Source organism: Aeromonas sp. TS_SC_11 (genome assembly GCF_057318915.1).
In genome coordinates, this window is sequence record NZ_CM170470.1 from 1,235,172 (window position 1) to 1,349,833 (window position 114,662).

The 114,662-nt window shown below is 58.6% G+C and carries 105 protein-coding genes and 2 tRNA genes (2 of these 107 cut by a window edge); 57 read left to right on the forward strand and 50 right to left on the reverse strand.

Annotation, left to right across the window (positions count from 1 at the left end; all coding sequences use genetic code 11):
* From rstB to trmA, 3 genes are all read right to left on the reverse strand, one after another.
* Positions 1-948 carry the 5' portion of a two-component system sensor histidine kinase RstB gene (gene rstB / locus AC1P02_RS05820; protein ID WP_485184481.1) on the reverse strand. 378 nt of this gene lie to the left of the window's left edge, so 948 of the gene's 1,326 nt are visible here — the first part of the coding sequence; it begins with the start codon at positions 946-948; its stop codon lies off the left edge, out of view.
* 38 nt (positions 949-986) lie between these two features.
* The gene (gene rstA, locus AC1P02_RS05825; RefSeq protein WP_005318245.1) at positions 987-1,694 is read right to left on the reverse strand and encodes a two-component system response regulator RstA; all 708 of its coding nucleotides are present in this window, start codon (positions 1,692-1,694) and stop codon (positions 987-989) included.
* A 136-nt stretch (positions 1,695-1,830) separates the two neighbouring features.
* Positions 1,831-2,964, reverse strand: a complete 1,134-nt coding sequence (gene trmA / locus AC1P02_RS05830; RefSeq protein ID WP_096118972.1) for a tRNA (uridine(54)-C5)-methyltransferase TrmA — start codon at positions 2,962-2,964, stop codon at positions 1,831-1,833.
* 172 nt (positions 2,965-3,136) lie between these two features.
* On the opposite strand from trmA, the gene AC1P02_RS05835 reads away from it, so the two are divergent.
* The 7 genes from AC1P02_RS05835 (at position 3,137) to AC1P02_RS05865 (ending at position 9,424) form a co-directional block, all read left to right on the forward strand.
* A complete protein-coding gene (locus AC1P02_RS05835; protein WP_021138479.1) occupies positions 3,137-4,279 on the forward strand; it encodes a DUF5610 domain-containing protein in 1,143 nt (380 codons plus the stop codon).
* Positions 4,280-4,369: 90 nt separating this feature from the next.
* Positions 4,370-4,909 carry an ATP--cob(I)alamin adenosyltransferase gene (locus AC1P02_RS05840; protein ID WP_485184484.1) on the forward strand — a complete coding sequence of 180 codons (540 nt, stop codon included), beginning with the start codon at positions 4,370-4,372 and terminating at the stop codon, positions 4,907-4,909.
* Positions 4,910-5,008: 99 nt separating this feature from the next.
* Complete coding sequence (locus tag AC1P02_RS05845; RefSeq protein ID WP_485184486.1) at positions 5,009-6,691, forward strand: HAD-IIIC family phosphatase; 1,683 nt, start codon at positions 5,009-5,011, stop codon at positions 6,689-6,691.
* On the forward strand, positions 6,684-6,914 hold the full coding sequence (locus AC1P02_RS05850) for an acyl carrier protein (RefSeq protein WP_043142890.1): 231 nt from the start codon (positions 6,684-6,686) through the stop codon (positions 6,912-6,914). Before AC1P02_RS05845 ends, AC1P02_RS05850 begins: the two co-directional genes overlap by 8 nt.
* A complete protein-coding gene (locus AC1P02_RS05855; protein ID WP_485184489.1) occupies positions 6,911-7,675 on the forward strand; it encodes an AAC(3) family N-acetyltransferase in 765 nt (254 codons plus the stop codon). Before AC1P02_RS05850 ends, AC1P02_RS05855 begins: the two co-directional genes overlap by 4 nt.
* The gene (locus AC1P02_RS05860) at positions 7,665-8,066 is read left to right on the forward strand and encodes a VOC family protein (RefSeq protein WP_485184491.1); all 402 of its coding nucleotides are present in this window, start codon (positions 7,665-7,667) and stop codon (positions 8,064-8,066) included. Before AC1P02_RS05855 ends, AC1P02_RS05860 begins: the two co-directional genes overlap by 11 nt.
* Positions 8,063-9,424: a DUF4910 domain-containing protein gene (locus AC1P02_RS05865; RefSeq protein ID WP_485184492.1), complete on the forward strand. Its 1,362-nt coding sequence runs from the start codon at positions 8,063-8,065 to the stop codon at positions 9,422-9,424. The genes AC1P02_RS05860 and AC1P02_RS05865 overlap by 4 nt, the downstream gene beginning before the upstream one ends.
* On the opposite strand, the gene AC1P02_RS05870 is transcribed toward AC1P02_RS05865, so the two are convergent.
* From AC1P02_RS05870 to pseF, 6 genes are read right to left on the reverse strand one after another with little or no spacing between them, the layout of a single operon-like run.
* Positions 9,406-10,152: a class I SAM-dependent methyltransferase gene (locus AC1P02_RS05870; RefSeq protein ID WP_485184494.1), complete on the reverse strand. Its 747-nt coding sequence runs from the start codon at positions 10,150-10,152 to the stop codon at positions 9,406-9,408. The genes AC1P02_RS05865 and AC1P02_RS05870 overlap by 19 nt on opposite strands.
* Positions 10,149-10,412 carry a hypothetical protein gene (locus AC1P02_RS05875; protein ID WP_485184496.1) on the reverse strand — a complete coding sequence of 88 codons (264 nt, stop codon included), beginning with the start codon at positions 10,410-10,412 and terminating at the stop codon, positions 10,149-10,151. Before AC1P02_RS05875 ends, AC1P02_RS05870 begins: the two co-directional genes overlap by 4 nt.
* Positions 10,409-11,704, reverse strand: a complete 1,296-nt coding sequence (locus tag AC1P02_RS05880; RefSeq protein WP_485184498.1) for a motility associated factor glycosyltransferase family protein — start codon at positions 11,702-11,704, stop codon at positions 10,409-10,411. The genes AC1P02_RS05875 and AC1P02_RS05880 overlap by 4 nt, the downstream gene beginning before the upstream one ends.
* Positions 11,697-12,743 (reverse strand): pseudaminic acid synthase, encoded by a 1,047-nt coding sequence (gene pseI, locus AC1P02_RS05885; protein WP_485184500.1) that lies wholly within the window; start codon positions 12,741-12,743, stop codon positions 11,697-11,699. The genes AC1P02_RS05880 and pseI overlap by 8 nt, the downstream gene beginning before the upstream one ends.
* A gap of 6 nt (positions 12,744-12,749) precedes the next feature.
* Complete coding sequence (gene pseG / locus AC1P02_RS05890; protein ID WP_485184502.1) at positions 12,750-14,006, reverse strand: UDP-2,4-diacetamido-2,4,6-trideoxy-beta-L-altropyranose hydrolase; 1,257 nt, start codon at positions 14,004-14,006, stop codon at positions 12,750-12,752.
* On the reverse strand, positions 13,996-14,691 hold the full coding sequence (pseF, locus tag AC1P02_RS05895; RefSeq protein ID WP_485185427.1) for a pseudaminic acid cytidylyltransferase: 696 nt from the start codon (positions 14,689-14,691) through the stop codon (positions 13,996-13,998). Before pseF ends, pseG begins: the two co-directional genes overlap by 11 nt.
* A 165-nt stretch (positions 14,692-14,856) precedes the next feature.
* Between pseF and AC1P02_RS05900 the strand changes: the two genes are divergently transcribed.
* The 18 genes from AC1P02_RS05900 (at position 14,857) to AC1P02_RS05985 (ending at position 32,667) form a co-directional block, all read left to right on the forward strand.
* Entirely contained in the window at positions 14,857-15,393 is a 537-nt protein-coding gene (locus AC1P02_RS05900; RefSeq protein ID WP_448764169.1) for a GNAT family N-acetyltransferase, read from the forward strand.
* Positions 15,390-15,623, forward strand: a complete 234-nt coding sequence (locus AC1P02_RS05905; protein ID WP_005318271.1) for an acyl carrier protein — start codon at positions 15,390-15,392, stop codon at positions 15,621-15,623. Before AC1P02_RS05900 ends, AC1P02_RS05905 begins: the two co-directional genes overlap by 4 nt.
* Positions 15,623-16,372: an SDR family NAD(P)-dependent oxidoreductase gene (locus AC1P02_RS05910; RefSeq protein WP_485184505.1), complete on the forward strand. Its 750-nt coding sequence runs from the start codon at positions 15,623-15,625 to the stop codon at positions 16,370-16,372. Before AC1P02_RS05905 ends, AC1P02_RS05910 begins: the two co-directional genes overlap by 1 nt.
* A complete protein-coding gene (locus tag AC1P02_RS05915) occupies positions 16,372-17,742 on the forward strand; it encodes an AMP-binding protein (protein WP_485184507.1) in 1,371 nt (456 codons plus the stop codon). Before AC1P02_RS05910 ends, AC1P02_RS05915 begins: the two co-directional genes overlap by 1 nt.
* Positions 17,742-18,800, forward strand: coding sequence for a LuxE/PaaK family acyltransferase (locus AC1P02_RS05920; protein WP_485184509.1), 1,059 nt, complete (start codon positions 17,742-17,744; stop codon positions 18,798-18,800). The genes AC1P02_RS05915 and AC1P02_RS05920 overlap by 1 nt, the downstream gene beginning before the upstream one ends.
* A complete protein-coding gene (locus AC1P02_RS05925) occupies positions 18,779-19,984 on the forward strand; it encodes an acyl-CoA reductase (protein WP_485184511.1) in 1,206 nt (401 codons plus the stop codon). Before AC1P02_RS05920 ends, AC1P02_RS05925 begins: the two co-directional genes overlap by 22 nt.
* Before the next feature lie 171 nt (positions 19,985-20,155).
* Positions 20,156-21,127: a glycosyltransferase family 2 protein gene (locus tag AC1P02_RS05930; RefSeq protein ID WP_238157637.1), complete on the forward strand. Its 972-nt coding sequence runs from the start codon at positions 20,156-20,158 to the stop codon at positions 21,125-21,127.
* Positions 21,124-22,299 carry a UDP-galactopyranose mutase gene (gene glf / locus AC1P02_RS05935; protein WP_485184513.1) on the forward strand — a complete coding sequence of 392 codons (1,176 nt, stop codon included), beginning with the start codon at positions 21,124-21,126 and terminating at the stop codon, positions 22,297-22,299. Before AC1P02_RS05930 ends, glf begins: the two co-directional genes overlap by 4 nt.
* The gene (locus tag AC1P02_RS05940) at positions 22,296-23,249 is read left to right on the forward strand and encodes a glycosyltransferase family 2 protein (protein WP_485184515.1); all 954 of its coding nucleotides are present in this window, start codon (positions 22,296-22,298) and stop codon (positions 23,247-23,249) included. Before glf ends, AC1P02_RS05940 begins: the two co-directional genes overlap by 4 nt.
* 34 nt (positions 23,250-23,283) lie before the next feature.
* Positions 23,284-24,276 (forward strand): class I SAM-dependent methyltransferase, encoded by a 993-nt coding sequence (locus AC1P02_RS05945; protein WP_485184517.1) that lies wholly within the window; start codon positions 23,284-23,286, stop codon positions 24,274-24,276.
* Positions 24,277-24,323: 47 nt separating this feature from the next.
* Positions 24,324-25,382, forward strand: a complete 1,059-nt coding sequence (locus AC1P02_RS05950) for a glycosyltransferase family 2 protein (protein WP_485184519.1) — start codon at positions 24,324-24,326, stop codon at positions 25,380-25,382.
* Entirely contained in the window at positions 25,375-26,499 is a 1,125-nt protein-coding gene (gene gmd / locus AC1P02_RS05955) for a GDP-mannose 4,6-dehydratase (RefSeq protein WP_485185428.1), read from the forward strand. Before AC1P02_RS05950 ends, gmd begins: the two co-directional genes overlap by 8 nt.
* A 4-nt stretch (positions 26,500-26,503) precedes the next feature.
* Positions 26,504-27,457: a GDP-L-fucose synthase family protein gene (locus tag AC1P02_RS05960; protein WP_485184521.1), complete on the forward strand. Its 954-nt coding sequence runs from the start codon at positions 26,504-26,506 to the stop codon at positions 27,455-27,457.
* A 31-nt stretch (positions 27,458-27,488) separates the two neighbouring features.
* A complete protein-coding gene (locus AC1P02_RS05965; RefSeq protein WP_485184523.1) occupies positions 27,489-28,832 on the forward strand; it encodes a class I SAM-dependent methyltransferase in 1,344 nt (447 codons plus the stop codon).
* Position 28,833: 1 nt separating this feature from the next.
* Entirely contained in the window at positions 28,834-29,733 is a 900-nt protein-coding gene (locus AC1P02_RS05970) for a hypothetical protein (protein ID WP_485184525.1), read from the forward strand.
* Positions 29,734-29,743: 10 nt separating this feature from the next.
* The gene (locus tag AC1P02_RS05975; protein ID WP_485184527.1) at positions 29,744-30,829 is read left to right on the forward strand and encodes a DegT/DnrJ/EryC1/StrS family aminotransferase; all 1,086 of its coding nucleotides are present in this window, start codon (positions 29,744-29,746) and stop codon (positions 30,827-30,829) included.
* A complete protein-coding gene (locus AC1P02_RS05980) occupies positions 30,826-31,503 on the forward strand; it encodes an acetyltransferase (RefSeq protein WP_485184529.1) in 678 nt (225 codons plus the stop codon). Before AC1P02_RS05975 ends, AC1P02_RS05980 begins: the two co-directional genes overlap by 4 nt.
* Before the next feature lie 12 nt (positions 31,504-31,515).
* Complete coding sequence (locus AC1P02_RS05985) at positions 31,516-32,667, forward strand: glycosyltransferase family 4 protein (protein WP_485184531.1); 1,152 nt, start codon at positions 31,516-31,518, stop codon at positions 32,665-32,667.
* A 6-nt stretch (positions 32,668-32,673) separates the two neighbouring features.
* Here AC1P02_RS05985 and AC1P02_RS05990 read toward each other — a convergent pair whose 3' ends face one another.
* The 12 genes from AC1P02_RS05990 to AC1P02_RS06045 form a co-directional block, all read right to left on the reverse strand.
* Positions 32,674-34,092, reverse strand: a complete 1,419-nt coding sequence (locus tag AC1P02_RS05990) for a phosphohexomutase domain-containing protein (RefSeq protein WP_485184533.1) — start codon at positions 34,090-34,092, stop codon at positions 32,674-32,676.
* Positions 34,086-35,519, reverse strand: coding sequence for a mannose-1-phosphate guanylyltransferase/mannose-6-phosphate isomerase (locus AC1P02_RS05995; protein ID WP_485184535.1), 1,434 nt, complete (start codon positions 35,517-35,519; stop codon positions 34,086-34,088). The genes AC1P02_RS05990 and AC1P02_RS05995 overlap by 7 nt, the downstream gene beginning before the upstream one ends.
* Before the next feature lie 72 nt (positions 35,520-35,591).
* Positions 35,592-36,725: a UDP-4-amino-4,6-dideoxy-N-acetyl-beta-L-altrosamine transaminase gene (pseC, locus tag AC1P02_RS06000; protein WP_485184537.1), complete on the reverse strand. Its 1,134-nt coding sequence runs from the start codon at positions 36,723-36,725 to the stop codon at positions 35,592-35,594.
* Complete coding sequence (pseB, locus tag AC1P02_RS06005) at positions 36,722-37,726, reverse strand: UDP-N-acetylglucosamine 4,6-dehydratase (inverting) (protein WP_485184539.1); 1,005 nt, start codon at positions 37,724-37,726, stop codon at positions 36,722-36,724. The genes pseC and pseB overlap by 4 nt, the downstream gene beginning before the upstream one ends.
* 221 nt (positions 37,727-37,947) lie before the next feature.
* Positions 37,948-39,777 carry a maltodextrin glucosidase gene (gene malZ, locus AC1P02_RS06010; protein ID WP_485184541.1) on the reverse strand — a complete coding sequence of 610 codons (1,830 nt, stop codon included), beginning with the start codon at positions 39,775-39,777 and terminating at the stop codon, positions 37,948-37,950.
* Positions 39,778-39,783: 6 nt separating this feature from the next.
* Complete coding sequence (locus AC1P02_RS06015; protein ID WP_005318309.1) at positions 39,784-40,632, reverse strand: HDOD domain-containing protein; 849 nt, start codon at positions 40,630-40,632, stop codon at positions 39,784-39,786.
* A gap of 137 nt (positions 40,633-40,769) precedes the next feature.
* Entirely contained in the window at positions 40,770-41,189 is a 420-nt protein-coding gene (locus tag AC1P02_RS06020; protein ID WP_058395143.1) for an META domain-containing protein, read from the reverse strand.
* A gap of 335 nt (positions 41,190-41,524) precedes the next feature.
* On the reverse strand, positions 41,525-42,886 hold the full coding sequence (gene yegD / locus AC1P02_RS06025) for a molecular chaperone (protein ID WP_485184544.1): 1,362 nt from the start codon (positions 42,884-42,886) through the stop codon (positions 41,525-41,527).
* Between the two features lie 177 nt (positions 42,887-43,063).
* Entirely contained in the window at positions 43,064-44,053 is a 990-nt protein-coding gene (locus AC1P02_RS06030) for a 2-hydroxyacid dehydrogenase (protein WP_058395141.1), read from the reverse strand.
* Between the two features lie 77 nt (positions 44,054-44,130).
* Positions 44,131-44,589 (reverse strand): CreA family protein, encoded by a 459-nt coding sequence (locus AC1P02_RS06035; RefSeq protein ID WP_059168260.1) that lies wholly within the window; start codon positions 44,587-44,589, stop codon positions 44,131-44,133.
* A gap of 174 nt (positions 44,590-44,763) precedes the next feature.
* A complete protein-coding gene (locus tag AC1P02_RS06040) occupies positions 44,764-45,618 on the reverse strand; it encodes a hypothetical protein (protein ID WP_087756945.1) in 855 nt (284 codons plus the stop codon).
* Positions 45,619-45,668: 50 nt separating this feature from the next.
* The gene (locus AC1P02_RS06045) at positions 45,669-46,055 is read right to left on the reverse strand and encodes a TraR/DksA family transcriptional regulator (RefSeq protein WP_005318322.1); all 387 of its coding nucleotides are present in this window, start codon (positions 46,053-46,055) and stop codon (positions 45,669-45,671) included.
* A gap of 467 nt (positions 46,056-46,522) precedes the next feature.
* Here AC1P02_RS06045 and AC1P02_RS06050 point away from each other — a divergent pair, with 467 nt between their 5' ends.
* The 9 genes from AC1P02_RS06050 to AC1P02_RS06090 all read left to right on the forward strand — a co-directional run bounded on the left by AC1P02_RS06050 (position 46,523) and on the right by AC1P02_RS06090 (position 55,793).
* On the forward strand, positions 46,523-47,854 hold the full coding sequence (locus tag AC1P02_RS06050; RefSeq protein WP_021138470.1) for a glutamine synthetase family protein: 1,332 nt from the start codon (positions 46,523-46,525) through the stop codon (positions 47,852-47,854).
* Between the two features lie 194 nt (positions 47,855-48,048).
* Positions 48,049-49,410, forward strand: a complete 1,362-nt coding sequence (locus AC1P02_RS06055) for an aspartate aminotransferase family protein (RefSeq protein ID WP_042468411.1) — start codon at positions 48,049-48,051, stop codon at positions 49,408-49,410.
* Positions 49,411-49,464: 54 nt separating this feature from the next.
* Positions 49,465-50,562: a polyamine ABC transporter substrate-binding protein gene (locus AC1P02_RS06060; protein WP_034523517.1), complete on the forward strand. Its 1,098-nt coding sequence runs from the start codon at positions 49,465-49,467 to the stop codon at positions 50,560-50,562.
* 139 nt (positions 50,563-50,701) lie between these two features.
* The gene (locus AC1P02_RS06065) at positions 50,702-51,763 is read left to right on the forward strand and encodes a polyamine ABC transporter substrate-binding protein (RefSeq protein WP_005318330.1); all 1,062 of its coding nucleotides are present in this window, start codon (positions 50,702-50,704) and stop codon (positions 51,761-51,763) included.
* A 76-nt stretch (positions 51,764-51,839) separates the two neighbouring features.
* Positions 51,840-52,994, forward strand: coding sequence for a polyamine ABC transporter ATP-binding protein (gene potA / locus AC1P02_RS06070; protein ID WP_005318332.1), 1,155 nt, complete (start codon positions 51,840-51,842; stop codon positions 52,992-52,994).
* Positions 52,991-53,896 carry an ABC transporter permease subunit gene (locus AC1P02_RS06075; protein ID WP_125600200.1) on the forward strand — a complete coding sequence of 302 codons (906 nt, stop codon included), beginning with the start codon at positions 52,991-52,993 and terminating at the stop codon, positions 53,894-53,896. Before potA ends, AC1P02_RS06075 begins: the two co-directional genes overlap by 4 nt.
* Before the next feature lie 73 nt (positions 53,897-53,969).
* Complete coding sequence (locus tag AC1P02_RS06080) at positions 53,970-54,812, forward strand: ABC transporter permease subunit (protein WP_005318337.1); 843 nt, start codon at positions 53,970-53,972, stop codon at positions 54,810-54,812.
* 45 nt (positions 54,813-54,857) lie between these two features.
* Complete coding sequence (locus tag AC1P02_RS06085; RefSeq protein ID WP_485184549.1) at positions 54,858-55,562, forward strand: MOSC domain-containing protein; 705 nt, start codon at positions 54,858-54,860, stop codon at positions 55,560-55,562.
* A 154-nt stretch (positions 55,563-55,716) separates the two neighbouring features.
* A tRNA-Pro gene (locus tag AC1P02_RS06090) sits at positions 55,717-55,793 on the forward strand.
* Between the two features lie 310 nt (positions 55,794-56,103).
* Here AC1P02_RS06090 and AC1P02_RS06095 read toward each other — a convergent pair.
* Both AC1P02_RS06095 and AC1P02_RS06100 read right to left on the reverse strand, forming a co-directional pair.
* Positions 56,104-56,631, reverse strand: a complete 528-nt coding sequence (locus AC1P02_RS06095; protein WP_485184551.1) for an AbiTii domain-containing protein — start codon at positions 56,629-56,631, stop codon at positions 56,104-56,106.
* 124 nt (positions 56,632-56,755) lie between these two features.
* On the reverse strand, positions 56,756-57,220 hold the full coding sequence (locus tag AC1P02_RS06100; RefSeq protein WP_058395137.1) for a thioesterase family protein: 465 nt from the start codon (positions 57,218-57,220) through the stop codon (positions 56,756-56,758).
* Between the two features lie 133 nt (positions 57,221-57,353).
* On the opposite strand from AC1P02_RS06100, the gene recQ reads away from it, so the two are divergent.
* Entirely contained in the window at positions 57,354-59,177 is a 1,824-nt protein-coding gene (gene recQ, locus AC1P02_RS06105; RefSeq protein WP_485184553.1) for an ATP-dependent DNA helicase RecQ, read from the forward strand.
* Positions 59,178-59,270: 93 nt separating this feature from the next.
* Here recQ and AC1P02_RS06110 read toward each other — a convergent pair whose 3' ends face one another.
* On the reverse strand, positions 59,271-59,570 hold the full coding sequence (locus AC1P02_RS06110; protein ID WP_043142796.1) for a c-type cytochrome: 300 nt from the start codon (positions 59,568-59,570) through the stop codon (positions 59,271-59,273).
* Between the two features lie 104 nt (positions 59,571-59,674).
* Between AC1P02_RS06110 and AC1P02_RS06115 the strand changes: the two genes are divergently transcribed.
* The 3 genes from AC1P02_RS06115 to AC1P02_RS06125 all read left to right on the forward strand — a co-directional run bounded on the left by AC1P02_RS06115 (position 59,675) and on the right by AC1P02_RS06125 (position 62,245).
* Positions 59,675-61,102, forward strand: a complete 1,428-nt coding sequence (locus AC1P02_RS06115; RefSeq protein ID WP_485184556.1) for a protein adenylyltransferase SelO — start codon at positions 59,675-59,677, stop codon at positions 61,100-61,102.
* A gap of 10 nt (positions 61,103-61,112) precedes the next feature.
* Positions 61,113-61,400 (forward strand): DUF3630 family protein, encoded by a 288-nt coding sequence (locus tag AC1P02_RS06120; protein WP_271773841.1) that lies wholly within the window; start codon positions 61,113-61,115, stop codon positions 61,398-61,400.
* Positions 61,401-61,570: 170 nt separating this feature from the next.
* Complete coding sequence (locus tag AC1P02_RS06125; protein WP_059111846.1) at positions 61,571-62,245, forward strand: 7-cyano-7-deazaguanine/7-aminomethyl-7-deazaguanine transporter; 675 nt, start codon at positions 61,571-61,573, stop codon at positions 62,243-62,245.
* Positions 62,246-62,516: 271 nt separating this feature from the next.
* On the opposite strand, the gene rraA is transcribed toward AC1P02_RS06125, so the two are convergent.
* Positions 62,517-63,002, reverse strand: a complete 486-nt coding sequence (gene rraA, locus AC1P02_RS06130) for a ribonuclease E activity regulator RraA (protein ID WP_005318362.1) — start codon at positions 63,000-63,002, stop codon at positions 62,517-62,519.
* Positions 63,003-63,147: 145 nt separating this feature from the next.
* Between rraA and AC1P02_RS06135 the strand changes: the two genes are divergently transcribed.
* Entirely contained in the window at positions 63,148-65,001 is a 1,854-nt protein-coding gene (locus tag AC1P02_RS06135; RefSeq protein WP_087756952.1) for a methyl-accepting chemotaxis protein, read from the forward strand.
* Positions 65,002-65,071: 70 nt separating this feature from the next.
* Here the strand turns inward: AC1P02_RS06135 and mgtE are convergent, their stop codons facing one another.
* The 6 genes from mgtE to AC1P02_RS06165 all read right to left on the reverse strand — a co-directional run bounded on the left by mgtE (position 65,072) and on the right by AC1P02_RS06165 (position 73,288).
* Entirely contained in the window at positions 65,072-66,496 is a 1,425-nt protein-coding gene (mgtE, locus tag AC1P02_RS06140) for a magnesium transporter (protein WP_212540006.1), read from the reverse strand.
* A 150-nt stretch (positions 66,497-66,646) separates the two neighbouring features.
* A complete protein-coding gene (gene cysG / locus AC1P02_RS06145; protein WP_485184560.1) occupies positions 66,647-68,053 on the reverse strand; it encodes a siroheme synthase CysG in 1,407 nt (468 codons plus the stop codon).
* Between the two features lie 12 nt (positions 68,054-68,065).
* Positions 68,066-68,878 (reverse strand): nitrite transporter NirC, encoded by an 813-nt coding sequence (gene nirC / locus AC1P02_RS06150; protein ID WP_264304918.1) that lies wholly within the window; start codon positions 68,876-68,878, stop codon positions 68,066-68,068.
* 218 nt (positions 68,879-69,096) lie between these two features.
* Positions 69,097-69,414 (reverse strand): nitrite reductase small subunit NirD, encoded by a 318-nt coding sequence (nirD, locus tag AC1P02_RS06155; RefSeq protein ID WP_485184563.1) that lies wholly within the window; start codon positions 69,412-69,414, stop codon positions 69,097-69,099.
* Between the two features lie 106 nt (positions 69,415-69,520).
* Positions 69,521-72,067, reverse strand: coding sequence for a nitrite reductase large subunit NirB (gene nirB, locus AC1P02_RS06160; RefSeq protein WP_485184565.1), 2,547 nt, complete (start codon positions 72,065-72,067; stop codon positions 69,521-69,523).
* A gap of 300 nt (positions 72,068-72,367) precedes the next feature.
* Positions 72,368-73,288 (reverse strand): LysR family transcriptional regulator, encoded by a 921-nt coding sequence (locus AC1P02_RS06165; protein ID WP_219591463.1) that lies wholly within the window; start codon positions 73,286-73,288, stop codon positions 72,368-72,370.
* Positions 73,289-73,478: 190 nt separating this feature from the next.
* Here AC1P02_RS06165 and AC1P02_RS06170 point away from each other — a divergent pair, with 190 nt between their 5' ends.
* The gene (locus AC1P02_RS06170; protein ID WP_485184567.1) at positions 73,479-74,873 is read left to right on the forward strand and encodes an MFS transporter; all 1,395 of its coding nucleotides are present in this window, start codon (positions 73,479-73,481) and stop codon (positions 74,871-74,873) included.
* Positions 74,874-74,946: 73 nt separating this feature from the next.
* Here the strand turns inward: AC1P02_RS06170 and hslU are convergent, their stop codons facing one another.
* The 4 genes from hslU to argS form a co-directional block, all read right to left on the reverse strand.
* Positions 74,947-76,275, reverse strand: coding sequence for an ATP-dependent protease ATPase subunit HslU (gene hslU, locus AC1P02_RS06175; RefSeq protein WP_125608304.1), 1,329 nt, complete (start codon positions 76,273-76,275; stop codon positions 74,947-74,949).
* 64 nt (positions 76,276-76,339) lie between these two features.
* Entirely contained in the window at positions 76,340-76,873 is a 534-nt protein-coding gene (hslV, locus tag AC1P02_RS06180; RefSeq protein WP_005318389.1) for an ATP-dependent protease subunit HslV, read from the reverse strand.
* 191 nt (positions 76,874-77,064) lie between these two features.
* On the reverse strand, positions 77,065-77,892 hold the full coding sequence (locus AC1P02_RS06185) for an SPOR domain-containing protein (protein WP_059168219.1): 828 nt from the start codon (positions 77,890-77,892) through the stop codon (positions 77,065-77,067).
* Positions 77,893-77,895: 3 nt separating this feature from the next.
* A complete protein-coding gene (gene argS / locus AC1P02_RS06190) occupies positions 77,896-79,641 on the reverse strand; it encodes an arginine--tRNA ligase (RefSeq protein WP_362842196.1) in 1,746 nt (581 codons plus the stop codon).
* A gap of 312 nt (positions 79,642-79,953) precedes the next feature.
* Between argS and AC1P02_RS06195 the strand changes: the two genes are divergently transcribed.
* From AC1P02_RS06195 to AC1P02_RS06205, 3 genes are all read left to right on the forward strand, one after another.
* Positions 79,954-80,520 (forward strand): LON peptidase substrate-binding domain-containing protein, encoded by a 567-nt coding sequence (locus AC1P02_RS06195; RefSeq protein WP_059111838.1) that lies wholly within the window; start codon positions 79,954-79,956, stop codon positions 80,518-80,520.
* A gap of 132 nt (positions 80,521-80,652) precedes the next feature.
* On the forward strand, positions 80,653-81,222 hold the full coding sequence (locus AC1P02_RS06200; protein WP_005318397.1) for a sigma-70 family RNA polymerase sigma factor: 570 nt from the start codon (positions 80,653-80,655) through the stop codon (positions 81,220-81,222).
* Positions 81,215-81,892, forward strand: coding sequence for a ChrR family anti-sigma-E factor (locus tag AC1P02_RS06205; protein WP_485184572.1), 678 nt, complete (start codon positions 81,215-81,217; stop codon positions 81,890-81,892). The genes AC1P02_RS06200 and AC1P02_RS06205 overlap by 8 nt, the downstream gene beginning before the upstream one ends.
* Before the next feature lie 63 nt (positions 81,893-81,955).
* On the opposite strand, the gene bacA is transcribed toward AC1P02_RS06205, so the two are convergent.
* The 6 genes from bacA to galE all read right to left on the reverse strand — a co-directional run bounded on the left by bacA (position 81,956) and on the right by galE (position 88,498).
* A complete protein-coding gene (bacA, locus tag AC1P02_RS06210; RefSeq protein ID WP_005318402.1) occupies positions 81,956-82,771 on the reverse strand; it encodes an undecaprenyl-diphosphate phosphatase in 816 nt (271 codons plus the stop codon).
* A gap of 271 nt (positions 82,772-83,042) precedes the next feature.
* Complete coding sequence (locus tag AC1P02_RS06215) at positions 83,043-84,038, reverse strand: aldo/keto reductase (protein ID WP_485184574.1); 996 nt, start codon at positions 84,036-84,038, stop codon at positions 83,043-83,045.
* Between the two features lie 182 nt (positions 84,039-84,220).
* On the reverse strand, positions 84,221-85,201 hold the full coding sequence (galM, locus tag AC1P02_RS06220; protein ID WP_485184576.1) for a galactose-1-epimerase: 981 nt from the start codon (positions 85,199-85,201) through the stop codon (positions 84,221-84,223).
* A complete protein-coding gene (gene galK, locus AC1P02_RS06225) occupies positions 85,198-86,346 on the reverse strand; it encodes a galactokinase (RefSeq protein WP_485184578.1) in 1,149 nt (382 codons plus the stop codon). Before galK ends, galM begins: the two co-directional genes overlap by 4 nt.
* On the reverse strand, positions 86,343-87,401 hold the full coding sequence (locus tag AC1P02_RS06230; RefSeq protein ID WP_485185429.1) for a UDP-glucose--hexose-1-phosphate uridylyltransferase: 1,059 nt from the start codon (positions 87,399-87,401) through the stop codon (positions 86,343-86,345). The genes galK and AC1P02_RS06230 overlap by 4 nt, the downstream gene beginning before the upstream one ends.
* A gap of 83 nt (positions 87,402-87,484) precedes the next feature.
* Complete coding sequence (gene galE / locus AC1P02_RS06235) at positions 87,485-88,498, reverse strand: UDP-glucose 4-epimerase GalE (protein ID WP_485184580.1); 1,014 nt, start codon at positions 88,496-88,498, stop codon at positions 87,485-87,487.
* 204 nt (positions 88,499-88,702) lie between these two features.
* Here galE and AC1P02_RS06240 point away from each other — a divergent pair, with 204 nt between their 5' ends.
* From AC1P02_RS06240 to AC1P02_RS06265, 6 genes are all read left to right on the forward strand, one after another.
* On the forward strand, positions 88,703-89,707 hold the full coding sequence (locus AC1P02_RS06240; protein WP_011898254.1) for a substrate-binding domain-containing protein: 1,005 nt from the start codon (positions 88,703-88,705) through the stop codon (positions 89,705-89,707).
* Positions 89,708-89,925: 218 nt separating this feature from the next.
* Positions 89,926-93,003, forward strand: a complete 3,078-nt coding sequence (locus AC1P02_RS06245) for a beta-galactosidase (RefSeq protein ID WP_485184583.1) — start codon at positions 89,926-89,928, stop codon at positions 93,001-93,003.
* Positions 93,004-93,237: 234 nt separating this feature from the next.
* Complete coding sequence (gene mglB / locus AC1P02_RS06250) at positions 93,238-94,224, forward strand: galactose/glucose ABC transporter substrate-binding protein MglB (protein WP_005318413.1); 987 nt, start codon at positions 93,238-93,240, stop codon at positions 94,222-94,224.
* Positions 94,225-94,277: 53 nt separating this feature from the next.
* Complete coding sequence (gene mglA, locus AC1P02_RS06255) at positions 94,278-95,798, forward strand: galactose/methyl galactoside ABC transporter ATP-binding protein MglA (RefSeq protein WP_021141103.1); 1,521 nt, start codon at positions 94,278-94,280, stop codon at positions 95,796-95,798.
* A gap of 16 nt (positions 95,799-95,814) precedes the next feature.
* Positions 95,815-96,825 (forward strand): galactose/methyl galactoside ABC transporter permease MglC, encoded by a 1,011-nt coding sequence (mglC, locus tag AC1P02_RS06260; RefSeq protein ID WP_017412477.1) that lies wholly within the window; start codon positions 95,815-95,817, stop codon positions 96,823-96,825.
* A gap of 51 nt (positions 96,826-96,876) precedes the next feature.
* Positions 96,877-98,610 (forward strand): methyl-accepting chemotaxis protein, encoded by a 1,734-nt coding sequence (locus tag AC1P02_RS06265; RefSeq protein WP_485184586.1) that lies wholly within the window; start codon positions 96,877-96,879, stop codon positions 98,608-98,610.
* A 602-nt stretch (positions 98,611-99,212) separates the two neighbouring features.
* On the opposite strand, the gene AC1P02_RS06270 is transcribed toward AC1P02_RS06265, so the two are convergent.
* The 3 genes from AC1P02_RS06270 to AC1P02_RS06280 form a co-directional block, all read right to left on the reverse strand.
* The gene (locus AC1P02_RS06270; protein ID WP_096118916.1) at positions 99,213-99,581 is read right to left on the reverse strand and encodes a CopG family transcriptional regulator; all 369 of its coding nucleotides are present in this window, start codon (positions 99,579-99,581) and stop codon (positions 99,213-99,215) included.
* 1 nt (position 99,582) lies between these two features.
* Positions 99,583-100,230 carry a nucleotide-binding protein gene (locus AC1P02_RS06275; RefSeq protein ID WP_058395114.1) on the reverse strand — a complete coding sequence of 216 codons (648 nt, stop codon included), beginning with the start codon at positions 100,228-100,230 and terminating at the stop codon, positions 99,583-99,585.
* 99 nt (positions 100,231-100,329) lie between these two features.
* A complete protein-coding gene (locus tag AC1P02_RS06280; protein ID WP_485184589.1) occupies positions 100,330-100,506 on the reverse strand; it encodes a hypothetical protein in 177 nt (58 codons plus the stop codon).
* A gap of 215 nt (positions 100,507-100,721) precedes the next feature.
* Between AC1P02_RS06280 and AC1P02_RS06285 the strand changes: the two genes are divergently transcribed.
* From AC1P02_RS06285 to AC1P02_RS06305, 5 genes are all read left to right on the forward strand, one after another.
* Positions 100,722-100,943 carry a hypothetical protein gene (locus AC1P02_RS06285; protein ID WP_485184591.1) on the forward strand — a complete coding sequence of 74 codons (222 nt, stop codon included), beginning with the start codon at positions 100,722-100,724 and terminating at the stop codon, positions 100,941-100,943.
* Positions 100,944-101,253: 310 nt separating this feature from the next.
* Positions 101,254-102,474, forward strand: a complete 1,221-nt coding sequence (arcA, locus tag AC1P02_RS06290) for an arginine deiminase (protein WP_058395113.1) — start codon at positions 101,254-101,256, stop codon at positions 102,472-102,474.
* A 62-nt stretch (positions 102,475-102,536) separates the two neighbouring features.
* On the forward strand, positions 102,537-103,463 hold the full coding sequence (gene arcC, locus AC1P02_RS06295) for a carbamate kinase (RefSeq protein WP_005318428.1): 927 nt from the start codon (positions 102,537-102,539) through the stop codon (positions 103,461-103,463).
* 102 nt (positions 103,464-103,565) lie between these two features.
* Complete coding sequence (gene argF, locus AC1P02_RS06300; RefSeq protein WP_429179664.1) at positions 103,566-104,570, forward strand: ornithine carbamoyltransferase; 1,005 nt, start codon at positions 103,566-103,568, stop codon at positions 104,568-104,570.
* A gap of 122 nt (positions 104,571-104,692) precedes the next feature.
* On the forward strand, positions 104,693-106,099 hold the full coding sequence (locus tag AC1P02_RS06305; protein ID WP_005318432.1) for a YfcC family protein: 1,407 nt from the start codon (positions 104,693-104,695) through the stop codon (positions 106,097-106,099).
* A gap of 191 nt (positions 106,100-106,290) precedes the next feature.
* On the opposite strand, the gene AC1P02_RS06310 is transcribed toward AC1P02_RS06305, so the two are convergent.
* The 4 genes from AC1P02_RS06310 to AC1P02_RS06325 form a co-directional block, all read right to left on the reverse strand.
* Positions 106,291-106,782, reverse strand: coding sequence for an arginine repressor (locus AC1P02_RS06310; RefSeq protein ID WP_005318434.1), 492 nt, complete (start codon positions 106,780-106,782; stop codon positions 106,291-106,293).
* Between the two features lie 201 nt (positions 106,783-106,983).
* The gene (gene pyrI, locus AC1P02_RS06315; protein ID WP_005318436.1) at positions 106,984-107,448 is read right to left on the reverse strand and encodes an aspartate carbamoyltransferase regulatory subunit; all 465 of its coding nucleotides are present in this window, start codon (positions 107,446-107,448) and stop codon (positions 106,984-106,986) included.
* Between the two features lie 17 nt (positions 107,449-107,465).
* Positions 107,466-108,386: an aspartate carbamoyltransferase gene (gene pyrB / locus AC1P02_RS06320; RefSeq protein ID WP_485184596.1), complete on the reverse strand. Its 921-nt coding sequence runs from the start codon at positions 108,384-108,386 to the stop codon at positions 107,466-107,468.
* Between the two features lie 274 nt (positions 108,387-108,660).
* Positions 108,661-109,203 carry a hypothetical protein gene (locus AC1P02_RS06325; RefSeq protein WP_485184598.1) on the reverse strand — a complete coding sequence of 181 codons (543 nt, stop codon included), beginning with the start codon at positions 109,201-109,203 and terminating at the stop codon, positions 108,661-108,663.
* A 201-nt stretch (positions 109,204-109,404) separates the two neighbouring features.
* Here AC1P02_RS06325 and AC1P02_RS06330 point away from each other — a divergent pair.
* From AC1P02_RS06330 to AC1P02_RS06340, 3 genes are all read left to right on the forward strand, one after another.
* Positions 109,405-109,481, forward strand: a tRNA-Trp gene (locus AC1P02_RS06330).
* A gap of 306 nt (positions 109,482-109,787) precedes the next feature.
* A complete protein-coding gene (locus AC1P02_RS06335; protein ID WP_485184600.1) occupies positions 109,788-111,158 on the forward strand; it encodes a phophatidylserine decarboxylase associated domain-containing protein in 1,371 nt (456 codons plus the stop codon).
* Positions 111,159-111,412: 254 nt separating this feature from the next.
* Entirely contained in the window at positions 111,413-113,302 is a 1,890-nt protein-coding gene (locus AC1P02_RS06340; protein ID WP_265431045.1) for a methyl-accepting chemotaxis protein, read from the forward strand.
* A gap of 69 nt (positions 113,303-113,371) precedes the next feature.
* Here the strand turns inward: AC1P02_RS06340 and AC1P02_RS06345 are convergent, their stop codons facing one another.
* Positions 113,372-113,884: a lipocalin family protein gene (locus AC1P02_RS06345; RefSeq protein WP_276559695.1), complete on the reverse strand. Its 513-nt coding sequence runs from the start codon at positions 113,882-113,884 to the stop codon at positions 113,372-113,374.
* Between the two features lie 15 nt (positions 113,885-113,899).
* On the reverse strand, positions 113,900-114,662 hold the 3' portion of the coding sequence (locus tag AC1P02_RS06350) for an AraC family transcriptional regulator (RefSeq protein ID WP_021140787.1). Its footprint extends 140 nt past the window's final position; only the last 763 of its 903 coding nucleotides appear in the window; its start codon lies off the right edge, out of view — the gene reads right to left on this strand; it ends in the stop codon at positions 113,900-113,902.

Below are 114,662 nucleotides of genomic sequence, written 5' to 3' on the forward strand. Positions count from 1 at the left end.
GCCGCGCCAGGGCAGGGAATGGGTGGGACACACCAAGTTGAGTCGTTTTTCTGGCCGCAGCGCCTGCCAGTCCGGTAGGTGGCTGCCGGCCCAGCTGGCCAGCTCCAGCTCGCTGCATTGCAACGGCAGCTCGGGACGATCCAGCCTAGCGTAGGTGAGCATCTCCTCGATGAGGGCGTCCAGTGCCCCCAGATCGCGCTCCAGCCCCTGTTGTTCCGCTGCCGATGGTTGCGGGTCCAGCATGGCGAGCCGGTAGCGCAGCCTGACCAGCGGGGTGCGCAGCTCGTGGGCGATGGCATCGGTCAGCTGTTTGCGACTGGCCAGCATGGCTTGCAGCTGCTCCGTCATCTGATCGAAGGTGCGTCCCACCCGGCCCAGGCTGCTGCCGGGCGGCAGGCCGGTGCGGCTGGAGAGATCCCCGTCACCCACCCGGCGGGCGGTTTGTTCGAGCCGTTGCAGGCCACGCCAGTGCGGGCGCAGCCAGAGCAGGATCGGCAGACCGAGGGAGAGACCTATGGCCAGCAGCAGCCCCACATCCACCCAGTGCAGCTCGTGCAGATAGGAGAGATAGGGCACTGGGCCGACGATCAGCACCTGATCGGTGCCCGGGATGCGCTGCAGGAAGGTGTCATCCCCCTCGACGATGACTATGTTGCCCGCCTCGAGAAAGGCCTGATCCTCCTTGGCCAGCGGCTGGTTGGCGAGGGCGCCGATCTGCAGCGGCAGGGTGAGCTGGCGACTCTGCTCCGCCATGCGCACGGGCCAGTGTTCAGGCGGCAATCGCGCCAGTTCGCCGGTGAGCAGGCCGAGGGAGCCTTGCATCATCCGCTCCAGATAGCGGTCACCCGCCCGCTCGGCGCTGACCTGATAGACAAGGCCGACCAGCAGTATGGCCAGGGTGAAACAGCCGATCAGCAGCAGGTAGAACTGGATAAACAGACGGCGCATTGGGTGTGCTCTCCCGTGGTCAGTGGCGGATGACCCTATTATTCCCAGGCGTGGGGCACCAGCAGATAGCCTTTCTGGCGCACCGTCTTGATGCGGGTCGGGTTGTTGCTGTCATCCCCCAGCTTGCGGCGCAGGCGGGAGATGGCCACATCCATGCTGCGATCCTGGCCGTCGTAGTCGCGGCCACGCAGGCTGCGAAACAGCGCCTCCCGTCCCAGGATCTGGCCCGCATGGCAGGCCAGCTCCCACAAGAGGTCGAAGTCGGCGGTGGAGAGAGGGATGCTGTCGCCATCGAGCCGAACGTCCCGGCCCGGCCCGTCGATCCTCAAGCGGCCGAACTGCAGGCGCTGGGGCGGCGTATTGGCCACGGCTGCTTGCGGTGCCTGTCCCTGCTGGCGGAACTGGACCCGCAGCCGGGCCAGCAGCACAGGGGGCGGCGTTGTCTTGAGGATGTAGTCGTTGGCTCCCAGCTCCAGGCTGAGGATCTGGTTCATGTCGCTGTCGAGGGAGGTGAGCATGACGATGGGGCCCTTGAAGCGCGGCCGCAGATCCCGGCACAGGGAGAGGCCATCCTGTCCAGGCAGCATGATGTCGAGCAGCACCAGGTCTGGTTGCTCGGCTTCGATTCTGGCAAGTGCCATGTCGCCTCTGGGTTCCAGCAGCACGTCGATGTCGTGGCGGGCAAGCCAGCTGCTGATTAGCTGGCCTATTTCGGGATCATCTTCAACAAAAAGAATGCGTTGCATTGTGGCGTGACACCCTGGCAGTGGCGCGGATGCGCGCCTGCCAGCATACCGGCTCCCCGCGTGGCGTGCACCGGGATAACTAATCAAACAGGGCCCTTGGGCCCTGTTGTCACGCCGGTCGTGGAGATCCGTCGAATCAGCCTGTCTTGCGCTTCAAATAGACCCCGGCTTCCATGTGATGGGTCCAGGGGAACTGGTCAAACAGGGCGAAGCGGGCGACTTCGTGGGTCTCGCCCAGCACCGCCATGTTGGCCTGCAGTGTCTCAGGGTTGCAGGAGATGTAGAGGATGTTGTCGTACTCCTGCACCAGTTTGACAGTGGCATCGTCGAGACCGGCGCGGGGTGGATCGACGAAGATGGTGTTGCACTGGTAACTCTTGAGATCGACTCCCTTGAGGCGGTTGAACTCCCGCTCGCCGCGCATCGCCATGGTGAACTCTTCGGCCGACATGCGCAGTATGATCAGATTGTCGACGCCGTTGGCGGCGATGTTGAACTGGGCGGAGTCGACGCTCGGCTTGGCAATCTCGGTGGCCAGCACCTTGCGGAAATTCTGGGCCAGCGCGATGGAGAAGTTGCCGTTGCCGCAGTAGAGCTCCAGCAAGTCGCCTTCGCTCCCCCTGGTCACATCTAGCGCCCAGCCCAGCATCTGCTCATTGATGGCCGCGTTGGGCTGGGTGAAGCTGTTCTCCACCTGCTTGTAGGTGAGCTGGCGGCCAGCCACGTTGAGTTGCTCGATGACGAAGTCATCGCCCAGACATATCTTCTGCTTGTGGGCGCGGCCAATCAGCCGCAGGTCGAACCCCTGAGCCCGCAGATCGGCTTGCAGCGTCTCGGCGGCCTGCTGCCATTCGGCTTCGAGTTTGCGATGGTAGAGCAGGCTCACGATGATCTGGCCGGATTGGGTCGAGAGGTAATCGATCTGGAACAGCTTGCGACGCAGCACAAAGTGCGGGCGCAGCCCTGCCAGCAGCACCGGCATCAGCTGGTTGATCAGAAGGCTGGCGGTGGGGAAGTGATCGACCCGGATGATCTCCTTGGTGGCCTGGGCATACATACAATGGAAGAGGTCATCCCCTTCGTGCCAGATGCGAAATTCGGCGCGCATCCGGTAATGCTCGGCGGGTGAGGCATGCACCTCCAGCGCGGGAGGATTGAAGCCGGCAAACAGCTGGGTGAGTCGCTCGCGCTTTTCGTCGAGCTGGGCCTGATAGTCGGCGGGGGTCCGCAGGGCCTGGGAGTCGGCGCCAGCTTGCTGGATTTGGGTCATGATATACCTCACATGCACACCGGCAGAGCCGGGTCGAAATCGGGGGGAAGGCAGCAGGCCACCCAAAGGGGCCCGATTTTAAAAGCCAGCCGCAGATTGTCCAGTATTTTGTGGTCAAGAAGTGTTCAGTCAGGCCGATACCTGATCTACAGGCATGGTGGGAGGACACATTATGCAAATCGACGGCGTGGGCTCAGCCCAACCCAAGGGAGTGGGCGTTTCGCCCAAGGCACCCCAACAGGCACAAGAGAAGCAGGCCAGCAGCGGGGAAGAAGTCTCCTTGCACCAACCGCCCAAGTGGGCGCAGGTACTGGTACAGCAGGCGTTGCAGTTTGCGCTGGAGATCAACGGTCAGCGCTATCAGGCGCCCAAGGCAAAAGAGCCGGAGGTGGTCACCCCCGAGACCCTGTTCGACTTCCAGTCGGTGGCAGACAATGTGTTGCAGTTCATCACAGGACGGCTTGGCGCCGCCCGTGCGGACGGCAAGTCCGATGATGACCTGACCGAAATGATGGAACAGGCCCGCAAGGGCGTGGACATGGGATTTGGTGCCGCCAGGGAGCAGCTGGGTGACTGGGCCACCGAGAACGAAGACATCAAGACCGGCATCGATCAGAGCTACAAGCTGATCCAGGACGGGCTTGAGGAGTTCGAAAAAGAGTTCTTTGGCAAGGTCTCCACCACCGAGATGGGAGCGGCCGAGATGGCCAGCCGTCAGCAGGGATACCTGGAGATCCAGACCAAGGATGGGGACAAGGTGGTACTGCGCTTCAACGACAGCTGGCAGGTCAAATCCGAGAACAGCGAGAGTGGCAGTCAGTTCAGCCTCAAGTCGAGCCAGAGCTTCAGCTTCTCGCTGGAGGGGGATCTCAGCAGCGACGAGATGGATTCCATCGGCAAGCTGATCAAGGGGATCGACGATCTGGCGGGAAACTTCTTCTCCGGCAATTTCGAGGACTTGCTGAAGAAGGCGGGCGAGCTGAAGCTGGATGACAGCCAGCTGGCCTCCTACTCCCTCAAGCTCAAGCAGAGCGTCAAGCTGAGCCAGACCTACCAGGGGGCCAGCTCCCTGCAGGATCTCCTCAAGCCGCTGGCGGATTACCTGCCCAAGCTGAATCAGGTACAGCAACAGGCGGATACCCTGCTGCCGGAATCGCAACAGCAGGCGCTGACACCTGCGGTGCTGGCGGCCCGTGGCCAGAACGAACCGGCTCAGGTCAACAGCTTTACCAGCTTCAACCAGCGGATGCTGGAGGCGCTGCGAATGATAGGCCAGTTCCAGCCTGCGACCGAGCCCGCCAGCAAGAGCGTCTGAGCCGCCATCGCCCGGTTCAAGCCATAAGCTGCCGTTTGCCAGCTCCTCCGGGGGCTGGCAAACTGGCTCTTTTTCCAATCCGGTCAGCCCATGAACCCGAATCCCAAGAAGCCAAGAGACAAGCGCGAGCTCTGCTACCCCTTCATCTTCGAAACCCAGTTCCAGTGTGATTACGAGATAGCCACCGATGAGCTTTGCTGTCAGGTGGGGGCCGTGCTCGCCCAGCTGCCTGCGGAAGAGGAGACCCGCGAGATGGTGGCCGACCTGGGGGCCCTGCAGCGACTCATCTACAACCTCAACGGTTCGGTACGGGGCAAGCTCGGTATTTTTGAAGAGGATCTGGCGTGGTTGAAAACGCGGTATGACCACTACAACGAGGCGAGCCGCGGCCGGGTCACGGGTTTTGTCTTGCCTCGTGGCCCGCAGCCCATCCCCACCCTGCACCTGTGCCGCTGCGGCAGCAAGAAGGTGGTGCGGCTGCTGGTACGCCTCGAAGAGAGCGGCGTCCGCTTCGATCCCATCCTCTATCGCTTCGCCAACCTGCTGGCCAACTTCTTCTTTGTGCTGACCGTCTTCCTCAAGCAGTTGTGGCAGGTGGAAGAGGTGCCCTACGTCAGCATCAATTACTGACCAAGTGGCTGAAAAGGCTTTTATTTTTTGGGAAGATCAAAGACGATCCAGCCATGCTATTGCAATCTGGATGGCGCCGATAGCGGAGCAGGGGAAGTCATGACGACGATTCATCTCAGTGGCAGTTCATTCTTGATGCCGGGCAATCTGGCCTGGCGGTCGCTGGCTGTCCATGGCGAGGTACAGGTCGCGCCCCATGGGCAGTGGCTGCAAACCCTGATGAATCCATCTGAAGCGGTTGCCCCCCAGACTCACATCATCATCTGGCTGTGGGAAGATCTGGTGCCGGCACAGACGCTGGTAGCGTGGAGCGGTTTGGCACAAGAGGCGCAACAGCTGGCTGTGGCCGCCTTCGTCACATCACTCTGTCAGCCCCTGCAACAGCGTTTGCAGCGTCGGCCGCAGGATCACCTGCTGGTCGGGGTCTGCAGTCGTTCCCCTGTCTCCGTATTTGGGGCTGCGCCCTCAGCGCTTGCCTGTCTGGCCCATGAATGTGAGCGTCAGCTTGCCCATTTGCGGCGGCAGCATCCCGGCCTGGATGACCTGCATTTGCCACTCTGGTTGCAACAGCAGGGTCGCCACCACTGTTTCGACAACCGCAATCACTATCTGATGTCCTGCCCCTTCTCCATGGCCGGGTTGGCCAGTCTGGCGCAGTGGATTGCCCCCTTGCTGCAGCGGCTGCACAGGCCAGCTCACAAGGTGCTGGTGCTCGATTGCGACAATACCCTCTGGGGTGGCGTGGTCGGCGAAGATGGCGTGGGTGGCGTCCTGCTGGGGCAGGATGGGGTGGGTCGTCTCTATCAGGCCTTCCAGCAGGCGGCCATTTACTGGCATGGGCAGGGCGTCATATTGGCGCTCTGCTCCAAGAATCTGGCCGACGATGTGTGGCGGCTGTTCGATCAGCACCAGGGCATGGTGCTTGAGCGCCAGCACATAGCCGCGGCCGAGATTGGCTGGGAGTCCAAGTCAGCCGGCCTGCGGCGCCTGGCCGCGCGGCTCAATGTGGGGCTGGACAGTCTGGTGTTCTGGGATGACAGCGAGCTGGAGCGTGCCGAGGTGCGTGCCAATTGCCCCGAGGTCACCGTCATCACACCCCCCGCCGAGATCTGGGGTTGGCCCGATGCGCTGATGACGCTCGCCGAGCTGCAAAGCCGCCACCAGAGCCGGGATGACGGCTTGCGCCAAGGCTCCTATCAGGCACAGGCAGAGGCGAATGCAGTGCGCCAGCAACTGGGCGACGAACAGGCCTTCTTGCAACAGTTGGGGCTGCGGGCGAGCTGGCAGCCGCTCTCCCAAAGCACCCAGCTGCGGGCCGAGCAGCTGAGCCAGAAGACCAACCAGTTCAATCTCTCCGCCCGGCGTTATCAGGCGGGTGAGCTGGCACAGCTTGCCAGTACGCAGGGCGAGGTCTGGCTGGCCTCGCTGCGGGACAAGTTTGCCGATCACGGCATGACGGCCCTGCTGGTGCTACGCCCCCTCAATGAGGGGGCCGTGCTGCTCGATACCCTGGCCATCAGCTGTCGGGTGCTGGGGCGAGGCTTCGAACACTGGCTGCTGGCGCAAGTGGCTGCTCGACTGATGGCAAAAGGCGTTGACCAACTGGTGATAAGCATGGTGCCCACGGATCGCAACCAGCCGGCGCGGGATTTTCTGGCGACCCTGCCGACCCGGCCGATAACCACTCCAGCGGGATTGACGCCGCTGGCGGACGAGATGTTCCTCTGCCTGGATCTCCCCTCTCTTTCTCTCCCGTTTCTGGAGTTTTATGCCAATGAATGACCTCATCGCGCTGGTTCGCCAGCAATTTCCCCAGGCCAGCATCAACGAGCAGGCCGCCCTCGGCCTCGGCAGCTTTCCCGAGTGGGACTCCCTGGGACACTTCAATCTGCTGCTGCTCATCGAGCAGCACTTTGCCGTGCGGTTCGAGCCGCAGGAGCTGGCCGAGCTGAAGAGTCTGGCCGACATCAGACAGGCTCTGCTGCGCAAAGGGGTTGCCGAGTGAAACAGGCCATCGAACAGGCGCTGAGCGAGCTGGGGATCCCCAAGGGGAGCGCCCTCATGGTGCACTCGGATGCCATGGTCGTGGCCCAGTTTCCCGGTATGGGCAATGCCCAGGGGATAGCCACCTTCTGGATGCACCTGGAGCAGTGGCTGGCGGGGGATCTGCTGGTGCCGACCTTCACCTACAGCCCAATGGCGGGCGAGTGTTTCGACCCGGCAGCCACCCCGAGCAAGGTGGGGCTGATGACGGAGGTATTCAGGCAGCGTGACGGCGTCACCCGAACGCTGGATCCCATCTTCAGCTTTGCCATCAGTGGCCCCCACGGGGCCGAGCTTGCGGCCCGGGAGTGTCACGACTGCTTCGGTCAGGAGAGCCCGTTTGGCTGGCTGGCGGAGCAGGATGGCTGGTTGCTGGGATTGGGCTGTCATCCAGACAGGATCACCTTCACCCACTATGTGGAGCAACGGCTGGCCGTGTCCTATCGCTATCACAAACTGTTCGAGGGACAGGTGTGCGTTGCCGGCGCCTTGCGCGACTGGCAGGCCGACTACTATGTGCGGGATCTGGCGCTGGCCAGCGAGATCGACCTCTCCCGGCTGGTGGCCTTGCTGCAGGAAAGGGGCGCCTGGCATCAGACCCTGTGCCAGCGAGTGCCGGTCTGGGCCGTGTCCTGCCGCGATTTCATCCTGGCCGCCAGTGAGCTGGTGGCGACGGCGCCATACGCCCTGATCCGGGCAGGAGGAGCTTCTCATGCAATTTGACCATATAGGTCTGGTGGTGCCGGATCTCGCCAGCGGTGAGGCCTATTGCCGGGAGGTGCTGGGGCTGAGCCGCTTCTCGGTGGCGGTGGAAGATCCTTTGCAGAAGGTATGGGTGCAGTTCGTGCACGATGAGGGCGGACTTTGCTACGAGCTGGTGGCGCCGGCGACAGAGGATAGTCCTGTGACCCAGGTGCTCAAGACCCGGCGCAACGTCATCAATCATCTGGCCTATCGGGTGCCCTGCCTCGCTGAGAGTGCCGCCAGACTGCGAGATCAGCGTCACCTTCCCCTTGGTCCCAGCCAGCCGGCCATCGCCTTTGGCGGTGCCCACGTCCAGTTTTTCCTGAGCCCCCTTGGCCATATAGTCGAATTGATCGAGGAGCCCGCATGACCTCTCCACACAATACTGGCTACCTCCCTGTGGACTGGGATGATCAGGCTCAGCTGGGCGAGCAGTTGCATCGCTTGTTGACCCTGCTGTTCCCCCTCAACCGCAGCCTGACCGGTGATGGCGTGCGCCAGACTCTGGCCCTGATCCGCCAGCACTGCCTGCCTGATCTGCAGATCAGGGAGGTGGCCAGCGGCACCGAATGTTTCGACTGGACAGTGCCCGATGAGTGGAACGTACGGCAGGCCTACATAGTGGGGCCGGACGGTCGCAAGGTGGTGGATTTCAAGGATCACAACCTGCATCTGGTGGGCTACTCGGAGCCGGTGCGCTGCACCCTATCCCTGGCCGAACTGCAGCCTCATCTGCACTCCTTGCCCGACATGCCGGATGCCATCCCTTATGTCACCTCCTACTACAAGCGTCGCTGGGGCTTCTGCCTGCCGCACAAGGTGCGTGAGGCGCTGCCGGAGGGGGATTATGAGGTGGTGATCGACGCCAGCCTGGCGCCCGGCTCGCTCACTTATGGCGACTGGGTACTGCCGGGAGAGAGCGAGCAGGAGATTCTGCTGTCCAGCTACACCTGTCACCCCTCCATGGCCAACAACGAGCTGTCAGGCCCCTGCGTCGGTGTCTTCCTGATGGCCTGGCTAGCCTCCTTGCCAAAGCGCCGTTACAGCTATCGATTGATGCTGGTGCCCGAAACCCTGGGGGCCATCGTCTACCTCTCCCGCCATCTGGACCACCTCAAGCAGCACACCCTGGCCGGTTTCAACCTGACCTGCCTGGGCGATGAGCGCAGCTACTCCTTCCTGCCCTCACGCCAGGGCAACAGCCTGGCCGATCGCATCGGCCGCCATGTGCTGGGCCACCTGGCGCCGGGTTACAAGGCTTACAGCTTCCTGGAGCGAGGCTCCAACGAGCGCCAGCTGTGCGCCCCCGGCATCGATCTGCCGGTCACTACCCTGATGCGCAGCAAATATGGCTGCTATGCCGAGTACCACACCTCGCTGGATGATCTCTCGCTGGTAACCCCTGCCGGTCTGGCGGGCGGCTTCCTGGCGCTGCGCCGGGCCATCGAGTGTCTGGAACTGGATGAGCGTTGCGAGGTGACAGTGCTGGGAGAGCCCCAGCTGGGCAAACGGGGTCTCTATCCGGATCTGTCGACCCGCTATTCCGGTTGGCAGGTGAGGGAGATGATGAATCTGCTGGCCTACAGCGATGGCCAGCTGACCCTGTTCGAGATCGCCGAGACCATCAAGGTGCCTTTCTGGCGGGTGGCGCCACTGGCCAGCATGCTGCTGGAAGCAGGGCTGTTGCGTCGCCTCAGCCCTGAGCCGGATTACTCGATCACCAGATAAGCCGGCCCCGGGTTGTGCGGGGTGCGGCGGATGGCGTAGCGATCCAGCCCCAGCACCTCCTTGAGGGCCAGGGTTTCCCCCGGAAAGGCGGGCCAGTTCAGCTCATCGAAGGCCAGTACCGAACCCCTGGTGAGATGCGGCTTGATGAGCTCGAGACAGCGGCGGGTCGGTTCGTAGAGATCAAAGTCAAAATAGGCCAGCGCTATCATGGTTTCCGGCTGATGGGCCAGATAGGCGGGCAGCGTCTCGGTCACATCCCCCTTTACCAGCTCGTGCTTGACGATATGGCCCAGCGGACTTTCTGCTTCATGGGCGGCGAGCAGCTGCGCCAGGTGCTGTTCATAGTCGGGTGTGACGCCGTAGGCGCCCGGCTGGATGGCCGCATCCGATCCATCCTGCGGTGCGTGGGAGGGGAAGCCGCTGAAGGTATCGAATCCCACCAGCTTGCGATTGTAGTTGTAGGGCTCATACATGCCGCGAAACGAGGAGAAGAGCGCCAGGTTCTGACCCCAGCGGGTACCGAAATCCATGATGACGCCGTGTACCGGAATGATCTTCTGGTAGAGCTCATGCATGAACAGAATGCGGGAGAGCGACTGGCGCTTGAGGTAGAGGCCCAGATTGTTCTGCAGCTCGGCCGGGGGCAGCGGGCTGGCGCGCAATAGCTCGCTGAACGTCTGGCGACGAGACAGCTCCTCGTCGGAGGCATTGGAAATAGCCTTGATCATGAAACATCTCCTGCTGTGGTGGGGGCGGAAGGGGCTGTCAGGGTATGCACCAGCTCATATTCGAGGTAATCGGCCAGCCCGAGCCAGTCTTGCCGCTCCTGGCTGCGGAGCAGGGCGGCTATCAGCTCGGGAGGCAAGGAGCCTCGTTCTGTGAGAGCCTCCTGCAGCAAACCGGGCAGGATCTGGCTCGCGACAAGCGACTGCCCCAGCCGGAACTGGTGTGCCAGCGCCCTGATGCGGGTTATCAGGCTATCACTCATGACAGGTACTCCGGGTGGTAGCTGCAGCCCGCTATCTCGGCCCCTTCCCGGCTGCTGTTCCAGAAATGTACCTCGGGATGGCGCGCTATGTATCGCTCAAGTTCGGTGCGATAGGCGGAGAAGTTCGGGTTGGTCTTGACCCGGCGACCGTGCCCGTCGAGGGTCCAGCTGAGTGCCTGGCTGGCAGTGGGGCCGAGTGCACCATCCGCCCATCCGGAGTGGGTGAGCTCGCCGGGGAAAGCAAAATCCGTTCCCAGCAGAATGACCTGCTGGCAGCCCATCTGCACGGCAAGGTCGACGGCGGGGTGGATCACGCTGCCGCCCGAGTGCAGGCTTCCCTTAGGGATCTCCTGCCTCAGCGTCTGGTACATGGGACTGCGGGAGTAGGCTGCCTTGCGCGGCCCCTGCCAGGCCAGCAGCGCGGCCGTCGGCACAGTGGGGTAGTAGACCAGGGTAGTCTGGGCCGATTGGTCTGCGGGCAACCGGCTGCCGTGGATGGCATCATCTATGGTGACCACTATGTCTGGCCGGATGCCGTGGCGCAGCAGAAATGCCAGCGCAGTATCGACGCTGATCAGCAGATAATCCTGACGCCGTGTCTGCAACTGGGTCTGCAAGGTGGCCATATTGGTTTGCAGGGTCGGGCCGCTGGCGACGATCAGGGCATGTTTGCCTCGTGCAAGCCCGAACAGGCTGGCCACGTCGCCATCGCTCGTCAGCAGCTCGCGGTTTTCGGCCAGCCGGTGGGTGACAGCCGGATGCTCGGCATCGAACCTGGCGCTGGCAAACGGCAGCTCTATCTCGCTTACCAGCCGGTCCCGGATACGGGCTGCGGCGTCTTCCACCAGCAGCAACTCGGGCGGCAGGGCGAAGAAGGGCAGACGGATCTCGCTCTCGTCCCCTGCCATCATCAGTTCGACCTTGGAATCAGCCAGCCAGTCCTGCTGATCCAGCAGCCGCAGCACCAGGGCAAACAGGGCGCCATTCATGATCTTCACTTCCAGCCGCTTGAGGCTGGAGCGGCCCAGCAGGGCGCGCGGCAGATCGCCGAGCCCGGTGCCGTAGAGGTGCAGCACGGCCACCTCGGGCAGGCTGGCAGCCTGTAGCTCGGCCTCTTTCACCCTGTCATGACGACTGGTGAGCTGGATGCCGTCGATGCTGAGGGTCGAGCCCAGCCCTTCGGTCAGCTCGGCCTGGATGCTCTCCACGTCCTGCGCCAGCAGGCGGGGCCAGAGGGCGGGCCAGCGTTGGCGGATAAGCCTGCCGTGCTGGGCGAACAGTTCATCACTCATTTTTGTCTATCCACTCCCAGCTCAGCGGCTGATTGGCTGCCATGTCGCGACTGACCCGCTTGCCGATGAGTCGATCGTAATCGGCGGGAGGCAGGCCGAGGGCAGGACGCACCGACTTGATGTGGGCGGCGGTGAGCGCCTCTCCGGCCGTAATATCTTTGACCAGATAGAGGGAGCGGCGAAAGGCGCGGTTGCCCTGCTCGCTCTGGGTGAGCTGGTAGTCGGCCACCCCGAGCGCCGCATGGGCGGTGTTGACCGAGGCAATGAGCTCGGTGAGTTCGGCAGGCTCCATGGAGAAGGCGCAGTCCGGTCCGCCGTCGGCGCGGGCCAGGGTGAAGTGCTTCTCGATGAGGGTCGCCCCGAGCGCTGTGGCGGCGATGGCGGTCGCTGATCCCAGGGTGTGATCGGAGAGCCCCACCTCGACGCCAAAGCGCTGGCGCAGCATGGGGATGGTGCGCAGGTTGTATTCGGCCGCGGGCGCCGGATAGCCGCTGACGCAGTGCAGCAGCGCCAGCTGGCCGCTGCCATGCTTGAGCGCCATATCGACGGCGGCGGCGATCTCGGCCTCGTTGGCCATGCCGGTGGACATGATGAGCGGCTTGCCGGTCTGGGCGGCGTAGCGAATGAGGGGCAGATCCACCAGCTCGAAGGAGGCAATCTTGTAGGCCGGGCAGTCGAGAGATTCCAGCAGATCCACCGCGCTGAAATCGAACGGGCTGCTGAACACCGTCAACCCCAGCTCGCGCCCCTTGGCAAACAGGGCCTGATGCCATTCCCACGGCGTGTGCGCCCACTCATAGAGGTCATACAGGCTGTGACCATCCCACAGGCCGCCGTGGATCTGGAACTCGGGCCGATCGCTTCTGAGGGTGATGGTGTCGGGTCTGTAGGTCTGCAGTTTGACCGCACTGGCCCCGGTCGCCTTGGCGGCTGTCATGATGGCCAGCGCGCGTTCCAGGTTGCCGTTGTGGTTGGCCGAGAGTTCGGCGATCACGTAGGGCGCCTGCGCCGGGCCTATGGATTGATGGGCGATCTGCATCTGTGGTCAGGCTCCTGTGCCAAGTTGCCAGCCTTGCGGCGCCGGCTGCCAGGGGGCAGGGGGCGCTATCTTGGGTGGCTCGGCAAGATAGAGGGGAAATTGGGAGAAAATTGTTTGCAAGCGGTGTGCCAGCTCTTGCCATTGCTCTGGCGTGAGTGACGGATGGGCCTGCCATACCAGCTGCGGGCCGCACAGGGTCAGGGTAAGCAGAAGTCTGTCATCCTGCTGGAACCGCCACTGCTGGCCGTCAGGTATCAGTTGATAATCGGCTTGGGGCAGCAGCCAGGCGGTGAGGCGATCCAGCCCCAGGCCATCCACCTGTTGCTGGCCGCGCTGGCGATAGTCATCAGCCTGTCGCTCCAGTTGCTGCAAGGCCTGCAGGAGCTGTGCCGGCTCGGCCAGCTCGTCCAGCGTCAGCCGTTCGGCCAGCTGGAAGCGGGCTATCACTTCGTCGTTGAACTGCTGGTTGTCGACGATGGGCACTGCCAGGGTCGGCAAGCCGAGACAGGCCCGCTCCCAGGTCATGCCGCCGGCAGCGCCGATGGCGAAGTCGTGCTGATTCATCAACTGCGCCATCTGATCGCTCTGGCGCAGCAGCGCGATCTTGAGCTCGGACAGCTCGGCCACCCTCTGCTCCAGCTCGGGCCAGAAGGGGTTGGCGCCGCCTGCCACCAGGGTCCACTGGATGGTTCGCGCCCAGGGCAAGCGGGCCAGGCTGTTGAGGGTGGTGAGGCAGGCACTGGCCGGGTCGGCACCGCCGAAGCAGATTAGGCCTCGCTGCCACGGGCTGGTTTGTTGACGTGCCAGCTGGCGACAGGCGGGCTTCAACAGGGCATAGTCGGTGCCCAGCAATAGTCGGCAATCGGCCGGGATCAGCGGTTGGTAATCGGCGGCTGTGCGCAGTGGTCCCTGATCCAGCAGCAACTGGCAGTGGTGCGGGCGATCGGCCAGATCGTCGATCACCAGCAAGCGGCCACAGTGGACCGCCAGTTTTTGTTCGACCATGTGGTCAATTTGGTAGTGATCAAACACCAGCCAATCGGGCTGTAGTTGGGGCAGGGGGCCGGCGTCGTCCTGTGTGGTCAGAGAGTGGTGGTGATGGGCATGCAGCAGCGGCAGCAGATGCGCGGGCAAGTCGTGGCAGAGGAAGTGGCACTCGGCCCCCGCCGCCCGTAGCCGATCGGCGATGGCCAGGCAGCGCATCAGGTGGCCCAGCCCGATTTCGGCTCCTGCATCGAGCCGGAAGGCGACGTTAAACGCCATCCTGGCTCAGCACCCGATAGAGCAGTTCGGCCAGGTGCCAGTCTTCCGGCGTATCTATGTCGACCACCCTGTGCCTTGGCAGAATATGGCCGATCCCTTCCCCACCCACCGGGCTGATCCCCCCCAGCCAGGCTGCGCGGCTACCCCAGTAGAACTGGCCGGCATCCTGGTAGGCGGGCTCCAAATCCTGAGAGCGTTGCGCCATCTGCTCCGGCCAGAAGGGGCTGACTCTGCCCTGTTCGTCCATGCGCACCGCCCGCTGGATGGGGAAGCCGAATTCGGCCACCGTGTAGACGAAGGGCGCCTGGCTGGCGAGCAGGCGGTCGTGGGCGGCGCTCAGATCGCTGGCCTGAATGAGAGGCACTGTGGCATAGATGCAGCAGTAGTATTCCGCCTGCATGCCGAGATCGTCGAGTCGCCGGATGGCATCGATCACCACTGGGGTGGTGCCGGTATGATCGTCGGCCAGGCTGGCGGGGCGCAGGAAGGGCACCTCGGCGCCGAGTTGGCGGGCCAGGTCGGCGATCTCCTCAGCATCGGTGGAGACCACAATTCGGCTGAAGCAGCCTGCTGCCCTGGCCGCTTGAATGGCGTAGGCGAGCATGGGCTGGCCGCAGAAGGGGCGGATATTCTTGCGGGGAATGCGCTTGCTGCCGCCCCGGGCCGGAATGATGGCGATGGCCATGGTGCTCTCTCCCTGAGGGACGGGATCTGGCATCCCCGTCCGGATAATTGCTGACAACTCTTTGATTATTTTTGAGATTATACCGAGTTTTCATCTTATATTATTGAGCTTTGCTACGGAATCGCCCTGCTATGGTCGATAACATGGGCAAGTGATGGGAAGTGGGTGGTATTGAGCATGAGTTATGGTGTCGAGCTGCGCCCGGTTCAGCCGTGGGACTTGCCCACACTGAGGCGCTGGCGCAATCAGGATGAGGTACGGCTGCAGATGGTCGAACAGGCGCTCATCTCTCCCCGCCAGCAGCGGCAGTGGTTTGCCAGCAGCCGTGAGCGGCCGGATCAGCAGCACTGGGTGCTCTGGTGTCGGGGTCAGCGGGCAGGCTACGTCAATCTGAAGGGGGAAGCGCGCCAGCCATTGCAAGGTCAGCCGGTGGCCGATGCGGGCCTCTATCTGGGCACCTCCAGCGTGCGCCATCCCATGCTGGCCGTTGCCGCCGCCCTGTCCCAGCTCGATCAGGGTTTCGATGCCTTCGAGCTCGGCTGCATCCGCACCCTGGTGCGCGCGGGCAATGGCGCCGCCCTGCGCCTGAACGAGCAGCTGGGTTATCGCCAACATGGGGAGGAGGGCGACTTTCTCGCCCTTGAACTGCAACCCGCCGATTATTATGCCGCCCGTGAACGGCTACGGAGATTTTTCAGATGACTACAGCGTTGGAACAGGTTTTTGCCGATGCCCTCGGCATAGACGTCGGCACCGTCAGCGACGGGCTGGCTTACAACAGCATTCCCCAGTGGGACTCCGTCGCCCACATGGGCCTGATAGCCCAGCTGGAGGATTGCTACGGCGTCCTGCTCGATACCGATGACATCATCGACATGAGCTCGGTCGCCAAGGCGCGGGAGATCCTCGCCAAATACGGGGTCGCCCTCTGATGCAGGGGCTGTTGCAGGGCAAGCGGGTACTGATCACGGGCGCCGGGCGCGGGATTGGCCTCGCCATCGCTCGCCAGTTTGCCGCACAGGGGGCAGAGCTCTGGCTGGGGGGCCGCGATGAAGCGGCCATGAGTCAGCTGGCGGCTGCCCTCGGCGCCGAGTTCGGTGTCACCTGCCAGCCGCTCTGTTTCGATGTGGCCGAGCCGCAGGCGGTCAAGCAGGCCTTTCAGCAGCTGTTTGCCCGGACACGTCAGCTGGATGTACTGGTCAACAATGCCGGGATACTGGAAGAGGGGCTGCTCGGCATGGTCAATCAGGCGCAGCTGGAGCAGACCTTCAGCCACAATGCTTTCAGCGTTGTCTATTGCAGCCAGTACGCCGCCCGCCTGATGCAGCGCAGCGGTGGCGGCAGCATCATCAATCTCGCTTCCCTGATGGGACGGGTGGGCGCCGCCGGGCTGAGCAGCTATGCCGGCAGCAAGGCGGCGGTGATCGGCATCACCCAGTCGCTGGCCAAGGAGCTGGCCACCAGCCAGATCCGGGTCAACGCCATAGCCCCCGGCTTCATCGATACCGAGATGGCGCGTGCCATCCCTGACCAGAAGTTCGCCGAGCGTCTCGCCAGCATCGCCATGGGGCGGATCGGCACGCCGGACGAGGTGGCCAAGGTAGCGCTGTTCCTCGCCTCCGACCTGTCGAGTTACGTGACCGGTCAGGTCATAGGCGTGGATGGAGGCATGTTGGTCTGATGAAGCAACTCCATCCTCTACTCGCTCATCTGCATGAGGATAACCCGGCGCCGGCCTGGCTGGATCCGCTGGATGGCTGGCTCTCCTACGGCGAGCTGGCACAGCGGGTGACACAAGTGGCGGCGACTTACCCGAGTGAGCGCAGCCTCGTCTATCTGCCCTTCTTCACCCGCACTTCCCATCTGCTGCATTATCTGGCCGCGCTCAGGCTGGGACATGCGGTGATGCTGGCGGATCCCGCTCTCCCTTCGAGCCAGCACGATGCCAGCTGCCAGCAGTTCGCAGTGACCTGCCGGGTAAATGAAGAAGGGGAGTTGATCCGTCTCAGGGATACCAGCCCACTGCTGCACCCCGAGCTGGCGGTGTTGCTGCCTACCTCGGGCAGCACAGGCAGTGCCAAGTGGGTGCGCCTCTCGGGTCGCAATCTGGCGGCCAACGCGTCCTCCATCGCTGACTACCTAGCGCTGACGATGACTGAACGAGCCATCACCAGTCTGCCGCTGTTCTATTCCTATGGCCTCTCGGTGCTCAACAGCCATCTGCTGGTGGGCGCCTCCCTGGTGCAGAGCGAGGGGAGCGTGCTGGAGCGCGACTTCTGGCAGCAGGTCGAGCAGCACGGTGTGAGCAGTTTTGCCGGGGTGCCCTTTACCTATCAGATGCTGGCCCGGCTGCGCTTTGACTGGGCCCGTTATCCCTCCCTGCAGACCCTGACCCAGGCGGGGGGGCGACTCGAACCCGCGCTGGCGCAGCAGTTTGCCGAGCAGGCTCTGCGGCTGGGGCGCCGTTTCTTCGTCATGTATGGCCAGACAGAGGCGACGGCCCGCATGGCCTGGCTGGCGGCGCACGAGGTGGCCACCCATCCGGATGCCATCGGCCGCGCCATTCCCGGCGGCCACTTCTCCCTGCGCGAACTGGAGGGGGGCAAGCCCGGGGAGGGTGAGCTGGTCTATCGCGGTGACAACGTCATGCTGGGCTATGCCACTACCGTCGAGGATCTGGTGCAGGGCGCCCTGCTGCAGGAGCTGGCCACCGGCGATCTGGCTCGCAGTGACGAGGCTGGCCGCTACTACATCTGCGGCCGTCTCAGTCGTTTTCTCAAGCTGTTCGGCAAGCGGATCAGCTTGGCAGAGGTCGAGAGCCAGCTCCATCACTGGGGCTGGTCGGGGGCTTGTGGCGGGCGTGATGACAGCCTGCTGGTGGTCGTCGAACCCCATGACGAACTGACGGCTGACGGCTTGCAGCGTGAGCTGGCGCAGTGGTTGCAGGCACCGCCACGGGCGGTGCGGGTGATACAGGTGGCACAGCTGCCGCGCACCGCCAACCACAAGATTGACTATGCCGCCCTGACCAGACTAGCGGAGGAGGCGTGATGGAAAGCTTGCTGGCCGCCCCCATCTTCGACCTGCCCCAGGCCGCCAAACAGGCGCTGTTGCTGGCGCGGCTCAATGCCCTGACCCGTCACCATGTCGAGCACTGCACCCCTTATGCCAATGTGCTGCATGCCTTCGGCTGGACGGCAGAGGCTGCCGATTATGGCGCTCTGCCCTATCTGGCGGCCCGGCTGTTCAAGCTGGCTCAGTGGCAGAGCGTGCCCGAGGCCGAGGTGTTCAAGGTGCTCACCTCGTCGGGCACCACGGGGGCGCCGTCACGGATAGTGCTGGATCGGGAGACCGCAGCTTTGCAGAGCAAGGTGCTGGTGAAGATACTGCAGGAGTTTGTCGGCAAGCAGCGTCTGCCCATGTTGCTGGTGGAGCAGCCCGCCCTCATCCAGAACCGCAACGGCTTTTCGGCGCGCGGGGCAGGCGCCTTGGGGCTCTCCTTCCTCGGCCGGGACCACACCTATGCCCTCGACGAGCAGATGCGGCCCAACTGGCCGGTGATAGAGGCGTTTTGCGACAAATACGCCGGTCAGCCTGTGTTGCTGTTCGGCTTTACCTTCATGGTCTGGCAATGCCTGCTGGAGCCCCTGCGCGAGCGCGGACTGCACATGCCGTTTGAGCAGGGCATTTTGTTTCACAGCGGCGGCTGGAAGAAGCTGCAGCATCTGGCGGTGGACAATCCCGCCTTCAAGGCGCGCTGCCGCGAGCAGCTGGGGCTGGGTCGGGTACACAACTTCTATGGCATGGTGGAGCAGGTGGGATCCATCTTCGTCGAGTGCGAGCAGGGGCATCTGCATGCCCCCGTGTTTGCCGATCTGCAGGTGCGCGATCCGCTCACCCATCAGCCACTCGGGGTCGGTCAGCCCGGTTTGTTGCAGGTGCTCTCCGCCATTCCCGGCAGTTATCCTGGCCACAGCCTGCTGACCGAGGATCTCGGCGTGCTGCTGGGGGAGGATGACTGCCCCTGTGGCCGCCATGGCCGTTATTTTCAGGTATCAGGGCGCCAGCAAGGCGCCGAGGTGAGGGGATGCAGCGACACCTTCCAGTGACGCCGCCGCAGGCGGCAGAGGGGCTTTGGTTGACGGGGCCCGACGTCAGCTTCGTGGCACCGGCTGCCAGCTGGCAGACCTTCTGCCCGCAGCCGCTACCCTGTTTTGCTCCCGTCATCTGCGACTTCGTGGCGGTCCTGTCGGCACGGCTGCAACAGGAGGGGCGGCGTCATCCTGATCTGGCAGCGTTCGGCTTCTGGCTGCGGCCGCGCCAGCTGGCCAGAGAGCGGCAGCGGCTGCAGGGACGGGGACCGATGGGGGTCACGTTTCACCTGGTGCCCTCCAACGTGCCAACTGTGGCCTTCTACTCCTGGTTGATGGCCCTGCTGATGGGCAATCCCTGCGTGGTGCGGCTGTCGTCACGCCGCGATCCGGTGCAGGAGGCCATGCTGGCCATACTGAACGACCTCTTCAGCCAGGTTGAGTGGCAGGGGATCGCCATGCGCACCCGCTTCATTCGCTATGGCCACGACGAAGGCATCACCAGCTGGTTGTCGGCCCGCTGCCGGCTGCGCATCATCTGGGGCGGCGACGAGACCATCCGCCAGGTGCGGGCCATTCCTCTCTCCCCAAGTGCACAGGAAGTGGTATTTCCGGATCGCCGCTCCATGGCAGTGCTAGACAGCCACTGGCTGGCCGGGCTGGATGCTGTGGGCTGGCAACAGACCCTGGGGGCCCTGCAGCAGGACTGTACCCGTTTCAATCAGCAGGCCTGCGCCTCCCCCACCACCCTCTGCTGGCTGGGCGAGCCCGACGACGAGTTGCGCCGCCGACTTCTACAGGCCCTGTTTGCTCCCTTTGCCGACGATCCCGCTCTGGTGATGGAGCGGCTCATCCACAGTCAACAAAATGCCGCCCTGGACGGTGAGATGCAGCTGAGCGCATTCCCGGGTGTCACCTTATTGACTCCGGCCGCCTCCCTGCGGCTCGCACACGTCGGAGGAGGTACAGTCGCCGAGTTTGTGGCCGATAGCCTGAATGAGCTGCTGTTGCAGCCGTGGGATATGCAGACCTGTGTCTGGGTCGGTGCACACAAGGCGCAGCTTGAGGATGCCTTGCCGAATGCGCCCGCCTGCCGCATCGATCGGGTGGTGGCGCCGGGACAGGCGTTGGCATTCGAGTGGCACTGGGATGGCATCGACATGCTGCACGTTTGCAGCCGTGGCCTCGCCCAGCATGAATAATCGGGTGTGGCTCACATAAATCCCGCAGCTTCAATGGATTAGCTTGGTCAGGCATATCTCTTGCAGTAAAACCTGACAGAGAGGGGGGAAGGGTTGACAGGGACCGTGCGGTAGCCTTGCCCATTTTCTCCCATCCGCTTCTTTTCTACTCATCTTCTCTTGGATTTCCCTATGAAAGTCAGCGTATTGGTGCCTGTCTACAATCTGGCGCGCTTCATCGAACCCTGCCTGCTCAGCCTGCTCGAGCAGCAAACGGATTTCGAGTTTGAGGTGATCGCCATCGATGACGGCTCGAGTGATGACTCCTGGGCTATCTTGCAGCGGCTGGCGCGGCAGTGGTCGACACTGCGCATTCTGCAGAACGAACAGAACATGGGGCTGGCCAAGACCCAGAAGCGGCTGCTTGCAGAGGCAAGGGGTGACTATCTCGCCTATGTGGATGGGGATGATCTGGCCCTGCCGGACAAGCTGCGGCGCCAGGCCGAGTATCTGGATGCACACCCGGGTTGCACCCTCTGCTACCACGAAGCCGAGATGTTTGATGATGAGACAGGGGCACGGATCAAACTCTTCACCCGCGATTATTACAATGCTCGCTATCTCGAACCTGTCATGACACGGGAGGCGCTGATCCGCTTCGGGGTATTCGTCAATGCCAGCTCCATCATGTTTCGGCGCTATGAAGGGATGGAAAATGCCATCGACGAGGGGTGTAAGATCATCCTCGATTACCCCTGGCATATTCTGAATCTCTCTCTCAACCCGGGAACCCTCGACTTTATCCCCGAGCTGCTGGGGCGCTATCGCTTCCACACCCAGAGCTTTGGTGGGCAGACCCGCAAATCGGCCGAGCGTCGTGAGCAGTCGCTGCGCGACCTGCTGCGGGCTTGTGACAATGCCGGTGACTTTGGGGCTGATCCTGTGACCATTGCCCAGGGGCGTGCCCATCACTACTACTCTGCCGCGCTCTATTTCTTGCGGCAGGGAGACTACGCCCGTTTTCTCAACCTGCTTGAGCAGTCGGTGAGTGAGGTGACCACGCTGGCACCGGGCTGGTTTTTCGACGAGCGGCATCAGCTGGCGTGGGAGGGGCGCACCAATCCGGCCAGCGTCGTGCAACAACTGTTTGGAGATGCAGCGTGAGTTATCAGGCGATTGTCATCGGAGCCGGGCTGTCCGGCGCCGTTATGGCGGAGCGAATGGCCAGCCAGCTTGGCTGGAAGGTGCTGTTGCTGGAACAGCGCGACCATATAGGTGGCAACTGCTTCGACGAATATGACGAGCATGGGGTGCTGATCCATCGCTATGGACCGCACCTGTTTCATACCGACAAGCAGGAAGTGTGGGATTACCTGTCGCAGTTTACCGCCTGGCGGCCTTACGAGCATCGTGTGCTGTCACGGATCGATGGCCAGTTGGTGCCCATCCCGTTCAACCTGACCAGCATAGAGCGTTGCTTCCCGGCCGAGAAGGCAGCGGCCATGATTGAGGCTCTTCAGGCCAGGTTCGGTGAGGGGGCCAGAGTGCCCATCATGGCACTGCGGCAGGAAGCTGAGCCTCTGCTGGCTGAGCTGGCCCAGTTCATCTATGAGCGTGCCTTCGTCAACTACACCAGCAAGCAGTGGGGTGTATCACCAGAGCAGGTCTCGCCCGAGGTCACTGCGCGAGTGCCGGTCGTCGTCAATCGTGATGACCGTTACTTCATCGATCCCTGGCAGGCGGTGCCCGAGCAGGGTTACACCGCCATGTTCGAGCGCATGCTGGCGAACCCCTTGATTGAGGTCAGGCTATCCACCCCCATGGGATCCCATGTTTGCCTGGATTGGCAACAGAAACGGATACTGCTGGATGGCGTGCCTTTTGCCGGACCCTTGGTCTATACCGGCATGCTGGATCAGCTGATACCAGAGGATCACTATGGTCTGCCGTATCGCTCGCTGCGCTTTGAGCACTGTCATCTGCCGCAAGCCCAATTTCAGCCGGTGACCACGGTCAATTACCCGAATGAAGAGGCCTATACTCGCATCACCGAATTCAAGCATCTGACCGGGCAGCAACATCCCGGCACCAGCATCGTTTATGAGTACCCCTGTGCCTATGGGCTAGGGCAGGGGCTGGAGCCTTACTACCCGCTGTTTACCGACGCAGCCAAACAGAACTATCAGGTTTGCCGCAATGAAGTGGCCCAGTTCCCGCAGCTGATAGCCTTGGGCCGTCTTGCTGAATATCGTTACTTTGATATGGATGATGCTGTGAGTAACGCTATGAAGCACTTTGCCAAGCAAGCGGCCACCCTTTGGGTTCGTATGCCATGACCAAACCACTTTTGTCTGTATTAATGCCTGTCTATAACTGCGGCGAGTATATCGAAGAGGCCCTTGCAAGTGTCCTGGCTCAAACGTTCACGGATTTTGAAGTACTGGTAATCGACGACGGCTGTTGTGATAGAACGCCAGAAATAGTCCGGCGGATGGCACGTCATGACAGACGTATCAAGATGATCTCACGGGAAAACCGCGGGATTGTCGATTCTCTTAATGAAGGCATTACGTTAGCTCAGGGCGAACTCTTGGCTCGTATGGACGGTGACGATATTTGTGAGCCCCATCGTTTTTCCCATCAGCTGGCTTTTCTCAACGCTCACCCAGAGATCGATATTGTCGGGAGCTGGGTTCAGCTTTTCGGTGCTCGCAGTGAGATCTGGCATCACCGCCGAGAAGATGCATTTATCAAATTCATGCTGTTGTTTCGCTCCTCTGGTTTCAGCCATAGCACCATCATGGGTAGAACCGCGTTGTTTAGGCAATTCGCATATGACAAGAACTATGAGGATGTCGAGGATACCGAGCTTTGGTCCAGAATGGCGCTTCGCAGCGGAATCCAATTCGCCAATCTCCCGGAGGTGCTGGTTCATTACAGGGTCCATGACGCTCAGGTTTCAAATATCAAACGTACTCGTCAAATGAGCCTTTATCAGCAACTTATGATCAAATATATGCAAGCCCTTGGTGTCACGGAAATTGACGTAGAGGCGCATCAATGGTGCTGCGATTTGAGACGTAACCTGAGTGAGGTTGAGCTGGAACGCATAAAAATATGGTTAGAAAAGCTCAGCATCAGTATCAGGGCTGACTGGATAGATGATTTCGGGGTGATATCTGAGCGCTGGGCCAGACTTTGCGCATTGAATGGTCGGGTAGATATGACGGAAGGTCAATTTGGATTTCGTCCTGTGAGCTGGCTATGCATGTGCCAGCAGCGTTGATCTACAAGATAAAATATTATAATAGGGTTGTATCATGAGTCTTATACTGTTTCCTTTCGATCGTGTAACCAAGGGTGCAAGCATCGCTATCTATGGTGCTGGAGAAATAGGTGAAGACTTTCTTCGCCAGTTAGCTGCGGTTCCTTATTGCAATGTAGCATGGCTGGCCGATAGAAAATTTAAGGCTATGCAAATACAGCAGCAACTGAGCTGCATGCCTCCGGACATGATGAATTGGCAACAGCCTGAACAAGTGGTTATTGCTTCGCAACTATTTGAAGAGGAAATGACAAATTATCTCATTGGTCAAGGCGTTGATCCTATGAGAATTATTGGTATCAGAACTGAACAGCACATTGATGTCTTGGATCTTATTCAAACCAGATTGAGTGCTACTCCAGCAGATAATGAATGGGATAGCTATTATAAATTGGCAGAAAATGCAGCTCAAGTCCAATATGATAGGTTCATCCAACCTGTTTTGGGTAAGTTTGAAGGGATTTTTGATTATAGCAATGTACTCGATTTTGCCTGTGGTGAAGGCCGTATTGCTGAGATATTGCAAGCTCGTTGTCAGCACCTACAACTGGTGGATGCCAGTCCTGAGGCTATAGATTTCTGCCGCCAACGCTTTGCAACGTATCCGCACATTAGTGTCCAGTGCAACTCCGCTGGTATATTGCCTCAGCCAACAGGCTCTCTAAGCCTGATCTATTCTTGGGATGCCTTGGTTCATTTCTCTTACAAAAGCTTGGATTTCTATCTCGATGAGTTCAGTCGCGTGCTGAAACATCAAGGGCATGTAGTGATGCATCACTCCAACTTGGGAGCCTTGGCAGATAAGATGAGAGTGTTCGAACAGTGGAATCTGAATCTGGCTGGACGTAGTCGAGTATCAAAGGAAGATATTATCTTTATTGCCCGTCACCATGGTTTTGAGGTTGTCTGGCAAACACTTATTGATTGGGAGTGCAATGATATGGATTGTATCAGCGTTCTAAAGAAAGTGACCGAGAGATGTGAGTAATTGCTGGATTATAATATAATTAACAGCTAGATAAGGGGCGAAAGTAAATGAAGGTTTCAATAATTACAGCAACCTACAACAGCGCAGCCACAGTAGAAAGGTGCTTGCATAGTGTCGCCGAACAAATAGCTATTTCTCAAATAGAACACATCATTGTTGATGGTCGATCTTCTGATAACACACTCACTCTCGTATCTATATTTCCACATATCGCAAAAGTAATTTCAGAAACAGATAATGGAGTTTATGATGCTTTTAACAAAGGATTGGCTGCAGCAACTGGTGATCTTATTTACTATCTTAGCTCAGATGATCATCTCAGTGACTCAGAGGCTATTTCTGATATTTTGACCGAGTTTGGCAAGGAAAATAGTCTCGATTATTTGGCTGCTAGGGTGATTATAAAAGATCCATCGACTAATGCAGAGTGGATTTTGCATGGAAATGAGTTGCGTAAAGGTGAGCATGCATTTAGCCATCCTCATCATCAAGGCTTCTTCATGAAACGAGCCCTGTTGCAGGAGTATGGTGGTTTTCCTCGAGCTTTCAAAATTGCTGCTGATTCTTACATCATGCTAAAGACAATTCTTTTTAAGCATGGGGTTTTTTCTGACCGAGCAGTAGCCAACTTCTATCTTGGTGGGCTGAGCAGCAATATTGAAAACTATGACTTAATTAATCGTGAAACTCGGATCATCTACGAACTTCTAGACTTGGAAATGGCAAATCAACAGGATGTGGCTTTGGCCATAGCAAGTAAAAATATGACATTGTTGAAGCGGCTTTTCCATAGTTATTTGGAGAAGGAGTGTGATGTTACAGTGCTGAAAGGCAAGCGTATTGGTATTTTCGGTACTGGTATTATGGCGAGCATAATATGCATGCTGCTTGAAAAATCCGGTGTTACGACAGACTTCTTTATTACTTCTTTGGGAAGTGACATTACCTTCAATGGAAGACAAGTCTGGTCGTTACCTGATTTCCCCTCCGATGTAGATGTATTATTTAACACTGTAGAGGGAGTACATAGTAATGAAATAGCCTTGAAATTACAGTATAAGGCCCCTGCAGCACGGATTATAAAGTGGCATGAAATTTATGAATAAGAAAATTGCACTTATCACTGGTATAACGGGGCAGGATGGTTCTTACTTGGCAGAGTTTCTGCTAGAGAAAGGGTATCAGGTGCATGGGATAAAGCGTCGAGCCTCTTCGTTCAACACTCAACGCATCGATCATATTTATCAAGATCCTCATATAGAACACCAAAACTTTGTACTACATTATGGTGACTTGACGGACTCGCCCAATTTGACCCGTATTCTCCAGGAAGTACAGCCGGATGAAGTATACAACTTGGGCGCTCAATCTCATGTAGCCGTCAGCTTCGAGTCCCCAGAATACACCGCCAATGTGGATGCGATGGGCACATTACGCCTTCTGGAGTCTATTCGTTTGCTGGGATTGGAGAAAAAAACTCGTTTTTACCAAGCATCAACGTCAGAACTATTTGGTCAGGTTCAGGAGATGCCACAGAGAGAAACTACGCCCTTCTATCCACGTTCTCCTTATGCTGTGGCTAAACTCTATGCATACTGGATCACGGTAAATTATCGTGAGTCCTATGGTATCTATGCCTGTAACGGTATTTTGTTTAATCACGAATCTCCCCGTAGGGGGGAAACCTTTGTTACCCGTAAAATTACCAGAGGCTTGGCAAATATTGCCCAAGGTTTGGATAGTTGTCTTTACATGGGGAATATCGATTCGCTACGGGATTGGGGTCATGCAAAAGATTATGTGCAGCTACAATGGCTCATGTTACAGCAAGAAAAACCTGAAGACTTTGTGATTGCGACTGGCGAGCAGTATTCAGTACGTCAGTTCATTCTTTGGGCTGCAGAGGAAATGGGTATGCAATTATGCTTCGAAGGCAAGGGTGTTGAAGAGGTTGCCGTGGTGGTATCAGCCAAGGGAGAGCTTGCCCCGGCAGTCCGTCCTGGTGATGTGATCCTTCGTATTGACCCCCGATATTTCCGTCCTGCAGAAGTGGATTCTTTGTTGGGAGATGCGAGCAAAGCACGAGAAATGCTGGGTTGGAAACCCAGTATTTCAGTAAGAGAAATGTGCGCTGAAATGGCGGCTGCAGATATGAAAGTGGCACAGCGCCATGCCTTGTTAAAAAAACACGGATTTGAGATTGGCGAATCCATGGGGTACTGAAGATATGGCTAAGAAGCGAGTCTTTGTTGCCGGGCATCTCGGCATGGTCGGACAAGCCTTGTGTCGGCAACTTGCGGTGCTGGATTCAGTGGAACTGGTAACCGCCAGCCGAGCTGATCTGGATCTGACAGATCAACAGGCTGTAAAACAGTTCTTGATGGGTCAAAAAATAGATGAAGTATATGTGGCTGCCGCCAAGGTCGGAGGAATATCGGCAAATGAAAGTTTCCCAGCCGAATTCATCTACCAAAATCTGATGATTGAAGCCAATTTAATTCACAGCGCACATCTTGCTGATGTGCAGAAAATGTTATTTTTAGGGTCCAGTTGCATCTACCCAAAACTAACACCGCAACCCATACCAGAAGAGGCACTTCTTACCGGCCCACTGGAGCCGACTAATGAACCTTATGCTATAGCCAAAATTGCTGGTATCAAGCTGTGTGAAAGTTACAACAGGCAATATGGAAGAGATTATCGCTGTGCCATGCCGACCAACCTCTATGGTCCATATGATAACTTTCACCCTCAATATAGTCATGTCATCCCCGCATTGATAGGTAAGTTCCATCGAGCGATCGAACAAGGTGAGGAGGTCATCGAGATCTGGGGGAGTGGTAACGCCCGTCGTGAATTCATGCATGTCGATGATTTGGCTAGCGCTTGTTTGCATTTGCTTAATATTCCTGAAGAAAAATTCCGGACTTATCTTTCTCCAAGATGTTCGCATATTAATATTGGTACTGGACTTGATTGCTCAATCAGAGAGCTGGCTGAGTTATTAGCTCAGTTGACAGAATTTACCGGCTTGCTCATATATGATTCTACTCAGCCTGAAGGTACTCCAGTGAAAAGGCTAGATGTGACAAAACTAAGTATGCTTGGTTGGCAATCTGAATGGACTTTGCCGGAAGGGCTTAAAAATACGATTGATTGGTATCTGTCATATTATAAATGATTTTACGAAGTATTATTAAGGAGTCATACCTTTGAACGTACTGATTGAGAAAGATTTACAGTTTGAAGCCACCTCTATGGTCGATCCCATTGGTAGAGTATTTCGTCATCAGTGTAGGATATTTCGCTTGGTCAAGGAAAAAGAAGCTGCATCTCTATATCACAATCTTCTCAATAGTGGCTATATTGACCCTATTTTTAAATCGGGGTTGGTTAAAACATGGTTGCCTAATGATATCGCTATATCCAGTGCTGAACTCCTTCTTGAGCATCAGCGACTAGCGTTTATGGTGCATCCAGCAGAAATGACAAATACATTAATCACCGATTCAGTCAGGATGCTGATTCATCTCCAAAAGTCTCTATTCATAGCGGGTGTGCAACTAAAGGATTGTCACCCATGGAATATTATGCTTGATAAAGGAAAGCCAGTTTATATCGATTTTGGTTCGGTTGTTGAATATTCAGGACGATTTTGTACGGGTTGGTATGAGGAACTTAAGAGATTTTATCTGATACCGCTGTGGTTGCATAAAGTCTATGGTGAAAAATTTTCTCAAGAATACCGAAGAGAACACCTCAAAGGTTTTGGCCAGTTGTTTGCTCATCATACTCTTATTAAAGAATGTGGTTTCCCTCAACCCGTGAAATCAGATGACAACATAGAAAAAATATCACAATTACTCGATGATATTCTAATTTGGTTAGACCAGTTCACTCTGAAAGCAGAGCCGAAGCAGTGGTCTGGTTACCAGCAGTCTGGGGACCAAAATGATCCATTATTACCTGTATCCGAAAAACATAAATTTGTCTTTGAATGGTTAAGTGATATACAGCCAAAGATAGTGTTGGATATGGCTGCAAATAAAGGGTTCTATTCTGAGGTTGCAGCTCGGTTAGGTGGACAGGTGATTTGTTTTGATAATGAAGAGTTCAACGTTGATGCTTGTAATACTCTTGCCTTTGAAAAGGATTTAAATATTACGGCAGTATTGATGGACTTTCTTCATCCGACACCAGCATCAGGTATTGGATTGACTTTCCCTGATGCCTATCAAAGATTCAGTGCTGATACGATTTTAGTATTGGGACTTATCCATCATATTTGTATCGGACTAGGTATACCTCTTCATGTTTTTTTGAGTTTTATTTTACGTTACCAGCCATCTAATATAATCATTGAATTTGTCTTTACGGATGACATTCATATTTTACCATGGGGGAAAAAGTCTCCTGATGATTATCATATAGATAATCTTAAAGCCATACTTTTTTATGCTGGTTTCATGCTTGCCGAAGAGAGATTAATTGGTGCGGATGGTGTGCATCGCGCTATGTTGACTTTTATAAAGCCGGATTTAGTTAGAGGTATTTAGAATGGATACATCCTTTTTGGAAGAGCAAATTCGGCATTTACGCATGGCCATGTTCCACCAAACTAACACAACAAAGCTGTTGCTGGGGAAGCAATTAAGCTGGTCAGTGAAAACTCGTCATATTGATAAATTAACTGACGCAGAGTTCAGTGTATTCTCGCAATTCGGTGATGATGGAATAATTCAGTATCTAATAAGTAAACTTAATATTAACCAAGGAAAATTTATAGAGTTTGGTGTTGAAAACTATATTGAGTCCAATACACGCTTTTTACTTGAGAACAATAACTGGAGTGGAGTGATAATCGATTCTAATGCCAATAATGTTGACTATATAAAAAAAAGCCAAAACTATTGGCGTTATGATTTAAAAGTAATGTGTAGTTTTGTGACCGCGGAAAATATTAATAATCTTATCCAAGATGCCGGTTTTAATGGAGATATTGGTCTGTTACACATAGATATTGATGGTAACGACTATTGGCTTTGGAAGGCTATTACTGTAGTGAAACCGGTCATTGTTATCGTGGAGTATAATAGTCTTTTTGGTGTAGACCGTAGTATTACAATTCCATATGAACCCTGTTTCTCTCGTTTTAATAAACACCATAGTGGCTTGTATGCAGGTGCTTCATTAAAAGCATTATGCCATCTGGCAGGCGAGAAAGGATATAAATTTATTGGTACCAATAGTGCTGGTAACAATGCGTACTTTATTCTTGTGGAGCAGGCTGATAACTTTACCTCATTAACTTGTGAGGACGGATATGTTTTGGCCAAGTTCAGAGAGCATCGTAATGAAGATAGTAAATTAACATTTACTTCAGGAGTTGAGGCGATTGAAAGTATACGCGGCATGCCTGTTTTTAATACTTTGACACAGCAGCTTGAGGACTTTTAGTGTGCACTCAATGATCCCGGTCTACCAGCCTGACTTGTCGGGTAATGAGAAAAAATACGTAATCGAGTGTCTCGATTCCTCTTGGATTTCCTCAAAGGGAGAGTTTATTCAAAAGTTTGAACGGGAGTTTGCCAACTTTACTGGCATGGCCCATGCTGCCTCCGTATCCAACGGCACTGTCGCTCTCCATCTAGCCCTTTTGGCTTTGGATGTTGGGCCAGGTGATGAAGTTATAGTGCCTACTTTTACCTATATTGCCTCTGTCAATGCTATTAACTATGTTGGTGCTACACCTGTTTTTGTTGATGTAGAACCATTAAGCTGGCAATTAGACTGTGATCTTGTTGGAAACTTAATTACTGAGAAAACCAAAGCAATCATGGCTGTACATATTTATGGGCAGCCATCGGACATGGTCAGGTTAAAGAAAATTGCGCAACAACATAAACTCTATCTAATAGAAGATGGAGCTGAAGCCTTTGGCAGCCTTGTTGGTGGTTGCCACATAGGACATCTATCTGATATTTCCACCTATAGTTTCTTTGGAAATAAAACAGTGACAACTGGGGAAGGTGGCATGGTCACTACCAACAGTGCAGAGCTGGACAGAAAGATTCGTCACCTAAAGGGGCAAGGCCTGATGGAGGGAAAAGAGTACTGGCATGATATCGTTGGCTATAACTACCGTATGACTAATATCTGTGCAGCTATTGGACTGGCACAATTGGAAAAGGCCGAGCATTTCATTCGTCGAAAGCGAGAAATTGCTGACTTTTATAGGGTTCACCTTCAAGGATTGCCACTTGAATTTCAGCAAGAACAGCCAGGTAGTTGCCATTCTTGGTGGATGTTTTCCATCTTGACAGAAAATAGGATATTGAGGGATAAACTGCGTAATTATTTAACTAATGTAGGAGTGGAGACGAGACCATTATTTCCACCAATTCATTTTATGCCCATGTATCGTCAACTAGGAAAGTCATTCCCAATCAGTGAAGGAATTTCAGAGCGAGGTATGAATTTACCAAGTTGGCCCGGTATGACAGATGAAATGCTATGTTATATAGTTGACAAAATAACTGGTTTTTATAAATGAAGATGAACCCTACATATAAAGACAATAAGCTTTACGTTTTTGGTGCTGGCAGTTTTTCTCGTTGTATATTACCACTCATACGAGAATTCTGTGTTCAGCAGAATTTAGAATTTTGCTTTGTGGCTAACGAAGTAAATGGTGTTGAGTTTCCTTATGGTAGACTTATCTCAGATTCATATTTTGAACGCAATATAAAGCCAGGTTTCCTTTTTACTATTGCGATCGCTGATGTTGGATTGAGACGTAGAATTGCTGAGCGATGTACCCGTCTTGGTGGTGTACCAGTCAACCTTATCGCAGATGATCATTTACGCTATGATAATGTAAAAGTCGGTCTTGGTGCTATTTTTGGTGCGCATAGTATGGCGACGACCGATATTGTCATTGGCCGTTTTTTTCATTGTAATATCTACTCCTATATTGAACACGACTGTATTATCGGGGATTTTGTTACTTTTTCACCCCGAGTCAGCTGTAATGGCCGTGTACATATCTCTGATGATGTCTTCGTAGGGGCAGGAGCTATCATTCGTAATGGTAGCCTGCACCGCCCACTCTCCATAGGGCAGGGAGCTGTCATAGGTATGGGAGCTGTCGTTACCAAAGATGTGCCACCTGACTGTACTGTTGTAGGTAATCCTGCAAGGGTGATCACTAAGTCATCTGCGTTCTAAGTGGAAATCTATATGAAGAAGTTAAAAGTAGTTTTATTACCCCAACACTTCTGTTGGTCAGGAGGGTTGGAGTTTATTCGTCACATCCTCAATGGTTTGACAGCTGTAATTCCTCTCTACGAATGGCAAGTGTTGATTGCTTTAGACGAAGAATTCGTAAATGATGATATATATCCACAGTTGCAGGACTATCTTGCTAATACTACAATTATTCCGGAGCAGATTTTATATTCCTCTCGACATAATGATTTGGTTGAAACGTTAGAGCGTAACAATGTTGACATTGTTCTCCCCGTAAACAGTGATCTTGGCGCTAATTTCCCTGTTCCTTGGTTAGCTTATATTCCGGATTTTCAGCATAAATATCTACACTATTATTTTTCGGAGCATGAGTGCTTTGTGAGGGAAACTGCATTTGCTGCTCGTTTACGTGACTGTAAAGCCGTAGTTGTAAATTCCAATGCAGTTAAATCTGATATTATTAAATTCTATCCATGGATTAACGCAGAGCGTGTTAAGGTGCTGCCTTTTACTCCTCACCCTGTGCCAGTTTGGCTAGGGATAGACCCGCTGAAGCTCAAGCAGAAGTATGGTTTGCCACAAGACTATTTTCTCATCTGCAATCAGTTTTGGATTCATAAAGATCATCCAACGGCATTCCATGCTTTCGCACAGCTGGCGAACAAGGACGTGCATTTGGTTTGCACTGGTACATTGTCGGATTATCGGTATCCGGACTATGTCGATGAGCAAAAAAATCTGCTTAACACTCTCGGTATTTCTGATCGAGTTCATTTTCTTGGGCATATTCCAAAACTTGATCAGATCGGGTTACTAAAGGGTTCTATCGCGCTGGTACAGCCCACCTTATTTGAAGGTGGACCTGGTGGTGGTGCGACTTATGATGCCGTAGCCCTTGGTATGCCTGTTCTGCTTTCGGATATTGAGGTGAATCAGGAGGTCATGGTACCAGAGGTATGTCACTTCCATCAGCAGAATGCAGAAGACCTGGCCAGGTGTATGCAACAGGTATTGGTCAAGGAGAGGAAGGTGCCTGTGGAAGACGCGCTATTGTCTGAAGGCCTGATACGCCAACAGCAACTAGGGAAAGCATTGTATGAGGCTATCAGTTATACCCTTAGTTGCTACGAAAACTCGAAGTGAACCTAATCACTGGCTGTTCCAGCTATTCATAATGTCTTTTGCAAGACATAGAATATTTCCAACTAGCTTCCTAGCTTCCTGCTGACTTCCGGCTTCAGCGTAACAACGAAGTTCTGGGGCATTGGCGGAAGCCCGCAAGTGTATGATGTTGTGATCCGCAAGCTGTATTCTTATTCCATCAGTCAGATCTATATCAACATGCATGTCTGCTGCCAACCCCAGTACTTCCAGAAGCCAAAGTGGTTCACTTATGGCCTTTTGCATAAAGGCTGCCGAGTTACCCTTGATCCTGTCGCTATGAGTAAAGCGGCTTGGGAGTCTGATCAAGGCGGCAGCAAGGCCTTTTTCTCTGGTCAGGATCAATGCGGCCAAGGCCGGCAGCAGGGCGTCACGTGTGGGGAGGGCGGCAAGATGCCTATCTTCATGATCAATGGGGCTGCCCAGTATAAAGCCCCCATTGGCTTCAAAACCGGCTACTTTGCCTGCGAGGTGTTCCATCGCTTCCAAGACATAAGGGGAGCCAATCCGGGTGCGAACGACCTGTGTGACAATACCTGACTGATCCACGGCACTATTGCAGTTGAGTGGCATGGCCAGACTCTGGATTCCCAAGTATTGACAGCAGAGTAGACCCAGCAAGTCGCCTTTCAGCCAGTGACCCTGCTCATCCGCGAGCATGGGTCTGTCCCCATCACCATCGGTCGAGAACAGGGCATCTAGGCCGTATTGCCGGGTCCAAGACAGGGCTCTTTGTTCATCCTCCTTGCTCAAGGCTTCGGTATCGACGGGGACGAAGTCGTCACTGCGCCCCAGCCGTACAACCGTTGCCCCCAACGCCTGGAAAATCGCAGGATAAATATCTCGTCCGGCACTGCTGTGCTCATAGATGCCAATCCGCTTATCTGCCAATGGACTTGCGTTGAAAAAATGCTGGTAACGACTGGCATAGCGCTCGACGGCCTCTTTGGAGGCCAGGAGCTCGGGTTGTGTTATGGCTCTAGAGAATGCAACGTCAGTCTCCAGAATCTGTTGTTCTTCAACTTTCGTGATCTCTCCATGAGGGGAATAAAATTTGAGACCGTTTCTGTCATGTGGAATATGACTGCCGGTCACCATGATGGCAGGGATACCGTAGTGCATGGCCTGAAATGCCAACGCTGGGGTTGGTAGCACTCCGTAGAAGAGGGGCTCAAGCCCAAGTTGTCTCAGCGCCGCTGCACAGGCTCTTACCATGACCGGGCTACTGGGTCTGTTGTCCATGCCCAAAGCCACCTTGTTGAAGGTATAGCGGCCACTCATGGCAGTGATGAAGGCATAGATGAATGCTTGGCAGGCTTCCGTAGTCAATTGGCTGACGAGGCCCCTGACGCCGCTGGTGCCAAAGCCCAAACCACTTTCCTGGATTATAGCTTTGGTACTCAGCATGGTCCGTCCCCGCATTTGTTGTGGTAACTCGCTTCTAGCCTCACTATGTCATCTTCCCCCAGATAGGAGCCTGACTGTACTTCGATTAGTACCAAGTCTACCTTGCCAGGGTTTTCCAGAGAGTGGACTGCAGCAATGGGGATATAGACGGATTCGTTTTCAGTAATGAAACGCTCCACACCATCCAGAGTCATCCTGGCTGTACCCGAGACGACAACCCAGTGTTCGGCTCTGTGGTGGTGTAGTTGTACAGACAGCTTGGCACCTGGCTTTACCGTAATGCGTTTTACCTGGAAGCGTTCTCCGATATCGATAGCATCGTATTTCCCCCAAGGACGGTAAACCTCGCGATGCAGCTCGGCTTCTGTGCGATTCCCCTTCTTAAGGTGGGATACCAGTGTCTTGACCTCTTGGACCTTGTCTTTTGCTGCGACGAGTATGGCGTCCTTGGTTTCAATGATGACCAGCTTGTCCAGACCTATGGTGGTCACCAGTCGGTTGCTGCTTTTGATGTAGCAGTCTGTCGTGTCCAAGGCCAAGACATCGCCCTGTAGCACATTCCCCTGCTCGTCTTTGTCGTTGATCTCCCACAGGGTGGACCAAGAACCCACATCGCTCCACCCGACATCCATGGGCACGACAACGGCATCTTGCGTTTTCTCCATGACAGCATAATCGACCGATTCACTAGGCGATGCCTCAAAAGCTTCCTTGCCGACACGAATAAAATCGAGGTCGGTTTGTCTGGTTATGAACGCTTCCTCGCAGGCGGCCAATATATCGGGGCGGTATAGTTTGAGCTCTTCAAGATAACGGCTGGCCTTGAATATAAAGAGGCCACTGTTCCAGAGGTATTCTCCAGAGAGTAGGTACTGCTTTGCTGTTTCAAGATCTGGTTTTTCGATGAAAGCTGTCACGCTGAAAGCGCCATCACCAAGGGCTTCTCCTGATCTGACATAGCCATAACCGGTTTCAGGTGTTCTGGGGACTATGCCGAATGTCACCAGTTTGCCGTTGGCAGCAAAGGGACATGCGACCTCTATGGCTTGCCGGAATGCATCCTGGTCCTTGATGGCATGGTCTGCGGCCAGTACCAACAGCAAGGGGTCGTCAGCTATCGTCATGCCATGCAAGGCTGCCAAGGTTATCGCTGGAGCCGTATTGCGGGCAGAAGGCTCCAGTAGAATATTGCTCTGAATACCCGCTTCCCTTAGCTGTTCTGCAACAATGAAGCGATGTGCTTCATTGCATACAACCGTGAAGGGGTAGCTGGCGAGTTCTCTGACTCTGCCAATGGTGTCCAGCAGCATGGAGGCATCACCAAGGAGCGGCATGAACTGCTTTGGGTATAACTCACGGGAAAGAGGCCAAAGCCGACTACCTGAACCACCAGCCATAACAACTGGCAAGATTGCTGTCTCCTTCATTTAATCTCTCTTTATATCGAGTTTCTAAACCTTTTTGCTGCAAGGCAGGGTTACCCTATTTGTAGATTCCCTTTAAGCGTCTAGAGATATCAAGGCAAATACTTGGCGTTGCTCTGCAGTCGTTAAATTGGGGAAAAGAGGGAGAGTGATCGCACCAGAATAGCTGGCATTTGCCGCCGGTAGAGCTTGAACATTAACGCTTTGGTACCAAGGCTGTTTGTAGATCGGCATATAGTGGACATTGGCACCTACACCATTCTCGCGTAGTCGCTGGAACAGCGCTTGGCGATGCTCAGGGGCAACATGGTGCACATAGAGATGAAAGGCGCTGCGCCGTTCTGGGCTGAAGTAACGGGGCAAGAGTTCAGGAGCCAGCGCTTCAAAGTAACGACGGGCAATCTCACTGCGCTTGGCGATCCAGGCGTCAAGATTGCTCATCTGGCTCAACCCCAATGCCGCCTGGATATCTGTCATCCGGTAATTGAAACCCAGCATCTGTTGCTCGTAGTACCAAGGGCCGTCCGGTTCATTGATGAAGTCTTCCGGTTCACGGGTGATGCCGTGGCTGCGCAGCATGCGCATGGTTTTGGCCAATGCTGGGTCATTGGTCATGGCCATGCCGCCTTCGCCGGTGGTGATGATTTTCACCGGATGGAAGCTGAAGACTGTGATGTCGCTGTAGCGGCCATTGCCGGTCGGTTTGCCGTGATAGCCGGCGCCGAGGGCGTGGCAGGCATCTTCTATGATGCGAAAACCGTACTCCCGGCCCAGACGATGGATCTCTTTCATATCGCAGGGCAAGCCCGCGAAGTGCACCGGAATGACTACCTTGGGCAGGCGTCCTTCCGCCTTGGCAACCATCAGTTTGCGCTCCAGCTCCAGTGCGCACATGTTGCCGGTATCCGGCTCTATGTCGACGAAGTCGACCTGAGCGCCACAATAAAGTGCGCAGTTCGCCGAGGCTACAAAGCTGATGGGGGAGGTCCAGACCCAGTCTCCCGGGCCGACACCCAGAGCCAGACAAGCGATGTGCAGAGCGGCCGTGCCCGAGTTCACGGCGACGCCGAAGCGTGCGCCACAGTAATCGGCTACTGCTTGCTCGAAGCGAGGAACGACCGGGCCCTGAGTCAGATAATCGGACCTCAGCACCTCGAGCACGGCCTCGATATCCGCCTCGCTGATCGACTGTCTGCCGTACGGGATCATTCCATTACCACCTTGTCATTCAACTCTTTTAGCTGGGCCACCGTCAGGAAGTCGCTGTTGTTGCGGGAGTTATATTCGAAACCCTGTTCGACCATGGCCCCCTTCTCGCCTGCCGCTGTGACTGAGAAGTCATTGTTGCGATTATTGAAATTGATGGTGGGGCCGATGATGAAGAAGTCGTCGAACTCGAAGGTGTGGTAGGAGTCGTCGGAAGGGCACATCACTTCATGCAACTTCTCACCGGGGCGAATACCGATAATTTCTTGGGCCAGCTGGGGTGCCATGGCGGTAGCCAGGTCGGTGATCCGTACCGAGGGCAGCTTGGGCACGAAGATCTCGCCGCCCTTCATCCTCGGGAAGTTGTTCATCACAAAATCCACTCCTTGCTGCAGGGTGATCCAGAAACGGGTCATCTCGGCATGGGTGATGGGCAGTGTACTGGCACCCTGGTCTATTCGTTTTTGGAAGAAGGGCACCACTGAGCCGCGTGAACCCACCACATTGCCATAGCGCACCACCGCGAAGCGGGTCGGATCCTGGCCTGCAATGTTGTTGGCCGCCACGAACAGCTTGTCGGAAGCCAGCTTGGTGGCGCCATACAGGTTGATCGGGTTGGCAGCCTTGTCGGTGGAGAGGGCAATCACCTTCTTGACCTGATTGAGCAAGGCGGCCTGAATGACGTTCTCCGCCCCATGAATATTGGTCTTGATGCACTCCATGGGGTTGTATTCAGCAGCGGGGACCTGCTTGAGCGCGGCCGCGTGCACGACGTAATCGACGCCGCGCATCGCCATGTTCAGCCGGTTGGCATCCCTCACATCCCCGATGAAATAGCGCATGCAGGGGTCGTTGAACACCTGTTGCATCTCGAACTGCTTCAGTTCGTCGCGGGAGTAGATGATGAGCCGCTTCGGCTTGTAGCGTTCCAGCACTGTCTTGACCAGCATCTTGCCAAACGAGCCAGTGCCGCCGGTAATCAATAGGGTTTTATTGTCGAACATGACGGATTCTCGCTAGTGATGCCAAGAGGCAAGCAATATATGTGCCTGGAACCAGTTTAGCCGAAAAGGGCTGGAAGCAGTTTTGTATGATGCCAGTTTTATTCCACTATGAGTGAAGTAACTAGATGATTCATAGAGAAATCCAACCCAGCTCAAACAACTTTATGCGATCTCTGATGCTTTAACAAAAAGCGGAACATCCGGTTCCGCTTTTTTGACGCTTAGCTGGAGAGCAGCACTCTGGCCGAGTTGGCGGGTATGGTCACTTGTACCTGTCCCTGTACCACTTCGTACTTGTCACCGTTGAAGGCATCGGTGAAGCGGCTGGCGGGGCTGGCGGTCTGCCACAACGGCAGGCTGATGGTGCGCGGCTCGGTCGGATGACGGTTGCAGGCGACCACCACTTGATCGCTTTGCAGGGTTCGGGCGAACACATAGCTGTGAGGGCCGGCATAAAGGGTCTGGATATCGCCACGGCGCAGAGCAGGCCGCTGCTTGCGGATCTGGATCAGCCGGCGGTAGTGATCGTGCAGCACGTGGTCCCAGGCCGTGGTCTCCCACGGGAAGCAGCGGCGGCAATCCGGGTCCTTGCCACCGGAGAGGCCGACTTCGTCGCCGTAGTAGATGGATGGCACGCCGATATAGGTGAGCAGCAGGGTGGCGGCCAGCTGCATCCGTTGTTTGTCCTCTCCCAGCAGATGGAGGAAGCGGGCGGTATCGTGGCTGTCCAGCAGGTTGAACTGGGCCAGCTGGTTCTTGAACGGGATATGGGCCCGCGCCAGCTTGAGCCAGCTGTCCAGCTCCTCGGCGCTGATCTTGATGGGGTGATAGGCAATGTCCTGCCCGGCCAGGAAGGCGCGGATCGGGTGGGCGAAACCATAGTAGTTCATGGCGCCATCCTCCTGATCTCCCTGCAGCCACTGGCTCGCCTCGAAGAAGTGCTCGCCGAGCACATAGGCATCCGGGTTCTCCTGCTTCACGGCGCCGCGAATGGCACGCACATGGCCGCGATTGCCCTCAGCGGTACCACGCTCCCCCAGCATGTGGATGACGTCAAAGCGCCAGCCATCTATCTGGTAGGGTGCCCGCATCCAGTAGCGCAGTATGGCGTCGTCGGCGCGATAGATAGCGTCCTGTACCTGCTCGCTGGAGAAGTCGAGCTTGGGCAGGCTGCGAATGCCCTTCCAGCTGACATAGTCACCTTCGTTGTCAAAGGTGTAGAAACTGCGCCACGGTGAGTCCGGGTTGCTCTGGGCGCCCTGAGGCGGACAAAACCAGGGGTGCTGGGTCGAGGTATGGTTGACCACTGCATCCAGAATGATCTTCATGCCGCGCTGGTGCAGGTTGTGGGTCAGCTCGGCGAACTGTGCATTGCTGCCGAGGTGGGCATCGACCTTGAAGTAATCCTGGGTATCGTACTTGTGGTTGCTCGGCGAATCGAAGATGGGGTTGAGGTAGAGTGCCGTGACCCCGAGGGATTGCAGATAGTGCAGCTTGGCATCTATCCCCGCCAGGTCCCCGCCGTAAAACTCACAGGCGCCGAGTCCCTCTTCGTGACGGCTGACCGGCTCACCCCACCCCTTGCTGATCACCGCCTTGCCTCTGTACTCGTATTCATGATGCTTCACGCTCAGGGCCGGATCGCCGTTGCAAAAGCGGTCGGGAAAGATCTGGTAGAACACCTGATCCTGCACCCAGGCTGGCGGCTGGTGCAGGCTGTTGAAACGAAAGTGCTGCTCCCGAGGCGGCATGGCCGAGCTGACGCCAGCGCCGTGCAACCACCACTGCTCCTCATCGGTCAGGCATTTGAAGCAGTAGAGATGGATATCCTGCCCTTTGATCAGTGGCAATGTGACTTGCCACACCTGCAATCTGTCCCGGGTCGAGACTGGCGTCATCGCCAGCAGGTACTCTTCGTTGTCAGGTTCGTGGCGCAGCCACACTTCCCGGATCGGGGCATCCAGCTCGCTGAACAGGGTGAGTTGCAAGCTGTCGGCGCTCTCTTTGAACCAGGGCGCCACCTGGGGATGAAACAGAAATGGATGGGTCATGAGTGCTTATTGAGTCAGAAGGTCGGCGAGGGCATTACCCTGTTCGTGAAGCGTTTCGAGCTGGCCTGCCAGTGATTTGGGATCCAGTCCCAGCTGGTCGGCAAGCGGCTTGGGGAAACGGGCAATGATGGCCTGGGCGGGCACGCCCGCATTCCAGGCGAAGGAGATGAAGACGGCGAGCCGGATCAGCACCGCCTCCTTGCTGACCGGATCGTGGGAGAGGGGATCCAGCTGCTGGGAGATGGCATCGACGAAGGCTTCCGACAGGTTCCAGCGCCGTGCCAGTTCGGCACCGAGCTGGGCATAGTCGTACCCCAGCATCTCCCGTTGGGCCTCTACCCGGCTGCTCCCCTTCTGGATCGCCATATTGATGAGCTCGGCCTCTTCCGGCAGTGTGCTCTGGATAAGCAGCTCACCAATGTTGTGGATCAGGGCACAGGTAAAGGCGGTCTCGGGATCCAGCACCTTGGCCTCCTGGGCCAGGGTCTTGGCGATAGTGGCAACCTGGAAGGTCTCGGTCCAGAACTTGTTCTTGTCGAAGCTGGGGGGGGCCTTGAAGGTGCCTATGATGCCGGAGGCGACCACCACGGAGCGCAACCGGTTGAAACCGAGGCGGATCACCGCCTGCTCTATGGAGGTGACATCATTGCCACGGCGCAGGGCGGCCGAGTTGGCCATCCGCAGCACCTTGACGCTGATCACCTGGTCCATGGCGATCTTGCCCGCTATCTGGTCGATGCGGGCATTTTCATCGCTGAAACTCTGCATCAACTCATGCAGCAGCTGCGGAATAGTGGGGAGTTGTTTGATCTTGTCAAACAGACGATCCATCGACATGGCTGAGGCAGCCTCCATTGCGAGCACTGCCTCATATTGTGCCACAGGCGGGACACTTGTTCCTGTTTGTGATGCCGGTTTCGTGAGCACGAGGGTCTGTTGCTGTGCAGTCCCGACCGCAATTGAGTCAGTTTGACGCCGGCAGACAACCGCGCTTATAGCACCCAGTCACGCAAGGTGTATTCCAAACTGTGCTGTTTCCCCTTCAGGATCAAGGTCTGGGTGGTGCCGCTCAGGGTGGCGCCTTCGAGCAGTGTGGTGATGACTGCCTGCTCTATGGCGTCGAGAGGAGCCTGACAGGCCATCTCGGTACTGCCGAGGCTGGTAACCCAGAATCTGTCGCCCTCGAGGTGGCCCTGGCCGAAGTAGCGGTTGCAACCAGCGATACCGTTGACGGTGAAGTGTTCACCTATCTCGAAATCGGGCGGATTGTCGCGGGAGGCCGCAATGGCCTGGCCATCCAGCTTGTCGAGCACCCAGTGATGATGCTGCAAGTCTTGCTGGACGAACGAGGGGGTACTGCTGCAGGCGCTGAGCAGGAACAGGGCGAGCAGCAGTAGCAGGAATCTGGGCATGGAAGGGCTCCGGTAGTGGGAGCAACAAGCATACCTCCTGCGCCGTCCCCGGGGCAGGGCGAGGGGAGCCGACCCCGACTGCTTCTGTCGTCCTGTGAGTCAACCCTGTGTCGTTAAATGGCAACACATTGCCGTGATCGGGATGCGTTCGATGCTGAACAGGCGATAAGAACACTTATCGCCTCTGTCTCCGTGAGGTGGAACTGCGGGCCTCAGTCAGCGAACAGACGTGCGGCATAACGAGCGAGTCCTGCTGCCAATGGAACCGAAGTCATCGCCCCCTTCAAGAGGTGTGGCAGGCAGCTTCTGGCGGATGCTGACTGGCGGTGTCATGATCAGCCAGCAAACAGGCGCTCGGCATAACGAGCGAGTCCTGCCGCCACCGAGCCGAAGTCATCGCCACCTTCAAGCGGAATGGTGGGCAACTTGTGACGAATAAAGGCGGCGATCAGCGGCGAACGGGCGCTGCCGCCGGTGACGAAGATGCGGTCCGGCTGCACTCCTGCATTGGTAATGGCTTCGTCCATCAGCTCGCCAATCTTCTCCAGCAGCAGGGCAGAGGCGCTGGCCAGCTGTTCACGATTGAGCTCGGCTTCCAGCCCCTTCTCCAGTTCACTCAGGGATTGGCGATTCAGCTCCTGCTCCGAGAGGGCGATTTTGCCCTGCTCGGCACGCCATACCAGCTGGTGGCTCAGTTTGTGAGCGCGCAGATTGGCCAGCCGTCCCAGTTTGCTGCCCGGCAGGCTGTCGAGCTGCAGATCCTGCAGCTGACGCGCGGTATCCAGGCTGTAGAAACGGCCCTGGGCGCTGACGTCGTTGATGGCGGCGGCATCCCAGAACAGCGGGTGAGGCAGCGGTTTACCGGTCTTGAGGGTCTCGTGCATGCCGAGCAGCGGCATCATGCCTTCCACTGTCAGCCTGATATCGAAGTCATTGCCGCCGATGCGCTGGCCGCTGTGGCCGAGCAGATCGCCGCTGCGATCCAGCTGGTCGCGATGGCTCGGGCCCATGCGCAGCATGGAGCAGTCTGTGGTGCCGCCGCCGATATCCACCACCAGCACGACGGCGTCTTCATCCAGCCGCGCCTCGAACTCGAAACCGGCCGCCACGGGTTCATAGAGGAACTCCACCTGCTCGAACCCGGCCAGACGGGCCGCCTCGGTCAGGATGGCGATTGCCTGCCTGTTGCTCTCTTCCCCTGCCAGCCCCTGAAAGTTGACCGGTCGACCTATCACGGCGCGGCGCACCTGAGTGCCAAGCTGCTGCTCCGCCTCGCGGCGTACGTGCAGCATCATGGCGCAGACGATGTCTTCGAACAGGGCGATCTGGGGAGCCTTGAGGCCGTAGGCGCCGAGGAAGGATTTCGGTGACTTGATGTAATAGCCATCGTCCGGCTCCTCCAGATAGCGCTCCAGCGCCGCAGCGCCGAAGCTGAGTTCGTCGATCAACCCCTCTTCCCGCATCTGGCGGCGTACCGCCTGGGCACGGGTAACCACAGGGCCGCGCAGCTTGAGGTATTCGGCCTGCTGGGCCGGTGCCAACCCTTCGGCCAGCAGGCCGGCGATGGCGTCTCTGTGGGGCGCGTGCAGCGTGGAGGGGAGATAGCGGGAACCGCCCAGAGTCAGCAGCCTGGGGCTGCCTTGTTCCATCACGGCGACGGCACAGTTGGAAGTACCGTAATCAAATCCGATAAACATGGGCAGCCAGACTCCTGAATAAAAAAGGGCAGGTAGCCTACCCGATGACGTCGGGTCTCACAACCCGGCACCCCGGATATTGAGGTCGCAGGGGAAAATACACAGGGGGGCGCATGTCGGTGTGGAAAACAGAGGGAATGGCTCCCTCTGTCGTTCATGACTACGGGGGTAAGAGGATTATTCCACCTCGTTGTCGCTATGGCCCTGGCTCTCTATGGCCTTGAGGTTGCCGAGGGTGGTATCGGCGATGGCGTGCAGCGCCTCGCGGGTCAGGAAGGCCTGATGGCCTGTAAACAGCACGTTGTGACAGGCGGAGAGGCGGCGGAACACGTCATCGGTGATCACCTCGTTGGACTTGTCGGAGAAGAAGAGGTCTTCCTCTTCCTCATAGACGTCCAGCCCCAGGGCACCGATACGGGCGGTCTTGAGCGCCTCTATGGCGGCGTTGGAGTCGAGCAGACCGCCCCGGCTGGTGTTGATGATCATCACGCCATCCTTCATCTTGGCGAACGCCTCCTTGTTCAGCAGGTGATAGTTCTCCTTGAACAGCGGGCAGTGCAGGCTGATGACATCGGACTGGCGGAACAGGGTGTCGAGATCCACGTACTCGGCCCCCAAGTCGATGGCCGCCTGACTCGGGTAGGGATCGCTGACCAGCAGGCGCATGCCAAAGCCCTTGAGGATGCGCAGGGTGGCGATGCCGATCTTGCCGGTGCCGATAATGCCGGCGGTGCGGCCGTGCATATTGAAGCCGACCAGCCCCTCCAGCGAGAAGTTGGCATCGCGGGTGCGCTGATAGGCTTTATGAATGCGGCGGTTGAGGGTCATCATCAGCCCCACCGCATGTTCGGCAACGGCTTCGGGGGAGTAGGCGGGGACCCGTACCACTTTCAGCCCCAGCTCCTTGGCGGCAGCCAGATCTACATTGTTGTAACCGGCACAGCGCAGGGCGATGACCTTGGTGCCGTTGGCGGCCAGCTCGGTCAGCACTTCCCGGTCAGCGTCGTCATTGACGAACAGGCACACCACGGGGAAGCCGTGGGCCAACCGGGCTGTCTTGGCCTCCAGGCGTACGTCGAAGAACTCCAGCTCATAGCCGTACTGGCTGTTGGCCTGATTGAAGTGTTCCTTGTCGTAGCTCTTGGTACTGAAAACGGCGACTTTCATGGTGTGCTCTCCGCAAATAATGATGTAGTTAAATTACAACAAATGTGGGCCGTCATCACGGGATAAATAGGGCCGATTTAGCCCCATGGCATGATGGGAACCGCACTCACTGCGCTTTTATACGAACCATCTACCAATTTGGTGCTGTAAGTCAGATAAACCAGCGCATTGCGCTTTTCGTCGTAAAAACGCACCACTTTCTGCTCCTTGAACACCAGTGAGGTGCTGACATCGAACACCTCCTCCCCTGCCTTCAGCTTGGCAGGCAGTGAGATGGGGCCAGTCTGATGGCAGGAAAGCGAGGCGTGAGAGGGATCTTCCGCCAGTCCCAGCCCGCCTTTGACGCCACCGGTTTTGGGGCGTGCCAGGTAGCAGGCAATGCCGGCGATTTTGGGGTCATCGAACGCTTCCACCAGGATCTTGTGGTTGGGGCCGAACAGTTTGAAGGCGGTACTCACCTCCCCTATGGGGTCGGCCTTGTCGGCCAGGGCCGGCATTGCCATCAGACAGCACGCCAGCAGCAGGCCTTTATTCATGTTTCGCATATGATTTCCTTGAGTTGTCAGCAGCGGGCAAGGCGCGATCCCGGCACTCTGGCTGCCACGGTCCCGCTTGCCTCAGAGGGCTGTCTGCCCCCGGTCCCTGATGGGCTGGGAATAATCCCGGCGGTGATGCCAGTGCCGCTCAACGCGCATGCCGTTCGAACACTGTTACCGCGGAGGATACTCCCAATATTGGGCTGGAATACTGTTGAGCAAGGGGGTCATGTCCGGGTTGGGGAGCTGAATGGTGACCCGTTTCGCCAGATTGGCGCTGGCGAGGGCTTCACGGATCTTGGGATTCTCACGGAAGAAGGTCATGAAGCTGCCATCGGCATAGGCCCGTTCCAGCCCTGTCTGGATCGCCTTGGCCAGTTTGGGGTACTCGGGGCTGACGAAAAAGAACTCGGCAAAGGGATAGCGGATCAGCAGGCGCTGATCGATGACCAGATTGGGGTATTGCGCCACCAGTTCGCTGCGCTCGGCAAAGATCTCCACCAGACTGCGCGGGAAGAAATCGAGCTTGTCGCCGTCGTTGATGAGACGAAACAGCGTGCTGTAGCGACCGGAATAAGTCGGGATACCGGCGTTTTCCAGGATCTTGTTGTCAGCCCAGCCCACACCTTGTGCCGCTTTCAATTGCTTGAGATCGGCCAGCGAATTGATCTGGTTGAACTTCTCCTGAGCGTCGCTGTGGATAAAGGAGAGGCGCAGGCCTTCCAGACCGCGAAACAGCGGGATCGGGACGGCAATGAGGGAGGATTCTAGTGCGCTGGAGGTACCCATCCAGAATACATTGATGGTCTTCCCCTTGCTCAGCTGTTGCTGCAGGCTGTACTGGTTGAGGTTGAGTTCGACCTGCTCGATGCGAAACGGCTGTCCGGCATGTGTCAGCGCCAGTTCCAGCAGCTTGAGTTGATATTCCTTGTCGAGATCGTTGATTGGTCGGCTGGGAACCTTGACCGTGAGGGTCTGTGCTTGTGCCAGCAACGGCAGACACAAGCACAGTCTGAGGAACCATTTCACTCTCTGCTCTCCTGTAGAATCCGGGACTTGCCCGGAGTCTAACAGAAGAATCAGGCAACGCGACGGTACACGTGAGTGTCGTTGAATTCCTTGGTACTCTGGCATTCAACGCAGAAGCGGGACTCGGGACGAGCCTGCAGCCGCTTGAGAGAAATCTCGTCACCGCAAGATTCGCAGTAACCAAAATCCCCTTCGTTGATACGCCTTAACGCACCCTGCAGCTTGCGCAGGTGCAACTTGTCATGCTCGATGCGGTTCAGCTCCAGACGACGGGCTTCCTCGATACTGGCACGGTCAATTTCATCAGCCATCTCGTTGGTATCGGTGGCGATGGCCTGGCTGGCCTGGGAGTTGAGGCGATCTTCGAGTTCGAGGATCTGACGCTCGATCTGCCCCTTGTAAAAGGCCAGTTGGTCTTTAGTCATGAAATCACACATACGGTTTACTACCAGTCAGTTACTAACCCAATTATCCCTGTTTATGGGGGCTGTCTGCCTGCAGACCAAGCCCTGTGTCCTGAATTTGCACCAAATCCAAGCAGGAGAGTGCAAATCAGGGCGGGCCTTGTACCAAAAAAATGCAGGCATGCAAAGCAAATAGGATAAGGATTGTGCGCCCTTGCAAAAAAATGACCCGATTCGGACAGGGTCTGACTGAGAACATGGGGGATCCTGCCCCCTCGTTGGCATCGAGCTTGCAGTGGGTCCTGGGTGAGCCAAGGTGTTTAGTATTTGGTGCCGACATGGTCATTATATGCACCGTTATTTATAATTTTTTAAACACCACCGCTTGACATCGGCCTTAACGGCGGGCTTTTATGGTGTTGTTGATTACAATTTGATAACAAGGGTGTTCCATATACTAGACACCCTTGCCAATGGCAATCGTAAAGTCGGGGTTTAACATGGACAGTATCAAGGGCTGGATGGAGAGCAATCGCATCACGGAAGTGGAGTGCCTGTTTCCGGATTTCACCGGTAATGCCCGAGGCAAGATCATTCCAGCCAACAAATTTTTGCGCGAAGGGGGCATGCGGCTGCCCGAGGTCATCTTCACCCAGACGGTGACCGGCGAGTACCCGGATGACGACAGCATGATAGACCCGCTGGAGCGGGACATGCAGCTCTACCCTGACCCCAACACCATTCGTTTCGTGCCCTGGGCGCTGGAGCCGACCGCTCAGGTGATCCACGACTGTTTCGACATCAATGGCAATCTTATCGACATAGCGCCGCGCTCCGTGCTGCGTCGGGTCCTGTCATTTTATGAGAAGCAGGGCTGGAAGCCGGTGGTCGCCCCCGAGCTGGAATTCTATCTGGTCAAGCGCAACGAAGACCCCGACTATCCTCTGGTACCGCCCATTGGCCGCAATGGCCGCCCGGAGACGGCCCGCCAGTCGTTCAGCATTGATGCGGTCAACGAATTTGACCCCATCTTCGAGGATATGTACGACTACTGCGAGGCGCAGGAACTGGAAGTGGACACCCTTATCCACGAATCCGGCGCCGCCCAGATGGAGATCAACTTTCTGCACGGCGATGCCATCGATCTGGCCGATCAGGTGTTCCTGTTCAAGCGCACCATGCGGGAAGCGGCTCACCGTCACGGCATCTATGCCACCTTTATGGCCAAGCCGATGAGCGACGAACCGGGCTCCGCCATGCACATCCACCAGAGCCTGGAAGATGTGAACGGTCGCAACCTGTTCGGCACGGACAATGGCGGCAATACCGAGCAGTTCATGCACTTCATCGCCGGTCTGCAGAAATACACGCCAGCCGTGACCGCCTTGCTGGCGCCTAACGTCAACTCCTATCGCCGGCTCACCTTTGGCGAGAGCGCGCCGCGCAACGTGCAGTGGGGCGTAGAGAACCGCACCTGTGGCTTGCGGGTGCCCTTCTCCGATGCCAGTGCCCGCCGGGTAGAGAACCGTTTTGCTGGCGCCGATGCCAACCCCTACCTGGCGCTGGCTGCGACCCTGGCCTGCGGCTATCTCGGCATGATGGAAAAGCTGGAGCCGTTGCCGGAAATGAAGTCGAGCGCCTATGACCTGCCTTACAGTTTGCCACGTTCGCTGGAAGAGGCCCTGAGCCATCTTGAGCAGTGCGAGCCCATCAAGGAGATGCTGGGGGAGCGTTTCATCCGCGCCTTCGTTGCGGTCAAGCGCAAGGAGTACGAGACCTACTTCGGGGTGATCAGCCGCTGGGAGCGGGAGTTCCTGCTGCTGAACGTGTGATTCCGGGGGCGTGCCAGCCCTTACTGCGGGGGAGGCCAGACCCGGCCTCTCCTGTCCTTGTATCGAAGACACCAGAAAGCGAGCCAGGTGGCAGCATGCCACCTGAGAGTGGCAGTGACTGAAAGAGCGTCTGCCACCCGGATTGATTGACGAAAGAGTCCCGCATAAATCGAAGGAACCGAGGAGCAAATACAATGCAGCACACGACACGTGAGTGGCAGCAACTGGATGCCAGCCACCACCTGCATCCCTTTACCGATTTTCAGGCGCTGAACCAGAAGGGCAGCCGCATCATCACCAGGGCCGAAGGCATCTATCTGGAAGACTCCGACGGGCGTCGCATTCTGGACGGTATGGCGGGACTCTGGTGCGTCAACATGGGCTACGGTCGTCAGGAGCTGGTGGAGGCTGCCACCAAACAGATGCAGCAACTGCCCTACTACAACCTTTTCTTCCAGACCGCACACCCTCCTGTGATTGAGTTGGCGACCCTGCTGGCCGAGGTGACTCCACCCCATCTCAATCATGTCTTCTTCACCGGTTCTGGCTCCGAGTGCAACGATACGGTGCTGCGCATGGTCCGCCACTACTGGGCTAGCAAGGGGCAGCCGGACAAGCAGGTGATCATCAGCCGCCACAACGCCTATCACGGCTCCACCGTGGCGGGTGCCAGTCTGGGTGGCATGAAGGGCATGCACGCCCAGGGCGGCCTGCCCATTCCCGGCATAGTGCACATCGATCAGCCCTATCACTTCGGTGAGGGGCAGGGAATGAGTGCCCACGAGTTTGGTCTGGAGCGTGCCCGCCAGCTGGAGCAGAAGATCCTGGAACTGGGGGTCGACAAGGTGGCCGCCTTCATCGGCGAGCCCATCCAGGGCGCCGGCGGCGTCATCATTCCGCCCGACAGCTACTGGCCCGAGATCCAGCGTATCTGCGATCACTACGGCATCCTGCTCATTGCCGACGAGGTGATCTGCGGCTTTGGCCGTACCGGCCACTGGTTCGCCAGCGAGGGATTCGGCATCAAGCCGGACCTCATGTGCCTGGCCAAGGGCATCACCTCCGGCTATCTGCCCATGGGGGCCGTGATGGTGGGGGATCGCGTTGCCAGGGTGCTGGTGGAGGAGGGCGGCGAATTCAACCACGGCTTCACCTATTCCGGTCATCCGGTGGCCTGCGCCGTCGCCATTGCCAACATTAAGCTTATGCAAAGCGAAAGCATAGTTAAGCGAATTCATGATACTATCGGCCCCTATTTGCAGCGCCGCTGGCGCGAACTGGCAGACCATCCGCTGGTGGGCGAAACCCGTGGCAAAGGCCTGGTGGCCGCGCTGGAAATAGTGCAGGACAAGCAGACCAACAGCCGCTTCCCGGCTGGGTTGCAAGCCGGCATGACCTGCCGGGAATTCTGCTTTAACAATGGCTTGGTGATGCGGGCGGTCGGCGATACCATGATCATATCGCCCCCCTTGGTCATCACCGAGGAACAGGTGGATGAATTGGTCAATCTGGCCAGGCTCAGTCTGGATCTGACGGCTGCAAAGCTGAAAGGATAGGCGGGGGCTGGGCAGGTTGGCTTGCGCATATAATTTGCTTAGGAGACAAGGACGATGTCTTTCAAAACGGGAATGATTGCCGCTTCTGTGGCGCTGGTCATGGCAAGTACCGGGGCGATGGCCGACGAGAAGGTGTTGCACGTCTATAACTGGAGCGACTATATCGCGCCGGAGACCCTGGAAAACTTCCAGAAAGAGACGGGCATCAAGGTGGTATACGACGTATTCGACAGCAACGAGGTGCTGGAAGCCAAGTTGCTGGCGGGCAGTTCAGGTTACGACATAGTCGTGCCGTCCAACCCCTTCCTGGCCAAGCAAATCAAGGCGGGCGTGTTCCAGAAACTGGACAAGTCCAAACTCTCCAATTGGCAAAATATGGATGCCGACCTGTTGAAGGCGCTCGAACCGAGTGACCCGGGCAACCAGTACTCCATTCCTTACCTGTGGGGCACCATCGGCTATGCCTACAACGCCGAGAAGGTAAAAGCCGTGTTGGGCAAGGATGCGCCGGTCAACTCCTGGGATCTGGTGTTCAAACCGGAGAACATGGCCAAGTTGAAGGAGTGCGGTGTATCCTTCCTCGACTCACCGACCGAAATGCTGCCGGCCGCCCTGCAATATCTGGGCTTCAAACCGGATAGCCAGAAGCCGGACGAGTTGAAGCAGGCAGAGGCACTGTTCCTCTCCATCCGCCCCTATACCGCCTATTTCCACTCCTCCAAGTACATCTCGGATCTGGCCAACGGCAACCTCTGCGTCGCGGTCGGCTATTCCGGTGACTTGCAGCAGTCCAAGGCGCGGGCGGCGGAAGCCAACAACGGCGTGGCGCTGACCTACACCATTCCGAAAGAGGGGGCGGGCAGCTTCTTTGACATGATCGCCATCCCGGCTGATGCCAAGAATGCGGAGGCGGCTCACACCTTCATCAACTACCTGATGAAGCCTGAGGTCATCGCCAGCATCACCAACTTTGTGCAGTTCCCGAATGGCAACAAGGCCGCGACGCCCCTGGTGGATGAGGCTATCCGTACCGACCCGGGTATCTACCCCAACGCCGAGACGCTGCAGAAGATCTATACCTTCCCGGATCTGCCGGCCAAGGTGCAGCGTCTGATGACCCGCAGCTGGACCAAGATCAAGTCTGGCAAGTAAGTGACGAGTACCCCTCCCGGTCTGCAGTTCGGCCGGGAGGGTGGTGACAACCCGACAGGTTGAACGGCGCGTATGGATGCGCAGCTGGCATACCAAAACAGATGAGGACTGATACGTGCACACAACCAAGACAGTGACTATGACCCTGGCCCTGGGGTTGGCAAGCCTGGCTCATGCCGCCCCCGTGGTTCATTTCTACAACTGGTCCGATTATATCGGTGAAACCACCCTCAGCGATTTCCAGCAGGCGACCGGGATCAAGACCGTCTATGACGTGTTTGACTCCAACGAGACCCTGGAAGGCAAGTTGCTGACCGGACGCACTGGTTACGATCTGGTGGTGCCTTCCAACAACTTCCTGGCCAAGCAGATCACGGCAGGCGCATTCCAGAAGCTGGATCCCGCCCTGCTGCCCAATCTGGTCAACCTGGATCCCGTCTTGCTCAAGCAGCTCGACAAGGTGGATCCGGGTCACCAATACGCAGTCCCCTACCTGTGGGGAACCAACGGCATCGGTTACAACGTCGACAAGATCAAGGATGTGCTGGGAGTCGACAAGATTGACTCCTGGGCTGTGATTTTCGAACCGGAAAATATGCAGAAGTTGTCCCGCTGCGGTGTCGCCTTCCTCGACTCGGCGGACGAGATGATCCCGGCCGTGCTCAACTACCTCGGACTCGATCCCAACAGTCATAAACCGGAAGATATCAAGCGTGCCGAGGAACAGTTGCTGAAGGTGCGGCCCTATGTGACCTATTTTCACTCCTCCAAGTACATAGGCGATCTCGCCAATGGCGATATCTGTGTCGCGGCGGGCTTCTCCGGCGACATATTGCAGGCAGCGGCCCGTGCCGACGAGGCGGGCAAGGGAATCAATATTGCCTACAGCATCCCGAAAGAGGGGGGCAATCTCTGGTTTGACATGATGGCTATCCCGGCGGATGCCACCAATGTGAAAGAGGCGCATGCCCTCATCAACTATGTGCTCCAGCCCGAAGTGATCGCCAAGGTCAGCAACTATGTGGGCTATGCGAATCCCAATGCCAAGGCGGGAGAGTACATGGACGAGAGTGTGCGAGATGACGAGTCAGTCTATCCACCCCAGGCGGTGCTGGAACGGCTCTATGTGCAGCAAGCGCATCCCCGGGCGGTGCAGCGTCTGATCACCCGGAGTTGGACCAAGATCAAGTCCGGAACCTAACCTTGGCGCCCACCCCGGGGCGCCAGATTGTTTTATGGATCGGCCAAAGGCCGGTATCACGTTTGGGAGTTTGGTAATGGCGATAGCCTCCAGTGCCTACAAGAAAGCCCTCGAGGGCAACCAGCAGCGCAAAGAAGTGCTGGTCAAAATAGATCGGGTAAGCAAGCAGTTCGATGAAACGCTGGCGGTCGACAACGTGTCCCTCAACATCCACAAGGGGGAGATCTTCGCCTTGCTGGGAGGGTCCGGCTCCGGCAAATCGACCCTGCTGCGGATGTTGGCGGGATTCGAGCGCCCCACAGAGGGGCGGCTGTTCCTCGATGGCGTCGACATCACCGACATGCCGCCTTATGAGCGTCCCATCAACATGATGTTCCAGTCCTATGCCCTGTTCCCCCACATGACGGTGGCGCAGAATATCGCCTTTGGCCTCAAGCAGGATGGCCTGCCCAAGGCGGAGGTGGATGCGCGGGTGGAAGAGATGCTCAAGCTGGTGCAGATGGCCCAGTATGCGCGCCGCAAGCCGCATCAGCTCTCCGGTGGTCAGCGCCAGCGGGTCGCTCTGGCTCGTTCCCTGGCCAAGCGCCCCAAGCTGCTGCTGCTGGACGAACCCATGGGGGCGCTGGACAAGAAGCTGCGTTCACAGATGCAACTGGAGCTGGTGGAGATCATAGAGCGGGTCGGCGTAACCTGCGTCATGGTGACCCATGATCAGGAAGAGGCCATGACCATGGCCGAGCGGATCGCCATCATGCACCTCGGCTGCATCGAGCAGATAGGCAGCCCGATGGATATCTACGAAACCCCGGCCAGCCGGCTGGTGTGCGAGTTCATCGGCAACGTCAACCTGTTTGACGGCCTGCTGGTGGAGGATGAGCAGGACCACGCCACCATCGCCTGCGCCGATCTGGAACAGCCCATCTACGTGGGCCACGGTATCAGCTCCCGGGCCGAGAACAAGAAGGTGACCTACGCGCTGCGGCCGGAAAAACTGCTGATGAGTACCCAGAAACCGACCGAGATCGAGCATCCGGACTTTAACTGGACCAAGGGTGAGGTCTATGACATCGCCTATCTGGGTGGTCACTCGGTTTATCATATCCAGCTGCCCTCGGGCAAAATCGTTCAGGCTTTCATCGCCAATGCCGAACGCCACGGCAAGCGGCCAACCTGGGATGACCAGGTGTTCCTCTATTGGGAAGATGACAGCGGCGTGGTGCTGCAATCATGAAGGCATTGAGACGACTGAAGCGACTGGGTGGGCGCCAGCTGGTGATCGGCATTCCGTTCTTCTGGCTGTTCCTCTTCTTCCTGCTGCCCTTCATCATAGTGGTGAAGATCAGCTTCGCCGAAGCGGACGTGGCGATCCCGCCTTATACCGACGTGATGAGCTGGGCCGACAATCAGCTCACCATACTGCTCAACCTGGGCAACTACCTGTTGCTGCAGGAGGATGAGCTCTACATAGCTGCCTATATCGGCTCTCTCAAGATAGCCTTCATCAGCACAGTGCTCTGTCTGTTGATCGGCTATCCCATGGCCTACACCATAGCGCGCGCCAACAAGGAGACCCAGACGGTCTTGTTGTTGCTCATCATGATGCCAACCTGGACCGCCATTCTGATCCGGGTCTACGCCTGGATGGGGATCCTCAGCAACAACGGCCTGCTCAACAGTCTGTTGATGGGCATAGGCCTCATCGACGAGCCGCTGCAGATCCTCAACACCAACCTGGCTGTCTACATCGGCATCGTTTACTCCTACCTGCCGTTCATGGTGCTGCCGCTCTATGCCAATCTGGTCAAGCATGACCAGAGTCTGCTGGAGGCAGCCTCCGATCTCGGTGCCCGCAACCTGACCCGCTTCTGGCGGATCACTGTGCCCCTCTCCAAGAACGGCATCATTGCCGGCTGCATGCTGGTGTTTATCCCGGTCGTGGGTGAGTTCGTGATCCCGGAGCTGCTTGGTGGCCCGGAGACCCTGATGATCGGCAAGGTGCTGTGGCAGGAGTTCTTCAACAACCGCGACTGGCCGGTGGCCTCTGCCCTGGCGGTAGTGATGCTGGCGGTGCTGATAGTCCCCATCATCCTGTTTAACCGCAACCAGGCTAAGGAATTGGAGGGCAAGGTATGAAGAAGGAACTGCTGATAGTCCCTCTGTCCTCCCTGTTCAATTGCAACCAGGCTAAAGAGCTGGAGGGCAAGGTATGAAACGTTTCGGTTTTGCCAAGATGATGCTGTGGCTGGGGTTGCTGTTTATCTACCTGCCCATGGTCATCATGGTGATCTACTCCTTCAACTCCTCCAAGCTGGTGACGGTATGGGGAGGCTGGTCCCTCAAGTGGTACTTCGGCCTGCTCGATAACAAGCAGCTGATTGGATCCGTGCTGCGCTCGCTGGAGATAGCGCTCTATACTGCAGTTGCTGCCGTGGCGCTGGGGACTGTGGCCGCCTTCGTGCTGACCCGGATCCCGCATTTCCGTGGCCGGACCCTGTTCGGCGGCATGGTGACGGCACCCCTGGTGATGCCCGAAGTGATCACGGGTCTGTCGCTGTTGCTGCTGTTCGTCGCCATGGCGCAACTGGTGGGCTGGCCTGCCGAGCGTGGTATGCTGACCATCTGGATTGCCCATACCACCTTTTGTACCGCCTATGTGGCGATCGTGGTGTCGGCGCGACTGCGGGAGCTGGATCTCTCCATCGAGGAGGCGGCCATGGACCTGGGAGCCAAGCCCTGGAAGGTGTTCTTCCTGATCACCATCCCCATGATCGCTCCTTCGCTGGCGGCGGGCGGCATGATGTCGTTTGCCCTGTCGCTGGATGATCTGGTGCTGGCGAGCTTTGTCTCGGGGCCGGGCGCGACCACCTTGCCGATGGAAGTTTTCTCGGCAGTGCGGCTCGGGGTGAAACCCGAGATCAACGCTGTGGCCAGCCTGATCCTGCTGTCAGTGTCGCTGTTCACCTTCAGCAGCTGGTATCTGATGGCCAGGGCGGAAAAACGTCGCCGCGCCGAGATCGCCATGACCACCCAGATGCAGGCAGTCGCCTGACCTCGTGCTAATATCCGCATTCTCTCGTCAATCCGGAGGATGAGAATGCGGATCTCCATCTTTAGTGGCCAGGGTACCGAACTGGTACCGGGCCTGGTCAGTGCCATCAACAAGCAAGCCACGACCATACCGCTCTGGTGCGGTTTTGGCGGCCTGGGTGGCGATGAGCAAAGTGACCTACGTCATCATGGCGGCCCGGATCGGGCGCTGCACTACTACCCTGCCGATCACTACCCCTGGTGGCACAACTGGCAAACCGCCATGGGCCTTGTTGCGCCCCGCACACCCTGGCAACCCGCCGCCTTTGGCGAGAATCTGTCCGGCCTTGGGTTGACCGAGGAGCAGGCCTGTATTGGTGATGTATATCGGCTCGGTGAGGCGCTGATCCAGATAAGCCAGCCCAGGTCCCCTTGTTTCAAACTGAACCTGCGCTTTGGTTACCCCCAGCTCTCTCAGATGATGCAACTCAGTGGTCGCTGTGGCTGGTTGTTGCGGGTGCTGGAGGAGGGCACGGTCGCACCGCAGGAGACGATGGAGCTGGTCGACAGACCCTATCCCGCTCTGACCGTGAAGCGCACCGCAGACATATTGTTCAACCAGGTGCGCAACGAAGCGGATCTGCTGTTGCTGCTGGAAAACCCGGCGCTCTCCCCCAATTGGCGCCAGCATGCGGCCAACTGGCTGGAACATGGTGTGGTGGCTGATTGGCAGCGCCGTTTGCTGGGCCCGGCCGAATTTCAGTTTTCCTGAGGTAGGTTGGAAAAATGTCACAGCGGTGCCCCCTTTCTGTGAACCCTGGGCCAAAGCGTTGAATAGTTGAACCAATGGCCACTTTTTTCCTGTCAAACGTAAAAAAGGCTTGTGTCATGTCAGGGCTTTAGGTAAATTCTCGCCCCGCAGACATCGGTGTGTAGCGCAGCTTGGTAGCGCACTTCGTTCGGGACGAAGGGGTCGGAGGTTCGAATCCTCTCACACCGACCATATTAGAAAAGGCCGCTCAATGAGCGGCCTTTTCGCATCTGGATTTTGCTGATCCTCGGTACGAAAAATATTGCTGGTTGCTGGTTGCTGGTTGCTGGTTGCTGGTTGTGACCGAGGCATATCGATACCGAGACAGCTTTTCTTTTCTCTTTCCTCTTGTCTCTTCTTGCCGTCGTGTTGCGCAGCCATTAAAAGGGCCACCGCTCGGTGGCCCATGGGTGGAGTCTGATCCTGACTCCGGCACTCTAGATTGTGGCAATCTCGCTATGGGTCTTGTCTATGGTGCCCTCCTTGCGCGCCAGGCGCTTACTCAGATATGCCAGTGCTGATGCCGCAATGCCTTGAAGCTGTGTTGAGGTTGCAAGGCCGCGTGCTTGGGGTACTCACTAATGAAATGTTCGATTCCCTCCATCAGTTGTGAACGTAATGAAGACACGGGCTCATGCCAGGCTTGCAGGCATAAATGGCCGGGGATCAACTGCTCCTGATAATCTTCCAGCAGCTGTTCTGGCCAGGGTTCAATACCGGAATTGCGTTGCAGTAGATAATGGGCGGCGGGTTCACGGGCATAAATGAACTGAATCTGGGCCAGATCGCGTTGGCTTAGCGTTTGACTGTTTATGTGACAGGTCAAATATTTTCCCGTCTTCAGATCCAAGAAGTGACCGCGTTGCCGACAGGCTACGATGCGATACCAGGGCAGGTGCGAACAGAGAGAGTATCCCTCAAGCTCCTGTTCCAGCCAGTGGCGACACTCGGGTGTCTGCACCTCGTCGAGCATGGACTCGAGCTGTGCCAACAAGGCTCTGGATGGTTTGGTGGCCAGTTTCACACTCATCGCCTGCAATCCTCCCTCTGCACACAATCCCGAATTTCAGTATGGACCCGTGGGTGGCAGAGGGGGTAACGATTCTAATGATTAAAATCAGATTAGCAGCGTGGTTTTTATGCAATAGGTGGGGTCAGCCCACCAGATAGGTTCCGGTACCGAAGGCGATGTGGGTGCCCTCTTCGTTGTGCAGTTCCATTCGGGCCACGGCGACCTTGCTGCCAGCACGGATGATGTGGGCGGTGGCGATGAACTCGTTGCCGCGGCCCGGGCGCAGGTAGTCCACCCGCAGATCGATGGTGCCGAGGCGGGAGAATCGCTCCTTGAGGTAGCTGGGGGAGAAGTCTTCCAGCTCGTCGATGCAGGAGGCTGCGACTATCATGCCACCGGCCACATCCAGCAGACTGGCGGTGACGCCGCCGTGCAAGATGTTGTGGAAGGGGTTGCCGATCAGCTTGTCATCCATCTTGATGCGCAGCTCCACCTTGTCGAAGTCGTAGTGGGTCACCTGCATGCCAATCAGCTTGTTGAACGGCATCCGCTCTGCGAACAGGTTGGCAATGCCACTGAGCGCCATCTTCTTCAGCATGTGTTTCATTCTCTGATACCGATCCCTGTCATCAAAGCCGAGTAAAAACTCCAGCCAGTCTGCAACACTTCCTTAACAGTCGCAATGGCAGGTTTATTGTGAGCGGCGGCTGCTTTAGAATGGCGACCCCAAAGGAGAGCCCATGACCGTCATTGCCGAAACCTTGCCCGATACACCACTTGCCCTGTTGCAGGCGGTATTCGGCTACCAGCAATTTCGGCCGGGCCAGCTGGAGATCATCGAGCAGATAGTAGCGGGACGCGATGCCATGGTGCTCAAGCCCACAGGTGGCGGCAAGTCACTCTGCTTCCAGATCCCGGCGCTGCTGCGACCCGGGCTGGGCGTAGTGGTCTCCCCGCTTATCTCGCTGATGAAGGATCAGGTCGACAGCCTGCGCGCCAACGGTGTGGCGGCCATCTACATCAACTCGGCCCTGAGCCGGGAGGAGATGATCCAGAACTTTGCCGCCATGCGCCGCGGCGAGATAAAGCTGCTCTACGTCTCCCCCGAGCGTTTGTTGCAGCACGAGTTCATGGATCGGCTGGCGGAGCTGCCGCTCGGCCTGTTCGCCATCGACGAGGCCCACTGCGTCTCCCAGTGGGGCCACGATTTTCGGCCGGAATACGCGGCGCTCGGCCGGCTCAAGCAGTGGTTCCCCCAGGTGCCCGTGGTGGCGCTCACTGCCACCGCTGACGAGGCGACCCGCAGCGACATGCTGCACCGGTTGGAGCTCAACGATCCCTTCATCCATACCGCCAGCTTTGACAGGCCCAACATCCGCTACAGCCTGGTGGAGAAGTTCAAGGCGGCGGAGCAGCTGCTGCGCTATGTGCAGATCCAGAAGGGCAACTGCGGCATCGTCTACTGTTCCAGCCGCAATCGGGTGGAGGAGGTGGCCGAGCGCCTCTCCCGCCACGGCAGCAAGGCCGCGCCCTACCACGCCGGTCTGCCCCTGGCCCAGCGCCAGCAGACCCAGGATGACTTCCTCAAGGATGACATCGAGATAGTGGTGGCGACGGTGGCGTTCGGCATGGGGATCGACAAGCCCAACGTGCGCTTCGTGGTGCACTACGACATCCCCAAGAACATCGAATCCTACTATCAGGAGACCGGCCGGGCCGGCCGTGACGGTACCCCGGCCGAGGCGCTGCTGCTGTACGATCCCGCCGACATAGGCCGGGTGCGGCGCCTGCTCGACAACATAGAAAACCCCCAGCAGTTGCAGGTTGAGCAGTACAAGCTCAACGTGATGGCGGCCTTTGCCGAGGCGCAGACCTGTCGTCGTCAGGTGCTGCTCAACTACTTCGGCGAGTACAACGACAAGCCGTGCGGCAATTGCGACATCTGTCTGGATCCGCCCAAGAGCTACGACGGCACCGAAGATGCCCAGAAGGCGCTCTCCTGCGTCTGGCGGGTGGGTCAGAACTTCGGGGTGGGCTATGTGGTGGAAGTGCTGCGCGGCTCTCTCAACCAGCGCATCAAGGATCACGGCCACGACAAGCTTTCGACCTACGGCATCGGCAAGGATCAGAGCCACGAGTACTGGATGAGCGTGATCCGCCAGCTGATCCACAAGGGGCTGCTGACCCAGAACATCACCCGCAATCTGGTGCTGCAGCTGACTGAGGCGTCCCGCCCCGTGCTGCGTGGCGAGATGAAGCTGGAACTGGCGGTGCCACGGCTGCAACCCATCTCCAGTCGCAAGGAGAAGCGCAACGGCCTGCTGGACAACGCCAACTACGACAAACGGTTGTTCAAGGAACTGCGCGGCCTGCGTAAGCAGATCGCCGAAGACGAAGAGGTGCCGCCCTACGTGGTGTTCAATGACGCGACTCTGGTGGAGATGGCTCAGCTGATGCCGATGACCGAGGCTGAGATGCTCGCCATCAATGGCGTCGGGCATCGCAAGCTGGAGCGCTTCGGCGAAGCCTTTATGGACCTTATCATCGACTACTGCCGGCGGTAGGCAGTGACCCCGGCCTCCCTCCTCAAGAATGGAGGGGCACTTTTACACCCCCTCTTTGCAAGGGAAGGGCCGGGGCTGCCTGGGTAAGGCGGGTTATTTCAAGCTGGCGTAATAGGCCGCCAGGTTCTCCATGTCGGCCTCGGTGAGCGGCGCCATGAAGGGCAGCATCAGGGGTTCCTTGCGACTGCCCTCCTTGAAAGCTTTCAACTGTTTCACCAGATAGGCGGCATTCTGGCCAGCCAGATGGGGATAGTTGGGGATCAGCGCCTTGCCCTCGACCCCATGGCAGGCGGAGCAGACCGCCGCCTTGGCCTTGCCCGCCTCGATATCGGCCGCCTGGGCCTGTCCCCACAACAACATCAGCAGGGGCAGGGCGCCCAACCATCTTTGCATCTTCTTCTCCTTGAAATGAAATAGCGCAATCGCCCGTTAGCCGAACTCGGCCGACGGCGGTATAAAGAGTGACACGAGCATACGCAGGGACGAATCGCACCACCATGAAGCTGATCAACACTTTTGCCACTGAATTGCCCTGGGCTTGTGAGCCTGTCGTCCCCCAGCCACTGCGTGAACCCAGGTTGCTGCATCTCAATCGTGGCCTGCTGGCCGAGCTGGGGCTGGATGGTGTCAGTGACACAGACTGGCTTGCCTGTTGTGGTCTGGGGCAGCCGCTGCCCGGCATGCAGCCTGTGGCGCAGGTCTATGCGGGCCATCAGTTTGGTGGTTACAGCCCGCGCCTCGGTGATGGCCGCGCCCTGTTGCTGGGGGAGCAACTGGCCACCGATGGCCAGCGCTGGGATCTACATCTGAAAGGGGCGGGCAAGACGCCCTTCTCCCGCTTCGGTGACGGCCGCGCCGTGCTGCGATCCAGCATCCGCGAGTATCTTGCCTCAGAGGCGCTCCATGCCCTCGGTATTCCTACCACCCGCGCACTGGTGCTGGTGGGCAGCAAGGAGCCTGTCTACCGGGAGCAGGAAGAGACGGGCGCAACCGTGTTGCGTACCGCGCCCAGCCATCTGCGCTTCGGTCACATCGAATATTTTGCCTGGAGTGGTCAGGGGGAGAAGATCCCGGCTCTCATCGACTATCTGCTGCGTTACCACTTCCCTGAACTGGACAACGGCGCCGAGCTGTTTGCCGAAGTCGTGCGCCGCACGGCACGGCTTATCGCCAAGTGGCAGGCGGCGGGTTTCTGCCACGGTGTGCTCAATACCGACAACATGTCCCTGCTTGGTTTGACTCTGGATTACGGTCCCTACGGTTTCATCGATGCCTATGTGCCGGATTTTGTCTGCAACCACTCGGATCCGGATGGTCGCTATGCACTGGATCAGCAACCGGCGGTGGGTTACTGGAATCTGCAAAAGCTGGCTCAGGCGCTGGCCGGGCATGTCGACGGCGACGCCCTGGCCACCTCGCTGGCCCAGTACGAACATCAGCTGATGCTGCACTACTCCGAGCTGATGCGGGCCAAGCTTGGGCTGACGCAGTGGGAGGAGGAGGATCCCGCCCTGTTCCGCCAGCTGTTCCAGCTGCTGGCGAGCCAGGGGGTGGATTATCATCTCTTCCTGCGCCGCCTAGGTGAGGTGACAGGGAAGGGGGAGTGGCCTGTCTCTCTGCTGGCCTTGCTGCCGGATCCTGCCCTCTGGCAGGGATGGCTTGAACTTTATCGGGTCAGGCTGATCCGGGAGGGGAGCGAGGATGCTGTCCGCAAGGCACAGATGGATGCCATCAATCCCAAGTACGTGCTGCGCAATGCCCTGGCCCAGCAGGCGATAGATGCCGCCGAGAGTGGGGATATGACCCAGTTCGAGCGGCTGCTTGCTGCCTTGCAGCAGCCCTATGATGAACAACCCGAGTATGCAGATCTGGCTACGCCCGTCCCCCAGTGGTATTGCGGTGGTGAGCTTTCTTGCAGTAGCTGAGGAATAAACCATGAATTGGCGTGTGAATCGCATCGAACTGGAACAAGGCGTTGTGATGCTGGATTGCCCTGGACTCTGCTGGGATACCTTTCCGGCGCTGGCCGAGGGCTTGCTGCAGGAGTGGGAGTTAGGGCTTGTCGACAAGGAGTGGGGCGCCGATCGTCACAGCTGGCTGCTGGAATTTGAAGGGAGTCAGCTCAGGCTGGAATATGAGCACTACAGCGGTTGCTGGCTGGCGGCAGTGCAGCCAGCAGATCGCGAGGTGGTGATCTGGCTTGGCCGACAGCATAAAGATTGAGCTATCGGTCTGGGGCCTATGGTCTTGTTCCTTAGGCGACAATGGCCGCTGGCCGAATCAGCAGCATAAAGATTGAACTATCAGTTGGGGGGCGTATAATCTCGCCCCTCAATTATCGCCAATGGTGGCGGTATGGGTTCCCTAACCCCATTAACCAAAAAGGTCACAATATGAATTTGACCCCTGCTCAGCACCGCACGGCGCTGGTGCGTCTCTCTTTGTTCCACATCCTGATCATTGCCAGCAGCAACTATCTGGTGCAGCTGCCGATCACCATTTTCGGCTTTCACACCACCTGGGGGGCGTTCAGCTTCCCGTTCATCTTTCTGGCCACCGACCTGACGGTGCGGATCTTCGGTGCCGGTCTGGCACGCAAGATTATCCAGACAGTCATGCTGCCTGCGCTGACAGTGTCCTATGTCCTCTCGGTACTGTTTTTCGAAGGCAGTTTCCAGGGGGTCGGTAATCTGGCCGAGTTCAACCTGTTCGTGGCGCGCATCGCTCTGGCCAGTTTCATGGCCTATCTGGTGGGCCAGTTCATGGATGTGGTGGTGTTCAACCGGCTGCGGCTGCTCAGGGCCTGGTGGGTGGCGCCAGCTGCCTCGACCCTGTTTGGCAATCTGGTGGATACCATCGCCTTTTTCAGCATCGCCTTCTGGCGTAGCACGGATCCCTTCATGGCCGAGCACTGGGTCGAGATCGCCACCGTGGACTATGTATTCAAGTTGCTGATAAGCCTTGGGTTGTTTGTACCGCTTTACGGTGTTCTGCTGCGTTACCTCAGCCGCAAGCTGGTGGGTGAGGCCGGATTGGCCGGTCTGCAAACGGCGACGCGCCAAGCCTGACGAGATTGACCACCCCAGCGGTGGTCAATTTTTTTGCACTTTCGGAAAATAAGGGTTGCTTAGTTAAATGAGAATGATTATTGTTAACTTGTTTTCCGGGAAAGACTTCATTCGTTCCAACGTGATGGACTTCTTGTGAAGGCACGACATTGCTCACATTGCTTCCAGTTATAGGGCCAGTTCTTCTGGCCCTCTTTTTTTGTCTTTTTTTCAGCAAGTTTCAGCCATAAAAAATGGGAGCCAAGGCTCCCATCGTCATGTTGATTTCGGCTTACTCGATATCGAGTGCCTCAGGGGAGAGGATCACCCCTGTGGTATCTGCGTAGAGATGATCATCCGGCAGGAAGGTGACGCCACCGAAGTTGACCGGCAGATCCGTCTCTCCCACGTCCTTGCTGTCGGCGCCGACCGGAATGGCCGCCAGTGCCTGGATGCCGATATCCAGATCTTCCAGGATATCGACTTCGCGCACGCAGCCATAGCAGACGATCCCTTCCCACTCGTTCTCGGCGGCCGTGGTGGCAATGTCGCTGTCGATCAGGGCTCGGCGCATGGAGCCACCGCCATCGATCAGCAGCACGCGACCGACGCCGTTCTCTTTGACGAGCTCACGAATAAGACCGTTTGATTCGAAGCATTTGACAGTGGTGATGACGCCGCCGAAAGAGGCGCGGCCGCCGAAGGAGCAGAGCATGGGTTCGAGCACATCCACCATGTCCTGATAGATGTCGCACAGTTCTGAAGTGTTGTATTCCATTGTGTCAAATCCACCGCTGGAAACAGGTGGAACCAGTATAAGGAGTGGGACTGGCATTTCAATGAATATTCCTTGAACAACAACAGGGATAACGTTTTCTGCATAAGCTCAATGCAGTCCATCCCTTGTTTGTGAGAGGCCCATAGTGTTGATCCGTCATAAATTGATCCTGAATACCGCGCTGGTAGCCGTTGCCATGCTGGTGCTGAGCGCTCTGTTCCTCTACTCCAGCCAGGTAAGCCGCCACCTGGCTGAAGCCCAACGTAATGTGGACGGGCTCGAAATCGCCATGTTGAACCTGCGGCGTGCCGAGAAAGACTTCCTGATCCGCAAGGATCTGACCTTCGTCGAGCGCTTCAATAAAGAGTTGGCTGATTTCCACACCCTCAACCGGACTCTGAGCACAGATGACAACATCAGCGTCGTGCACGGTGAACTGGCCAGGCTGGATCAGCAGATGGGGCTCTATGGCAAGGCCTTCAACGATCTGGTGACCCAACAGCAGACGATCGGGTTGGGGCCGGAAGATGGGCTTTATGGCCGCTTGAGAGCTGCGGTGCATCAGGTTGAAGAGGGGCTCAAACAGCTGGATCAGCAAGGGCTGCTCGTCACTATGCTGCAACTGAGACGGGCGGAGAAAGACTTCATGCTGCGCTCCGACATCCAGTATCTGGAGCGTTTCCAGACCCTGCACAAGAGCTTCCAGGATAATCTGGCAGCATTGCCGGAGGCTGACCGTGGCAAGCTGGAGCAGGCCAGCCAGCAGTACCGGCAGGACTTCGTTGCCCTGGTGCAGGGGATGCAGGTGCTGGGACTGAAAGAGGATGAGGGACTGCGCAACCAGATGCGGGATCTGGTGCATCAGACCGAGCAGGGCTTTGCGGCTGTCGGCCAGCATATCGCCGACGAGCTGGTACGGCAGACCTCCCGCCTCAACAGTCTGATGCTGGTGTGTGGCGGCGTGATCATTGTGCTGATTGGCGTCATGAGCGTACTGCTGGGCCGCAGCATAGACAGACCCATCTCGCGGGTGAATGACACAGTCAATCGCATCCGTCAGGACAATGACCTGCGCCTCAGGATTGAGTTGAAAGGGGCTGACGAGATGGCCCAGCTGGCGGGCAATCTGGACGTGATGCTGGGTGGCTTTCGCCATCTCATCGGCGACGTGAAGCAGAGCGTGCATACCCTGACCGAGGCGGCGGATCACCTCTCCAGCAACGTCAGGCGCACGAGCGAAGGGGCGTCAAGGCAGTTGCAGGAGACAGATCAGGTGGCGACGGCTTCCACCGAGATGGGCTCCACCATAGAGGAGATAGCGCGCAACACAGAGCAGGCTGCCAACAATGCCCAGGCGACCAACATCAAGGCGATGGAGGGGCGCACCGCGGTCGAAAACACAGTTCGCCAGATCCGCTCGCTGGCGGGCAATCTGGAGAGCTCCTCCCGCGAGGTGGCCCAGTTGCAGAAAGAGAGCGAGACCATAGGCTCTGTGCTGGACGTGATCCGCGGCATTGCCGAGCAGACCAACCTGCTGGCCCTCAATGCGGCCATAGAAGCGGCGCGGGCGGGAGATCAGGGCCGTGGCTTTGCGGTGGTGGCAGACGAAGTACGCAGCCTCGCCATCCGTACCCAGAAGTCGACCCAGGAGATCGCCGGCATCATCAGCTCGCTGCAAAAACAGACTGGCAGCATAGTGGGCATGATGGCAACCTGCCGGGAACAGGGCAACAGCAGCTCGGAGCAGGCCAGCACGGCGGGTGATCTGCTGGGACAGATCACTCAGGATGTCACTCACATCATGGACATGAGCACCCAGATCGCCGCCGCCATCGAGCAGCAGAGCCTGGTGGCCAACGAGGTGAATCGCAACGTGACCAACATCCGTGATATCGCCCAGGAGTCGAGTCTGATGGCGGAGGAGAATGCCAAATCCAGCCATGGGTTGACCGAGCAGGCCAAGCTGCTCCACCAGGCGGTGGCCAAGTACCGGGTGTAGCTGCCTGCGTCGGGTGGGATAGTCAAAGGGAGCCATAGTGGCTCCCTTTGTTGTTTGAGGCTGGTCGTTCCTAGATGAGGAACAGGGTGGCCAACCCGAGGAAGATGAAGAAGCCGCCGGTATCCGTGATGGCGGTGATCATCACGCTGGCGCCTATCGCGGGATCCCGGCCGAGACGGGTCATGGTCATGGGAATGATGACCCCCATCAGGGCGGCGACCAGCAGGTTGATCATCATGGCCAGCGTCATCACGGCACCCAGCGCCGGATCCTGATAGAGCAGATAGGTCGCGACCCCCATGGTGCCGCCCCACACCAGGCCGTTGACGAGGGCTACTCCCAGCTCACGCCACAGCAGGAAGGAGATGTTGCCCGCCTGGATATGCTGCAGTGCCAGCGCTCGGACTATCATGGTGATGGTCTGGTTGCCGGTGTTGCCACCGATCCCCGCGACTATGGGCATCAGGGCCGCCAGCGCCACCAGTTGCGAGATGGTGTGCTCGAACAGGCCTATGACCCGTGACGCCACGAAGGCGGTACAGAGGTTGATGGCGAGCCAGGCCCAGCGGGTCTTGACCGCCTTGCTGACCGGGGCGAACAGGTCTTCATCCTCGCTGATCCCCCCCATGCGGCGCAGGTCTGTGTCACTCTCTTCATACACCAGGTCCACCACCTCGGCGACGGTGAGGCGACCCATCAGCTTGCCCTTGGCATCCACCACGGCCGCGGAAATCAGGTCATCCCGCTCGAAGGTTCGGGCCGCCGCTTCATCGTTGTCTTCCGGGTCGAAGGTAACGGGATCCCGCTCCATGACGTTGGCGACCAGGGTATCCGGTTTGTGCAGCAGCAAAGTGGTGAGGGGCAGCTCCCCCTGCAGGCGGTTGCGCCTGTCGATGACGAACAGTTTGTCGGTGTTGACGGGGATCTTGCCGCGCAGGCGCAGGTAGCGCTGCACTGTCGCCAGGCTCACCTCGGCTCGCACCGTGATGATCTCGAAGTCCATCATGGCGCCGACAGTGTGCTTGCCATAGCGGATCACGTCCCGTACCCGTTCGCGCTGGGGCGGGGCCATGGAGGTGAGCAGGCGGCCCATCAGGTTGCGTGGCAGGTACTGGCCCAGATAGATCTGATCGTCGATGTCGAGAGAGCGCAATGCGTGCAGCAGCGCCTTGTCGCTCATGCCGTTGATGAGGCTGTCCCACACAGTCTCCGATGCCTCGACCAGGATCTGGCCATGCTTCTCTTCATTCACCAGCTGCCACAGCGCGTGGCGCTCGTCCGGCGGCAGGGATTCCAGGGTATCGGCGACGTCGGCGGCGGGCAGTCGGTTCACCAGACGGATGATTTCGCCAGTCTGGTCGCGCTGCGTCGCATCCTGTGACGACTGGGGGTCGAGCAGGCTGTCGGTGAGGGCATCGTCGGCCAGCAGCAGGGTGAGGATGCGCCTTCTGTCTTTTTCACGCTGTTTGGCGCTGTTCTTGACGGGGTGAGACATGAAACGGAATTCCTGAAATCGGTTGGCCGGATGACCTCCCCATAGGATACCAGACTCAAAACAGGAGGTTATGACCATGAGTGCCGTCAGACGTCATAAAAAACCGCCGCCATGATGGCGGCGGTCTGAATGGACTGGCAGATAGCGGGTTCAGGCCAGTGCGGCGGCTTGCATCCCATGGTTGGTCTGACCGAACCAGGCGAGCTTGTCGGCCAGGGTGACCACGGAGCCCACCATGATGAGAGCGGGACTCTCAACCCCGACGGCCAGCTCCGGCAGCTGGTCGAGGGTGCCACGGATGACCCGCTGGCTAGGCTGGGTGCCGCGCTCGATCAGCGCCACCGGCGTTGTGCCCGCCTTGCCGTGAGCCGTCAGCTTCTGGCGTATGGTGGCGCACGATGAGAGTCCCATGTAAAACACCAGAGTCTGTTGATCCCGAGCCAGCAGGGGCCAGTCCAGATCCTGGGTGCCACCCTTGCCGTGGGCGGTGACGAAGCGCACGCTCTGGGCGTGATCGCGATGGGTGAGAGGAATGCCCGCATAGGCCGCGCAGCCGCTCGCCGCCGTGATCCCCGGCACCACCTGGAAGCCCACACCGCTGCCGACCAGCGTCTCCAGCTCCTCGCCGCCCCGGCCGAAGATAAAGGGGTCGCCCCCTTTCAGCCGCACCACCCGTAGCCCCTTCTTCGCCTCCTCCAGCAACAGCTGGTTGATGCCCTCCTGGGGCACGCAGTGGTTGCCCGCCTGCTTGCCGACGAAGATGCGTTTGGCATCGCGGCGCACAAGTGCCATCACCTCGTCGGAGACCAGCCGGTCATGGACCACCAGGTCCGCCTGCTGCATCTGGCGCAGGGCGTGCAGGGTGAGCAGACCGGGATCGCCTGGGCCTGCGCCCACCAGGATCACTTCCCCCTTGGCACCGGCATCCTCGGCAAACAGAGCGTCGGCCAGCTGGTTGGCCGAGGCCTTGTCACCCCGTGCCAGCGCCTGACCGAGCCGGTCGGCGCCAAGCAGCCGCTCCCAGAACTGGCGCCTCTCTCCCATGCTGGCGAAACGGGCCTTGACCCGCTCACGCAGGCCGCCGGCAAAGGCGGCCACGGCGCCCAGATGCTGGGGCAGCAGGGCTTCCAGTTTTTCGCGTAGCAGACGGGCCAGCACGGGGGCCTTGCCGCCGGAGGAGATGGCCACCATCAGCGGCGATCTGTCGATGATCGACGGCATGATGAAACTGGAGCGCTTGGGGTCGTCCACCACGTTGGCGAAGATGCCTGCCTGGTTGGCGCTCTGGTAGACCAGCGCATTGACTTCGCGCCTGTCGGTGGCGGCCACCACCAGCCACTTGCCCGTCAGCAGTGCCGGCTCGAATTCGGCCGCCAGCCAGTCGATCGTCCCGCTGGCGGCCAGCGCTGCCAGCTCGGGGTCGAGCGCGGGAGAGACCACTGTCAGCCGGGCGCCGGCGTCCAGCAGCAGGCGCGCCTTGCGCTCTGCGACTTCGCCGCCGCCAACCAGCAGCACGGGTTTGTTGTCGAGTTGGCAAAAGATGGGCAAGTAGTCCATGGGGCCTCCGGATCAGGCGGTTTGGGTCTGGCTGGCGGCGGCGTTGGCATCGGTCACTGCGACCGGACGATCCGCTTTCGGGGTGGCATACCAGTAGCCCAGCCCCATGAAGAGGGCGCCGGAGACGGTATTGCCGAGGGTGACCCACAGCAGGTTGTGGCCTATGCCGCCCAGGGTGTAGGCATCGGAATGGGCGCCAAACCAGGAGAGGGCGAACAGGGTCATGTTGGCGACCGAGTGCTCATAACCTGAGGCGATGAAGGCCAGCAGGCACCACCAGATGGCGATGAACTTGGCGGCACCCTCGGTGCGCAGTGCCATCCAGATGGCGAGGCAGACCAGCCAGTTGCACAGCACCCCTTTCATGAACAGGGTCAGGGCCGGTGCCTGGGTCTTGGCCAGCGCCACCTTGTGGGCCAGGCTGCCCGCATCCGGCAGCAGGCTGCCGCCGTAGGAGTAGATCAGCGCCACTGCTATGGATCCGAGCAGGTTGCCGGCCCAGGTCTGGGGCAGAATGCGCAGCAGATCGGTCATGGTGATCTTGCCCGTCTTCACCCCGAAGGTGAGGAACATGGTATGGCCGGTGAACAGCTCGGAGCCGGCGATGATCACCAGCGTCAGGGCGATGCCGAAGGTGGCTCCCATTACCAGCGGGCGAATGCTGGGGTCGACCAGGTTGCCCAGGGTGAAGATGAGTATGATGCCCAGGCCCACATAGGCCCCCGCCATGGCGGAGCTGAGCCAGAAGCCCAGCTTGTCGCTGCGCTCGAAGCGGTTGATGCGGGCCGCGTTGGCGGCGCACTTGTTGATGGTCTCGGTATACATAGGTGTTCTCTTTAAGGGGGACCGCCCGCGGGCAGCCCCGATATTCATGGAATTAGACGGCGACCCAGACTTGCTGGTCGCGCACTTCGACGGGGACGTAGCCCTGTACCGACATGGATCTGGGGATCGCCGACATCAGACGGCGCCCCAGATCTGCTGATCAGGTACTTCAACGGGGACGTAGCTCTGTACCGACATGGATCTGGGGGTCGTCGACATCAGACGGCGACCCAGACCTGCTGGTCGCGTACTTCAACGGGATAGCTCTGCACCGACATGGCTGCATTTTCGAGACAGTGACCGTCGCTCAGGCGAAAGTGCTGCTTCTTGAGCGGGCTGGCGACCCAGAGCTCACCCTCGTGTTCGCACACCAGACCCCGCGACAGCACGTTGGCGGCGAAGAAGGGATCCCGGTTGTCGATGGCGAACACCTCGGCCGCCGCGCTCGGGCGGAACAGGGCGATCTGGCGCCCCTCGATCAGAGCGCAGACGCCGGTTCCCGGCAGGATGTCGTTGAGTTGGCAGGCGAATTTCATGATTGAACCTCCACATCGAGCGAAACAGGCATATTCTGGCGCCCTTCCAGCAAGGCACAGACGCCGGTGCCCGGAAAAATGTCATTGAGCTGACAGGCTAATTTCATCACTTTGCCTCCACTTCGATCTGGTAGACGGGAATGCGCTCCGCCGGAGTGGCGGGCCTGTGCTGATCGCGCTCGCTGACGAACTGCACGTCCGGGTCACGCTTGCCGCTGTTGATGAAGTGGCTGAAGCGCTTGAGCTGCTCCTCTTCATTCAGGGTGCGGGACCACTCGCACTCGTAGCTGTCGATCAGCACCTGGATGTCGCGCTCCAGGGTGGCATTCAGTCCCAGCTTGTCGTGGACTATCACCTCGCGCAGGTAGTCGACCCCGCCCTCCAGGTTGCCGAGCCAGACCGAGGTGCGCTGCAGCTTGTCGGCGCTGGTGACGTAGAACATCATGAAACGGTCGATCAGCTTGATGAGGGTCTCCCGATCCAGGTCGGAGGCCAGCAGATCGGCGTGGCGCGGTTTCATGCCGCCGTTGCCGCCCACATAGAGGTTCCAGCCCGCGTCGGTGGCGATAATGCCGACGTCCTTGCCCTGGGCCTCCGCACATTCGCGGGTACAGCCGGAGACACCGAACTTCATCTTGTGGGGGGTGCGAATGCCCTTGTAGCGGTTCTCGAGGAAGACCCCGAGGCCGATGCTGTCCTGCACGCCGAAGCGGCACCAGGTACTGCCGACACAGGTTTTGGCCATGCGCAGCGCCTTGGCGTAGGCCTGACCTGTCTCGAAGCCCGCGGCCAGCAATTTCCGCCAGATGGCGGGCAGATCATCTTTTTGGGCACCGAACAGGCCGATGCGCTGGGCACCGGTGATCTTGGTGTAGAGCTTGTAGTCGCGGGCCACTTCGGCCACCGCCAGCAGGCCTTCCGGAGTCACTTCACCACCGGCCATGCGCGGGATGACGGAGTAGCTGCCGTCCTTTTGCATGTTGCCGAGGAAGATGTCGTTGGTGTCCTGCAGCTGGGTATTGAGCGGGCTCAGTACATAGTCGTTCCAGCAGGAGGCGAGGATGGAGCCGACCGTGGGCTTGCACACCTCGCAGCCATGGCCCTGACCGTGTTTGGCCAGCAGCTCCTCGAAGCTCTTGATCCCCTCCACCTTGACCAGGTGGAACAGCTCCTGGCGGGAATGGGGGAAGTGGGCGCAGAGGTGGTTGTTGACCTCTATGCCCTGCTTCACCAGCTCGGCGTTGAGCACCTGGCTGATGAGCGGTACGCAGCCGCCGCAGCCGGTACCGGCCTTGGTGTGCTGCTTGATGGCGGCCAAAGTGGTGTGCCCTTCCGCGACCGCCTGGGCGATGTCGCCCTTGGAGACGTCGAAGCAGGAGCAGATCTGGGCGCTCTCCGGCAGGGCGTCCACCCCCAGGGTCGGCTTGGCCCCGGCGTAGGCGGGCAGGATCAGGGTATCCGGGTGAGCGGGCAGCGGCATGGCGTTGAGCATCATCTGCAGCAGGTTGCCGTAGTCGTCCACGTCACCGACCAGCACGGCACCGAGCAAGCGGCTGTTGTCTTCGCTCACCACTATCTTCTTGTAGACGCCGGCCTGGTCGTCCTGAAACACATAGCTGTGGCTGCCCGGGGTGCGGCCATGGGCATCACCGATGGAGCCGACGGAGACGCCGAGCAGCTTGAGCTTGGCGCTCATGTCCGCCCCTTCGAAGCGGCTGTCGCCGCCGAGCAGATGGTCGACGGTGATCTGGGCCATCTTGTAGCCCGGTGCCACCAGGCCGAAAAAACGACCCTGCCAGGCGGCGCACTCGCCGATGGCATAGATGTCGGGGTCGGAGGTGAGGCAGTGATCGTCGACAGCTACGCCGCCGCGCTCGGCGATGGCCAGCTCAGAGTAACGGCCCAGGGTGTCTTGCGGGCGGATGCCGGTGGAGAAGACCACTACGTCCACGTCAAGGGCGCTGCCGTCGGCGAAGGCGAGGCGGTGTTTGGCCTCCTTGCCGCCGTGCATCAGGATCTCGCTGGTGCTCTTGCTGGTGTGCACCTGCACCCCCATGGATTCGATCTTGCGGCGCAGCAGCTGGCCGCCCTGGCCGTCGAGTTGCTCCGCCATCAATACAGGAGCGAATTCCACCACGTGGGTCTCGAGACCCAGTGCCTTGAGGGCGCCGGCGGCTTCGAGGCCAAGCAGGCCGCCCCCGATCACCACCCCGCTCTTGCCGCTCTTGGCGGCGCTGCGGATGGCCTTCAGATCCTCTATGGTGCGATAGACGAAGCACTCGTGGTGCTGGCTGCCCTGGATGGGCGGCACCCAGGGGTAGGAGCCGGTGGCCAGTACCAGCTTGTCATAGCCGACCACAGTGCCCTTGTTGGAGTGCACTTCGCGGGCCGCCCTGTCGATTTTTTTCACCGCTTCGCCGAGCAGCAGGCGGATGCCGTGCTTCTCGTAGAAGCCGGGTTTGACGAGGGAGAGATCTTCGCTGGTGTGATGGGAGAAGTAGGAGGAGAGATGGACGCGATCGTAGGCGGGACGGGGTTCTGCACCGAAGACGGTGATCTCGAACCGGTCCGGATCGGATCGCTCGATCAGCTCTTCGATGAAGCGGTGCCCCACCATGCCGTTGCCCACAACGACCAGTCTGACTTTGCTCATAGTTGCCTCAAGTTTGGAGTAATAAAACATCATTCTGAGGCTAGGCTACCCAGTCGGCGGGGGCGGTCGATTGATGCAAATCAAGTGTCTATTTATATATCTCCTCAGGGGTAATTCGATACAATTCAAAGATATACATAAATAGGTATACCAGTGGTGCATTCTGGACTTTGGCTGTCACGGGGCAAGGGGGGCAAGAGGGGGAGCCCGTCTGGCCAGGCATAATGAAAGAAAACACCTCGACAGAGGTGCTTTCACTGTGTGGCATCTGGTTGGTGCGGCGGATTATGGCGGCGCAGATCACCGCTCTTTCGGAGTGGCCTGATAGGGGGCGCGGGCGCAGGTTTCGCGGATGACGGTGCGCAACCAGCGGTGGGCCGGATCTGCGTCCAGCCGTGGGTGCCAGAGCAGGGCCAGGGTGATCCCGGGCAGGGGAAAGGGCAGGGGCAGAGTCACCAGATCGGCGTGCAGGGAGGCGCAGTGCAGGGCTGGCACGGTCGCTACCAGATCGCTGCCCCGCACCAGCGCCAGCGCAGTGGCAAACCCCGGCACCAGGGTGGTGATGGCACGCTCCAGCTTCAGGGCGGCGAGCGCCTCGTCGACGGGGCCGTGCTCCTGCCCGCGCCGCGACACCAGCACATGGCGGGCGGCGGCATAGCGGGCGGCGGTCAGGGGCTCCTCGCACAGTGGATGGCCCGGCCGTACCACGGCGACGAAGCGATCCTGAAACAGCGCCTGGGTGCGCAGCTCGGGTGCCGTATTGGTGCCGATCACACCGGTTTCAAAATCCAGCTCACCGCTGCGCAGGGGCTGGCTCTCCTTGTCGGGCTTGGCCATGAAATGCAGCCGCACCCCGGGCGCCTCGGCGGCGAGCCGCGCCAGCAGGGCCGCCCCGACACTCTCCACGAAACCGTCGCTGGATCTGAGACGAAAGGTGCGCACCAGGTGGGCCGGATCTATCTCCTGCTGGGGGCGCAGTACGGCCTCGGCCTCCTGCACCAGCTGGCTGACCCGCTCGCGCAGGGCCAGCGCGCGTGGTGTTGGCACCAGCCCCCGGCCCGCGCGCACCAGCAGCGGATCCCCAGTGGTGTCACGCAGGCGGGCCAGCGCCCGGCTCATGGCGGAGGGGCTGAGTTTCAGCCGCCTGGCCGCCCCGGCCACGCTGCCTTCATCGAGCAGCGCATCCAGGGTCAGCAGCAGATTGAAATCGGGGGTGGTCATGGTCGTGCCCTCGCCGAGCCGGGTGTTAGGGGTGACCAACCTGATGGCGGTCGGTTGGATTCATCATACGCGAGAATCCGGCTCTTCATATGGCGTGCTGTGCAGCTATAAGTTGCAAGCCGTGCGTCTTCCGCCAGATACACGCTCTGACTAGCCTTGTCGGCATCATAGTTCGCCGGAGGTCATGCCCATGTCACATTCCATCACAATCCCGACGCCTTTTGCCCGCCGTGCTGGCCTGCTGGCGCTCGGTCTTGCCACCCTGTTGCCCATGCTGGCGGGGAGCATGGCCAACATGGTGCTGCCCGCGTTGGGACAGGTATTTGCCGTCCCCTTTGCCAGCGTGCAATGGGTACTGGTGGCCTATCTGCTGGGGATCACCTGCCTGACAGTGGTGGCTGGCAGGCTTGGGGACAGGTTTGGCCGGCGGCGTTTGCTGCTCTGGGGCATGGCGTTGTTTGCATTGGCGTCCCTGCTGTGCACCCTGGCTCCCACCATAGGTTGGCTGATCGCGGCGCGCGTCCTGCAGGGAGCCGGTGCTGCCTGCATGCTCTCTCTGGCGCTCGCCATGGTGGGGCAGCTGGTGCCACCAGAGCGGCGTGGCTGGAGCATGGGACTGCTCGGTACCCTGTCGGCCTGTGGCACAGCCCTTGGCCCCTCGTTCGGCGGCCTGTTGATCGGTGCGTTTGGCTGGCAGGCTCCCTTTCTGCTGCTGGTGCCCGTCAGCCTGCTGGCACTGGGTGCCGGCATGCTGGGTCTGCCACCTGAGGGCGCTTTGCCACAAAGAGAGAGGGTGAACCTGGCGAGTCTGTCGATGCTGGTGATGGCGCTGCTCTGCTACGGGCTGGCGCTGACCTCGGGAGGGATTTTGGCGCTGGGGTTGTGGGCGGGGGCACTGCTTGTCACTGCACTGTTCATTCGCCGCGAGCGCCTCGACCCCTCCCCCCTGTTGCCACTGGTGCTGTTGGCCGAACCCCGGCTCAGGGGCGGCTTGCTCGCCAGTGCCCTGGTGGCCAGCGTCATGGTGGTGACACTGCTGATCGGCCCCTTTTACCTGCGCGGCGTGTTTGACCTCGATATGGCGACGGTCGGGCTCATGATCTCGGGGGGACCCCTGCTGGCCGCCTTGACGGGTATGCCTGCCGGCTGGCTGGTGGACAGGTTTGGCGTGCTATGGGTCGTTCGGTCGGGGTTGGCTGTCATGGTCATAGCAGCCCTTGGACTGGCAACCCTGACGGCTGGATATGGTCCGCTCGGCTATCTGCTGCCCATACTGCTGCTGACGGCCGGTTATGCATTGTTCCAGACCGCCAACAACAGTGCCGTGGTCGGTGGGGCGAGTGAGCAGGCACGGGGGGCAGTAGCGGGCTTGTTGACCCTGTCGCGCAATCTGGGCCAGCTGACGGGAGCGGCCGGGCTCGGTGGCCTGTTTGCCACTCTGGTGGGGACGCACAATCTGAGCATGGCCATGCCGACCGATCTGGTGTTCGGTACTCAGGTTACCTTTGCCCTGACCGGCCTGCTCACAGGGTTGGCGCTATGGCTGGTGGGGCGCAGACGAGAGGAGGCGCTGGCGGTGGTGTGAGGATCATGAGACACAAAAAAGACGCCTCCATAGTGGAGGCGTCCAGAATAGTCAGTGCTGTGCCGAGACTCGCTTACAGGATAAAGCGGCTCAGGTCCTCATCTTCAATCAACTTGCCGAGGTGAGCGTTGACGTAGTCGGTATCGATCACGAAGGTCTCGCCGGACTTCTCGGAGGCATCGAAGGAGATGTCTTCCATCAGTCGCTCCATCACGGTATGCAGGCGACGGGCACCGATGTTCTCGGTGCGCTCGTTGACCTGCCAGGCCGCTTCGGCCAGACGACGGATGCCATCCTTGGTGAACTCGATATTGACCCCTTCGGTGGCCATCAGCGCCTTGTACTGATCGGTCAGGGAGGCGTTCGGCTCGGTCAGGATACGCTCGAAGTCATCTGTGGTGAGCGCGGTCAGCTCGACCCGGATCGGCAGACGACCCTGCAGCTCGGGGATGAGATCCGACGGGCGGGCGACCTGGAAGGCGCCGGAGGCGACGAACAGGATATGGTCGGTCTTGACCATGCCGTGCTTGGTGTTGACGGTACAGCCTTCCACCAGCGGCAACAGGTCGCGCTGTACCCCTTCACGGGAAACGTCCGGGCCTGAGCTCTCGCCGCGTTTGCAGATCTTGTCGATCTCGTCGAGGAAGACGATGCCGTTGTTCTCGACCGCTGCTATGGCTTTTTGCTTCAGCTCTTCCGGGTTGACCAGACGAGCGGCTTCCTCTTCGATCAGCACCTTCATGGCCTCTTTGACCTTGATCTTGCGCTTCTTCTTCTGGTTCTGGCCCAGGTTCTGGAACAGCCCCTGCAGCTGGTTGGCCATCTCTTCCATACCCGGCGGTGTCATGATCTCGACGCCCATCGGGGAGGCTGAGAGCTCCAGTTCGATCTCCTTGTCATCCAGCTGACCTTCCCGCAGTTTCTTGCGGAAGATCTGGCGGGTGTTGGAGTTGTCGGCTTTCTCTTCCTCACCCCAGGTGTTGCGCGGGTTGGGCAGCAGGGCGTCGAGGATGCGCTCTTCGGCTGCCTCCTCGGCGCGGTATTTCATCTTCTCCATCTCGGTCTCGCGCACCAGCTTGATGGCGACATCGGTCAGGTCGCGGATGATGCTGTCCACTTCCTTGCCCACATAGCCCACCTCGGTGAACTTGGTCGCTTCCACCTTGATGAAGGGCGCGTTGGCCAGCTTGGCCAGACGACGGGCGATCTCGGTCTTGCCGACACCGGTAGGGCCTATCATCAGGATGTTTTTCGGGGTCACTTCATGGCGCATCTCTTCACCGAGCTGCATCCGGCGCCAGCGGTTGCGCAGGGCAACGGCGACGGCGCGTTTGGCATCGGCCTGACCAATGATGTGTCGGTCCAGCTCGTGAACGATTTCTCTCGGGGTCATCTCGGACATGATGGCATTCCTGTATCCGGGGCGGGCAGGGCCCACCCCTTCGAAAATGGGTTATTTGGCTGGCTTATTTAGCTGAATAATCCAGCACTTCTATGGTGTGGTTGCCGTTGGTGAAGACGCAGATGTCGCCCGCAATCTTGAGGGACTTCTCGACTATGGTTTTGGCATCCAGCTCGGTGTTTTCCAGCAGGGCGATGGCCGCGGACTGGGCGAAGTTGCCGCCCGAGCCGATGGCGATGAGATCCTGCTCCGGCTGCACCACGTCACCGTTGCCGGTGATGATGAAGGATTTGTGTTCGTCAGCGACCGCCAGCAGTGCTTCGAGGCGGCGCAGGGCGCGATCGGTGCGCCAGTCTTTGGCCAGCGCCACGGCGGCGCGCTCCAGATTACCCTGATGGGCCTGCAGTTTGGCTTCGAAGCGTTCGAGCAGAGTGAAGGCATCGGCAGTACCGCCAGCGAAACCCGCCAGCACCTTGCCGTTATAGAGACGATGAACCTTGCGGGCGTTGCCCTTCATGACGGTGTTGCCGAGGGATACCTGGCCATCACCACCGATCACGACCTGACCGTTGCGGCGAACTGAAACTATGGTAGTCACTTTACTTACCTCGCTTGAGCCGAATAACGGCCTGACTGTGCATGGCAAGAAAGATGGGGATGCCCGACTGGCTTTTCAACCCTGGGGGACTATCCGAAGCGGGTCGACCTCTATCGAGACTGGGTGGCGCAGAAAAGAGAAAGGGCCGGGTCTGTCGACCCGGCCCTTTCTCAAGGTTCCCCTGACAGGGTTCACCCCTTCTTGGGGATGCAACCGCTGATGCCAGCGCTTTGCAGCTTGCGGTTGGCCGCATCTGTGGCTGCCTTGCCGCTGAACGGACCCACCATCACCTTGTAGACCGCACCACCGGCTCCGTTGACAACTTGCAGGCTGGAGGAGAGCCCGGCGGTGAAGGCGATACGGGCCTTGAGCGATTCGGCAGAATCCTGCGAACGCAGGGCGGCGCACTGCATCATGTAGCGTCCGCTGTCGTCGCCCGTGGCTGCCGCAACTTGTGGTTTGGGCGCAGCGGCCCGCTCACGTTCCAGTTCTGCACGGATCTCCCGCTCCATCCGCTCCCGGTCCGCCTGACGATCGATCACCTGCTCCTGGGCGCTGGCCACAGGGGCGGGTTTGGCCGGTTGAACCGGTTGCGGTTTGTAGGGCTGCACCTGACCAATGGGCGTACCCGGTTGGGGGATGTCGGTCGGCACCGGCTGCGGCAGTTTCTCCGGCTGCAGGGTGAGCGTCTCCGCCGGTGGTGGCGGCAACACGCCCGGCTGGGGAGGTGGCGCTATGACATCGACCTGCTTGTTTTCAAGCCGTTCGATATAGCTCCACTTCTCCTGAGGCAGACCATTGTTCTGCGTCTTGGGCTTGTTGGCCTTGACCTGTTCTTCAATGGTGGGGGCATCGCTGCCCTTGCCATTGATCATGTAAAGGAAGCCGCCGAAACCTGCCAGCAGCGCCCCGGCCAGCAGTGCCGGGATAACAGGAAAGCGGCGAGGTGCCGCTTTCTTGGTGTTACGACCACCGGCCCGTCTTCTCGGGCTGTTGCCGACGTAATCCCGGGTTGCCATCTATTACATGCGCTCCAGGGTATGAATGCCCAGCACGCCCAGACCCAGTTTCAGGACCTTGGCAGTGGCGGCGCACAGCAGCAGGCGGCTCTGGCGGGTGGCTTCATCGACGCCATCCTTGTTGATCGGACAGGCTTCGTAGAAGGTCATGAAGTTGCCTGACAGCTCGTACAGATAGGTACAGAGCAGGTGCGGCATGCCTTTGTCCGCCACGCTGTTGATGGCGTCGGAGAACTGGATCAGCTTCTGGGCCAGCACCTCTTCCGCCTCTTCGTTCAGGGTGACACTACCGGTCAGGGTGTCGGCATCGACGCCGGCCTTGCGGAAGATGGACTGGATGCGGGTGTAGGCATACTGCAGATAGGGCGCAGTGTTGCCTTCAAACGACAGCATCATGTCCCAGTCGAAGATGTAGTCTGTGGTGCGGTTCTTGGAGAGATCCGCATACTTGACCGCACCCATGGCGATGGCGTTGACCACGTTGGCCTTCTCTTCGGCAGAAAGGTCGCTGTTGCGGCTCTCCAGCAGGGCAGCGGCACGCTCTTCCGCTTCATTGAGCAGGTCAACCAGCTTGACGGTACCACCGGAGCGGGTCTTGTAGGGACGGCCATCCTTGCCCAGCATCATGCCGAAGGCGTGGTGCTCGAGCGGCACGGATTCCGGTACATAGCCCGCCTTGCGGGTGATGGTCCAGGCCTGCATCAGATGCTGGTGCTGACGGGAGTCGATGAAATACATGACCCGGTCGGCGCCCAGGGTTTCATAACGGTATTTGGCACAGGCGATGTCGGTGGTGGTGTAGAGGAAACCGCCATCGCTCTTCTGGATGATGACGCCCATGGGCTCGCCATCCTTGTTCTTGAATTCGTCCAGGAAGACAACGGTGGCGCCTTCGCTCTCGACCGCCAGCCCTTTGGCTTTCAGGTCGGTGACGATTTGGGGCAGCATGTCGTTGTACATGGACTCGCCCATTATGTCCTTGTTGGTCAGGGAGACATTCAGGCGGTCGTAGTTGATCTGGTTCTGTTCCATGGTCATGTCGACCAGCTTTTTCCACATGGTGCGGCAGTACTCATCGCCACCTTGCAGCTTGACCACGTAGTTGCGCGCACGCTCGGCGAAGGCTTCGTCTTCGTCGTAGCAACGCTTGGCCTGGGTGTAGAAGGCTTCCAGATCCTTGAGCGCCATATCGCTGGCGTGCTCGTTGGCCATCTTCTCCAGATAGGCGATCAGCATGCCGAACTGGGTACCCCAGTCACCAATGTGGTTGGCGCGCACAACGTTATGGCCGAGGAATTCCAGAGCACGAGCGGCCACATCACCGAGCACGGTAGAGCGGATGTGGTGCACGGCCATCTCTTTGGCGACGTTCGGCGCCGAGTAGTCCACCACCACGGTTTGCGGCGTCGGCAGCTTCACGTTGGCGTTGGCACTGGTCACCATGGCCTCGACCTGGCCGGCCAGCCAGCGCTGGTCGAAGAAGAAGTTGATGAAGCCGGGACCGGCGATCTCGACCTTGGCGATCAGATCCGAGGCGGGCAGATTTTCAATGATGGCAGCGGCCAGCTCACGGGGATTCTTGCGGGCCGGTTTGGCCAGCAGCATGGCCAGGTTGGTGGCCAAGTCACCGTGAGCCTTCTCCTTGCATCGGTCTACTTGCACCCGGGCTTCCAGGTCCGCCGGCAAGACGCCTGCTGACTTGAGATTGGCTACCGTTTGTTCAAGTAGATGATGAATATGCTCTTTCATAACTGACCACCAAGGTTGCGCGTCGAAAAATGACTGATATATAAGGGCGTGAATTTTACCCGCATCGGCCCGAGAAAACTATAGGGACGGCCCGCCAGAGTTGGTCGGGCGGATATTTCACTGCATTTGCCACCAATATCCAGAACATTCACTGGATAAGCGGTGCTTATCCATTTCTACTGCATATCGAATCGGGTTGTCCAGGCTATTTTCCCCTGATTGTTAAGGGTTTTTCTATTCCAACTGGCACTCAATGATCTGCTCTGGTGCGGCCGTCGTATCAAGAAGCATCTCCAACAGAGGAATAACCTGATGAAACTGGCGCTGTTTCCCCTCTCGGCTCACCTGCTGCCCGGTGGCATCATGCCGCTGCGCATCTTCGAGCCCAGATATCAGCGCATGATCGCCGAGGCGGGAGATCAGGGCTTTGTGCTCTGCATGCTCGACCCCCGTCAGCCCGATGCGCTGCGCAACATGTACCCCATTGCTACCCGGGTGCGAATAGTCGATTTCGATCAACTGCCGGACGGTCTGCTGGGCATTACAGTGCTCGGCATGGAGCGGGTCAGGATCGTCGATCTGTGGCAGGAGTCCGACGGGCTGAGAGTCGGCGAGGTGGAACTGCTGCCGCTCTGGCAGACAGGACGGCTCAATGCCGACCAGCACTCCTTGGCAAGTGCGTTGCAGGAGGTGTTCAACGACTACCCGGAGTATGCGGCTCTCTACCACAACCCCGACTGGGATGATGCCAGCTGGGTGGCCCAGCGCTGGCTGGAGGTGTTGCCCATTCCCGTGGAGCAGAAGCAGTGGCTGCTGGCGGCGGAGAACAACCTGCCCGCGCTTTCCCTTCTGAGCGGCCTGCTGGTTGCCACTCATTGAGCGCGAATGTGCGACCCACGGGTGATCCTTTTTCCGCGTCAGGCGTAATGGTGATGACCACAACATTCAAGGTATGGCGCAATGGCATATACTGGCCAACCCCAATCGACTCTGCGCAGGATATCGCCCCCCATGGACAATCCAGATGGCGATCTGAAGTCTCTTCTCATCCGGGTGGCCGAACATGCCGACAAGGCCGCGTTTGCCACTCTGTTCACTCACTTTGCGCCGCGCATTCGCAGCTACGGCCTGCGTCACCTCGGCAGCGAGGCCAACGCCATGGAACTGGTACAGGAGACCATGCTGCTGGTGTGGCAGAAGGCTCGTCTCTACCACCCCGAGAAGGGGGCACCGACCACCTGGATCTACACCGTCATGCGCAACCAGAGCTTCGACATGCTGCGCCGCCGCCGCGCCAGCAAGGAGGATCTCTGCGCCGAGGAGTTGTGGCCCATGCTGGAGTTCAGAGCGGAAGAGGAGCACCTGAGCGGTGGAGAGGATGCGGTGCTGACCCGCCAGATGGCGCACTATCTTGCCACCCTGCCGGAACCGCAACAGCAGGTGGTGCGCGGCATCTATCTGCAGGAGTTCTCCCAGCAGGAGCTGGCGGAGCGACTCGGCGTGCCTCTTGGCACCATCAAATCTCGCCTCAGACTGGCATTACAGAAATTGAAAGAGCAAGTGGAGCAAGGCCATGATTAAAACCCATCCGACTCACGCCATGTTGCGCGCCTTCGCCGCCGACGAGCTGCCCCTGCCGCTGGCCGTCGGTGTCTCTGCCCATTGTGAGCTCTGCCCAGAGTGTGCTGCCAGTCTGCGAGCCTGCGAAGAGGAACTGGCTCGCCAGTATCTGGAGCCGACCGAGCAGCCTGCCGAGGTGAGCGAGCCCATGCCAGCCGGACTCGACGCCGTACTGGCCGGCATATTGCAGCAGCCAGTGGCCAGCCAGGCCGAGCTCGGCCAACCGGCGCCGTCTACCCCCGAATTGCAGGTAGCCGGCCATTCATACCGCCTGCCCCGGGTACTTGCCCGTCACCATGCCCCCAAGTGGCGCCATATCGGTGCCATTCGCCAGCACAGTTTGCCGCTGGACGAGATGGGGGCCCGCGCCAGTCTGCTTCACATTGAGGCCGGTGGTCGCATCCCCGAGCACACCCATCAGGGTTATGAGCTGACCCTGTTGCTGGCGGGCAACATGCAGGATGGTGACACCTGCTATCAGGCGGGGGACTTCATCTGGCGCGATGCCAGCCATGCCCACAGCCCGAATACGCCGGATGGTTGCCTCTGCTACACGGTGCAGGATGCGCCGGTCCAGTTCACCAAGGGACTGTCGCGGCTGCTCAACGGCATCACCCATCGTCTCTATTGAGGTGGGGCAGCAATAGAAAAAGGGACCGAAAGGTCCCTTTTTCATTCGGCTATTTGCCTGTCATCAGGCAACAAACACCAGGTAGACGGCGAAGGCCACGATGAAGCGGTAGATGGCGAACGGGATGAAGTCGAGGCGACGGATCAGCGCCAGGAAGGTCTTGATGGCAATCATGGCGACCACGAAGGCAGTGATGAACCCCACCGCAAACATGGGAAAGTCGGCCATGGAGAGGAGGTCGCGGCTCTTGTAGAGATCCAGCCCGCTTGCCGCCACCATCATGGGCACCGCCAGAATGAAGGAGAACTCGGCAGCTGCCTGACGGCTGATCCCCATCAGCATGCCGCCGCTGATGGTGGCACCGGAGCGGGAGAAACCGGGCCAGAGTGCCAGACACTGGAACAGACCTATGCCGAACGCCTGCTTGTAGCTGATGTCATCCAGGGTCTCGGAGCGTACCGTCGGACGAAACTTCTCGGCGATGATCAGCAAGATGCCGCCGGCAACCAGGGCGTACATCACGGTTTCCGGTCCGAACAGGTTGGCCTTGATCCAGCTGTGAATTCCCAAGCCGATGATCACGGCGGGCAGCATGCCGAGGATGATGTGCACCAGGGAGAGGGTGGCGTGATCCTGAGGTGGTTTCTGGCCAAAGTGGATGCCAATCAAGCCAAACAGGCGGCGCCAGAAGACGGCCACGACAGCGAGAATGGAGCCCATCTGGATCACCACTTCGAAGGTGGCGGCCTTGGGCCCTTCGAAGCCCAGCAGGTGGCCGACGATGATCATGTGGCCGGTCGAGGAAACGGGCAGAAACTCGGTCAGGCCCTCTACTATGCCCAGCACAAAGGCGACAAACAGGGCGTAAGACTCTGTCATGGTTCAGATCTCTTGGTTGATTGGTCCGGATAAGGTCAACCCCGAGCTGGGTCGGGGTGGCCAATGATGGAGGAAAACCGGGCAGGCAACCAGAAAATATTGGGGCGCTGTGAGGGGCTGTCGTCATACTGGGTTGCCAGATCCCACCCTGCTCCTCCCTTGTCAGGGGAGGGGGCCCGTCTCTCGGGGAAGGTGCCGTCGTCACGTCCTTCTTGTCCACGCCGATGCAGCAGTGGCTCCTCCCCCTTGCAAGAGCGGCGGCGGGAAAGGGTCAGGCCAGGGTCGTCTCTATCTGCCGTTGCAACGGCTCATCCAGCGGGGGTAAGGCGAGGGCATCGACAGCGTTCACTATCTGCTCGGGGCTGCTGGCGCCAATCAGGGCGCAGCTCACCACGGGATCGCGCAGCACCCACTGCAGCGCCAGTTGTGACAGATCCTGTCCTCGCTGCTGCGCCAGGGTGTGCAGGGCCCGGATCCTGGCCAGCTTGTCCGGAGTGATCTGTTCCGGCTTGAGAAAGGGGCTACCGCTGGCGGCACGGGAATCCGCCGGTATGCCCGTCAGATAACGGTTGCTGAGCAGGCCGCCAGCCAGTGGCGAAAAGGCCACCACTCCCACGCCTTTCTCGCGGCAGACCGGCAGGGTTTCGGCCTCTATTTCCCGCTGGAACAGGGAGTATTTGAGCTGATTGACCAGGCAGGGGGTCCCTAGTTCGGCCAGCCGGTTCGCCGCCCGGGCGGCCAGTTCGGCCGGATAGTTGGAAAGACCGACATAGAGCGCCTTGCCCTGACGCACCATGAGCGCCAGTGCCTGGCAGGTTTCCTCCAGCGGGGTGCGGGGATCCGGCCTGTGGTGATAGAAGATGTCCAGGTAGTCGAGTCCGAGCCGGCGCAGACTCTGGTGCAGGCTGGCAAACAGATACTTGGCGCTGCCGCCGTCGCCGTAAGGGCCGTCCCACATCACATAACCCGCCTTGCTGGCGATGATCAGCTCGTCTCTGTAGGGGGCCAGACTACCTTTGATCACGCGGCCGAAGGTGGTCTCGGCGGAGCCGGGGGGCGGCCCGTAGTTGTTGGCCAGATCGAAGTGGGTGATGCCCAGATCGAATGCCTGATGCACCATGGCCTTCACCCTGGCGGGATCGCTGCCCTCGCCGAAGTTGTGCCACAGCCCCAGCCCTATGCTGGGCAGGCGCAGGCCGTGGCGGCCGACGGATCGATAGGGTTGGTGCTGGTAACGGTCGGGGGCTGCTAGGTAGTTGTCATCCATAAAGACTCCTGAATCGGCTCGATAACTGTCAGTGTGCTGTCATGCCCGGTGTCGTTGGCCAAAGCGCCCACCCTTGCCGGAAGAAAGGGCGCACACAAAGCGCTTCCCTGACAGAGGGGGGGTCAGCAGGTTCCTCCCCTGACAGAGGGGAGGTCGGGAGAATGACGCCACCAGCACCTGTTTTAGTCTGCGGGGATAAAACGGTAACGGGTCTGGTGATGATAGTGCTGGCCCGGCAGCAGCCAGGGATCACCTAGCGCTGGCCGGTTGGGACTGTCCGGCAGCTGCTGCGCTTCAAGGCAGAAGCCGTCGTAATCCTGATGGGGCTGACCGTTGCGGTTCGGCGTGTTGGCCAGCCAGTTGCCGGTGTAGAACTGCAACGAAGGCTGGTTGGTATAGACCTCCATCGTCAGCTGTTTATCCCCCGACACCACCTGCGCTGCTCGCCCCTGTTCAGGACCATTGAGGAGAAAAGCGTGATCGTACCCCTTGGCCTGCCGTTGCTGGGGGTGGCTCAGCCAATCCAGGCCCATGGGGCGTGCAACCCGCAGATCGAAGGGACCTTCCACTGGCACAATGGTCAGCGGAAGGCCGCTGCCGTCGGTAGGCAGGAAGTAGTCGGCATTGAGACTGATGGCATGGTCGCGCACATCGCCGCCCTTGCTGCCCCCATCCAGATTGAAATAGGCGTGGCTGGTGAGGCTGACCGGAGTAGGGGCATCTGTGCTGGCTCTGAACTCCACCACCAGGTCGTATTGTTCCAGTCGATACTCCATCGTCACCCGCAAGTTGCCGGGAAAGCCCTGATCCCCTGCCTTTGACAGCAGGACGAGTTTGACCCGATCCGACTCCTGTTCCTTGATCTGCCAGATCCTGTGATGAAACCCCTCCCGTCCACCGTGCAGGCAGTGAGGCGGTTGATTGGCATCCAGAGCCCAGTGTTGGCCATCACGCACCAGCTCTGCCCCGCCGATGCGGTTGGCAAAACGGCCTGCGACGGCGCCCAGCCACACCTGTTGTGCGGGATAGGTTTCATCGGCGCAGCCCAGCAGCACTTCACGTCTTGAGCCTGCCACCGGCAGGGTGAGGGAGGTGAGGGTGGCGCCAAAATCGAGGCCGCGCAGGCGCAGCCCTTCTTCATTTTCCAACTCGAATGGTGTCATAGCTTGCCCGCTCCTGCACTGGCGCGGCAGACATAGCTGTCGGCCTTGATGCCGAAGCGGGCCGGGTACTCGGCGTCGACGGCGGCAATCACCTCGGCGACCTGCGCCGGGCGGAGCAGGGCAACCACGCAGCCACCGAAGCCGCCGCCGGTCATCCGTACACCGCCCTCGCGGCCAAGCCTGGCTTTGATGATCTCCACCAGACCGTCGATGGGGGGCACGGTGATTTCGAAGTCATCGCGCATGGCGGCGTGGGACTCGGCCATCAGTTGGCCGAGGCGTACCAGGTCGCCGGACTCCAGCGCATCGGCGGCGGCCAGAGTACGGGTGTTGTCGCCCACCACATGGCGGGCGCGGCGGTAACAGACCTCATCCAGCCCGGCTTTGCCTGCTTCCAGTGCAGCCAAGTCCAGATCCCGCAGTGCCTTGACCCCGTAGTGGCGGGCGGCGGTTTCACACTGCTGGCGGCGGGTGTTGTACTCGCTGTCCACCAGACCGCGGCGCACGTTGGAGTTGACGATCAGCACCGCCAGGTCGGATGGCATGGGGATGAGGCGGGTTTCGAGCGAGCGGCAGTCGAGCAGCAGGGCATGATCCTGCTTGCCGCTGGCGGAGATCATTTGATCCATGATGCCGCAGTTGCAACCGACGAACTGGTTCTCCGCCTGCTGACCGTTGAGGGCAATCTCGGCCTGGCTGATGTGAAGCCCCAGCGCCTCCTTGAAAGCCTGGCCTATGGCCACTTCCAGCGAGGCGGACGATGAAAGACCTGCCCCCTGCGGCACGTTGCCCGAGACCACCAGATTGAGGCCTTGCAAGGCCTGGCCGCGCTCCTGCAGGTACTTCACCACACCGCGTACATAGTCGCTCCAGCGTTGGCTGGGGTGGTGCTCTATGGGCTGGTTCAGGTCGAACAGGTCGCGCTGGTTGTCGTAATCGGCGGCGATCACCTGCATCTGACTGTCGCTGCGCAGACCGATGGCGACACAGGTTTCGTAGTCGATGGCGCAGGGCAGTACGAAGCCGTCGTTGTAGTCGGTGTGCTCGCCGATGAGATTGACGCGGCCGGGGGCGCGCACCAGCAGGTCAGGTTGCTGTTCGAACTGCTCGACAAAAACGGCGCTGACGCGTTGGCTGGGGGTCATAGGGCCTCCTCATTGGCTTGGCTGGTGTGTTTGTAGTGGATTGGACTGAGTGCGCGAAGTCGTTCTGCCGCTTGTTCCGGCGTCAGATCGCGCTGGGTCTCTGCCAGCATCTCGAAGCCCACCATAAATTTGCGCACTGTGGCGGAGCGCAGCAGCGGCGGATAGAAGTGGGCATGGAGTTGCCAGGCCTCGGGGCAGTCTGAATGGGGCGGGGCGAAGTGCCAGCCCATGGAGTAGGGAAAGCTGCACTCGAACAGATTGTCGTAACGGCTGGTGAGCTCCTTGAGCGCCACCGCCAGATCCTGCTGCAGCTCGGGGGTGAGGCTCAGCAGGGAGGGCACATGGGTCTTGGGCAGCAGCAGAGTTTCGAACGGCCAGGCGGCCCAGAAAGGAACGACTGCCAGCCAGTGTGCTGTTTCCACTACGATGCGGCTGCGATCTGCCAGCTCCCGCTCCACATATTCGACCAGCAGCGGGCGGCCGTGCTGGGCCAGCCAGTCGCGCTGGTGCTGCTCTTCGCGGGCGATCTCGTTGGGCAGAAAGTCGCTGCCCCAGAGCTGGCCATGGGGATGGGGGTTGGAGCAGCCCATGACGGCGCCCTTGTTTTCAAACACCTGCACCCATTGCCACTGGCTCGACAGCTCGGCCACCTGTTCCATCCAGGTGGTGATCACTGCCTCTATGGCGGGCAGCGGCAGCTCGGGCAGTGTCTTGCCGTGATCCGGCGAGAAGCAGATGACCCGGCTGGTGCCGCGGGCGGCTTCCAGTTTCAGCAGGGGATCCTGGTCGCCGCGGGTGTCCGGTGTGTCTTGCATCAGGGCGGCGAAGTCGTTGGTGAAGACGAAGGTGCCCTGATAGTCCGGGTTCTTGTCGCCGGTGACGCGCTGGTTACCCGCGCAGAGGAAACAATCCGGATCGTGGGATTGGCTCGGCGCCTGACTGACCTTCTCGACCTGACCCTGCCAGGGGCGCTTGGCCCTGTGGGGGGAGACCAGCACATATTGACCGGTCAGCGGGTTGAAACGACGGTGGGGGTGATCAACCGGGTTGAACATCATCACTCCTCATTACCTGATGAAATGGATGGGGTGGCCGCCAACGGGGGCCTGGAAGAGAGGGCGAGCGGCGCTGTGCATGCTTACGCCTCGTACCCCTGTGGATTTCTGGACTGCCAGCGCCAGCTGTCGGCGCACATGGTTGCGAGATCACGGTTGGCGCGCCAGTTCAGCTCGCGCTCTGCTTTGCTCGGGTCGGCCCAGCACTCGGCGATGTCGCCAGGGCGTCTTGGTTCGATGCGGCAGGGTAGCGGTTGACCGGAAGCGGCTTCGAACGCTGCGACCATCTGCAGCACGCTCTGGCCCTGGCCCGTGCCCAGGTTGTAGATATGTACGCCGCCCTGACGGGCGCAATGTTGCAGCGCTTTGACATGTCCCTCGGCGACATCCATCACATGGATGTAATCGCGCACGCCAGTGCCATCTATGGTGGGGTAATCGTTCCCAAAGACAGAGAGACAGTCACGACGACCGATGGCGACCTGGGTCAGAAAGGGCATCAGATTGTTGGGAATACCCTGGGGATCTTCCCCCATGGTACCGGACTCGTGGGCCCCGACCGGGTTGAAGTAGCGCAGCAGCGTCATGCTCCAGTGCGGTTCGGCCCGTTGCAGATCCTCGAGGATCTCTTCGATGATCAGTTTTGATCGACCATAGGGATTGGTGGCGCTGCGGGGGAAATCTTCCCGGATGGGCGTGCTGGCCGGATCACCATAGACGGTGGCCGAGGAGCTGAAGACCAGGCTGTTGACCCCCGCGCGTTTCATCGCCTGCAGCAGGGTGAGGGTGCCAGCGAGGTTGTTTTCATAGTATTCGAGGGGAAGGCGGGTCGATTCACCGACCGCCTTGAGGGCGGCAAAATGGATCACGGCGGCTATCTGCTGTTCGGCGAAGATGCGATCCAGCAGTGCCGGGTCACGTATGTCCCCCTGATAGAAGAGGGGGGCACGCCCGCTGATGGCGGCGATGCGGGCCAGCACGCCCACCTTGCTGTTGCAGAGATTATCCACCACTACAGGCTCCATCCCAGCGGTCTGCAGGGCCAGGCAGGTGTGGCTGCCAATATAGCCGCAGCCGCCGGTGACCAGTACTTTCATCCTCTTCTCCATGCTGAAAAAAGCCTGTGAAGGAGTTTAGCCGAGCCTCTGACGAGCAAACTGTGAACTGCTTAACAAAAGCGTGTAAACGATTACACTTGCGCATGTGGTCATAAATGACACGACTTGGCTTTTTCCCCTGTCATCACTGATGATGCCCGGTATAATGGCTCCGTCTTGAACTGTGAAATAAGTGAAAACAGCATGAGTACCATCAAGGATGTCGCCCGTTTGGCCAATGTATCTGTGGCAACGGTTTCACGGGTGATGAACAACTCACCCAAGGCCAGTGCTGCTTCTCGCGAGGTGGTACAAAAAGCCATGGCCGAGTTGGGCTATACCCCCAACGCCAACGCCCGAGCACTGGTCAGCAAGACCTGTGACACCATGGGAGTGCTGGTGGGTGACGTGGCAGATCCCTTCTTCGGTGCCCTGATCAAGGGGGTCGCTGCGGTGGCGGTGGAGCAGGGATTGCACCTGCTGATGGGTAATGGTTTTCACAGGGCGCAGCAAGAGCGCGAGTCCATCGACTTGCTGATCGGCAAGCGGTGCGAGGCGCTGGTGGTACACAGCAAGGCGTTGAGTGACGAGGAGTTGATCGATTACGCCCTGCGGGTGCCCGGCATGGTGCTGATCAATCGCGATATTCCTGCCTTGAAGGGGCGCTGCATCGCTCTCAATAATCGACAGGGGGCCGCCACTGCGACCCGGCATCTGCTGGAGCTGGGCCACCGGCATATCGCTTTTCTCAGCTCGGACCACGCCATCGAGGATGCTACCTTGCGGTTGCAGGGTTACCAGGATGCGCTGACCGAGGCTGGGCTGCGCGCCGATCCCGAGCTGGTCGAGAGCGGCATGCCCAACGAGGAGGGGGGGGAGCGCGCCATGCTCAACCTGCTGGCCAAAGGGCAGCCCATCACGGCCGTGGTTGCCTACAACGATGCCATGGCTGCGGGGGCCATCTCTGTGCTGGCTGACAACGGCCTCAAGGTGCCTGAGGAGGTCTCGGTGGTGGGCTTCGATGACATCATCTACGCCCGATACTTGAGGCCCAAGCTTTCCACCATGCGTTATCCCATCGAGCTGATGGCGGCCCAGGCAGCCAAGCTGGCGTTGCAGCTGGCGGCGGGTGAAAGTGAAGCTGTGCAGAGCCGCATTTACACCCCGACGCTTATCAATCGTCACTCTGTGGCACCCGTTCGAGCCTGATCCCTCCTGTTTCCGTCAGTTTCCTGTCCCGGATCGCCTTTTTTCAGGTGGGCGATCCGGCTGCGCTCATTTTTACCTTCATTTAGCGATTTTTTACCCTGCTTTACTTAACACAATTGGTGTAATCGTTTACATCTGTGTGAGCAAGATCGCCGATCCCCAGGCAAAACTCCCCTACACTGCATAGGTTTTCAGCGTCGATGCAGGGAGAGAAAAAGATGCTCAGGGAGATAGTGGCCCGTCAGGATTGGCAGACCCAGACGATTACATCGGTGAATCGTCTGGCGGCTCATACCCCCTTGTTCAGCTGGCGCAGCGAGGCGGATGCCCGTACCGCTCTCGCCTCACCGTCACGGTTGCTGCTGGATGGCGAATGGCGTTTCTCCTTCTTCGAGGCACCGGAGTTCGTGCCTGAGCAGTGGCTAGAGCAGGATCTGGCGGATGCCTGTGCCATCTCTGTGCCCGGCAACTGGCAGCTGGATGCCGCCTATCCGGCGTCGCGTCCCGCCACTGACGGCCCCATCTACACCAATATCAAGTATCCCTTCCCCTGTGATCCGCCCCGGGTACCGGCAGACAATCCGACCGGCTGTTACTCCCGCGAGTTCGAGTTGCCCGCCGACTGGCTGGCCAGCGGCCAGACCCGCATCATCTTCGACGGGGTGGACAGCGCCTTCTACCTGTTCTGCAACGGCCGCTGGATCGGTTATTCCCAGGACAGCCGGCTGCCTGCCGAATTCGATCTGAGCCCATGCCTCAATGCCGGTCGCAACCGGTTGGCGGTGCTGGTGCTGCGCTGGTCTGATGGCTCCTATCTGGAAGATCAGGACATGTGGCGCCTCGGCGGGATTTTCCGTTCCGTCAGCCTGCTGCACAAACCCGAGCGCCATCTGATGGATGTGCGGCTGACACCCGTGCTGGATGCCTGCTATCGGGATGCTCGCCTCAAGGTGGAGTTGCAAGTCAATGAGGGCGCCGGGCTGGCGGTGGAGGCCAAGCTCTATTTCAGTGAGACGCTGATCGCCGACCGGCGCCAGCTGCTGGGCACAGGTGCCATCGACGAGAAGGGCGCTTACACAGACAGGGCCGAGCTATGGCTGGAGGTAACGGCGCCGCACAAGTGGAGCGCCGAGACGCCCCACCTTTATCGACTGACCCTGACCCTGCTGGATGAACAGGGCGAGCCCATCGAGAGCGAGGCCCATGACGTGGGCTTCCGGGCGGTGGAGATCCGTGACGGTCTGCTGCGGGTCAATGGCCAGCCTCTGCTCATTCGCGGCGCCAACCGCCACGAGCACGACGCAGCCCTGGGCCATGTGGTGACCCCTGCCGCCATGGAGCAGGATCTGCGGTTGATGAAACAACACAACTTCAACGCGGTACGCTGTTCCCACTACCCCAATCATCCTGACTTTTATCGCCTGTGCGATCGGCTCGGTCTCTACGTGGTGGACGAGGCGAACCTGGAGACTCACGGCATGGTGCCCATGGGGCGACTGGCGCAGGATCCCGCCTGGAGTGGCGCGTTTCTGGAGCGGGTCACCCGCATGGTGGCGCGCGACTTCAACCACCCCTCCATCATCATCTGGTCACTGGGCAACGAATCCGGCTATGGCCCTGCCCACGACGCCATGTATGGCTGGCTCAAGCGCAGTGATCCGAGTCGTCCGGTCCAGTACGAAGGGGGCGGGGCAGACACGGCCGCTACCGACATCATCTGCCCCATGTATGCCCGTACCCATCAGGATCAACCCTTCCCGGCCGTGCCCAAGTGGGCGCTGGCCAAGTGGATCGGCCTGCCGGGCGAGACCCGGCCACTCATCCTGTGTGAATACGCCCATGCCATGGGCAACAGCCTAGGGGGCTTTGCCCACTACTGGCAGGCGTTTCGCGATCATCCCAGGCTGCAGGGTGGTTTCGTGTGGGATTGGGTGGATCAGGGGCTCGACAAGCAGACCGGCGATGGCCGCCACTATTGGGCTTACGGCGGTGACTTCGGCGACCAGCCCAACGATCGCCAGTTCTGCTGCAACGGCCTGCTGTTTCCGGACAGGGCGCCCCATCCCGCCCTGTTCGAGGCAAAGCGGGCCCAGCAATTTTTCGAGCTGACATTGCTGAGCCAGCATCCCCTGGTGGTGGGGATCGACAGTGAATACCTGTTCCGTACCACGGATAACGAATTGCTGCGCTGGCAACTGTGCGAGAACGGCGTTGTCGTGCTGCAGGGGGAATGCCCACTCACACTCGCGCCTCGGGCCAGTGTGGCGCTGACCTTGCTGGATACGCTGCCAGCCTTTGCGGCAGGCTCCCTCGCTTGGCTGGAGCTGGCCATAGTGCAACCCGCAGCTACGGCCTGGGCCGAGCCGGATCATGAGGTGGCGCACCAGCAATTTATGCTGCCAACGCCCATGGCGATTCCGGCGGCGTTTAACCCTGCCGCGATAAGCGAGCAGCCGGATCACTGGCTTGTCTGCGCGGCTGGCAGCGAGTGGCAACTGGACAAAAGCAGCGGCCGCATCCGCAGTTGGCAGAAACATGGCCGCGAGCGGCTGCGGGAGGCCATTGCCGATCACTTCTATCGCGCGCCGCTGGACAACGACATAGGCACCAGCGAAGCGGATCACGCCGATCCCGACGCCTGGATTGCCCGTTGGGAAAGGGCAGGGCTCAACCATCTGCAGCATCGCTGTCTCGGGTTGGAGGTCAATGCTCATCAGGGCTGTGTGGTGGTAACTCACGGTTACTTCGTCAACGAGGCGCTCAAGCTATCGACCCGCTGGCAGCACAGCTTTGGCGCCGACGGTGCCATGGGACTCACCATCAGGGTGGAGGTCGCCGCAGACATGCCATCGCTGCCCCGCATCGGTGCCAGGCTCTGGCTGGATGAAGGAGTGAACCATGAGTTCAATGAGGTGAGCTGGCTGGGCCGCGGCCCCCATGAGAACTATCCGGATCGCCTGCTTGGCGCAGATCTCGGTCGCTGGCAGTTGCCTCTGACTGCTCTGCACACCCCTTATGTGTTCCCGACCGACAACGGACTGCGTTGTGAGACCCGCCAACTGTTGCTGGGGGACCTGACGTTCGAAGGGCAGTTCCACTTCAGCGTCAGTCGCTACAGTCAGCAGCAGTTGACCCTGGCGCGCCATCAGACCGATCTGGTGGCGCAGGGAGGCCTGCACCTCTGTCTCGATGGTTTTCATATGGGGGTGGGTGGCGATGATTCCTGGAGCCAGAGCGTGCGACCGGAATATTGGTTGCAGCCAGGGAGCTACTATTGGAACTGTGTTCTACGCTGAATCTGACCTGCTCATAGGTAGCGAAAAGGCACGTTCAGGTCCCCATCAAGCGGGGTTAACTTCAACTCCATGATTTTTAATGAATTTATTGCTATGTAACAGAGTGTAAGCGTTTTCATTTTGTTGCCATGATCACAGACCGACATACAACAAACTGATTACATTAGGCTGGCGCCAGTTCAATTGGTGTACAGCATTCCCTACAAAAACAGATAGAGAGATCGGAGCATAACAATGAAAAAAATCACGACAGTTGCCGCCGTACTGATGAGCCTGATGGCAGGGGCCACTGCCCATGCCGAAACCCGTTTGGGGGTTACCGTCTACAAGTACGACGACAACTTTATGGCTGTGGTACGCAAGGCCATCGAGAAGGAAGCAGCGGCAAACCCGGGTGTGGAGCTGCTGATGAATGACTCCCAGAATGACCAGTCCAAGCAGAACGATCAGATCGACGTGCTGCTGGCCAAGGGCGTGAAGGCCCTGGCGATCAACCTGGTTGACCCGGCGGCTGCCCCTGTCGTGATTGAGAAGGCCCGTGGCGAAGATATTCCGGTCGTCTTCTACAACAAGGAGCCGAGCACTGCCGATCTGGCCAGCTATGAGAAGGCTTACTACGTGGGTACCGACTCCAAGGAGTCAGGCATCATTCAGGGTCAGCTGATCGCCAAACACTGGAAAGCCCATCCCGAGTGGGATCTGAACAAGGATGGCGTCATCCAGTTCGTGCTGCTCAAGGGCGAGCCGGGCCACCCGGATGCCGAAGCCCGCACCTCCTACGTCGTCAAGACCCTGAACGATGGCGGTCTCAAGACGGAGCAGCTGCACATGGATACAGGTATGTGGGATACCGCCATGGCCAAGGACAAGATGGATGCCTGGATCTCCGGCCCCAACGCCAACAAGATTGAAGTGGTCATCGCCAACAACGACGGCATGGCGATGGGCGCCGTCGAGTCACTGAAAGCCCAGGGCAAGACCGCCATTCCGGTGTTCGGCGTCGATGCGCTGCCCGAGGCGTTGGCCATGGTCAAGAGCGGTGCCATGGCGGGTACAGTGCTGAACGATGCAGCCAACCAGGCCAAGGCCACCTTCGAGCTGACCAAGAATCTGGCTGAAGGCAAGCCGGCCGGTGAAGGTACCCAGTGGACTATCGTCGACAAGGTCGTACGTGTTGCCTACGTGGGTGTGGATAAAGACAACCTGTCTCAATTCGAGTAACTCCCTCCTCCAGGGCAAGGGAGATCCCCTTGCCCTTTTTTCAACCAGATGTGATGGCTGATATGACAACACAGCAACAATCAGAATGGCTGTTGGAGATGATTGACGTCAGTAAAAGCTTTCCCGGCGTCAAGGCACTCGATAATGTCAATTTACGGGTCCGTCCTCATTCTGTGCATGCGTTGATGGGCGAGAACGGGGCGGGGAAATCCACGCTGCTCAAGTGCCTGTTCGGCATCTATGAAAAGGATCAGGGCAAGATTTTCTTCAAGGGGCAGGAGGTCAATTTCACCTCCTCCAAAGAGGCGCTGGAAAATGGCGTCTCCATGGTGCATCAGGAGCTCAACCTGGTATTGCAGCGCACCGTGATGGACAACATGTGGCTAGGTCGCTATCCCACCAAGGGCTGGTTTGTCGACCACGGCAAGATGTATGACGATACCAAGCGCATCTTTGACGAGCTGGATATCGATATCGATCCCAAGGTCAAGGTGGGCACGCTCTCCGTGTCCCAGATGCAGATGATCGAGATCGCCAAGGCATTCTCCTATGACGCCAAGATCGTCATCATGGACGAGCCGACCTCCTCCCTGACCGAGAAAGAGGTAAACCACCTCTTCAAGATCATCAACAAGCTGAAAGAGAAGGGCTGCGGCATCGTCTATATCTCCCACAAGATGGAAGAGATCTTCCAGCTGTGTGACGAGATCACCATATTGCGGGATGGCCAGTGGGTGGCAACCCAGCCACTCAAGGGCATGACCATGGATCAGATCATCGGCATGATGGTCGGTCGCGAGCTGACCCAGCGCTTCCCGGAAAAAACCAACCAGCCGAAAGAGGTGATCCTCGAGGTCGAACATCTGACGGCCAAAAACCAGCCCTCCATCCAGGACGTGACCTTCAACCTGCACAAGGGGGAGATCCTCGGCATCGCCGGGCTGGTGGGGGCCAAGCGCACCGACATAGTAGAAACCCTGTTCGGTATTCGCGATCACAGTGCGGGTGCCATCAAGCTGCACGGCAAGGTGGTGGCGAATCATACGGCGCACGAGGCCATCTTGAACGGTTTCGCCCTGGTGACGGAAGAGCGCCGCTCCACCGGCATCTATTCGCGCCTCGATATCGCCTTCAACTCCCTGATCGCCAATATGGACAGCTACAAGGGCTCCATGGGACTGCTCAGCAACAACAAGATGAAGAGCGACACCCAGTGGGTCATCGACGCCATGCGGGTCAAGACGCCGACCCAGCAGACGCAGATCGGCTCCCTCTCCGGTGGCAACCAGCAGAAGGTCATTATCGGCCGCTGGCTGCTGACCCAGCCGGAGATCCTGATGCTGGATGAACCGACCCGCGGCATCGACGTGGGGGCCAAGTTCGAGATCTACCAGCTCATCCTGGAGCTGGCGAAGAAGGACAAGGGCATCATCATCATCTCGTCTGAAATGCCCGAGCTGCTCGGGATCACGGATCGCATCATGGTGATGAGCAATGGCCGGGTCGCCGGGATCGTCAACACCAAAGAAACTGACCAGAGCGAGATATTGCGCCTGGCATCTCTGTACCTCTAGAGACAGGAAGACATTTATGGAGTCGGCTAAAAATTTCAATCTGATGCAGGCGCTCAAGGAAAACGCCATCTACTTGGTGTTGCTGGTGCTGCTCATGGTCATAGTGATCCAGGAGCCCTCCTTCCTGAGCCTCACCAACTTCAGCAATATCCTTACCCAGTCCTCGGTGCGGGTCATCATAGCGCTGGGGGTGGCGGGCATCATCATCACCCAGGGGACGGATCTCTCGGCCGGTCGTCAGGTCGGTCTGGCGGCGCTGATTGCGGCGACCATGTTGCAGGCGCTGACCAACGTCAACAAGGTGTTTCCCAGCCTGGGGGAAGTGCCCATCCCTGTGGTGATCCTGCTGGTGTGTGCCGTGGGTGCGTTGATCGGGCTGGTTAACGGTCTGATCGTGGCCTATCTGAACGTAACCCCGTTCATTACCACCCTGGGCACCATGATCATCGTCTACGGCATCAACTCTCTCTACTTTGACTCCGTGGGTGCCTCGCCGGTGGCCGGTTTTGACCCCCGCTTCTCGAGTTTCGCGCAGGGCTTTATCCGGATAGGAGGGTTCAAGCTTTCGTATCTCACCTTCTATGCGGCCATCGCCAGCGTCTTTGTCTGGGTGCTGTGGAACAAGACCCGTTTTGGCAAAAACATCTTCGCCATCGGCGGCAACCCCGAGGCCGCCAAGGTTTCCGGCGTCAATGTGGCGGTCAACCTGGTGATGATCTATGCCCTGGCCGGTGTCTTCTACGCCTTCGGCGGCATGCTGGAAGCGGGCCGTGTAGGCAGTGCCACCAACAACCTCGGCTTCATGTACGAGCTGGATGCCATCGCAGCCTGCGTGGTGGGTGGTGTCTCCTTTGCCGGTGGTGTGGGGACGGTTGCCGGTGTGATCACTGGGGTGCTCATCTTCACCCTGATCAACTACGGCCTGACCTATATTGGAGTCAGCCCTTACTGGCAGTTCATCATCAAGGGCGGCATCATCATACTGGCGGTGGCTCTGGACTCCATGAAGTACGCCAAGAAGAAATAACAATTGGCAGGGAGGGTTGGCAATGCCGGCCCTCCCTTCTGGAGGGAACCCATGCCATTCAAGGTCAAGATTTACCTCTTGCTGCTATTGGCCATTCTGGTCACCATCGGCACCGCCTGGTTCAGTGTGAATCACTTCATCAGTGGTTACATTCGAACCCAGTCCACCCAGAACATCAACGAACAGATAGTGCTCGTCAAAGAGAAGCTGGCGGGGGATATCAATCAGAAGATCCTGCTGGCGGCCAACCTCAACTTCGGCGTGACCAACGTCAAGAAGACCCTGCAAGAGACCGGATTTCACAACATCGTCAAGGTGATCGGCGACATGGCGTTCGACGTGGGCGGTGTCATCAACGATGCGGCCAAGGTGGATGCCCTGCGCAAGCTGATCCCCGAAGCCAACAACCAGATCACCATCAGCCCGTTACAACAGGTGGATGGCAAGCCGGTCATTACCATACTGGTGCCGCGTGGTGCCGATTCTGCCTACCTTTATTACCTCGACATGAGCGAGTTCAAGCATCTGCTGGAGAAAGTGAGCGGGGAAGGGCGCTACTTCTCCCTTGCTGACGGTCAGGGCAATGTGCTCTACAGCAGCAAGCCGCAGGGAGAGAGCGAGTCTCGCCCCAATCAGCTGGATATTCGTGGCAGCAGCTGGACCCTGACCGGTTATGTCGATCTCGACTATATCCGCGCCATGACCCAGGCACTCAACGGCAAGATTGTCATGGCCCTGCTGGCGGTGGCTGTACTGGTGCTGGTGCTGGCCATGCTGGCGCTCAACGTGGCCTATCGTCCCATTCTCTCGTTGCGGGATCTGGTGCTGGAGCTCTCTCGCGGCAGCGGCGACCTGACCCGCCGACTGGCGGTGACGAGCAAGGATGACCTGGGCCAGATCTCGGCTGGCATCAACCGTTTCATCGAGCGTCTGCAGGAGATGATGAGAGAGGTGCAGGGGGCGAGTGGCCAGCTCAATACCGGCATCGAAGGATTGGCCAACCAGACCGGTGCCGCTCAATCCTTGCTGGCGGATCATGTGCGCGAGACCGAACAGGTGGTGACGGCCATCAATGAGATGAGTCGCACTGCGGTTTCCGTCTCGGAGAGTGCCGCCAGCACGGCCCAGCTCACCGGCCAGAGCCAGCAGCTGGCGGATCAATCCCGTCAGGTAGTCGATCAGGCCATGGCCAGCGTGATGGCGCTGGTGGACGAGGTGGCGGCGACGGCGCGATCCATCGAAGCCATGCAGCAGGATGTGCAGCAGATTGGTTCAGTGCTTGGGGTAATTGGCAGCATTGCCGAGCAAACCAACCTGTTGGCACTCAACGCTGCCATAGAGGCGGCTCGCGCCGGTGAACAGGGACGGGGTTTTGCGGTGGTGGCGGACGAGGTGCGCTCGCTGGCTGCCCGCACCCAGAAGAGCACGGCCGAAATCCAGACCATGCTGGCCAGCTTGCAGCGGGGCACTCAGACTGTGGTGGATGCCATGAGCAACACCAAGCAGAGTTGTCAGGGAGCTGCCGAGAACACCACCAAGGTAAACGAGTCGCTGGACTTGATGGCGGGTGAAGTGGTGGAGATCAACGATCTCATCAGCCACATTGCCACGGCTGCCGAGCAGCAGAGCGCGGTAGCGGAAGAGATCAATCGCAACATGAGTGCCATCGCAGAGGTGATCCGTCAGCTGACCAGCAACGGGGAAGAGACGGTGGCAAGCTCGGCGTCGATGCAGAAGACTTATGATCGGCTGAGAGAAATCGTGGGGCACTTCCGACTGGCGTAATAGCGCTATGGTGTGGCCGAGGTAAAAAAAGGCCAAAAAGATGGGGGCGACTTGCGTCGCCCCCGATAGTCTTATCGCTCATATCCTTGAACGAAGTTGCTCCCTGCAATCCCTGACTATACCTCTTCCTTTAGGTTTCCCCTTCCCAATCCTTTGGGGTGTCCTTTAGCCATCATAGCCTGACGAGTCATCCGTTCCCGTCGCACTTTCTCCGTCCCGGGAGGTGTCCTTTACCACATCCTGTGGTGAGTCCATTTGCCCAACCCTGGCAGCCAGTCTTCCTGACCGACTTCATTGCGTCCGTGCAGGAGTAACTATAAGGATTTCAGGAGGGACGACAACGGCAGTGTGAAAAACGTTTTTACCGATCTGGTTACGAAGGAAACCTTTATGGTTTTTTTGTTTTTAAAATCATTGCGTTAATAATTTTTTGTTCAGGTTTTTCGATCCTGTCTTCCGACTATCGCGGGGTCTTTTCAGGCGCCTGGCTTACGCAGTCAATGGCGAATGTCTCACACTCCATTTAACTCGGGTTCAGGAAGTGGAGAGGGAGTAACTACAGGGGAGCAGGGGGATGAGAATGGCTGTCAATACGGTGAGATTCAGTTGTGCTCTTGCAGCCGCTCATAGATGGTTTGGCGCTCTTCCTGGCTAAGAGAGGAGAAGTAGTGGGTGAACAGGCGCAATAGCAGGGATTTGTTCATGCCGTCCTGCTGGGTCAGGTTGCCCAGCTCGTCGATGGCCGCCGTACTCAGGGAGAAAGTTGCCTTTTTATAGCTGGGTTTCAGGTGTTCGCCACGCTCGATAAAGGCGAGCGCCGTCAGGGCTTCATCCCGATGCAGGCTCAGCTCAAGACTGACTACTTTGGGTTTGCCCTTGGCGTAGAAATCCGCATCCTCGATAAACTCGTCGATGGTGAATTTCTTCTGATGATGCAGATTGTGCTTCTTCTTCAGGTCGGCAAGGCCCATTTCACACCTCCAGCTCCAAAAACTCTTTGGCGATGGTCCGGATCTCTTCGGCCGACTTGCCATCTGGCTCGATCTCCATGACGGAGAGCCCCTTCTCTTCGCTGTCGTCATAGACGTTGCGGCTGTAGGTGATGGCGTTCAGTACATCGACCCCGAACGAGGAGCAGACCTCCTTGGCCTCCAGAATGCGTTTTACCTGGTTGGGCAGAGCAGGGCACTGGGTCAGTACAACGGCAGCCTTGAGGGTGGGATTGACCATCTTGCAGGTGGTGATGAGATCTTCCATGTGCGGCAACGTTTTGAGGTCGCGGCGCTTGGGTCTAAGCGGGATCAGGGCATGGGTGGCCACCGCCATGGTGGAGCGCAGAGCCCGGTTATCCTGACCACCGCAGTCGACGATGACGTAGTCGTAGCGGTTCTTCAGGCTGAGCAGGTCGTTGCGAATGTTGCCGTAGAGCTGCACGCAGTTGATCTGGGGGAGATCCGGGTTGTCGTTGCGCTCTTGGATCCAGTCGGAGGTGGTGCGCTGGGGGTCACAATCGACCAATAACACTTCGCCATGAAACCGGGTTCTGAGGTCGACTGCCAGATTCTGAGCCAGGCAACTCTTGCCGCTCCCACCCTTCTCACCACCGACCAGCAGGATCATGACAGTCCCCTATCCCTATGAAAAATAGCTGCCTTGAGTATAGGAGGGGGTTGATGCATGACAAGCCAGGAGGAGCCGGGCTCCTCCTGGCTTTCACACTCAGTAGTGCTGACGACCTCCGTACCACTGACACACATACTCGGGGACCAGCATCTGGGGGGCCTTGTCCACGTGGCAGACCACCATGGGGATGGCAGGGGCGCCTTGCGCGCTGACCAGGGGCGGTGTTGCGGGCAGAACCAGGGCGGCAAGCAGAAACAGGGACTTGATCTTCATGACTATCTCCTTGGTGACAGAACAGGGCGTGATCCGGATCACTTTCTGAGTTAAGTCGAGTCGGCCTGTGACGCAAGGTTGCGAAATAAATTCAACTAATGAAAAAAGTTTGAAAAGAGGGTGTGGCAGGGGCGGTGAAAAATGCATGACCAAGATGCTGGTTTTGTGCATATCCATATAAAAGGTATGTCACTGACAGCTTGCGGCACAGGCCTGTGCTGGCGGGTCTGGCACAATGCCATGATCTGGGACAAGAAGAGGATTATTCAGCGGGCGATCCGGTTATGACTATTTATCTTGGTATCCCTCCTTTTAAAATCAGTGAAGAATTCATTTTTTTGAATATTAAATTCAATAGATTAAGGATTTCTCTTTATGTGTATGAAAAACAAGTTTTTTTGTTTTGGTTTGTTTTGCGCCGTCGAGATTTTAAATGAATGAAATAAGCTGAAATATGAAATTAAAGTGTAGGAAATTGCTTATTCAAGCGGTTCTGTTGAATGGGAGATTGTCAGTTCTGTTATGCTCGTCAAAGAATAAACTGTGGTTTTATTCAGTTCTGGCTGAATGTGATCAATGTCCAAGTTTGGCGTGATTTGCAGGTCTAACCTCGGTCTCGAAAGGCAAGGGCAGGATAGAACACAAGCTGAGTACCCTACATAAAGAATATCCCGCCTTAGCCACGAGCATGAATAGAAGGAATCTATTCAATCACTCGCAGGGACCACTGCTAGACGGAATATAATCATGAGCAAATTTTATGTAGGTTCTGAAGTTGGCCAATTGCGCCGCGTCATGCTGCACCGCCCCAACCTCAGTCTGAAGCGTCTGACCCCCTCCAACTGCCAGGATCTGCTGTTCGACGATGTCCTGTCCGTTGAGCGTGCCGGTCAGGAGCACGACAAATTCGCTCAGGTACTGCGCGATCAGAATGTCGAAGTTTTCCTGCTGACCAACCTGTTGGCTGAAACCCTGGATGTACCGGAAGCCAAAACCTGGCTGTTGCAACATCAGGTCTCCGATTATCGTCTCGGCTCTTCTCTTGCCAATGACGTGCGTTGCTTCCTGGCGGACATGCCGCACCGTGAGCTGGCCCGCATCCTCTCCGGCGGCCTGACCTACTCAGAGATGCCTTACAGTGGCGTCAACATGGTCGTCGGCATGCACGCTCCGACCGATTTCATCATTGAGCCTCTGCCGAACCATCTCTTTACCCGTGACACCTCCTGCTGGGTTTACGGTGGCGTCTCCATCAACCCCATGGCCAAGGCCGCCCGTCGCCGTGAAACCAACCATGTGAAGGCCATCTACCGCTGGCACCCGCAGTTTGCCGGTCAGGACTTCATCAAGTACTTCGGTGATGAGGATCATGACTATGACAACTCCACCATCGAAGGGGGAGATGTGCTGGTGATCGGTCGTGGCTCCGTGCTCATCGGCATGTCCGAGCGCACCACGCCGCAAGGGGTCGAGCACCTGGCTCGCAGCCTGTTCAAACACGGTCAGGCCAAACAGGTCATCGCCATGCAACTGCCGAAACACCGCAGCTGCATGCACCTGGATACCGTCATGACCCACATGGATATAGATACCTTCTCCGTCTATCCGGAAGTCATCCGCAAGGACGTGAACTGCTGGAGCCTGACTCCGGGCGGTGCCACCGGCATGAACATCAAGGAAGAGGGTTACTTTGTTTCCGCCATTGAAAAAGCGCTGGGCGTGGATCAGCTCAAGCTCATCACCACGGGTGGTGACAGCTTCGAAGCCGAACGCGAACAGTGGAACGATGCCAACAACGTGCTGACAGTGCGTCCTGGCGTGGTGGTGGGGTATGAGCGCAACACCTACACCAACGAGAAATATGACAAGGCCGGCATCACTGTTCTCTCCATTCCGGGTGAAGAACTGGGTCGTGGCCGCGGCGGCGCCCGCTGCATGAGCTGCCCGATGGAACGTGACGGCATCTGACAAGACGGCGTGGCGCCAGCAGAGGCTGGCGCCACACATACCAAGACTCGAGATCAACACTCATGAAAAAACCAACTGTCGTCGTCGCCCTGGGTGGCAATGCCCTGCTCCGTCGTGGCGAGCCCCTTGAAGCGGATATTCAGCGCAAAAATATCGCCACCGCTGCCAAGACCATCGCCCTGATAGCTCAGGAGTACAACGTGGTACTGGTGCACGGCAACGGCCCGCAAGTCGGCCTGCTTGCCCTGCAAAACAGCGCCTATACCAAGGTCTCTCCCTATCCCCTGGATGTGCTGGGCGCCGAGTCCCAGGGCATGATCGGCTACATGCTGATCCAGGAGCTCAAAAACCTGATGCCGAGCCGCAACGTGACCGCGCTGCTGACTCAGGTGCAGGTTGACCCCAAGGATCCGGCATTTGCCAATCCGACCAAGTTTATCGGCCCCGTCTATGAGGAAGCGGAAGCCCGCGCCCTGGCTGAAGAGAAGCGCTGGGTCGTCAAGGCTGACGGCAAGTTCTTCCGCCGCGTGGTGCCGTCACCGCTGCCCCAGCGCATCGTCGAAGGCGATGCCATCGAAACCCTGATTGCACAAGGACACCTCATCATCTGTACCGGTGGTGGTGGTATTCCCGTGACCTGGGATGGCAAGTGCCTGACCGGTATCGAAGCCGTCATCGACAAGGACATGTCTGCCGCCTACCTGGCCAAGCAGATCAAGGCCGACGCCCTGCTGATCCTGACCGATGCCGATGCCGTCTACCTGGATTGGGGCAAGCCGACCCAGCATCCGCTGCGAGTCACCAGCCCGGATGAACTGGCTGGCGTCAAGTTCGATGCCGGTTCCATGGGGCCCAAGGTTGAGGCGTCCTGTGAATTTGTCAAAGCGACTGGCGGCATGGTCGGGATCGGCTCGCTGGAAGATGGCCTGGCCATCCTCAAGGGAGAGGCCGGTACCAATATCATCGCCACTCGCACCGTGGGTGTGTAGCCAATAGCGCACCCGAATGTGACTCGAACAAATTTGAACTGTGAATGCGTAGCCAACACTACTGCCTATTTGGTCTGAACAAATATAGAGAGAGAACTCATCATGGCTTTTAATCTGCGTAACCGTAACTTCCTGAAACTGCTGGACTTCACCCCGCGCGAAATCCAATACATGATCGATCTGGCCATCGACCTGAAAAAAGCCAAATACGGTGGCTACGAGCGCAAGCATCTGGTCGGCAAGAACATCGCCCTGATCTTCGAGAAGACTTCCACCCGCACCCGCTGTGCGTTTGAAGTGGCGGCCTTCGACCAGGGCGCGCAAGTCTCCTACCTCGGCCCAAGCGGTTCCCAAATCGGTCACAAGGAGTCCATGAAGGACACCGCCCGTGTACTGGGGCGCATGTATGACGGCATCGAATATCGTGGCTACGGCCAGGAGATCGTGGAAGAGCTGGGCGCTTATGCCGGTGTCCCGGTCTGGAACGGCCTGACCAACGAATTCCACCCGACCCAGATCCTGGCCGACTTCATGACCATGCTGGAGCACGGCAAGGGCAAACGTCTGGATCAAATCAAGTTCGCCTACCTAGGTGATGCCCGCAACAACATGGGCAACTCCTTGATGGTCGGTGCCGCCAAGATGGGCATGGATATTCGCCTGGTTGCCCCCAAAGCCTTCTGGCCGGAAGAGGATCTGGTTGCCAAGTGCCGCATGATCGCCGAAGAAACCGGCGCTCGCATCACCCTGACCGAAGATGTGAAAGAGGGTGTGCTGGGCACCGATTTCCTCTACACCGACGTTTGGGTATCCATGGGTGAAGCAAAAGAAGCCTGGGATCAAAGGGTGAAACTGATGACTCCGTATCAGGTCAACATGGACGTCATCAACGCCACCAAGAACCCGGATGTGAAGTTCATGCACTGCCTGCCGGCGTTCCACAACGATGAGACCACCATGGGCAAGGAAGTGGCTGACAAATATGGAATGAAAGGTCTGGAAGTGACCGAGGACGTGTTCGAATCAGAGCACAGTATCGTGTTTGACGAGGCCGAAAACCGGATGCACACCATCAAGGCAGTGATGGTTGCTACGCTGGGCGACTAAGGTCGCAGTAGTGGTGCCGGGGGGTAACCCCCGGCTTTTCGACCATGTGACGGCGGCATAATACCTCTAACCCTACAACCCGCAGCTTGCATGGATACCACACCACAGAAGGAAGCTGGACCATGACCAAATTCAAGTTCCCGTCAGCCTACACGATACTGTTTGTGCTGATCGCCTTGGTGGCCGCCCTGAGCTGGGTAGTGCCAGCCGGCAAATACGACATGATCATGAACGACGCCCTCGGCAAGGAAGTGCCGGTGGCCGGAACCTACAAGCTGGTAGAGGGGAATCCCCAGGGGATAGTCGACGTGCTGCTGGCACCCATCGATGGTCTCTACAACCACGACACTTATGAGGCAGGCGCCATTGACGTATCCCTCTTCATCCTGATCATCGGTGGTTTTCTTGGCATTGTGACCAAGACGGGTGCCATCGATGCCGGTATCGAACGGGTCACCGATCGGCTGCGTGGCCGTGAAGAGTGGATGATCCCGATCCTGATGGCGCTGTTCGCCGCAGGGGGCACCATCTACGGCATGGCCGAAGAGTCGCTGCCCTTCTACACCTTGCTGGTGCCCGTGATGATGGCCGCCCGCTTCGACCCGGTAGTAGCCGCAGCGACCGTATTGCTGGGTGCCGGTATCGGTACTCTGGGTTCTACCATCAACCCGTTCGCCACCGTCATTGCCGCCAACGCGGCGGGCATCTCCTTCACCGACGGCATCTGGCTGCGCGTCGCCATGCTGGTGGCCGGCTGGTTGCTGTGCGTGGCTTATGTGATGCGTTACGCCAAGATGGTGCGCAACGACCCCAGCAAATCCCTGGTGGCTGACAAGTGGGAAGAGAACCGTGCCCATTTCCTTGGCAACAAGAGCGACCAGATGCTGGAGTTCACTCTGACTCGCAAGATAGTGCTGGGTATCTTCGTCGCCGCCTTCGCCGTGATGATTTACGGTGTGGCCGTGCTCGGCTGGTGGATGGCGCAGATCTCCGGCGTTTTCCTGGCCGCCGCCATCATAGTCGGTGTCATCTCCCGCATGAGCGAAGAGGAGCTGACCACCAACTTCATCGACGGTGCCCGCGACTTGCTCGGTGTGGCCCTGATCATAGGTATCGCTCGCGGTATCGTGGTGGTGATGGACAACGGTATGATCACTCACACCATTTTGCACAGCGCAGAAGGGATAGTGACCGGTCTCTCCACAGTGGTGTTCATCAACGTCATGTTCGTGCTGGAAGTGGTGCTCTCCTTCCTGGTGCCGTCCTCCTCCGGTCTGGCCGTGCTGACCATGCCTATCATGGCGCCGCTGGCCGACTTCGCCAACGTGGGTCGCGAGCTGGTGGTGACCGCTTATCAGTCTGCCTCCGGTCTGGTGAACCTGGTGACCCCGACCTCCGCCGTCGTCATGGGCGGTCTTGCCATCGCCAAGGTGCCTTATGTGCGCTGGCTGAAGTGGGTGGCTCCGCTGCTCGGTATCCTGACAGTGCTGATCGTGGTTTGCCTGAGCCTGGGCGCAGTGCTCTCATGACATCGATGACATGCAATATGAAGCGGGAGCCTGTGGCTCCCGTTTTTTATGGCTGGATAACGTGGCTGGCCATTTGCTGTAGAGCAATTTGGGCGGCGTGGGGGAAAACGGAAGGGGTGGGCGATGATACGAGCGGCGCTCAGGCAACAAAAAGGCGACCCGGGTCGCCTTGCTGCATTCAGGGGAGGAGCTCAGCGGGCCTGCTCCAGGGTGCGCACCACGGCGGCGTGGGCCTGACGGGTACGGCTGATATGGCGCGGGGCGACCAGTACAACATCGTTGCCGGCGACGGCGCCCATGATCTCCGGATTGGCGTTGCGATCCAGCAGGCGGGCCACTACGGTGGCGGCGCCCGGTGTGGTGTGGATCAGCACCATCTGCTGGTTATGCACCACTTCGCGCACCATGTCGTGAATGGAGCGGGTGCTGCCGGCGGGTTCCAGCTGGTCGTCCACCAGGGTGTAGACCTTCTTGCCGTTGGCATTCTGGGCCTTGGCCACGCCGAGGCGACGCAACAGACGGGAGATGGTGGACTGGCTGATGTCGGCAAAGCCGCGCATCGATAGCTCGCGGCGGATCTCTTCCTGGGTGCTGTAGCAGTGCTGGCCGATGATCTGGCGACAGGCATCCAGCTGGGCCAGATCGGGCTCTTGTTCAACGGGACGACTGAGGGTTTTGACCACGGCGATTTCCTTTGACGGTGACCGGAGGCTATCGCTCGATATCTGCCATCAATGCTTTTTTATAGCTAAAAATTCTGATGGTAAGACGTGAGGCAGGGAATCAACGATGTTTAGCCTTTATAGGATGGCAAATTATAGCTAAACAGAGAATCTGTGATGTGACAGGGGTCAAAAATGGGCCCATTGGGGCCCACTTGGATATCAGTAACGTTCGCTGACGATGTCCTGGGTGAAGGACTTCTCGCAGTATTTGCACTTCATGCGTACTACGCCCTTCACCTCGCGCACCCGGAAGTAGCTGTCGACCGGCTCGTTGTGGGAGATGCAGTTGGAGTTGGGGCAGTGGAACACACCGGTAATGAACTCAGGCAGTTCCAGCTGATGCTTCTTCACCACGGCGAAGTCTTCGATGATGTTGACGGTCGCCTTGGGGGCGAACAGGGCCAGCTGGTTGGCCTGTTCCGCGGTCAGGCGGGTGTTCTCTATTTTGATGAGATCCTTCTTGCCCAGCGCGCCGGATTTGAGGTTGAAACCGACGGTGATCCGCTCCTGAGTCTCGATCAGCTGGAACAGCTTGAGGATCTTGATGCCCTGGCCGGCGGGGACGTGGTCGATGACGGAGCCGTGACGGATGGCTTCGACTTGCAGTTGATTCTTCTCGGACATGATGTTCCCCTTTTCCCTTAGACGGTTTCGTTCAGTACCAGAGCCAGCAGTGCCTGGCGCGCGTAGACCCCGTTTTCCGCCTGCTGGAAGTAGTAGGCGTGAGGCGTCTTGTCGACCGCCACATCGATCTCGTCGACGCGGGGCAGGGGGTGCAGGATCTTCATGGTGGGTTTGGCCCCTTCCAGGGTCGCCAGCTCCAGCACGAATTTGGCAGCCATGTGCTTGTATTCGGTCTCGTCGAAGCGCTCTTTCTGCACCCGGGTCATGTAGAGGATGTCGAGCTCCGGCATCACCTCTTCCATGGTTTCGTGCACGCTGAACCGTATGCCCTTCTCTTCCAGCTCTTCGCAGATGTAGTCCGGCATCGCCAGCGCTTCCGGGGAGATGAAGAAGAAGCGGCAGTTGAACAGGCTCAGGGCCTGGGCCAGGGAGTGAACTGTGCGGCCGTATTTCAGGTCACCCACGAAGGCCACGTTGAGGCCATCGAGCCTGTCTTGTGTCTCATGGATGGAGAAGAGGTCGAGCAGGGTCTGGGTCGGATGCTGGTTGGAACCGTCACCACCGTTGATGACAGGCACGCGGGAGAACTCGGAGGCGAGACGGGCGGCGCCCTCTTTCGGGTGGCGCATCACCACTGCATCCGAGTAGGAGCCGATGATCTTGATGGAGTCGGCCAGGGTCTCGCCTTTCTTGGCACTGGTGTTGCCGCCGTCGGCGAAGCCGATGATGTTGCCACCCAGGCGCTGGACCGCGGTCTCGAACGAGAGGCGGGTACGGGTAGACGCTTCGAAGAAGCAGCTGGCAATCAGCTTGTCTTTCAACAGGCGGGTGTCGGGCTCGGCCTTCAACCGCTGTGCGGTTGCGACCACCAGTTCCATGTCGGGCCGGGTCAGGTCCGAAATGGAGATGACATGTTTCTTATAGAGTGGATTGGTCATCGTCTGCATTCCCTTTGACATCAATGAAGGTTTTTCGGGCACAAAAAAAAGCCCCTGAAACAGGGGCCTTTTTTAAAAATAACTGGGGATCTGTGGGGCGGGAACCGGAAACAACGGGGCCGCTCTGGTGCGCACCACCCGTCTGCAAGGCTGTTTTCCGAATCAAAAACTGCATCGTCTTGTCCCGACCTTTTTCAAAATCGGACAGATTATAGGGCCGGTTTTTGAATTGTCAAAAATTTATTTCAAAGGCAGGATTTGCGCAGGAAAACGTTTAAGTGGCGTAAACGGGTCGGCAAACCCACACGCTGTGTTCTGTTTGCAGGGGTTGTTGATCTTCGGCCATGGAACGCAGATAGGCGAGTCTGTGATGTCCTTCCAGCAGGCAATAGGGTTGTGGCAGCGGCTGCCCGTCCGGGTAACGGCTATCCGGCACCGTGGCCAGCACTATGATGGGCTCTGACCAGGTGCCTTGCGTCAGCATGTAGTCGCCGAGCCAGGATCGACGTACGTAGCGGTTGTGGCGCAGCATCTCGCCCCAGCGCTCGATCACCTCCATATGACGGGAGCCGGTCTGGGCGATGATCCGCTCGGTGGGCCACTGCTCGCACTCGAACTGGTGACGGGCGAGATCGATAAAGCTCCAGTTGGACTCAAAACCGCGCCAATGACGATAAATCCATTGAGAAAGCACGCTGTGGGGAATGAAGGGGACCTGCGGGGCAACCCGGTCGAGATAGTCGGGCAGGGACTCCGTCTTGCGTTCATCCCTGAAGTTGAGCGGCGCCAGTTGTTGGAGCAATCGGTAATTGAGCATGAACAGCCTCCCGGAACCAATCTTCACCCTACCCCCATTTATGCGGCTTTCCTACCCTGACAAGGCTGTAAATACAGCAAGTTACCCAGTGATGCTGCGCAAATTACTGCAAGTTGCTCGTCATTTGTGCAATCGCATCGAAAGTGAGAAAAAAGCCTTTACCTTTGAACCCGGCTTTGTATAATTCGCCTCGTTTGTTGCAGGGGCGTAGTTCCAATTGGTAGAACAGCGGTCTCCAAAACCGATGGTTGCGGGTTCGAGTCCTGCCGCCCCTGCCATTTTCAGAAAAGCCAGCTCATTGAGCTGGCTTTTCGCATTTCTGCGTTCCCGGTTTTGTTCCCCTGGTTACCTCTCTCTTCCCTGTGTTGCGGCCGTTTCGCGGCAGTTGTCTCGCTTCACATTCAACGCCTGCCTTGACCGCTAGTCGCTATTGCACCAATCCGCCCTGTCGTTTCTGGCAATCGTGCTTCATGGCTCCCTGTGCTACACAAGACGGGCGGTGCCATTGCGCCTTGATGGCACTCAGATAGCCAATGCTCAAGCCGTGGATTGTGGGCGTGAACATCACTTGCGGAGATAGACTCATGAACGAGGCAGTTGAAACCCGACTGAACAAGTCTCGCCCCGGTGGCTGGGTACCCCGGGACAGTGCCCATATAGCGCGCTGGATCCGGCGGATGAAGCACTATGTCGCCAACCAGCCGGGTGAGCTGGTGCCCCCCATCGCCGAGCTGCGGGATCTGGTCAATGCCGATCCCTGGTTGCACGCCCAGGCAGAAGCCATGTTCAAGGAGGCCTGGCGTCACAAGCATCTGACCCCGCTCGGCCAGGTCGAGGTGCGATCCTTCGAGGAGTTTCTGGGGTTGCTCAACGGCATCATGACCACGGCACCCGAGGCATATCAGGATATTCCGACGCACGAACCCTCCGGCCTTATCGGTTTTCCCATCAATGCCCTGCTCGACTGGCCCATGGCGACCCAATCCGGTTATCACTTCTTTGCCAACGCTCTGATCAATCAGCAGTTCAAGAAAATCCTCGATTACTGGGAGCAGTTTCTGCAAAGCCCGGCCTCACGCTATGTGCTGAATGAACCGGTTAGCAGGCTGGATCATGAGACTCTGGTGGTGCCCTGGCTCGGCAAGGCGGCCAAGAGCGAAATGGTCAAGGTGGCCTGCGGGGCCCTGGGGGAAGGGACAAATCCGACACCTGGCAGCTTTGAGCAGATTTTCCAATGTGACCCGTCGGCCGAGTATCACGGTTTCAGTTGCTGGGATGACTTTTTCACCCGTACCTTCCGTCCTGATGTGCGACCCGTTTCGGCACCTGAGGATGACAACGTCATCGTCAACGCCTGCGAATCGGCGCCGCTGCAGGTGAAGAAAGGGGTGAGCCGCAGCGATCAGTTCTGGCTCAAGGGACAGCCCTATTCGCTGGACAACATGCTAGATTTCGACGATCTGGCACCCCGCTTCGATGGCGGCACCGTGTATCAGGCCTTCCTCAGTGCGCTCAGCTATCACCGTTGGCACAGCCCGGTGAGCGGCACCATCCGCAAGGTGCGCGTGGTCAACGGCACCTACTATCTGGAGAACCAGTTCGAGGGCTTTGTCGACCCGCAGGGGGCGGATCCCAGCGCGCCCAACAACTCGCAGCCTTTCCTTACCTCGGTGGCAACCCGGGCGCTGATCTTCATCGAAGCAGACAACCCCAAAATCGGGCTGATGTGCGTGGTGCCTGTGGGCATGGCAGAGGTGTCGAGCTGCGATGTTACCGTGAGGGCGGGGGACAGGGTGAAGAAGGGGGATCCGCTCGGTATGTTCCACTTCGGCGGCTCGACCCACTGTCTGGTGTTCCGCCCTGGGGTCAAGCTGGAGTTCGAGTTTTACGGTCAAACCCCGAGCCTGGATGCCGGCAATATGCGGCTGAATACCGCCATCGCCCGGGTGCGCTAGGTAGGCGCGTGTGACGGGATACAAGACGGGCCGCCTCTCAAGGCGGCCTTTTTGCATCGGTCGGGGCTGCACCGGCAGTGGATCAAGAGGGAAAGGATGAGTGCCGGATGGAAAGGAGCGTTGCCAGGGGAATAGCTACTGATGTATTTAAAATCAAGGGATTGGTATTCATGGAACGGGATTTTCAGTCGATATAGTCCACACAAGGTGTGCAGCTTTGTTTGACGCCATTGAGACAGCCATAAGGATATCCCATGAATCTCTCCCTTCGCGGCAAGTTGTTGGCCACCAGTCTTGGCGTGGTCCTGATCACGGTTTGCCTGCTGGGCATGACCGCCTTCTATACCCTGAAAAACCAGACCCTGAGCGCCATCGACAGCGAGGCGCGCAACTATGCCAGCGCCTACGCCGAGGGGATCGGGAAATGGATGCAGGACAGGCGCGAGAGCCTGACCGCCCAGGTCAATGTCATCGCCAACCACCCGACGTCCGAGCTGGTGCCTCATCTGCAGCAGACCTTGCGATCCGGCGGCTTCGGGTTGGCCTACTACGGTTCCGAGGAGGGGGTGATGACCCGCAACGATCCCTCCCTCAACAAGGGTGACTATGACCCGCGTGCGCGACCCTGGTATCAGGATGCGGTCAAGGCGGGCAAGCTCATCATCACGGAACCTTATGTCAGCGTGACCATGCAGCAGCTGGTGGTGACCCTGGCCGAACCCGTGATGCAGCAGGGCCGACTGGCCGGTGTGGTCGGTGCCAACCTGGCGCTGGAACAGCTCATCAAGGATGTGCTGGCGATGCGGGTGCAGGGGGATGGCTACGCCATGCTGCTGGACAAGAGCGGCCTCATCGTCGCTCACCCGAACAAGGATCTGGCGCTCAAGAAGAGCCAGGATTTGGCGCCTGAGCTCGATGCCAACCGCTTGGTGGGCATGAGTCAGCAGGGCGGCCTGCAGGCGGTGCAGATCGGCGGACGCGACACCAAGATGCTGGTGTTGCCGATCCCCAACACCGACTGGCTGCTGGCCATGGTGATGCATGAGGATGTGCTGATGGCGCCGTTGCAGAGCCTGTTGTTGCAGTTGTCACTCATCAGTGCGGGTCTGATCCTGGTGTTCGGCCTGGTGCTGACCAGCACCTTCAAGTACCTGTTCCAGGATCTGGGCCGGGTGGCAGGGGCGTTGCACGATATCGCCCACGGCGAGGGGGACCTTACAGTTCACATCAACACCCGCAGCAAGGATGAAGTGGGCCAGCTGGCCGAGAGCTTCAACCAGTTTGTGGCCCGCCTGCATGGCATCGTCAGCCGCTTGCGGGATGTGACCGTCGAGCTGGCAGCCCAGTCCCGTACTCAGGCGGCCGGCGCCCTGGCTCGCAGCCAGCGGGTGCGCCAGCAACAGGACGAGATCGTCATGGTGGCGACTGCGGTGACCGAGATGGCTTCTGCGACTCAGGAGATCGCCGGCAACGCCGAGTTTGCGGCCACCACCTCGGGGGATGCGGTCAAGCTCGCCGTTGCGGGCCAGTCCCAGGTTGGCCAGAGCCAGCGCAGCATCACAGGGCTGGCGGATGAAGTGGCCGATGCCAGCCAGATCATCAATGAGCTGGATGCCCATGCCCAGAAGATCAGCGGCATTCTGGCGACCATCAGCGGCATCGCCGAGCAGACCAACCTGCTGGCGCTCAACGCCGCCATCGAGGCGGCACGGGCCGGCGAACAGGGCCGTGGCTTTGCCGTGGTGGCAGACGAGGTGCGGGTGCTGTCCAAGCGTACCCACGACTCCACCGACGAGATCCAGCAGATGATCGAAACCCTGCAGCAGACCACTCGCCGTGCGGTCGGTGGCATGGAGACCAGTCGCCAGCTGGCGGGTACCAGCGTGGAGGATGCGGAAGCCGCCAACCAGAGTCTGTCACTGATCAACCAGGCCATAGGTTCCATCAGCGACATGGCGACCCAGATAGCGGCGGCGGCCGAAGAGCAGACCTCGGTCACCAGCGAGATCAGCCGCAATACCGAGAACATACGCCATGTTTCTCAGGAGCTGGCCGAGCAGGCGGGCGAAGAGGCCACTCAGGCCGCCGAGCTCAAGTCGCTGACCGAGCGGCTGGAGCAGGAGATAGGCCGCTTCCGGCTCTAAACCGGCCAGCAATAACCGGCCAGCAATAAAAAGGGCAGCCCGCGGGCTGCCCTTTTGCATGTCCGCAGGTTATCCGGGCTGCTTGACCCAGATGAGCTTGTCGGTGGCAAAACCCAGCTCTCTCGCCTTGGCGATCAGGGCATCGACCTTGGCTTTCGGCGGGTTGGGGGAGCGGGAGAGGATCCAGAGATAGTCGTGGTTGTAGCTGGTCACCAGGGAGAGCTGGTAATCGGGGTCAAGATCGATGACGTTGTAGCCGCCGTAGAAGGGGCCAAAGAAGCTCACCTTGAGCCGCGCCTCGTCCGGCTTGTCAACGAAATAGGCCTTGCCCTCGGCCTCGCGCCAGCTGCCATCGCTCTGCTTGCCCCGATTGATCACCCTGACGCCACCATCATCACGCAGGCTGTAGCTGGCGCTGACCTCTTCCAGCCCCCGCTCGAAGCTGTGATCCAGACGCGCTATCTCATACCAGGTGCCAAGATAGCGGTCGAGCTGGAAGCCGGTGACGGGACGGATGCCATCGGCCATTCCGGTACAGGCCGTCAGCAGCAGGCCACACAACAGACAGAACAGTGAACGCATAAGTTATCCCTCTTTTTATCCCTCAATGATACGAAGTTGGCCGTCCCGAAAGCGGGAGGCCTGATCGGTTGGCGTGCTGCCGAAATAGCGTTTGTACTCCCGGCTGAACTGGGAGTTGCTCTCGTAGCCGACCTTTGCCGCCGCGGCACCGGCCTTGATGCCGTCGTGCAGCATCATGAGCCGCGCCTTGTGGAGGCGAAACGACTTGATGTACTGCAGCGGCGAGGTGGAAGTGACCGCCTTGAAGTGGTGGTGAAAGGCGGAGACGCTCATGTTCACCTCCCGCGCCAGCTCCTCCATGGTGAGGTTGTCGGCGAAGCGCGACTCTATCATACGCAGCACCCGGGCTATCTGGCCCACATGGTTGTGACGGTTGGCCAGCGCCTGCAGCGCCGGGCCTCCCCCCTCATGCAGCGCGTAGAAGAGCATCTCCCGCACTGTCTGCGGTCCCAGCACCCGGGCGTGGTGGGGCTTGTCCATCAGGTCGATCAGTCGCTCGGCGGCACAGAACATTTCTTCGGACAGGGGGACTGAGTGGACACCGCTCTTTTGCACAGCCGGGGCGGGCAGGGCATCCCCCAGTTCCAGCAGCAGCTCCTGCAGGGTGGCGACGTTGATCTCGAGGGAGAAACCGACAAGCGGTTGCTCGGGGGAGGCAAAACACTCGCACTCACAGGGCAGCGGCAGCGTCATCAGCAGATAGTGGCTGGGATCGTAACGAAACACCTGATCCGCCAGATAGCCCACCTTGTGTCCCTGCAGTATCACTATCATCCGT

Bases quoted from the DNA above. Each gene is read 5' to 3' on its own strand.
- rstA (WP_005318245.1), bottom strand. From the start codon at position 1,694: ATGCAACGCATTCTTTTTGTTGAAGATGATCCCGAAATAGGCCAGCTA.
- trmA (WP_096118972.1), bottom strand. From the start codon at position 2,964: ATGACCCAAATCCAGCAAGCTGGCGCCGACTCCCAGGCCCTGCGGACC.
- AC1P02_RS05835 (WP_021138479.1), top strand. From the start codon at position 3,137: ATGCAAATCGACGGCGTGGGCTCAGCCCAACCCAAGGGAGTGGGCGTT.
- AC1P02_RS05840 (WP_485184484.1), top strand. From the start codon at position 4,370: ATGAACCCGAATCCCAAGAAGCCAAGAGACAAGCGCGAGCTCTGCTAC.
- AC1P02_RS05845 (WP_485184486.1), top strand. From the start codon at position 5,009: ATGACGACGATTCATCTCAGTGGCAGTTCATTCTTGATGCCGGGCAAT.
- AC1P02_RS05850 (WP_043142890.1), top strand. From the start codon at position 6,684: ATGAATGACCTCATCGCGCTGGTTCGCCAGCAATTTCCCCAGGCCAGC.
- AC1P02_RS05860 (WP_485184491.1), top strand. From the start codon at position 7,665: ATGCAATTTGACCATATAGGTCTGGTGGTGCCGGATCTCGCCAGCGGT.
- AC1P02_RS05865 (WP_485184492.1), top strand. From the start codon at position 8,063: ATGACCTCTCCACACAATACTGGCTACCTCCCTGTGGACTGGGATGAT.
- AC1P02_RS05870 (WP_485184494.1), bottom strand. From the start codon at position 10,152: ATGATCAAGGCTATTTCCAATGCCTCCGACGAGGAGCTGTCTCGTCGC.
- AC1P02_RS05875 (WP_485184496.1), bottom strand. From the start codon at position 10,412: ATGAGTGATAGCCTGATAACCCGCATCAGGGCGCTGGCACACCAGTTC.
- AC1P02_RS05880 (WP_485184498.1), bottom strand. From the start codon at position 11,704: ATGAGTGATGAACTGTTCGCCCAGCACGGCAGGCTTATCCGCCAACGC.
- pseI (WP_485184500.1), bottom strand. From the start codon at position 12,743: ATGCAGATCGCCCATCAATCCATAGGCCCGGCGCAGGCGCCCTACGTG.
- pseG (WP_485184502.1), bottom strand. From the start codon at position 14,006: ATGGCGTTTAACGTCGCCTTCCGGCTCGATGCAGGAGCCGAAATCGGG.
- pseF (WP_485185427.1), bottom strand. From the start codon at position 14,691: ATGGCCATCGCCATCATTCCGGCCCGGGGCGGCAGCAAGCGCATTCCC.
- AC1P02_RS05905 (WP_005318271.1), top strand. From the start codon at position 15,390: ATGACTACAGCGTTGGAACAGGTTTTTGCCGATGCCCTCGGCATAGAC.
- AC1P02_RS05910 (WP_485184505.1), top strand. From the start codon at position 15,623: ATGCAGGGGCTGTTGCAGGGCAAGCGGGTACTGATCACGGGCGCCGGG.
- AC1P02_RS05915 (WP_485184507.1), top strand. From the start codon at position 16,372: ATGAAGCAACTCCATCCTCTACTCGCTCATCTGCATGAGGATAACCCG.
- AC1P02_RS05920 (WP_485184509.1), top strand. From the start codon at position 17,742: ATGGAAAGCTTGCTGGCCGCCCCCATCTTCGACCTGCCCCAGGCCGCC.
- AC1P02_RS05925 (WP_485184511.1), top strand. From the start codon at position 18,779: ATGCAGCGACACCTTCCAGTGACGCCGCCGCAGGCGGCAGAGGGGCTT.
- AC1P02_RS05930 (WP_238157637.1), top strand. From the start codon at position 20,156: ATGAAAGTCAGCGTATTGGTGCCTGTCTACAATCTGGCGCGCTTCATC.
- AC1P02_RS05940 (WP_485184515.1), top strand. From the start codon at position 22,296: ATGACCAAACCACTTTTGTCTGTATTAATGCCTGTCTATAACTGCGGC.
- AC1P02_RS05945 (WP_485184517.1), top strand. From the start codon at position 23,284: ATGAGTCTTATACTGTTTCCTTTCGATCGTGTAACCAAGGGTGCAAGC.
- AC1P02_RS05950 (WP_485184519.1), top strand. From the start codon at position 24,324: ATGAAGGTTTCAATAATTACAGCAACCTACAACAGCGCAGCCACAGTA.
- gmd (WP_485185428.1), top strand. From the start codon at position 25,375: ATGAATAAGAAAATTGCACTTATCACTGGTATAACGGGGCAGGATGGT.
- AC1P02_RS05960 (WP_485184521.1), top strand. From the start codon at position 26,504: ATGGCTAAGAAGCGAGTCTTTGTTGCCGGGCATCTCGGCATGGTCGGA.
- AC1P02_RS05970 (WP_485184525.1), top strand. From the start codon at position 28,834: ATGGATACATCCTTTTTGGAAGAGCAAATTCGGCATTTACGCATGGCC.
- AC1P02_RS05975 (WP_485184527.1), top strand. From the start codon at position 29,744: ATGATCCCGGTCTACCAGCCTGACTTGTCGGGTAATGAGAAAAAATAC.
- AC1P02_RS05980 (WP_485184529.1), top strand. From the start codon at position 30,826: ATGAAGATGAACCCTACATATAAAGACAATAAGCTTTACGTTTTTGGT.
- AC1P02_RS05985 (WP_485184531.1), top strand. From the start codon at position 31,516: ATGAAGAAGTTAAAAGTAGTTTTATTACCCCAACACTTCTGTTGGTCA.
- AC1P02_RS05990 (WP_485184533.1), bottom strand. From the start codon at position 34,092: ATGCTGAGTACCAAAGCTATAATCCAGGAAAGTGGTTTGGGCTTTGGC.
- AC1P02_RS05995 (WP_485184535.1), bottom strand. From the start codon at position 35,519: ATGAAGGAGACAGCAATCTTGCCAGTTGTTATGGCTGGTGGTTCAGGT.
- pseC (WP_485184537.1), bottom strand. From the start codon at position 36,725: ATGATCCCGTACGGCAGACAGTCGATCAGCGAGGCGGATATCGAGGCC.
- pseB (WP_485184539.1), bottom strand. From the start codon at position 37,726: ATGTTCGACAATAAAACCCTATTGATTACCGGCGGCACTGGCTCGTTT.
- malZ (WP_485184541.1), bottom strand. From the start codon at position 39,777: ATGACCCATCCATTTCTGTTTCATCCCCAGGTGGCGCCCTGGTTCAAA.
- AC1P02_RS06015 (WP_005318309.1), bottom strand. From the start codon at position 40,632: ATGGAGGCTGCCTCAGCCATGTCGATGGATCGTCTGTTTGACAAGATC.
- AC1P02_RS06020 (WP_058395143.1), bottom strand. From the start codon at position 41,189: ATGCCCAGATTCCTGCTACTGCTGCTCGCCCTGTTCCTGCTCAGCGCC.
- yegD (WP_485184544.1), bottom strand. From the start codon at position 42,886: ATGTTTATCGGATTTGATTACGGTACTTCCAACTGTGCCGTCGCCGTG.
- AC1P02_RS06030 (WP_058395141.1), bottom strand. From the start codon at position 44,053: ATGAAAGTCGCCGTTTTCAGTACCAAGAGCTACGACAAGGAACACTTC.
- AC1P02_RS06035 (WP_059168260.1), bottom strand. From the start codon at position 44,589: ATGAATAAAGGCCTGCTGCTGGCGTGCTGTCTGATGGCAATGCCGGCC.
- AC1P02_RS06045 (WP_005318322.1), bottom strand. From the start codon at position 46,055: ATGTGTGATTTCATGACTAAAGACCAACTGGCCTTTTACAAGGGGCAG.
- AC1P02_RS06050 (WP_021138470.1), top strand. From the start codon at position 46,523: ATGGACAGTATCAAGGGCTGGATGGAGAGCAATCGCATCACGGAAGTG.
- AC1P02_RS06055 (WP_042468411.1), top strand. From the start codon at position 48,049: ATGCAGCACACGACACGTGAGTGGCAGCAACTGGATGCCAGCCACCAC.
- AC1P02_RS06060 (WP_034523517.1), top strand. From the start codon at position 49,465: ATGTCTTTCAAAACGGGAATGATTGCCGCTTCTGTGGCGCTGGTCATG.
- AC1P02_RS06065 (WP_005318330.1), top strand. From the start codon at position 50,702: ATGACCCTGGCCCTGGGGTTGGCAAGCCTGGCTCATGCCGCCCCCGTG.
- potA (WP_005318332.1), top strand. From the start codon at position 51,840: ATGGCGATAGCCTCCAGTGCCTACAAGAAAGCCCTCGAGGGCAACCAG.
- AC1P02_RS06075 (WP_125600200.1), top strand. From the start codon at position 52,991: ATGAAGGCATTGAGACGACTGAAGCGACTGGGTGGGCGCCAGCTGGTG.
- AC1P02_RS06080 (WP_005318337.1), top strand. From the start codon at position 53,970: ATGAAACGTTTCGGTTTTGCCAAGATGATGCTGTGGCTGGGGTTGCTG.
- AC1P02_RS06085 (WP_485184549.1), top strand. From the start codon at position 54,858: ATGCGGATCTCCATCTTTAGTGGCCAGGGTACCGAACTGGTACCGGGC.
- AC1P02_RS06095 (WP_485184551.1), bottom strand. From the start codon at position 56,631: ATGAGTGTGAAACTGGCCACCAAACCATCCAGAGCCTTGTTGGCACAG.
- AC1P02_RS06100 (WP_058395137.1), bottom strand. From the start codon at position 57,220: ATGAAACACATGCTGAAGAAGATGGCGCTCAGTGGCATTGCCAACCTG.
- recQ (WP_485184553.1), top strand. From the start codon at position 57,354: ATGACCGTCATTGCCGAAACCTTGCCCGATACACCACTTGCCCTGTTG.
- AC1P02_RS06110 (WP_043142796.1), bottom strand. From the start codon at position 59,570: ATGCAAAGATGGTTGGGCGCCCTGCCCCTGCTGATGTTGTTGTGGGGA.
- AC1P02_RS06115 (WP_485184556.1), top strand. From the start codon at position 59,675: ATGAAGCTGATCAACACTTTTGCCACTGAATTGCCCTGGGCTTGTGAG.
- AC1P02_RS06120 (WP_271773841.1), top strand. From the start codon at position 61,113: ATGAATTGGCGTGTGAATCGCATCGAACTGGAACAAGGCGTTGTGATG.
- AC1P02_RS06125 (WP_059111846.1), top strand. From the start codon at position 61,571: ATGAATTTGACCCCTGCTCAGCACCGCACGGCGCTGGTGCGTCTCTCT.
- rraA (WP_005318362.1), bottom strand. From the start codon at position 63,002: ATGGAATACAACACTTCAGAACTGTGCGACATCTATCAGGACATGGTG.
- mgtE (WP_212540006.1), bottom strand. From the start codon at position 66,496: ATGTCTCACCCCGTCAAGAACAGCGCCAAACAGCGTGAAAAAGACAGA.
- cysG (WP_485184560.1), bottom strand. From the start codon at position 68,053: ATGGACTACTTGCCCATCTTTTGCCAACTCGACAACAAACCCGTGCTG.
- nirC (WP_264304918.1), bottom strand. From the start codon at position 68,878: ATGTATACCGAGACCATCAACAAGTGCGCCGCCAACGCGGCCCGCATC.
- nirD (WP_485184563.1), bottom strand. From the start codon at position 69,414: ATGAAATTCGCCTGCCAACTCAACGACATCCTGCCGGGAACCGGCGTC.
- nirB (WP_485184565.1), bottom strand. From the start codon at position 72,067: ATGAGCAAAGTCAGACTGGTCGTTGTGGGCAACGGCATGGTGGGGCAC.
- AC1P02_RS06165 (WP_219591463.1), bottom strand. From the start codon at position 73,288: ATGACCACCCCCGATTTCAATCTGCTGCTGACCCTGGATGCGCTGCTC.
- AC1P02_RS06170 (WP_485184567.1), top strand. From the start codon at position 73,479: ATGTCACATTCCATCACAATCCCGACGCCTTTTGCCCGCCGTGCTGGC.
- hslU (WP_125608304.1), bottom strand. From the start codon at position 76,275: ATGTCCGAGATGACCCCGAGAGAAATCGTTCACGAGCTGGACCGACAC.
- AC1P02_RS06185 (WP_059168219.1), bottom strand. From the start codon at position 77,892: ATGGCAACCCGGGATTACGTCGGCAACAGCCCGAGAAGACGGGCCGGT.
- argS (WP_362842196.1), bottom strand. From the start codon at position 79,641: ATGAAAGAGCATATTCATCATCTACTTGAACAAACGGTAGCCAATCTC.
- AC1P02_RS06195 (WP_059111838.1), top strand. From the start codon at position 79,954: ATGAAACTGGCGCTGTTTCCCCTCTCGGCTCACCTGCTGCCCGGTGGC.
- AC1P02_RS06200 (WP_005318397.1), top strand. From the start codon at position 80,653: ATGGACAATCCAGATGGCGATCTGAAGTCTCTTCTCATCCGGGTGGCC.
- AC1P02_RS06205 (WP_485184572.1), top strand. From the start codon at position 81,215: ATGATTAAAACCCATCCGACTCACGCCATGTTGCGCGCCTTCGCCGCC.
- bacA (WP_005318402.1), bottom strand. From the start codon at position 82,771: ATGACAGAGTCTTACGCCCTGTTTGTCGCCTTTGTGCTGGGCATAGTA.
- AC1P02_RS06215 (WP_485184574.1), bottom strand. From the start codon at position 84,038: ATGGATGACAACTACCTAGCAGCCCCCGACCGTTACCAGCACCAACCC.
- galM (WP_485184576.1), bottom strand. From the start codon at position 85,201: ATGACACCATTCGAGTTGGAAAATGAAGAAGGGCTGCGCCTGCGCGGC.
- galK (WP_485184578.1), bottom strand. From the start codon at position 86,346: ATGACCCCCAGCCAACGCGTCAGCGCCGTTTTTGTCGAGCAGTTCGAA.
- AC1P02_RS06230 (WP_485185429.1), bottom strand. From the start codon at position 87,401: ATGTTCAACCCGGTTGATCACCCCCACCGTCGTTTCAACCCGCTGACC.
- galE (WP_485184580.1), bottom strand. From the start codon at position 88,498: ATGAAAGTACTGGTCACCGGCGGCTGCGGCTATATTGGCAGCCACACC.
- AC1P02_RS06240 (WP_011898254.1), top strand. From the start codon at position 88,703: ATGAGTACCATCAAGGATGTCGCCCGTTTGGCCAATGTATCTGTGGCA.
- AC1P02_RS06245 (WP_485184583.1), top strand. From the start codon at position 89,926: ATGCTCAGGGAGATAGTGGCCCGTCAGGATTGGCAGACCCAGACGATT.
- mglB (WP_005318413.1), top strand. From the start codon at position 93,238: ATGAAAAAAATCACGACAGTTGCCGCCGTACTGATGAGCCTGATGGCA.
- mglA (WP_021141103.1), top strand. From the start codon at position 94,278: ATGGCTGATATGACAACACAGCAACAATCAGAATGGCTGTTGGAGATG.
- mglC (WP_017412477.1), top strand. From the start codon at position 95,815: ATGGAGTCGGCTAAAAATTTCAATCTGATGCAGGCGCTCAAGGAAAAC.
- AC1P02_RS06265 (WP_485184586.1), top strand. From the start codon at position 96,877: ATGCCATTCAAGGTCAAGATTTACCTCTTGCTGCTATTGGCCATTCTG.
- AC1P02_RS06270 (WP_096118916.1), bottom strand. From the start codon at position 99,581: ATGGGCCTTGCCGACCTGAAGAAGAAGCACAATCTGCATCATCAGAAG.
- AC1P02_RS06275 (WP_058395114.1), bottom strand. From the start codon at position 100,230: ATGATCCTGCTGGTCGGTGGTGAGAAGGGTGGGAGCGGCAAGAGTTGC.
- AC1P02_RS06280 (WP_485184589.1), bottom strand. From the start codon at position 100,506: ATGAAGATCAAGTCCCTGTTTCTGCTTGCCGCCCTGGTTCTGCCCGCA.
- arcA (WP_058395113.1), top strand. From the start codon at position 101,254: ATGAGCAAATTTTATGTAGGTTCTGAAGTTGGCCAATTGCGCCGCGTC.
- arcC (WP_005318428.1), top strand. From the start codon at position 102,537: ATGAAAAAACCAACTGTCGTCGTCGCCCTGGGTGGCAATGCCCTGCTC.
- argF (WP_429179664.1), top strand. From the start codon at position 103,566: ATGGCTTTTAATCTGCGTAACCGTAACTTCCTGAAACTGCTGGACTTC.
- AC1P02_RS06305 (WP_005318432.1), top strand. From the start codon at position 104,693: ATGACCAAATTCAAGTTCCCGTCAGCCTACACGATACTGTTTGTGCTG.
- pyrI (WP_005318436.1), bottom strand. From the start codon at position 107,448: ATGTCCGAGAAGAATCAACTGCAAGTCGAAGCCATCCGTCACGGCTCC.
- pyrB (WP_485184596.1), bottom strand. From the start codon at position 108,386: ATGACCAATCCACTCTATAAGAAACATGTCATCTCCATTTCGGACCTG.
- AC1P02_RS06325 (WP_485184598.1), bottom strand. From the start codon at position 109,203: ATGCTCAATTACCGATTGCTCCAACAACTGGCGCCGCTCAACTTCAGG.
- AC1P02_RS06335 (WP_485184600.1), top strand. From the start codon at position 109,788: ATGAACGAGGCAGTTGAAACCCGACTGAACAAGTCTCGCCCCGGTGGC.
- AC1P02_RS06340 (WP_265431045.1), top strand. From the start codon at position 111,413: ATGAATCTCTCCCTTCGCGGCAAGTTGTTGGCCACCAGTCTTGGCGTG.
- AC1P02_RS06345 (WP_276559695.1), bottom strand. From the start codon at position 113,884: ATGCGTTCACTGTTCTGTCTGTTGTGTGGCCTGCTGCTGACGGCCTGT.